The 112,908-nt window shown below is 71.4% G+C and carries 108 protein-coding genes and 3 pseudogenes (2 of these 111 only partly in view); 68 read left to right on the top strand and 43 right to left on the bottom strand.

What is annotated here, in order from left to right:
- Positions 1–1,932, top strand: partial view of a tetratricopeptide repeat protein gene (locus tag AB0J88_RS06240; protein ID WP_364356534.1) — the 3' portion only. 279 nt of this gene lie to the left of the window's left edge; the window shows 1,932 of its 2,211 coding nt (coding positions 280–2,211); its start codon lies off the left edge, out of view; the stop codon is at positions 1,930–1,932.
- A gap of 176 nt (positions 1,933–2,108) precedes the next feature.
- On the opposite strand, the gene AB0J88_RS06245 is transcribed toward AB0J88_RS06240, so the two are convergent.
- From AB0J88_RS06245 to metH, 3 genes are read right to left on the bottom strand one after another with little or no spacing between them, the layout of a single operon-like run.
- Positions 2,109–3,320 (bottom strand): hypothetical protein, encoded by a 1,212-nt coding sequence (locus tag AB0J88_RS06245; RefSeq protein ID WP_364356531.1) that lies wholly within the window; start codon positions 3,318–3,320, stop codon positions 2,109–2,111.
- A 21-nt stretch (positions 3,321–3,341) separates the two neighbouring features.
- Positions 3,342–3,662, bottom strand: coding sequence for a PadR family transcriptional regulator (locus tag AB0J88_RS06250; protein ID WP_364356528.1), 321 nt, complete (start codon positions 3,660–3,662; stop codon positions 3,342–3,344).
- A gap of 41 nt (positions 3,663–3,703) precedes the next feature.
- Positions 3,704–7,288, bottom strand: coding sequence for a methionine synthase (metH, locus tag AB0J88_RS06255; RefSeq protein ID WP_364356526.1), 3,585 nt, complete (start codon positions 7,286–7,288; stop codon positions 3,704–3,706).
- 501 nt (positions 7,289–7,789) lie between these two features.
- Between metH and AB0J88_RS06260 the strand changes: the two genes are divergently transcribed.
- Positions 7,790–8,077, top strand: a complete 288-nt coding sequence (locus tag AB0J88_RS06260) for a hypothetical protein (RefSeq protein WP_364356523.1) — start codon at positions 7,790–7,792, stop codon at positions 8,075–8,077.
- Between the two features lie 48 nt (positions 8,078–8,125).
- Here the strand turns inward: AB0J88_RS06260 and AB0J88_RS06265 are convergent, their stop codons facing one another.
- Entirely contained in the window at positions 8,126–9,052 is a 927-nt protein-coding gene (locus AB0J88_RS06265) for a PD-(D/E)XK nuclease family protein (RefSeq protein ID WP_364356520.1), read from the bottom strand.
- A 115-nt stretch (positions 9,053–9,167) separates the two neighbouring features.
- Here AB0J88_RS06265 and AB0J88_RS06270 point away from each other — a divergent pair, with 115 nt between their 5' ends.
- From AB0J88_RS06270 to AB0J88_RS06280, 3 genes and pseudogenes are all read left to right on the top strand, one after another.
- Positions 9,168–10,274, top strand: coding sequence for a M50 family metallopeptidase (locus AB0J88_RS06270; RefSeq protein ID WP_364356717.1), 1,107 nt, complete (start codon positions 9,168–9,170; stop codon positions 10,272–10,274).
- 80 nt (positions 10,275–10,354) lie between these two features.
- Positions 10,355–11,200, top strand: a pseudogene (locus tag AB0J88_RS06275) (tRNA (adenine-N1)-methyltransferase); the annotation flags it as partial.
- Between the two features lie 203 nt (positions 11,201–11,403).
- Positions 11,404–11,979 carry a hypothetical protein gene (locus tag AB0J88_RS06280; RefSeq protein WP_364356517.1) on the top strand — a complete coding sequence of 192 codons (576 nt, stop codon included), beginning with the start codon at positions 11,404–11,406 and terminating at the stop codon, positions 11,977–11,979.
- Positions 11,980–11,992: 13 nt separating this feature from the next.
- Here AB0J88_RS06280 and AB0J88_RS06285 read toward each other — a convergent pair whose 3' ends face one another.
- On the bottom strand, positions 11,993–12,292 hold the full coding sequence (locus AB0J88_RS06285; protein WP_364356514.1) for a ferredoxin: 300 nt from the start codon (positions 12,290–12,292) through the stop codon (positions 11,993–11,995).
- A 189-nt stretch (positions 12,293–12,481) separates the two neighbouring features.
- Here AB0J88_RS06285 and arc point away from each other — a divergent pair, with 189 nt between their 5' ends.
- From arc to prcA, 7 genes are all read left to right on the top strand, one after another.
- Positions 12,482–14,263 carry a proteasome ATPase gene (arc, locus tag AB0J88_RS06290; RefSeq protein ID WP_364356511.1) on the top strand — a complete coding sequence of 594 codons (1,782 nt, stop codon included), beginning with the start codon at positions 12,482–12,484 and terminating at the stop codon, positions 14,261–14,263.
- A gap of 76 nt (positions 14,264–14,339) precedes the next feature.
- The gene (locus AB0J88_RS06295; RefSeq protein ID WP_364356508.1) at positions 14,340–15,089 is read left to right on the top strand and encodes a hypothetical protein; all 750 of its coding nucleotides are present in this window, start codon (positions 14,340–14,342) and stop codon (positions 15,087–15,089) included.
- Positions 15,090–15,360: 271 nt separating this feature from the next.
- A complete protein-coding gene (locus tag AB0J88_RS06300) occupies positions 15,361–16,140 on the top strand; it encodes a hypothetical protein (RefSeq protein ID WP_364356505.1) in 780 nt (259 codons plus the stop codon).
- 175 nt (positions 16,141–16,315) lie between these two features.
- Complete coding sequence (dop, locus tag AB0J88_RS06305; RefSeq protein ID WP_364356502.1) at positions 16,316–17,833, top strand: depupylase/deamidase Dop; 1,518 nt, start codon at positions 16,316–16,318, stop codon at positions 17,831–17,833.
- Positions 17,834–17,989: 156 nt separating this feature from the next.
- The gene (locus AB0J88_RS06310; protein WP_089252848.1) at positions 17,990–18,205 is read left to right on the top strand and encodes a ubiquitin-like protein Pup; all 216 of its coding nucleotides are present in this window, start codon (positions 17,990–17,992) and stop codon (positions 18,203–18,205) included.
- 160 nt (positions 18,206–18,365) lie between these two features.
- A complete protein-coding gene (gene prcB / locus AB0J88_RS06315; RefSeq protein WP_364356497.1) occupies positions 18,366–19,205 on the top strand; it encodes a proteasome subunit beta in 840 nt (279 codons plus the stop codon).
- Positions 19,206–19,257: 52 nt separating this feature from the next.
- Positions 19,258–20,100 (top strand): proteasome subunit alpha, encoded by an 843-nt coding sequence (prcA, locus tag AB0J88_RS06320; RefSeq protein WP_364356494.1) that lies wholly within the window; start codon positions 19,258–19,260, stop codon positions 20,098–20,100.
- A gap of 198 nt (positions 20,101–20,298) precedes the next feature.
- Here the strand turns inward: prcA and AB0J88_RS06325 are convergent, their stop codons facing one another.
- The gene (locus tag AB0J88_RS06325) at positions 20,299–20,655 is read right to left on the bottom strand and encodes a nuclear transport factor 2 family protein (protein WP_364356491.1); all 357 of its coding nucleotides are present in this window, start codon (positions 20,653–20,655) and stop codon (positions 20,299–20,301) included.
- Between the two features lie 724 nt (positions 20,656–21,379).
- Positions 21,380–21,568, bottom strand: a complete 189-nt coding sequence (locus AB0J88_RS06330) for a bleomycin resistance protein (RefSeq protein ID WP_364356489.1) — start codon at positions 21,566–21,568, stop codon at positions 21,380–21,382.
- A gap of 70 nt (positions 21,569–21,638) precedes the next feature.
- Between AB0J88_RS06330 and AB0J88_RS06335 the strand changes: the two genes are divergently transcribed.
- Entirely contained in the window at positions 21,639–22,214 is a 576-nt protein-coding gene (locus AB0J88_RS06335; protein WP_364356487.1) for a redoxin domain-containing protein, read from the top strand.
- Here the strand turns inward: AB0J88_RS06335 and AB0J88_RS06340 are convergent.
- From AB0J88_RS06340 to rfbB, 3 genes are read right to left on the bottom strand one after another with little or no spacing between them, the layout of a single operon-like run.
- Positions 22,211–22,855, bottom strand: a complete 645-nt coding sequence (locus tag AB0J88_RS06340) for a GNAT family N-acetyltransferase (RefSeq protein WP_364356484.1) — start codon at positions 22,853–22,855, stop codon at positions 22,211–22,213. The two genes, AB0J88_RS06335 and AB0J88_RS06340, sit on opposite strands and share 4 nt — an antisense overlap.
- On the bottom strand, positions 22,845–23,708 hold the full coding sequence (gene rfbD / locus AB0J88_RS06345; RefSeq protein WP_364356714.1) for a dTDP-4-dehydrorhamnose reductase: 864 nt from the start codon (positions 23,706–23,708) through the stop codon (positions 22,845–22,847). Before rfbD ends, AB0J88_RS06340 begins: the two co-directional genes overlap by 11 nt.
- Positions 23,705–24,700, bottom strand: coding sequence for a dTDP-glucose 4,6-dehydratase (gene rfbB, locus AB0J88_RS06350; RefSeq protein WP_364356481.1), 996 nt, complete (start codon positions 24,698–24,700; stop codon positions 23,705–23,707). Before rfbB ends, rfbD begins: the two co-directional genes overlap by 4 nt.
- A gap of 48 nt (positions 24,701–24,748) precedes the next feature.
- On the opposite strand from rfbB, the gene rfbA reads away from it, so the two are divergent.
- The 4 genes from rfbA (at position 24,749) to AB0J88_RS06370 (ending at position 27,989) form a co-directional block, all read left to right on the top strand.
- Positions 24,749–25,630 carry a glucose-1-phosphate thymidylyltransferase RfbA gene (gene rfbA, locus AB0J88_RS06355; RefSeq protein ID WP_364356478.1) on the top strand — a complete coding sequence of 294 codons (882 nt, stop codon included), beginning with the start codon at positions 24,749–24,751 and terminating at the stop codon, positions 25,628–25,630.
- The gene (gene rfbC / locus AB0J88_RS06360) at positions 25,627–26,220 is read left to right on the top strand and encodes a dTDP-4-dehydrorhamnose 3,5-epimerase (RefSeq protein WP_364356475.1); all 594 of its coding nucleotides are present in this window, start codon (positions 25,627–25,629) and stop codon (positions 26,218–26,220) included. Before rfbA ends, rfbC begins: the two co-directional genes overlap by 4 nt.
- Positions 26,221–26,331: 111 nt before the next feature.
- Positions 26,332–27,690: a Pup--protein ligase gene (gene pafA, locus AB0J88_RS06365; RefSeq protein WP_364356472.1), complete on the top strand. Its 1,359-nt coding sequence runs from the start codon at positions 26,332–26,334 to the stop codon at positions 27,688–27,690.
- 119 nt (positions 27,691–27,809) lie between these two features.
- Positions 27,810–27,989, top strand: coding sequence for a hypothetical protein (locus tag AB0J88_RS06370; RefSeq protein ID WP_364356711.1), 180 nt, complete (start codon positions 27,810–27,812; stop codon positions 27,987–27,989).
- A gap of 34 nt (positions 27,990–28,023) precedes the next feature.
- Here AB0J88_RS06370 and AB0J88_RS06375 read toward each other — a convergent pair whose 3' ends face one another.
- Positions 28,024–29,106, bottom strand: coding sequence for a DUF3866 family protein (locus AB0J88_RS06375; RefSeq protein WP_364356469.1), 1,083 nt, complete (start codon positions 29,104–29,106; stop codon positions 28,024–28,026).
- A gap of 11 nt (positions 29,107–29,117) precedes the next feature.
- Positions 29,118–30,071: a cation diffusion facilitator family transporter gene (locus AB0J88_RS06380; protein WP_364356708.1), complete on the bottom strand. Its 954-nt coding sequence runs from the start codon at positions 30,069–30,071 to the stop codon at positions 29,118–29,120.
- 146 nt (positions 30,072–30,217) lie between these two features.
- Between AB0J88_RS06380 and AB0J88_RS06385 the strand changes: the two genes are divergently transcribed.
- The 6 genes from AB0J88_RS06385 to AB0J88_RS06410 all read left to right on the top strand — a co-directional run bounded on the left by AB0J88_RS06385 (position 30,218) and on the right by AB0J88_RS06410 (position 34,856).
- A complete protein-coding gene (locus AB0J88_RS06385; RefSeq protein WP_364356467.1) occupies positions 30,218–31,204 on the top strand; it encodes a WYL domain-containing protein in 987 nt (328 codons plus the stop codon).
- Positions 31,205–31,274: 70 nt separating this feature from the next.
- A complete protein-coding gene (locus tag AB0J88_RS06390) occupies positions 31,275–32,258 on the top strand; it encodes a YafY family protein (protein ID WP_364356464.1) in 984 nt (327 codons plus the stop codon).
- Between the two features lie 10 nt (positions 32,259–32,268).
- Positions 32,269–32,520 carry a hypothetical protein gene (locus AB0J88_RS06395; protein ID WP_364356461.1) on the top strand — a complete coding sequence of 84 codons (252 nt, stop codon included), beginning with the start codon at positions 32,269–32,271 and terminating at the stop codon, positions 32,518–32,520.
- A 153-nt stretch (positions 32,521–32,673) separates the two neighbouring features.
- Positions 32,674–32,952, top strand: coding sequence for a Sec-independent protein translocase subunit TatA (gene tatA, locus AB0J88_RS06400; RefSeq protein ID WP_364356458.1), 279 nt, complete (start codon positions 32,674–32,676; stop codon positions 32,950–32,952).
- A 21-nt stretch (positions 32,953–32,973) separates the two neighbouring features.
- The gene (gene tatC, locus AB0J88_RS06405; RefSeq protein ID WP_364356455.1) at positions 32,974–33,906 is read left to right on the top strand and encodes a twin-arginine translocase subunit TatC; all 933 of its coding nucleotides are present in this window, start codon (positions 32,974–32,976) and stop codon (positions 33,904–33,906) included.
- A 41-nt stretch (positions 33,907–33,947) separates the two neighbouring features.
- Positions 33,948–34,856, top strand: a complete 909-nt coding sequence (locus AB0J88_RS06410; protein WP_364356452.1) for a diacylglycerol kinase — start codon at positions 33,948–33,950, stop codon at positions 34,854–34,856.
- Here the strand turns inward: AB0J88_RS06410 and AB0J88_RS06415 are convergent.
- On the bottom strand, positions 34,843–35,595 hold the full coding sequence (locus AB0J88_RS06415) for an HAD-IA family hydrolase (RefSeq protein WP_364356705.1): 753 nt from the start codon (positions 35,593–35,595) through the stop codon (positions 34,843–34,845). The genes AB0J88_RS06410 and AB0J88_RS06415 overlap by 14 nt on opposite strands.
- A gap of 91 nt (positions 35,596–35,686) precedes the next feature.
- On the opposite strand from AB0J88_RS06415, the gene AB0J88_RS06420 reads away from it, so the two are divergent.
- Positions 35,687–38,449, top strand: coding sequence for a DEAD/DEAH box helicase (locus AB0J88_RS06420; protein ID WP_364356449.1), 2,763 nt, complete (start codon positions 35,687–35,689; stop codon positions 38,447–38,449).
- Between the two features lie 104 nt (positions 38,450–38,553).
- Here AB0J88_RS06420 and AB0J88_RS06425 read toward each other — a convergent pair whose 3' ends face one another.
- From AB0J88_RS06425 to AB0J88_RS06445, 5 genes are read right to left on the bottom strand one after another with little or no spacing between them, the layout of a single operon-like run.
- Positions 38,554–39,480: a 5'-3' exonuclease gene (locus AB0J88_RS06425; RefSeq protein WP_364356446.1), complete on the bottom strand. Its 927-nt coding sequence runs from the start codon at positions 39,478–39,480 to the stop codon at positions 38,554–38,556.
- Positions 39,452–40,684: an MFS transporter gene (locus AB0J88_RS06430; RefSeq protein WP_364356443.1), complete on the bottom strand. Its 1,233-nt coding sequence runs from the start codon at positions 40,682–40,684 to the stop codon at positions 39,452–39,454. The genes AB0J88_RS06425 and AB0J88_RS06430 overlap by 29 nt, the downstream gene beginning before the upstream one ends.
- Positions 40,685–40,696: 12 nt before the next feature.
- Positions 40,697–41,392 carry a phosphatase PAP2 family protein gene (locus AB0J88_RS06435; RefSeq protein ID WP_364356440.1) on the bottom strand — a complete coding sequence of 232 codons (696 nt, stop codon included), beginning with the start codon at positions 41,390–41,392 and terminating at the stop codon, positions 40,697–40,699.
- 11 nt (positions 41,393–41,403) lie between these two features.
- The gene (locus AB0J88_RS06440) at positions 41,404–42,402 is read right to left on the bottom strand and encodes a hypothetical protein (protein ID WP_364356437.1); all 999 of its coding nucleotides are present in this window, start codon (positions 42,400–42,402) and stop codon (positions 41,404–41,406) included.
- A complete protein-coding gene (locus AB0J88_RS06445; protein WP_364356434.1) occupies positions 42,399–43,637 on the bottom strand; it encodes an MFS transporter in 1,239 nt (412 codons plus the stop codon). The genes AB0J88_RS06440 and AB0J88_RS06445 overlap by 4 nt, the downstream gene beginning before the upstream one ends.
- Positions 43,638–43,757: 120 nt before the next feature.
- Between AB0J88_RS06445 and AB0J88_RS06450 the strand changes: the two genes are divergently transcribed.
- Genes AB0J88_RS06450 through AB0J88_RS06470 form a run of 5 tightly spaced genes read left to right on the top strand, consistent with a single transcriptional unit; the run spans position 43,758 to position 50,716 of the window.
- Positions 43,758–45,131, top strand: a complete 1,374-nt coding sequence (locus tag AB0J88_RS06450) for a DNRLRE domain-containing protein (RefSeq protein ID WP_364356431.1) — start codon at positions 43,758–43,760, stop codon at positions 45,129–45,131.
- Between the two features lie 58 nt (positions 45,132–45,189).
- Positions 45,190–45,699: a 2Fe-2S iron-sulfur cluster-binding protein gene (locus tag AB0J88_RS06455; RefSeq protein ID WP_364356428.1), complete on the top strand. Its 510-nt coding sequence runs from the start codon at positions 45,190–45,192 to the stop codon at positions 45,697–45,699.
- A complete protein-coding gene (locus tag AB0J88_RS06460; protein WP_364356426.1) occupies positions 45,692–46,669 on the top strand; it encodes a xanthine dehydrogenase family protein subunit M in 978 nt (325 codons plus the stop codon). The genes AB0J88_RS06455 and AB0J88_RS06460 overlap by 8 nt, the downstream gene beginning before the upstream one ends.
- Positions 46,666–48,768 (top strand): xanthine dehydrogenase family protein molybdopterin-binding subunit, encoded by a 2,103-nt coding sequence (locus AB0J88_RS06465; protein WP_364356424.1) that lies wholly within the window; start codon positions 46,666–46,668, stop codon positions 48,766–48,768. The genes AB0J88_RS06460 and AB0J88_RS06465 overlap by 4 nt, the downstream gene beginning before the upstream one ends.
- Before the next feature lie 58 nt (positions 48,769–48,826).
- Complete coding sequence (locus AB0J88_RS06470; protein WP_364356421.1) at positions 48,827–50,716, top strand: primary-amine oxidase; 1,890 nt, start codon at positions 48,827–48,829, stop codon at positions 50,714–50,716.
- Positions 50,717–50,772: 56 nt separating this feature from the next.
- On the opposite strand, the gene AB0J88_RS06475 is transcribed toward AB0J88_RS06470, so the two are convergent.
- Positions 50,773–51,417, bottom strand: coding sequence for a GPP34 family phosphoprotein (locus tag AB0J88_RS06475; protein ID WP_364356418.1), 645 nt, complete (start codon positions 51,415–51,417; stop codon positions 50,773–50,775).
- A 217-nt stretch (positions 51,418–51,634) separates the two neighbouring features.
- On the opposite strand from AB0J88_RS06475, the gene AB0J88_RS06480 reads away from it, so the two are divergent.
- The gene (locus AB0J88_RS06480) at positions 51,635–53,122 is read left to right on the top strand and encodes an APC family permease (RefSeq protein ID WP_364356415.1); all 1,488 of its coding nucleotides are present in this window, start codon (positions 51,635–51,637) and stop codon (positions 53,120–53,122) included.
- Between the two features lie 61 nt (positions 53,123–53,183).
- The gene (locus AB0J88_RS06485) at positions 53,184–54,161 is read left to right on the top strand and encodes an aldo/keto reductase (protein ID WP_364356412.1); all 978 of its coding nucleotides are present in this window, start codon (positions 53,184–53,186) and stop codon (positions 54,159–54,161) included.
- Positions 54,162–54,199: 38 nt separating this feature from the next.
- Here AB0J88_RS06485 and AB0J88_RS06490 read toward each other — a convergent pair whose 3' ends face one another.
- Entirely contained in the window at positions 54,200–55,402 is a 1,203-nt protein-coding gene (locus tag AB0J88_RS06490; RefSeq protein ID WP_364356409.1) for an MFS transporter, read from the bottom strand.
- A 68-nt stretch (positions 55,403–55,470) separates the two neighbouring features.
- On the opposite strand from AB0J88_RS06490, the gene AB0J88_RS06495 reads away from it, so the two are divergent.
- Positions 55,471–55,977, top strand: a complete 507-nt coding sequence (locus AB0J88_RS06495) for a thioredoxin domain-containing protein (RefSeq protein WP_364356406.1) — start codon at positions 55,471–55,473, stop codon at positions 55,975–55,977.
- Between the two features lie 66 nt (positions 55,978–56,043).
- Positions 56,044–57,369, top strand: a complete 1,326-nt coding sequence (nhaA, locus tag AB0J88_RS06500; RefSeq protein WP_364356403.1) for a Na+/H+ antiporter NhaA — start codon at positions 56,044–56,046, stop codon at positions 57,367–57,369.
- Here the strand turns inward: nhaA and AB0J88_RS06505 are convergent.
- From AB0J88_RS06505 to AB0J88_RS06515, 3 genes are all read right to left on the bottom strand, one after another.
- The gene (locus AB0J88_RS06505; protein ID WP_364356400.1) at positions 57,366–59,447 is read right to left on the bottom strand and encodes a PAS domain-containing protein; all 2,082 of its coding nucleotides are present in this window, start codon (positions 59,445–59,447) and stop codon (positions 57,366–57,368) included. The two genes, nhaA and AB0J88_RS06505, sit on opposite strands and share 4 nt — an antisense overlap.
- A gap of 94 nt (positions 59,448–59,541) precedes the next feature.
- Positions 59,542–60,858 carry a DUF1254 domain-containing protein gene (locus AB0J88_RS06510; RefSeq protein ID WP_364356397.1) on the bottom strand — a complete coding sequence of 439 codons (1,317 nt, stop codon included), beginning with the start codon at positions 60,856–60,858 and terminating at the stop codon, positions 59,542–59,544.
- Positions 60,859–60,898: 40 nt separating this feature from the next.
- Positions 60,899–61,651: a zf-HC2 domain-containing protein gene (locus tag AB0J88_RS06515; protein ID WP_364356395.1), complete on the bottom strand. Its 753-nt coding sequence runs from the start codon at positions 61,649–61,651 to the stop codon at positions 60,899–60,901.
- A 97-nt stretch (positions 61,652–61,748) separates the two neighbouring features.
- Here AB0J88_RS06515 and AB0J88_RS06520 point away from each other — a divergent pair, with 97 nt between their 5' ends.
- Both AB0J88_RS06520 and AB0J88_RS06525 read left to right on the top strand, forming a co-directional pair.
- Positions 61,749–62,366, top strand: a complete 618-nt coding sequence (locus AB0J88_RS06520) for a sigma-70 family RNA polymerase sigma factor (RefSeq protein WP_364356392.1) — start codon at positions 61,749–61,751, stop codon at positions 62,364–62,366.
- A 98-nt stretch (positions 62,367–62,464) separates the two neighbouring features.
- Positions 62,465–63,955 carry an NAD(P)/FAD-dependent oxidoreductase gene (locus AB0J88_RS06525; protein WP_364356389.1) on the top strand — a complete coding sequence of 497 codons (1,491 nt, stop codon included), beginning with the start codon at positions 62,465–62,467 and terminating at the stop codon, positions 63,953–63,955.
- 554 nt (positions 63,956–64,509) lie between these two features.
- On the opposite strand, the pseudogene AB0J88_RS06530 reads toward AB0J88_RS06525, so the two are convergent.
- Positions 64,510–64,910: pseudogene (locus AB0J88_RS06530) on the bottom strand (NUDIX domain-containing protein).
- Positions 64,910–66,082, bottom strand: a complete 1,173-nt coding sequence (locus AB0J88_RS06535) for an acyltransferase (RefSeq protein WP_364356386.1) — start codon at positions 66,080–66,082, stop codon at positions 64,910–64,912. Before AB0J88_RS06535 ends, AB0J88_RS06530 begins: the two are co-directional and overlap by 1 nt.
- A gap of 144 nt (positions 66,083–66,226) precedes the next feature.
- Here AB0J88_RS06535 and AB0J88_RS06540 point away from each other — a divergent pair, with 144 nt between their 5' ends.
- A complete protein-coding gene (locus AB0J88_RS06540; RefSeq protein ID WP_364356383.1) occupies positions 66,227–66,715 on the top strand; it encodes an N-acetyltransferase family protein in 489 nt (162 codons plus the stop codon).
- Here AB0J88_RS06540 and AB0J88_RS06545 read toward each other — a convergent pair.
- Positions 66,712–67,770: a winged helix-turn-helix domain-containing protein gene (locus tag AB0J88_RS06545; protein WP_364356380.1), complete on the bottom strand. Its 1,059-nt coding sequence runs from the start codon at positions 67,768–67,770 to the stop codon at positions 66,712–66,714. The genes AB0J88_RS06540 and AB0J88_RS06545 overlap by 4 nt on opposite strands.
- A gap of 111 nt (positions 67,771–67,881) precedes the next feature.
- Here AB0J88_RS06545 and AB0J88_RS06550 point away from each other — a divergent pair, with 111 nt between their 5' ends.
- The 5 genes from AB0J88_RS06550 (at position 67,882) to msrA (ending at position 70,442) form a co-directional block, all read left to right on the top strand.
- Positions 67,882–68,451 (top strand): dihydrofolate reductase family protein, encoded by a 570-nt coding sequence (locus tag AB0J88_RS06550; RefSeq protein ID WP_364356377.1) that lies wholly within the window; start codon positions 67,882–67,884, stop codon positions 68,449–68,451.
- Positions 68,452–68,472: 21 nt separating this feature from the next.
- Positions 68,473–68,835: a metalloregulator ArsR/SmtB family transcription factor gene (locus AB0J88_RS06555; RefSeq protein ID WP_364356374.1), complete on the top strand. Its 363-nt coding sequence runs from the start codon at positions 68,473–68,475 to the stop codon at positions 68,833–68,835.
- Positions 68,832–69,299 carry an SRPBCC family protein gene (locus AB0J88_RS06560; RefSeq protein WP_364356371.1) on the top strand — a complete coding sequence of 156 codons (468 nt, stop codon included), beginning with the start codon at positions 68,832–68,834 and terminating at the stop codon, positions 69,297–69,299. Before AB0J88_RS06555 ends, AB0J88_RS06560 begins: the two co-directional genes overlap by 4 nt.
- 112 nt (positions 69,300–69,411) lie before the next feature.
- Complete coding sequence (gene msrB / locus AB0J88_RS06565; RefSeq protein WP_364356368.1) at positions 69,412–69,891, top strand: peptide-methionine (R)-S-oxide reductase MsrB; 480 nt, start codon at positions 69,412–69,414, stop codon at positions 69,889–69,891.
- Positions 69,888–70,442: a peptide-methionine (S)-S-oxide reductase MsrA gene (gene msrA / locus AB0J88_RS06570; RefSeq protein WP_364356365.1), complete on the top strand. Its 555-nt coding sequence runs from the start codon at positions 69,888–69,890 to the stop codon at positions 70,440–70,442. The genes msrB and msrA overlap by 4 nt, the downstream gene beginning before the upstream one ends.
- Before the next feature lie 55 nt (positions 70,443–70,497).
- Here msrA and AB0J88_RS06575 read toward each other — a convergent pair whose 3' ends face one another.
- A complete protein-coding gene (locus AB0J88_RS06575) occupies positions 70,498–71,340 on the bottom strand; it encodes a hypothetical protein (protein ID WP_364356362.1) in 843 nt (280 codons plus the stop codon).
- A 236-nt stretch (positions 71,341–71,576) separates the two neighbouring features.
- Here AB0J88_RS06575 and AB0J88_RS06580 point away from each other — a divergent pair, with 236 nt between their 5' ends.
- The 4 genes from AB0J88_RS06580 (at position 71,577) to AB0J88_RS06595 (ending at position 75,277) form a co-directional block, all read left to right on the top strand.
- A complete protein-coding gene (locus tag AB0J88_RS06580; protein ID WP_364356359.1) occupies positions 71,577–73,184 on the top strand; it encodes a ubiquinol-cytochrome c reductase cytochrome b subunit in 1,608 nt (535 codons plus the stop codon).
- A gap of 24 nt (positions 73,185–73,208) precedes the next feature.
- On the top strand, positions 73,209–74,084 hold the full coding sequence (locus tag AB0J88_RS06585) for a GNAT family N-acetyltransferase (protein WP_364356356.1): 876 nt from the start codon (positions 73,209–73,211) through the stop codon (positions 74,082–74,084).
- A 165-nt stretch (positions 74,085–74,249) separates the two neighbouring features.
- Positions 74,250–74,948 carry a hypothetical protein gene (locus AB0J88_RS06590; RefSeq protein ID WP_364356353.1) on the top strand — a complete coding sequence of 233 codons (699 nt, stop codon included), beginning with the start codon at positions 74,250–74,252 and terminating at the stop codon, positions 74,946–74,948.
- Entirely contained in the window at positions 74,945–75,277 is a 333-nt protein-coding gene (locus tag AB0J88_RS06595; RefSeq protein ID WP_364356350.1) for a transcriptional regulator, read from the top strand. Before AB0J88_RS06590 ends, AB0J88_RS06595 begins: the two co-directional genes overlap by 4 nt.
- Positions 75,278–75,318: 41 nt before the next feature.
- Here the strand turns inward: AB0J88_RS06595 and AB0J88_RS06600 are convergent, their stop codons facing one another.
- The 5 genes and pseudogenes from AB0J88_RS06600 to AB0J88_RS06620 form a co-directional block, all read right to left on the bottom strand.
- Positions 75,319–75,774, bottom strand: a complete 456-nt coding sequence (locus AB0J88_RS06600; RefSeq protein ID WP_364356723.1) for a hypothetical protein — start codon at positions 75,772–75,774, stop codon at positions 75,319–75,321.
- Between the two features lie 28 nt (positions 75,775–75,802).
- Positions 75,803–76,177 (bottom strand): annotated as a pseudogene (locus AB0J88_RS06605) (glycerophosphodiester phosphodiesterase family protein); the annotation flags it as partial.
- A 73-nt stretch (positions 76,178–76,250) separates the two neighbouring features.
- On the bottom strand, positions 76,251–77,234 hold the full coding sequence (locus tag AB0J88_RS06610) for a hypothetical protein (protein ID WP_364356347.1): 984 nt from the start codon (positions 77,232–77,234) through the stop codon (positions 76,251–76,253).
- A gap of 58 nt (positions 77,235–77,292) precedes the next feature.
- Positions 77,293–78,168 carry a CARDB domain-containing protein gene (locus AB0J88_RS06615; protein ID WP_364356344.1) on the bottom strand — a complete coding sequence of 292 codons (876 nt, stop codon included), beginning with the start codon at positions 78,166–78,168 and terminating at the stop codon, positions 77,293–77,295.
- 153 nt (positions 78,169–78,321) lie between these two features.
- Entirely contained in the window at positions 78,322–79,290 is a 969-nt protein-coding gene (locus AB0J88_RS06620; RefSeq protein WP_364356341.1) for a winged helix-turn-helix domain-containing protein, read from the bottom strand.
- Positions 79,291–79,349: 59 nt separating this feature from the next.
- Between AB0J88_RS06620 and AB0J88_RS06625 the strand changes: the two genes are divergently transcribed.
- Complete coding sequence (locus AB0J88_RS06625; protein WP_364356338.1) at positions 79,350–80,540, top strand: MFS transporter; 1,191 nt, start codon at positions 79,350–79,352, stop codon at positions 80,538–80,540.
- A gap of 72 nt (positions 80,541–80,612) precedes the next feature.
- On the opposite strand, the gene AB0J88_RS06630 is transcribed toward AB0J88_RS06625, so the two are convergent.
- Together AB0J88_RS06630 and AB0J88_RS06635 are read right to left on the bottom strand one after the other, a co-directional pair.
- Positions 80,613–81,458: a hypothetical protein gene (locus AB0J88_RS06630; protein WP_364356335.1), complete on the bottom strand. Its 846-nt coding sequence runs from the start codon at positions 81,456–81,458 to the stop codon at positions 80,613–80,615.
- A complete protein-coding gene (locus AB0J88_RS06635; RefSeq protein WP_364356332.1) occupies positions 81,451–81,972 on the bottom strand; it encodes a SigE family RNA polymerase sigma factor in 522 nt (173 codons plus the stop codon). Before AB0J88_RS06635 ends, AB0J88_RS06630 begins: the two co-directional genes overlap by 8 nt.
- A 98-nt stretch (positions 81,973–82,070) precedes the next feature.
- Between AB0J88_RS06635 and AB0J88_RS06640 the strand changes: the two genes are divergently transcribed.
- From AB0J88_RS06640 to AB0J88_RS06650, 3 genes are all read left to right on the top strand, one after another.
- A complete protein-coding gene (locus tag AB0J88_RS06640) occupies positions 82,071–82,679 on the top strand; it encodes an HAD family phosphatase (RefSeq protein ID WP_364356329.1) in 609 nt (202 codons plus the stop codon).
- A gap of 79 nt (positions 82,680–82,758) precedes the next feature.
- Complete coding sequence (locus AB0J88_RS06645; RefSeq protein ID WP_364356326.1) at positions 82,759–83,757, top strand: LLM class flavin-dependent oxidoreductase; 999 nt, start codon at positions 82,759–82,761, stop codon at positions 83,755–83,757.
- Positions 83,758–83,818: 61 nt separating this feature from the next.
- Entirely contained in the window at positions 83,819–84,478 is a 660-nt protein-coding gene (locus AB0J88_RS06650; protein WP_364356323.1) for an NAD(P)-binding domain-containing protein, read from the top strand.
- A 1-nt stretch (position 84,479) separates the two neighbouring features.
- On the opposite strand, the gene AB0J88_RS06655 is transcribed toward AB0J88_RS06650, so the two are convergent.
- Entirely contained in the window at positions 84,480–85,493 is a 1,014-nt protein-coding gene (locus AB0J88_RS06655) for an iron-containing redox enzyme family protein (RefSeq protein WP_364356320.1), read from the bottom strand.
- A gap of 71 nt (positions 85,494–85,564) precedes the next feature.
- Between AB0J88_RS06655 and AB0J88_RS06660 the strand changes: the two genes are divergently transcribed.
- Positions 85,565–85,786 carry a CDGSH iron-sulfur domain-containing protein gene (locus AB0J88_RS06660; protein ID WP_364356318.1) on the top strand — a complete coding sequence of 74 codons (222 nt, stop codon included), beginning with the start codon at positions 85,565–85,567 and terminating at the stop codon, positions 85,784–85,786.
- On the opposite strand, the gene AB0J88_RS06665 is transcribed toward AB0J88_RS06660, so the two are convergent.
- Positions 85,787–86,125, bottom strand: coding sequence for a hypothetical protein (locus AB0J88_RS06665; RefSeq protein ID WP_364356315.1), 339 nt, complete (start codon positions 86,123–86,125; stop codon positions 85,787–85,789).
- Between the two features lie 118 nt (positions 86,126–86,243).
- Here AB0J88_RS06665 and AB0J88_RS06670 point away from each other — a divergent pair, with 118 nt between their 5' ends.
- A complete protein-coding gene (locus AB0J88_RS06670) occupies positions 86,244–87,770 on the top strand; it encodes an MFS transporter (protein WP_364356312.1) in 1,527 nt (508 codons plus the stop codon).
- Between the two features lie 148 nt (positions 87,771–87,918).
- A complete protein-coding gene (gene mraY / locus AB0J88_RS06675; RefSeq protein WP_364356309.1) occupies positions 87,919–89,022 on the top strand; it encodes a phospho-N-acetylmuramoyl-pentapeptide-transferase in 1,104 nt (367 codons plus the stop codon).
- A 58-nt stretch (positions 89,023–89,080) separates the two neighbouring features.
- On the opposite strand, the gene AB0J88_RS06680 is transcribed toward mraY, so the two are convergent.
- A complete protein-coding gene (locus tag AB0J88_RS06680) occupies positions 89,081–90,112 on the bottom strand; it encodes a hypothetical protein (RefSeq protein ID WP_364356306.1) in 1,032 nt (343 codons plus the stop codon).
- Positions 90,113–90,209: 97 nt separating this feature from the next.
- On the bottom strand, positions 90,210–91,928 hold the full coding sequence (locus AB0J88_RS06685) for an IlvD/Edd family dehydratase (RefSeq protein ID WP_364356303.1): 1,719 nt from the start codon (positions 91,926–91,928) through the stop codon (positions 90,210–90,212).
- A 46-nt stretch (positions 91,929–91,974) separates the two neighbouring features.
- Here AB0J88_RS06685 and AB0J88_RS06690 point away from each other — a divergent pair, with 46 nt between their 5' ends.
- The 3 genes from AB0J88_RS06690 (at position 91,975) to AB0J88_RS06700 (ending at position 94,459) form a co-directional block, all read left to right on the top strand.
- The gene (locus AB0J88_RS06690) at positions 91,975–92,991 is read left to right on the top strand and encodes an alcohol dehydrogenase catalytic domain-containing protein (protein ID WP_364356300.1); all 1,017 of its coding nucleotides are present in this window, start codon (positions 91,975–91,977) and stop codon (positions 92,989–92,991) included.
- A 213-nt stretch (positions 92,992–93,204) separates the two neighbouring features.
- Positions 93,205–93,933: a DUF899 family protein gene (locus AB0J88_RS06695; RefSeq protein ID WP_364737825.1), complete on the top strand. Its 729-nt coding sequence runs from the start codon at positions 93,205–93,207 to the stop codon at positions 93,931–93,933.
- 46 nt (positions 93,934–93,979) lie between these two features.
- A complete protein-coding gene (locus AB0J88_RS06700; RefSeq protein ID WP_364356294.1) occupies positions 93,980–94,459 on the top strand; it encodes a GtrA family protein in 480 nt (159 codons plus the stop codon).
- Here AB0J88_RS06700 and AB0J88_RS06705 read toward each other — a convergent pair.
- The gene (locus tag AB0J88_RS06705) at positions 94,456–95,145 is read right to left on the bottom strand and encodes a hypothetical protein (protein WP_364356291.1); all 690 of its coding nucleotides are present in this window, start codon (positions 95,143–95,145) and stop codon (positions 94,456–94,458) included. The genes AB0J88_RS06700 and AB0J88_RS06705 overlap by 4 nt on opposite strands.
- A 58-nt stretch (positions 95,146–95,203) precedes the next feature.
- Here AB0J88_RS06705 and AB0J88_RS06710 point away from each other — a divergent pair, with 58 nt between their 5' ends.
- A complete protein-coding gene (locus tag AB0J88_RS06710) occupies positions 95,204–95,785 on the top strand; it encodes a DUF1707 domain-containing protein (protein WP_364356288.1) in 582 nt (193 codons plus the stop codon).
- Positions 95,786–95,812: 27 nt separating this feature from the next.
- Here the strand turns inward: AB0J88_RS06710 and AB0J88_RS06715 are convergent, their stop codons facing one another.
- Positions 95,813–97,927, bottom strand: coding sequence for a glycoside hydrolase family 3 C-terminal domain-containing protein (locus AB0J88_RS06715; protein ID WP_364356285.1), 2,115 nt, complete (start codon positions 97,925–97,927; stop codon positions 95,813–95,815).
- Positions 97,928–97,989: 62 nt separating this feature from the next.
- On the opposite strand from AB0J88_RS06715, the gene AB0J88_RS06720 reads away from it, so the two are divergent.
- On the top strand, positions 97,990–99,258 hold the full coding sequence (locus AB0J88_RS06720; protein ID WP_364356282.1) for a GDSL-type esterase/lipase family protein: 1,269 nt from the start codon (positions 97,990–97,992) through the stop codon (positions 99,256–99,258).
- 16 nt (positions 99,259–99,274) lie between these two features.
- Here the strand turns inward: AB0J88_RS06720 and AB0J88_RS06725 are convergent, their stop codons facing one another.
- The 3 genes from AB0J88_RS06725 to AB0J88_RS06735 all read right to left on the bottom strand — a co-directional run bounded on the left by AB0J88_RS06725 (position 99,275) and on the right by AB0J88_RS06735 (position 101,272).
- On the bottom strand, positions 99,275–100,165 hold the full coding sequence (locus AB0J88_RS06725) for a S41 family peptidase (RefSeq protein WP_364356279.1): 891 nt from the start codon (positions 100,163–100,165) through the stop codon (positions 99,275–99,277).
- 63 nt (positions 100,166–100,228) lie between these two features.
- Positions 100,229–100,843 (bottom strand): hydrogenase nickel incorporation protein HypB, encoded by a 615-nt coding sequence (gene hypB / locus AB0J88_RS06730; protein ID WP_364356276.1) that lies wholly within the window; start codon positions 100,841–100,843, stop codon positions 100,229–100,231.
- 66 nt (positions 100,844–100,909) lie between these two features.
- Entirely contained in the window at positions 100,910–101,272 is a 363-nt protein-coding gene (locus AB0J88_RS06735) for a hydrogenase maturation nickel metallochaperone HypA (RefSeq protein ID WP_364356273.1), read from the bottom strand.
- Between the two features lie 87 nt (positions 101,273–101,359).
- On the opposite strand from AB0J88_RS06735, the gene AB0J88_RS06740 reads away from it, so the two are divergent.
- The 11 genes from AB0J88_RS06740 to hypE all read left to right on the top strand — a co-directional run.
- Positions 101,360–102,415, top strand: a complete 1,056-nt coding sequence (locus tag AB0J88_RS06740; RefSeq protein WP_364356270.1) for a hydrogenase expression protein HypE — start codon at positions 101,360–101,362, stop codon at positions 102,413–102,415.
- 21 nt (positions 102,416–102,436) lie between these two features.
- Positions 102,437–104,227 carry a nickel-dependent hydrogenase large subunit gene (locus AB0J88_RS06745; protein WP_364356267.1) on the top strand — a complete coding sequence of 597 codons (1,791 nt, stop codon included), beginning with the start codon at positions 102,437–102,439 and terminating at the stop codon, positions 104,225–104,227.
- Complete coding sequence (locus AB0J88_RS06750; protein WP_364356264.1) at positions 104,224–104,775, top strand: hypothetical protein; 552 nt, start codon at positions 104,224–104,226, stop codon at positions 104,773–104,775. The genes AB0J88_RS06745 and AB0J88_RS06750 overlap by 4 nt, the downstream gene beginning before the upstream one ends.
- Positions 104,772–105,398: a DUF5947 family protein gene (locus tag AB0J88_RS06755; RefSeq protein ID WP_364356261.1), complete on the top strand. Its 627-nt coding sequence runs from the start codon at positions 104,772–104,774 to the stop codon at positions 105,396–105,398. The genes AB0J88_RS06750 and AB0J88_RS06755 overlap by 4 nt, the downstream gene beginning before the upstream one ends.
- Positions 105,395–106,027 (top strand): DUF6084 family protein, encoded by a 633-nt coding sequence (locus AB0J88_RS06760; RefSeq protein ID WP_364356258.1) that lies wholly within the window; start codon positions 105,395–105,397, stop codon positions 106,025–106,027. Before AB0J88_RS06755 ends, AB0J88_RS06760 begins: the two co-directional genes overlap by 4 nt.
- Entirely contained in the window at positions 106,024–107,388 is a 1,365-nt protein-coding gene (locus AB0J88_RS06765) for a hypothetical protein (protein ID WP_364356255.1), read from the top strand. Before AB0J88_RS06760 ends, AB0J88_RS06765 begins: the two co-directional genes overlap by 4 nt.
- A 112-nt stretch (positions 107,389–107,500) precedes the next feature.
- Entirely contained in the window at positions 107,501–108,070 is a 570-nt protein-coding gene (locus AB0J88_RS06770) for a hydrogenase maturation protease (protein WP_364356252.1), read from the top strand.
- 3 nt (positions 108,071–108,073) lie between these two features.
- Entirely contained in the window at positions 108,074–110,605 is a 2,532-nt protein-coding gene (hypF, locus tag AB0J88_RS06775; RefSeq protein WP_364356249.1) for a carbamoyltransferase HypF, read from the top strand.
- Between the two features lie 16 nt (positions 110,606–110,621).
- Positions 110,622–110,870 (top strand): HypC/HybG/HupF family hydrogenase formation chaperone, encoded by a 249-nt coding sequence (locus tag AB0J88_RS06780; RefSeq protein WP_364356246.1) that lies wholly within the window; start codon positions 110,622–110,624, stop codon positions 110,868–110,870.
- A complete protein-coding gene (gene hypD / locus AB0J88_RS06785) occupies positions 110,867–111,967 on the top strand; it encodes a hydrogenase formation protein HypD (RefSeq protein WP_364356243.1) in 1,101 nt (366 codons plus the stop codon). The genes AB0J88_RS06780 and hypD overlap by 4 nt, the downstream gene beginning before the upstream one ends.
- Positions 111,964–112,908, top strand: partial view of a hydrogenase expression/formation protein HypE gene (hypE, locus tag AB0J88_RS06790; protein ID WP_364356240.1) — the 5' portion only. Its footprint extends 108 nt past the window's final position; only the first 945 of its 1,053 coding nucleotides appear in the window; its start codon is at positions 111,964–111,966; its stop codon lies beyond the right edge, outside the window. Before hypD ends, hypE begins: the two co-directional genes overlap by 4 nt.

Consider the following 112,908-nt stretch of genomic DNA (forward strand, 5'->3'; position numbering starts at 1 on the left):
CGCCGGCCCGCGCCGCGCACGGCCGGGCCGAACCAGCTTCCTGCCGGCACCGGGGAGTTCGCGGGTCGGGTCGACGCCCTCGACGCGCTCGACAGCGCGACAAGCCCGGTCGTCGTCGTGGCGGGGCCACCCGGCGTCGGTAAGACCGCGCTCGCCGTGCACTGGGCTCACCACACCGCCGAGCGCTTCCCGGACGGACAGCTCTATGTGGACCTGCGGGGGTACGACCGTGACGTGGTCGACCCGGCCGACGCGGTGCGGAGCCTGCTCGACGCGCTCGGGGTGGCGCCGCACGAGGTGCCGGTCGACCGGGACGCGCGCTTCGCCCGGTACCGCAGCCTCGCCGCTGGCCGCCGGATGCTCGTCGTCCTCGACAACGCCCGCGACGCCGACCAGGTGCGGCCGCTGCTGGCCGGCAGCCCGCCCGTGCGCACGCTGGTCACCAGCCGCAACCCGCTGACCACCCTCGTCGCCGCGACGGGTGCTGCCCCGGTCGCCCTCGACCTGCCCGACGCGGCCGAGGCCGCGGAGCTGATGCGGGCGCGGCTGGGAGACGGTGACGCCGACGTGGACGACGCGGTGGCCGCGTGCGGGCGGCTTCCGCTCGCGCTCGCCCTGGTCGCCGCGCGCGTCCGGCAGACGGGCTTCCCGCTGGCCGTCGCCGCGGCCGAGCTGCGCCTGTCCGGGTCGGGCGCGTTCGCCGAGCTGCGGGCGGTGTTCGCGTGGTCGCGCGAGGCGCTCAGTCCCGCCGCCGCCCGGCTCTTCCGGCTGCTCGGCCTCACCGCCGGCCCGGACATCGCCGCCGACGCCGTGGCCGCGCTGGCCGGGACGCACGACGCCCGCGCGATCCTGGGCGAGTTGGTCGATGCCGGCCTGCTGGTCGAACACCGGCCGGCCCGCTATCTGATGCACGACCTGCTGCGCGAGCACGCCGGCGAGCTCGCCCGCGAGCAGGACCCGGCCGACGAGCGCCGGGCCGCGCTGACCCGGCTGCTCGACTTCTACACGAGCACCGCCCACGAGGCCGATCGCGTGCTGAACCCGGCCCGCGCGCCGATCCCGCTGCCGGTCGCGACGGGCAACGGCGACGTCCCGTACGAGAAGGCACTGGCCTGGCTCGACGCCGAGCGCTCGGTGCTGCTGTCGGCGCTGCGCCAGGCGCGCGACGACGGGCTCGACCGGCACGCGTGGCAGCTCGGGTGGGCGCTGGACACCTACCTGTTCGAACGGCGCCGGTGGGACGACGAGGGCGCCGCCTGGTTCGTCGCGCTGCGGGCCGCGACCGCGCTGGTCGACCGGGCCGCCGCCGCGCACGCCCACCGCTTCCTCGGCGCCGTCGCCGGCAGGTTGGAGCGCTTCGCCGAGGCGTACGGGCACATGCGCGAGTCGATGGAGCTCTGCCGCGCGGCTGGTGACCGGCCCGGCGAGGCGGAGACCGAATTCGTGCTGTCGTACGTGTGCTGGCTCCAGGCCGACCACGGCCGGGCGCTGGAGCACATCGAGCGGTCGCTGCGGGTGTGGTCGGAGCTGGGCGAGCCGAGCTGGGAGGGCCGGGCTGCCATGGCGGTCGGCTGGTACCACGCGCAGCTCGGCGACCACCAGACCGCGGTGACGTTCTACGAGCGTGCGATCGCCGTGCAGCGGGCGGCCGCCGACCGGGCCAACGAGGGGATAACCCGCCAGGGCCTCGGTCATGCCCACCTCGCGCTCGGCGCGCACGCGGCGGCGGCCGAACAGTTCGAGCTCGGCCGGGCGCTGGCCCGCGAGCTCGGCGACCCGATCCTCGACGCCGCGCACGCCAACCACCTCGGCGACGTGCACCAGGCCCTGGGGGATGCGGTCGCGGCCAGGGAGTGCTGGGAGTTCGCCCACGAGCGGTTCGCCCGCGCCGGCCACCCGCAGGCACCCGACGTCGCCCGCAAGCTGGCCTAGACGACCACGCGCTGGCCTTGGCGGCCTCGCGCTGGCCTTGGCGGCCTCGCGCTGGCCTTGGCGGCCTCGCGCTGGCCTTGGCGGCCTCGCGCTGGCCGTGGCGGCCTCGCGCTGGCCGTGGCGGCCTCGCGCTGGCCGTGGCGGCCTCGCGCTGGCCGTGGCGGCCTCGCGCTGGCCTAGGCGACCACTCGCTGGCGCAGGCGGCCGAGGGCCGCCCCGACCGCCGCGCCGCTGGCGACCGCGGCCGTCCAGGGGACGAGGATGCTGACCAGGAACTCCGGCCGGAGTACGTCACGGACCGCCGACTGCCAGTCGGGTGGCACGGCGTCGCCGGTGGTGAGGTAGCCCGCCCGCTGGTTCGCCCAGACCACCGCCTCGGGGATGCCGACCACGAGCACCGCGACGAGGGCGGCGCAGCCGGCCAGCACCCCGGCGCGCAGGCCGGTGGCGAACGAGCGGGTGCGCCAGGCTGTGGCGAGCGCGACGGCCAGCAGCAGGGCGTTCGGGACCGTCGTCCAGAAAACGAGGACGCCTCCCCGGTCGTGTGCGAGCGACCAGCGCGAGGCCGCCAACGACGCTGCCGCGACGACGAGCAGCACGCCGGCGGCGGCGAGCCAGGCGTGGCGGGATGCTCCCGACCGGATCGCGGCCCACGCTCCGCCGACCGCGAACCAGCGCCGCTCCCGTGGCGGGTCGATGTTCGCCAGCTCGGCACGCAGCGCGGCACCCCAGGCCGAGCGGCTCTCGGGCAGGCCGGAGGTGGCCAGGTCGAGCAGGAGCTGCGAGCCGTCGCGCACCGGGTGCCTGGAGCCGGGAGCGTCACCGAGAGCGGCGCCGATCACCGGCCACGGCGCGGCCCAGACCAGCGCGGCCAGGAAGATCGGGAACGGCGCCAGCAGGTCGCCCTCGCCGAGGTTCGGCACGACCGGGAAGCCGCCCGGGTCGGCCCGATAGCTCGCGAGCAGCGGCAGGTGGGCGGCCGCGCTGCCGGCGGCGACGGCCAGCAGCGCCAGCAGCCCGACCACGGTGCCGGCACCGAACCCGCGCGCCCGGGACACGGCGGCCGCGAGCAGGGCGCTGAGCCCGGCACAGGCGAGCGCGGCGGCCGGGCCGAGCACGACCGCGAGCAGCGCCACGTCGAAGCCCCAGCGTGAGCCGTGGGGGACGGCGGCGAGGTAACCGCGTTCGAGGCCGAAGGTGAGCGCGGCGGCCACGACGGCGAGCGCGACCAAGCCCGGTCGGACGGGCCGCGCGAACCCGGACCGCAGCGCCGCCCGGACGCGGGTGCCGAGCGGGCGCTGGTCCGGCTGCGGGAGTCGGGTCACGAGGAGCACGAGCGCGAGCAGTGGCGCCATACCCAGCACCACGAGGAGAAGCACGGCGAGCATCGGCGTCCTCCGGACGGTGTCTCAGGCGGTCCCGGGCGCGAGCCGGGGTGCGGTTGCGCCGTCCCTGGCCGGCGCGGGCGCGGTGACGGCGCGGGCGAACTCGGCGCCCGCGGTGCTGAGCCGGTAGAGGTGCCGCGCCGGACGCCCGCGGGGCGGGTCGGTCTCCCACGAGGTCTCGACGTGCCCGCGCTCGGTCAGGCGGATGAGGATCGGGTAGACGGTGCCGGCCTTGAGCCCGAGGACGCGGCACAGGTCGTAGCCGTGGCTCCAGCCGTCGCCGGCCTCGCCGAGAGCGGCGAGCACGGCGACGGTCTGGGGCGACGGGCGTCGTACACGTACCATCGCACCAATATCTACCTAGGTAGAGTTAGTGCGCAACCCCCTCAGTAGGCCAGGTTCGGGCGCAGCCAGCGCTCGGCCTCTTCCACCGTCATCCCGCGGCGGGCGGCGTAGTCGATGATCTGGTCCTGGCCCAGGCGGCCGACCGTGAAGTAGCGCGACTCGGGGTGCTGGAAGATCAGGCCGCTGACGGCGGCGGCCGGGGTCATCGCGTACGACTCGGTCAGCCCCACCCCGATCGTGTCGGTGCCGAGCAGCTCGAACAGCTCCTTCTTCTCGCTGTGGTCGGGGCTGGCCGGGTAGCCGAGCGCGGGCCGGATCCCGCGGAACCGCTCCGCGTGCAGGTCCTCCAGCACCGGAGCCGCGTCGGCGGGCTCGAACCACTCGCGGCGGGCCTGGAGGTGCACGTACTCCGCGAACGCCTCGGCCAGCCGGTCGGCCAGCGCTTTGACCATGATCGCCCGGTAGTCGTCGTGCTCGGCCTCGAAGCGCTTCGCCAGCGCCTCGGCGCCGTGGATGGCGACCGCGAAGCCGCCCAGGTGGTCGCCGCTCGGTGCCACGTAGTCGGCCAGGCTGCGGTTGGCCCGCCCGTCCGGCTTCCGGGTCTGCTGGCGCAGCATCGGGAAACGGACCCCGTTGTCGAGCACGATGTCGTCGCCCTCGCTGTGTGCGCCCCAGAAGCCGTACAGGCCGCGCGCCTCGAACGAGCCGTCCGCGATGATCGTGTCGAGCAGCGCGTTGGCGTCATCGAAGAGCTCGCGGGCCACCGGCTGCTCCAGGATGGCCGGGAACTTGCCCTTCAGCTCCCAGGCGAGGAACAGGAACTGCCAGTCGACGTACGCGCGCAGCTCCGCGATGGCGGGCCGTACCTCGCGGACACCGGTGAACTGCGGCACCGGCGGCGCGTCGGTAAAGACCTGCTCGCGGTTGGCGCGCGCGGCTTCGAGGGTCAGCAGCGGCTGGGCGTGCCGGTTGGCGTGCTGCTCGCGCAGCCGCTCCTGCTCGGCGCGGTTCTCCTCGTCGAGCGTGACGGCCCGCTTGGTGTCGAGCAGGTCGGACACCACGCCGACGACCCGGGAGGCGTCGAGGACGTGGACCGTCGATCCCTCGTACGCGGGAGCGATCTTGACCGCGGTGTGTTGCTTGGACGTGGTCGCCCCGCCGATCAGCAGCGGCACCGTGAAGCCGCGGCGCTGCATCTCGGCACCGACCGCGACCATCTCGTCGAGCGACGGGGTGATCAGGCCCGACAGACCGATCACGTCGGCCTTCTCGGCGATCGCGGTCTCGAGGATCGTGGCGGCGGGCACCATCACCCCGAGGTCGACCACCTCGTAGTTGTTGCAGCCGAGGACCACGCCGACGATGTTCTTGCCGATGTCGTGCACGTCGCCCTTGACGGTGGCCAGCACGACCTTGCCCTGGCCGCGCGTCTCCTCGGCATCGCCCGCCAGCCGGGCCGCCTCCATGAACGGCTCGAGGTAGGCCACCGAGCGCTTCATGACCCGGGCGCTCTTGACCACCTGCGGCAGGAACATCCTGCCGGAGCCGAACAGGTCGCCGACGACCTTCATGCCGTCCATCAGCGGACCCTCGATGACGTCGAGCGGCCGGGGCAGGAGTTGCCGGGCCTCCTCGGTGTCGTCCTCGATGAAGTCGACGATGCCGTGCACGAGCGCGTGCGAGAGCCTTTCGGAGACCGGTGCCTCGCGCCAGGAGAGGTCGACCGTGCGCCGCTTGCCCTCGCCCTTGACGGTGGCGGCGAACTCGACGAGGCGGTCGGTCGCGTCCGGTCGCCGGTCGAACAGCACGTCCTCGACGAGCTCGAGCAGGTCGGCCGGGATGTCCTGGTAGACGGCGAGCTGGCCGGCGTTGACGATGCCCATGTCGAGCCCCGCCTTGACGGCGTGGAAGAGGAACGCCGAGTGCATCGCCTCGCGCACCACGTCGTTGCCGCGGAACGAGAAGGACAGGTTCGAGATGCCGCCACTGGTACGCGCGCCCGGGCACCGCTCCTTGATCAGCGGGAGTGCCTCGATGAAGGCCTTCGCGTAGCCGTTGTGCTCGGAGATGCCGGTCGCCACGGCCAGCACGTTCGGGTCGAAGACGATGTCCTCGGGAGCGAAGCCGGCCTTGTCGACCAGCAGGTCGTACGCCCGGCCGCAGATTTCGACCTTGCGGTCGCGGGTGTCGGCCTGACCCTGCTCGTCGAAGGCCATCACGACGACGCCGGCGCCGAAGCCGCGGATGCTGTGCGCCTGCTCGAGGAACGCCTCCTCGCCCTCCTTGAGGCTGATCGAGTTGACCACGCCCTTGCCCTGCACGCACTTGAGGCCGGCCTCGAGCACGCTCCACTTCGAGCTGTCGACCATCACGGGGATGCGGGCGACCTCGGGCTCGGTGGCGATCAGGTTGAGGAACGTGGTCATCGCGCGCTCGCTGTCGAGCAGGTCGGCGTCCATGTTGACGTCGAGCAGGTTGGCGCCGCCGCGCACCTGGTCGAGGGCCACGTCGACGGCGCCCTGGTAGTCGTCGGCCTCGATCAGCCGGCGGAACCGGGCCGAGCCGGTGACGTTGGTGCGCTCGCCGATCATCACGAAGCCGGTGTCGGGGCCGATCGCGAACGGCTCGAGGCCGCTGAAGCGGGTGGTCGCCTTCGGCGGTTCGACGGTGCGCGGCGGGGCGTTTCGCACCGCTTCCGCGATGCGGTTGATGTGCGCCGGGGTCGTGCCGCAGCAGCCGCCGACGATGTTGACCAGCCCGGCGCCGGCGAACTCGCCGATCAGCTCGCCGGTCTCCGCCGGGGTCTGGTCGTAGCCGCCGAACGCGTTGGGCAGGCCCGCGTTGGGGTGGGTGGCGACGAAGGTGTCGGCGATGCGGGCGAGCTCGGCCACGTGGGGCCGGAGCTCCTTGGCGCCGAGCGAGCAGTTGGCGCCGACCACCAGCGGCTTGGCCTGCTCGATCGACCGCCAGAACGCCTCGACGGTCTGCCCGGAGAGCGTGCGCCCCGAGATGTCGACGAACAGCGAGATCCAGAGCGGCAGGTCGGGGGCCACCTCGCGGGCCGCGGCGAGGGCCGCCTTGGCGTTGAGCGTGTCGAAGATCGTCTCGATCAGCAGCAGGTCGACGCCGCCTTCGGCCAGGGCTTCGATCTGCTCCGCGTACGAGGCCTTCACCTGGTCGAAGGTGACCGCGCGGTAAGCCGGGTCGTCGACCTTGGGGGAGAGCGAGAGGGTGACGTTGAGCGGCCCGACGGAGCCGGCGACGAACCGGCCGCCGATCTCGTCGGCCGCCTGCCGGGCCAGCCGGGCACCGGCCAGGTTCATCTCGCGGACGTGGGCCTCCAGGCCGTAGTCGGCCTGGCCGACGCTGGTCGCGGTGAACGTGTTGGTGGTGGTGATGTCGGCGCCGGCGGCGAGGTACTGCCGGTGGATGTCGAGGATCAGGTCGGGCCGGGTCAGGTTGAGCAGATCCGGGTCGCCGGTGACGTCCTGCGGGTGATCGTCCGGCACGAGGCCGCCCGCCCGGTAGTCGGCAGCCGTGAGCTCGGCGGCCTGGATCATCGTGCCCCAGGCGCCGTCCAGCACCAGGACCCGCTCGCCCAGCAGACGGCGCAACTCGGTCTCCACGTGGAACACCTCCGATTCAACGGAGGCGTCCTTGAGCCCTCCTGCCGCTGCGGCGACAAGTGGTCCGGACGAGCGTGGCGGGACTCTCGCCCCGTTGCAGCGCCTCTCGTCTCGGACCGATAACGCTACCCGACTCTCAGCTCGCACCGACCACGAAGCCCAGGCGTCGTCGACCGGGTCCAGGCTCCAGCCGCGCCGCAGCGTGCGGATCGTGGATTCGGACAGGTAGCCGTCTGGGCGGCTGCCCGCGGTCGGTGAACCGGCAGCGAAGCTCGTCGACGTGAGCATTGCCGAGGTCGCTGAGGCGCTGGAAGCGGCGCCGCACGATCAGCTACGGATCAAATGTCGACAAGGACGTGCTCGCCGTTTATTCGGTGACGGTCGAGCATCGGGCTATTGGCGTGCTGCTCTTCCGACACGACGACTCATTCGTGTGGCGGGTGGCTCGAGCAAAGCCCATGAACGGTGCCGAGTTCGAGACCTGGCTCGGGAGGGACAGAGATGAGTGAACGACCGGACTTCACCGCCATGACCAAGGAGGAGATCGGCGACTGGTTTCTGAGCAATGACACCAGCGCGCTGGTGGCCGCTGCCGACCGCGCGGTCGAACCGATGACACAGGTGGACGAGCGAGGTGCGCCCGCGATGCGGCCCGCGACCTTCCGGCTGCCTCCGTCGATCATCGAGTGGCTGGAGCAGGCCGCCGGCCGCGACCGCGAAGGTAAGTCAGGCATTGTCCGGCCAGCCCTGCAGGAGTACCGGGACCGTCATCGCGGAGAAGCCGCCTGACGCCCGGCGGGGATTGCCGCTGCCCGGTGCGCCAATCGGACGCTGCCTCTAGTCGTCGGCTCCCGGGGTCACCACCTCGACCACCTCGCGCTGGCGGGGCGCCGGATATGGCGGCGGCGTCCCGCCGAACGCCGGACACAGCGCCTGGTGTGCGCACCACCCGCATAGTCGGCTCGGTTTCGGTTGGAACTCCTTGGCCTCCTTGGCTCGCTCGATCGCCTGCCACAGCGCCAGCAAGGTGCGTTCGAAGCGGGCCAGTTCGTCGGCGTCGGGTGAGTAGTCGCAGATCTCCTGGTCTTTCAGGTAGAGCAGCCGGAGCACCCGCGGCACCACGCCCCGGGTGCGCCAGAGGACCAGCGCGTAGAACTTGAGCTGGAAGAGCGCTCGCGCTTCGAAAGCCTCGCGGGGCGCGCCGCCCGTCTTGTAGTCGACCACCCGCAGCGCGCCGTCGGGGGCGACGTCGAGCCGGTCGATGTAGCCCCGGATCAGCAGCTGGTCGTCGACCAGGGCGCTGATCAGGGTCTCCCGCTCGGCCGGCTCCAGCCGGCGCGGGTCTTCCACCGTGAAGTAGCCGGCCAGCAGCCCACGGGCCGAGGCCAGGAAGTCGTCGGTCGTCCAGGGCCGGACCACGTCGACGGCGGGATCGTCCAGGGCCACCAGCGCAGGGGGACCGTCTTCGAACAGGTCGGCCAGCTCCGGGACCTCCTCGACCATGCGGGACCACTCGGGCGCCACGAGGTCGGCGGCCGCCTCGGCGGTGCGCTCGGCGGCCGGTAGGTCGAACAGCCTCTCCAGCACCGCGTGCACCAGCGTGCCGCGGGCCTGATCAGGGGTCTGGGTCTCGGGTAGGCGGTCGATCGTGCGGAACCGGAACAGCAACGGGCAGGTCTTGAAGTCGGCCGCACGGGAGGGCGACAGCGTGGGATGAACCGGCGCCTCGTCGTGCGGTTCGAGGGACACAGCCTGCGTTGTCATGCCTCAGACGCTAAACGAGGGGTACGACGAATCCGCGCGGGCGGGTCGTGTCGATAGCATCGATACGATGGCAGACAACGCGAGCGGTGATGATCGCCCTGAGCGGCGACCCGGCATGGTGGTCGGGCGCCTTTGGGGTGTCCCGCTCTACCTCAATCCCTCTGTGCTCCTGCTCGCGGCGCTGATCACGCTGCTCTACGGCAACTTCGTCCGGCAGCAGCTCGACCTGAGCGTCCCCGCCGGCTACCTGGTCGGCTTCGGCTTCGTCGTCTGCCTCCTGCTCTCCGTCCTGCTCCACGAGCTCGGCCACGCGATCACCGCCCGGCGCTTCGGCATCGGGGTGAAGGGGATCACGTTGGAGCTGCTCGGCGGCTACACCGAGATGGACCGCGACGCGCCCAACCCGCGCGTCGACCTGCTCGTCTCCCTGGCGGGGCCGGCCGTGTCGCTGGTGCTCGGCGCCGGCGCGATCGGAGTGACCCTCGCCCTGCCCGACGGCACCCTCTGGAACGAGCTCAGCTTCCAGGTGGCGTTCAGCAACGTCGTGGTCGCGATCTTCAACGTGCTGCCGGGCCTGCCCCTGGACGGCGGCCGTGCCCTGCGCGCCATCGTCTGGTGGGTCTCCAAGGACCGCCACATCGGCACGGAGGTGGCCGGCTGGGTCGGCCGCGGCCTCGCCGTCGCGGTGGCGATCACGGTGGCCGCGCTCGCGTACTTCGACATCCTGTCGCTCTTCGGTCTCGTCTTCATGCTGCTGATCGCGCTGACCCTCTGGCAGGGTGCCGGCCAGAGCATCCGGTTCGCCCGGATCAGCCGGCGGTTCCCGCTCATCGACCTGCGCCGGCTGGCCCGGCCGGTGTTCACGGTGCGCAGCGGCACCCCGCTGGCCGAGGCGCAGCGGCTGGCCCTCGCCGCCGGCAGCCAGGACTACGTGCTGGCCACGGCGGACTCCTCGGGGCGCCTGGTCGGGCTGGTCGAGAAGGCCGCGGTCGAGGCCGTACCCCTCGAGCGCCGTCCCTGGGTCTCCGTCGACACCGTGGCCCGGGGGATCGACGGCGTGCCCACGATCCCGGTCGGCACGAGCGGCGATCAGGTGATCACGACGGTTCAGCGCAACCCGGGCTCGCAGTACCTGGTGACTTCGGGCGAAGATGTGGTCGGTGTGCTGCGCCTGTCTGACCTCGCGCAGCTGCTGGAGCCCAACGGAAAGACGAGGACGTGAACCCGATCACCACCGAGCACACCGACCCGAACGCGACCCCCGAAAAGCGGGGGTCCGAGCCCGACACCACCCCGAGCAACCGGGGGCCGTTCCGGGTCGGCGAAAGGGTCCAGCTCACCGACCCCAAGGGTCGCATGCACACCGTCACCCTCGAGCCCGGCCGCGAGTTCCACACGCACCGCGGCGCGCTCGCCCACGACGCACTCATCGGCCTGCCGGACGGCTCGGTCGTCCGCTCCGCCGGCGGCACAGAGTATTTGGCCCTCAGGCCGCTTTTGTCCGACTACGTGCTGTCCATGCCCCGCGGCGCCCAGGTGATCTACCCGAAGGACGCCGGCCAGATCGTCACGATGGGCGACATCTTCCCGGGCGCGCGCGTGCTGGAGGCCGGTGCCGGCTCCGGCGCCCTGGCCAGCTGGCTGCTGCGCGCGGTCGGCCCGTCGGGTGACCTGATCTCGTACGAGCTTCGCGAGGACTTCGCCGCCATCGCCCGCAAGAACGTCGAGGCCTTCTTCGGCGGCCCGCACCCGGCGTGGACCCTGCGCAACGGCGACGTGCTGACCTGCACCGACACCGGCTTCGACCGGATCATCCTCGACCTGCTCGCCCCCTGGGACGCCGTCGACCTGATCTCCCGCGCGCTGGTGCCGGGCGGCGTCTTCATCGGCTACGTCGCGACCACCACGCAGCTCTCCGACCTGGTCGAGGCGCTGCGCGAGAAGGGCGGCTTCACCGAGCCCCGCGCCTGGGAGTCGCTGGTCCGGGACTGGCACGCCGAGGGCCTGGCCGTCCGCCCCGACCACCGCATGATCGCGCACACGGCCTTCCTGGTCTCGGCGCGCAAGCTCGCCCCGGGCGTCATCGCCCCGCCCCGCCGGCGCAAACCCTCCAAGGGCGCAGAGGCCTACGCGATACGCAAGGCGGCGTCCCGGGCACCGCAGGACCCGCCGGTCGACGGCGCGGGGCCGGAGCCGGACGCCGTTTCGCCGGCCGTGGCCGGCGGTAACCCGACGACGGGGCACGTGGGAGCGATCCCGCCAGCGAACGGCTCCGCCGGCCCAGGCGCCGCCAACGGCCACGACACGCCGGACGGGTCCGCCACGCCGCGGGATCTTCCGGGCGAGCCCAGATGAGCCGGCCCTCGTTCGGCGGCGGCAACGACCTGCCCGCCGTCTTCCCGGACTGGTCGCCGTACCCCGACCTGGACTCCGCCGCCCGGGCCTACCTGCGCGACCCCGACGTCGCGCTGGAGGCCCTGGGCGGCGTCCTCAACGGCGCCACGGTCGTGTGTTTCACCCTCGAGCGCTTCGTCAACGAGGTCAACGGCGTCTGGCAGGAGGTCGTCGTCTGCGACGGCAGCCGCCTGGTGCTCTGGCACGGCGAGGACGTGCCGCCCACCGACGGCCCGGCCGGCTCGATGACCTCGTCGCTGCGGGTCGTGCCGCTCTCGACCGTCACCGAGGTGGGCTGCCGGCGCCGGCTCTCGCGGTCGCCCAGCGGCCAGGCGCGCACCGACTCGATCGACGTCTACCTGCTGCTCAGCTCGATGGACGAGGCCGGAGCGGGTGACGAGGGCGTTCAGACGCCCCGCCACGACGCGCTGCGGTTCGGCAAGACGCTCGACGATGGGGGAGCGGGGCAGATCACCCGCCTGGAGGACTTCGCCCGGCTGGTCGCCTCGTTGGTCGGCCGTCCCACTTTGTGAGACGGCGGAGCCGTTATTCGACGGGGGCGTTCGGGCCGGCGATCTCCTCGTCGGAGTCGCCGCGCATCACGTGGATGCACTCGCCGGGGCAGTCCTTCGCCGAGTCCAGCACGTCCAACCGCAGGTGAGCGGGCACGTCAACCCGGACACCAGGTGACACCTGCAGCTCTCCTGACGCGTCCTTGACGTACGCCAGGCCGTCGATGTCGAACTCGAACACGTCCGGGGCGTACTGCACACAGAGCCCATCGCCCGTGCACAGATCCTGGTCCACCCAGACCCGCAACTGATCAGTCTCGGTCTGAGTCGTCACTTGGCCTCCCGCGAGCTACGTTCGTACGTTCCGACCGTACCCGACGATGGTTTTGGGGCTCCTCCGCAGTGACGAACACCAAATCTTCGAGATCAAGACTCAGTGACGAGGGTGTTGCCTGGGTCTAAATCGTCGTCGGAGCGGTTAGTGTTATGACAGAACGTTTTTAGCCCCCCGGGGAGGTGGGACGTGGCACGCAGCGACGACGCGGATGCGCGCGCCGCACGGTGGGAGAAGGAGACCCACGATCTCTCCACCCAGGTCGCGTTCCTTCAAGAGGAACTCGCTCTGGTGCGGCGCAGGCTCACAGAGAGCCCCCGACACGTCCGTCAGCTCGAGGAGCGGCTCGCGGCAACGCAGGCGCAGCTGGCCCGAGTGTCCGAAAACAACGAGCGGCTCGTCACGACCCTCAAAGAGGCTCGGGCCCAGATCGTCACACTCAAGGAAGAGATCGACCGCCTGGCACAGCCGCCGAGCGGTTACGGCGTCTTCCTGACCCGCCACGACGACGGCACGGTGGATGTCTTCACCGGCGGTCGCAAGCTGCGCGTGGCCGTGTCTCCGTCGATCGAGACGGAAGAGCTCAAGCGCGGCCAGGAGGTCCTGCTCAACGACGCGCTCAACGTGGTCGACGCGTTCGGCTACGAGCGGGTCGGCGAGGTCGTCATGCTGAAGGAGATCCTGGAAAACCCGAGTGGCGGTGCTGGTGACCGCGCTCTGGTGATCTCCCACGCTGACGAGGAGCGGATCGTCCACCTGGCCGAGTCGCTCATCGGCGCCGCACTGCGCAGCGGTGACTCGCTCATGATCGAGCCCCGCTCGGCGTACGCGTACGAGCGGATCCCGAAGAGCGAGGTCGAGGAGCTCGTCCTCGAGGAGGTCCCCGACGTCGGCTACGAGGACATCGGTGGCCTGCACACGCAGATCGAGGCGATCCGCGACGCGGTGGAGCTGCCGTTCCTGCACGCCGACCTGTTCCGCGAGCACCAGCTGCGGCCGCCTAAGGGCATCCTGCTCTACGGACCGCCCGGTTGCGGCAAGACCCTGATCGCCAAGGCGGTCGCCAACTCGTTGGCGAAGAAGATCGCCGAGCGACGTGGCGAGGAGAAGCACACCAGCTACTTCCTCAACATCAAGGGTCCGGAGCTGCTCAACAAATACGTCGGCGAGACCGAGCGGCACATCCGGCTGGTGTTCCAGCGGGCCCGTGAGAAGGCCGGCGAGGGCACCCCGGTGATCGTGTTCTTCGACGAGATGGACTCGGTGTTCCGCACCCGCGGCTCCGGCGTCTCCTCCGACGTGGAGAACACGATCGTCCCGCAGCTGCTGTCGGAGATCGACGGCGTGGAGGGGCTCGAGAACGTCATCGTGATCGGCGCGTCCAACCGCGAAGACATGATCGACCCCGCCATCCTGCGCCCCGGCCGACTCGACGTGAAGATCAAGATCGAGCGTCCGGACGCCGAGGCCGCGAAGGACATCTTCAGCAAGTACATCCTGGCCGGCCTGCCGCTGCACGGCGACGACCTGGCCGAGCACGGCGGCGACACCCAGGCCACGGTCGAAGCGATGATCGAGGCGGTCGTCCTCCGGATGTACTCCGAGTCCGAAGAGAACAGGTTCCTCGAGGTCACCTATGCCAACGGTGACAAGGAGGTCCTCTACTTCAAGGACTTCAACTCGGGCGCGATGATCCAGAACATCGTCGACCGGGGCAAGAAGATGGCCATCAAGGAGTTCCTCGCCTCGGGCCGCAAGGGCATGCGCCTCCAGCACCTGCTGGACGCCTGCGTCGACGAGTTCCGCGAGAACGAGGACCTGCCCAACACCACCAACCCCGACGACTGGGCCCGCATCTCCGGCAAGAAGGGCGAGCGGATCGTCTACATCCGCACGCTCGTCTCCGGCGGCAAGGGCACCGAGGCCGGCCGCTCCATCGAGACGGCCAGCAACACCGGTCAGTACCTGTAACAAGATCTCCACGAAAGGGGCGACGCCTTCGGGCGCCGCCCCTTTCCGCATGCTCGGTTTCTGTATGGTGCCTGGCATGCGTCGTGTCATGATCATTCTGTTCCTGATCGGAGCGTTGTCGCTGGCCGCGTGCGGTGACCTGGCCGAAGGGCCGGGCGAGCCCGCGCCGGTCGTGACCGACACGCTCGACGATCTGGCTGTCGCGCGCGCGGCGTTCGAGCGTGGGTCCGCCGAGAAGACGTACAGCATCTCGATCCAGATCTCGGCCGGCGAGCGCCAGCTCTCGAAGGTCGACATGGCGGTCGACGCCGCGGCCGACGCGGCGACGGTGACCATGGTGGCTGACGAGTACCAGGAGATGGTCTGGCTCGGTGACGAGCTCCTGGTCAAGCAGGACGACGGTACCTTTCTGCGGGTCGAGGTCGGCAAGCTGCGGGCCGATGGCCCGCTGCGTACCTCGCTCGACCTGGCTCGGGCAAGCGTCCTGCCCGGCGTGCTCATCTCGCGCAAGGTCGAGGAGACGGCCGGCACGCGTGTCTACGAGGGCCGCCTCCAACTGCAAATGGCGCTGGACGCCGCGCCGGCCGAGGCCCGGAAGTCGATGGGGGCGACGGTGCTACGCGCCCGCAACGCCCAGGCCGTCCCCTTCCGGCTCGGCGTCGACGCGCAGGGCCGGCTGCTGCGCCTGACCTACGAGATCGAGACCACCGAGGGCCTGGAAACGATCGCGATCCGGATGAGCGGGTACGGCACCGCCGTCACCGTCGTCCGGCCGAAGCCGGAGCAGGTCAAGAACGCTACGTCCGAGCACTACGCGGCGCTGTAGCGGCGAGCAAGATCCTCTATCCTTCGCCGGTGCCCACAACGCCTCGCCTCCTGGCCGCCACCCCACTCGGTGGTGTGCTGCTGGTCGCCGGCTGCACTGGTAGACGCGTCGAGCCGCACCACGCTGCGGCTCACCGAGCATCGTGCTGGGTGCGGCCACCATTGCCGCCGCGCCGCGACATCGAGCCGGCCGGCGAGGTTTTCTACAACCGGTGACGTACGTACCCCGAAATGGGTCGGTGCGCGGTCCTCAAGATCGCTAAAGTGTCCCGGTGTTTCGATCCCTTCCTGTTCTCGCCCTGATCGGCGTCCTGCTCGTCGCCGGCTGTGCCACGCCGGCCGCCGAGTCGGCCGCTCCGTCCACCTCTTCGCCCTCACCCACCGCCGACGCCCGTGACGCCGTGACCGTCGTCAAGGAGTCGTTCCAGCGGAGCTTCGATACGAAGTCGTTCACGATGACCGCGCACATCGCGGTCGGCAAGCAGCAGAGCCTCGACATGACCGCTCGCGTCGACCTCGCCGCCGACGCCATGGTGATCTCGCTGGAGGGGATGCAGACCCCCGTCGAGGTCGTGAAGCTGGGCGACGACCTCTTCATCAAGTCCGGCCAGGCGGGGAAGAAGCCCTACCTGCGGCTCGAGGTCGACAAGCTCAACGCGTCCAGCCCGATGCGCAACTCCCTTGACGTCACGCAGCACTCGGGAATCCTCGGCGGCGTGGTCACGGCGGAGAAGCACGACGGCGCCGACGGCTCGGTGACCTACGAAGGCATCGCGGACATCAAGAAGGCCGTCGAGGCCGCGCCGGAGAAGGCCAAGTCCCAGCTCGAGCCCGTGTCACGCCTGGCGACCAACGGGTCCGCCGTGCCGTACGAGGTCACCGTTGACGCGCAAGGCCGGCTGACCGACCTCTCGTACACCATCGAGACCTCCTCCATGGGCGACATGGTGTCGGAGATCCAGCTGACCGCTCTGGGCGAGCCCACCACCATCGAGCGGCCGGCGGCCACCGACGTGGAGGACGCCACGGAGGAGCAGTACGCGTTCTTCTAGGACCGCGCCGCACGCCCCACGCCCGGCTGCCCGTACACCCGGCGCGTGGGGCCTGAGGGTCTGTCACGGCGATTGTCATGCGCTGATGCCGGAGATTCGCACGCGGCCCGGGGGCGGGCGGGGGTCTGGTCGGACTACGCTTTGACGTCATGGGGCAGCGGAACGAGGTGGCGACGTGACGGTACGGCGAATCATGGGCACCGAAGTCGAATACGGGATCTCGGTGCCGGGCCAGGCCGGAGCCAACCCGATGGTGACGTCGTCGCAGGTCGTCAATGCCTACGGCGCGCGACCTGAGCTGACTCGCGGCGGGCGGGCGCGCTGGGACTACGAGGAGGAGTCGCCGCTGCGGGACGCGCGGGGCTTCACCTACTCCGGCGCCGCCTACGATCCCGCGGAGGCGCTCGCCGACGAAGACCTCGGGCTGGCCAACGTCATTCTGACCAACGGCGCCCGGTTGTACGTCGACCACGCCCACCCCGAATACTCGACGCCCGAGGTGACCAACCCGATGGACCTGGTCCGTTGGGACAAGGCGGGCGAGCGTGTGATGGCCGAGGCGTCGCGGCGGGCCGCGACCATCCCGGGCACGCACCCGATCCACCTCTACAAGCACAACACCGACAACAAGGGTGCGAGCTACGGCGCCCACGAGAACTACCTGATGCGGCGGCAGACCCCGTTCGCCGACATCGTCGCCTATCTGACCCCGTTCTTCGTGACCCGCCAGGTGTTCACCGGCGCCGGTCGTGTCGGCATCGGGCAGGACGGGTCGCAGCCGGGCTACCAGCTCACCCAGCGCGCCGACTTCTTCGAGGTCGAGGTCGGGCTGGAGACCACGCTGAAGCGCCCGATCATCAACACCCGCGACGAGCCGCACTCCGACGCCGACAAGTACCGCCGCCTGCACGTGATCATCGGCGACGCCAACCTGTCGGAGATCTCCACGTTCCTCAAGGTGGGCACCACGTCCCTGGTCCTCACGATGATCGAGGAGAAGGTGCTCACGCCCGACCTCGGCATCGCCGACCCGGTGGCCGAGCTCAAGGCGGTCAGCCACGACACGACGCTGACCCACCGCATGCGGCTGCGCGACGGACGCCGGCTGACCGCGCTCGACCTGCAGTGGGCGTACTTCGAGCGGGCCAAGCAGTTCGTCGACGACCGCTACGGCACCGACGTCGACGCCGACACCGCGCAGGTGCTCGAGCGCTGGGAGGGCATCCTCGACAAGCTCGGCCGCGACCCGATGTCCGCACAGGACGAGCTCGACTGGGTGGCCAAGCTGCGGCTGCTGGAGGGCTACCGCGATCGCGAGAACCTGCAGTGGGCGTCGCCGAAGCTGCAGCTGATCGACCTGCAGTACAGCGACGTGCGGCCGGAGAAGGGCCTCTACCACCGGTTGGTCGCCCGCGGCGCGATGCAGACGCTGCTGACCGACGAGGAGACGCGTACGGCCATGGTGGAGCCGCCCGAGGACACCCGCGCGTACTTCCGCGGCCGGTGCCTCGCGCAGTATCCGTCCGAGGTGGTCGCCGCGTCCTGGGACTCGGTCATCTTCGACGTCGGGCGTGAGTCGCTGGTGCGGGTGCCCATGATGGAGCCCGAGCGCGGCACTCGCAAGCACGTGGGCGCCCTGTTCGACCGCTGCCCGAGCGCCAAGGACCTGCTCGAGGCGATCACCGGCGGGTGATCTATGTGCTTGGGCGCGTCGCCGTGCGTACGCCATCGGAGTCTGGCATTGTCCCTGAACCGTCCGCGAAACATCACGCGCGGCGGGCCAGATTGTCGTACCGGCGAGGTAGGTTTTTCGCAGGGCACAGTTGAGGCCTGTTGAGGGAGGGCACGCATGGCAACTCGGGACAGCGGCGGCCAGTCGCAGTCGGGCAAGGCCCGCCGCGACGAGGAGATCGAGGACGTCACCACCGAGGCCAACCCCGAGGTGGCCGAACGGCAACAGGAGATCACCGAAGACGTCGACGACCTACTTGACGAGATCGACTCGGTTCTCGAAGAGAACGCCGAGGAGTTCGTGAGGGGGTACGTCCAAAAGGGCGGCCAGTAGGCTTTAGTCCGGTTTGGTGCGGCGCGGCGGGTGTGTCCCGCGGCGCCGCAACCATTGCGGTCCGGGGCGTGTGGGCGCGCATCGTCGCGTCTGCGTCGCGCCCAAGATAGTCTGCTCCAGCGCCGCTCGATCGCGGCGCTCTACATCTGAAAGGGACCACGTGGCAGCGGGATTCGATCCTTCCGGGCGCCTACCCGACGTGTTCACCAACGCGGGCACCTCGTCGTTCACGCAGTTCCTGAGCCAGGCGGCGCCCGAGCTGCTGCCCGGCCGCCGTCCGCTTCCCCCGGGCTCCGCGGCCTCGCTCGCTCCGCACGCCACCACGATCGTGGCCATCACGGCCGCCGACGGCGTGATCATGGCCGGCGACCGGCGCGCGACGATGGGCAACATGATCGCCAGCCGCGACATCGAGAAGGTCCACCCGGCTGACGAATACTCGCTGGTGGGCATCGCCGGCACCGCCGGTGTCGGCATCGAGCTGATGCGGCTGTTCCAGGTCGAGCTCGAGCACTACGAGAAGATCGAGGGCGCGATGCTCTCGCTCGACGGCAAGGCCAACCGGCTCGCCGCGATGATCCGGGGCAACCTGGGCGCCGCGATGCAGGGCCTGGCGGTGGTGCCGCTGTTCGCGGGCTACGACCTGTCGGCCAACGACCCGGCCCGCGCCGGCCGCATCTTCAGCTACGACGTGACCGGCGGCCCCTACGAGGAGCGCGGCTACGACGCGATCGGCTCCGGCTCGATCTTCGCCAACGCGGCCCTCAAGAAGCGCTTCCGCGCCGGTCTGTCGATCGAGGAGGCGACCCGGCTCGCGGTCGAGGCCCTCTACGACGCGGCCGACGACGACACCGCCACCGGCGGCCCCGACCTGACCCGCCGCATCTTCCCGGTCGTGATGACCGCGACGGCCGAAGGCACCCACCGGCTGACCGACGAGGAGACCGCGGCCATCGCCAACGCGGTGGTGTCGGCCCGCATGGAGAACCCGGGCGGCTGATCATGCTGGTTGCTTCGTTGTCCGACCTCGACCACCGCTAGGAGCCGCCGCCGTGGCGATGCAGTTCTACACCAACATCGACCAGATCATGCGGGACCGCTCGGAGCTGGCCCGCAAGGGCATCTCCCGCGGCCGCAGCGCGGTGACGCTGACCTACACCGGCGGCGTGCTCTTCGTGGCCGAGAACCTGTCGAGCTCGCTGCACAAGATCAGCGAGATCTACGACCGCATCGGCTTCGCCGCGGTGGGCCGCTACAACGAGTTCGAGAACCTGCGGCGCGCGGGCGTCCGCATGGCGGACCTGAACGGCCTCTCCTACGACCGCCGCGACGTCACCGGCCTGGCGCTGGCCAACGCCTATGCGCAGACCCTGGGAGCGATATTCAGCGACCAGCAGAAGCCGTTCGAGGTCGAGATCTGCGTGGCCGAGGTCGGAGCCACGCCGGCCGACGACCAGATCTACCGCCTGGCCTACGACGGCTCGGTCAACGACGAGCCGGGCTTCATGGCGATGGGCGGCCAGGCCGAGGCGATCGCCAACGTCCTCAAGGGCGCCCACAAGAGCGACATGTCCCTGGCCGACGCGGTCAAGCTGGCGCTCAAGGCCCTGAGCAGCGTCGGAGGCGAAGGCGGCGCCGCCCGCACGATCGCCCCGAACCAACTCGAGGTAGCCATCCTCGACCGCGCCCGCCGCGGCCGCACGTTCCGCCGCCTCACGGGCAAGGTCCTGACCGACCTCCTCAACGGCAACGGTGCCGCCGCCGCCGCGAAGCCGTCGGCCAACGGCGCTGACGCGGCCGAGGACAAGGCCGCGGAGAGCAAGGAAGGCGCCAAGCCGCCGGCGTCCGGCTCCGACAAGCCGACGTCGTCGGCCGGCTCGGCCGACCTGGAGTAACCGGACCGCACTCAGCGCAAGTCAGCCCCGCACCCCTTCGTCAGGGGAGCGGGGCTGACGGCTTCGTGGGGCGGGGTCTTCGGCCGGCTGAGGTCGGCGTCGGCGCAAGCCGACCCACCGCGCAGTCCCGGCGGGACTGAGGGCAACCGCTTCGTCCTAGGACGCCTCACGGGATGTGTGGCCGGCCGTTGCGGGGTGTCAGCCGGCCAGGAGGAGCGTGTAGACGCGGGTGATCAAGCCGTTGTTGACCAAGGCGATGTCGGCCCCGCGCACGACCGGTGGCTTGCCCAGGGGGCCGAAGCTCCACGCCAGGTAGCCCAGGTCGTCGACCACGTGGATGGAGCCCTCAGGGGTGAAGGCGAACTCCGGCGACTCGGCGAGGAGCCGCTCGGCCTTGGCGTCCAGCGCCTCGTGGCCTACGACCGTCTCCTCGGGGTCGGTGAACCGCACGTCCGCGACGTAGGTCCGCGCGATGGCCTCCCGCCGTCGTTCTCCGTCGCGTTCGTTGAAGACCGACAGCAGGTTCGCCTTCATCAGGTCTTCGATCGTCGCCATCAGGTACTCCTTCGACAGGGGCGACCCCCCGGTCGCCCACTAGCCCTGATCCTCGACCGGCCGCCCACCCGCCGTCGGCGGATTCGACGAGAAGAGAACCATCATCCTAGGACGCCCTGGAGGGTGTGACGCCGCAGCCCGGTGCGATTCGGATCAACCCGAGAGCACGGAGCGCCGCGAAGCGCGCGAACGGCCCTCCCAGATCCGCGAACCGCCAAGGCCTGCCAGAGACATTCGTGCGGCGCGGGCGGGGCTTGGCGACCCTGGTCGTGCCACCCACGCTTTGGAGCGCCAGGGCCCGGCCTGGGCTCGGCTTGGTGACCTCAGCGCAGCCGCTCCGGGACGCGCGCACGGCTGTGCCTTGCGGCCGCCGGGGCAAGCCTGCGCTAGCCACCAACGCCTGCTTAGGGGGTGCCAGGCTGGTTCGTCGCTCTATGGCGGTTGGTCGATTCGGAGCGCCGCGAGCACGCCCACGGGCGCGTCTAGGGGTGATCCTGGCGGCGGCTGGCGGTGCCAGCGGATCCACGGCGTGGTGGCCGACGCGAGGCAGCACGCCCATAGGGTGCGCTCTGCCGTGGCGGCGGGCCAGGCTGCGAGGGCGCCAGCCGCCCATGCCTGGCGGATCGCGCCGCGACGGAGGTTTGGCCGGCACACGGGCGCCAACCCGCACGACTACAGCGGCGGCTTCGCCGGCCGAGGCGCCAGCCACCACGCCCGGCGGGAGTCAGCCCAGAACGGCCTCCATGTGTCGGCCCGCCTCAACGACCGCCTGGTCCGGCGTACGGCCGTCCTGGCGGGACGCGATGTATGCCGCGTACCAGTCCGACCAGTGATGCTTCGGCGCGGTGGCCTCGTAGGTCCCGTGGTGTTCCTCGGCCTCGCGCAGCAGACCGGTCAACGTGGTGACATCCATCGCTCCATGGTCCCCTACGCGCGGCTGCGTACCGTGGAAGGACCGCCATCCGTGAAGGGGGTCAACCCGTATGCGCAGCGACATCATCGCCGGCGGCGTGTTTCCGGATTACGCCTTGCCTGATCACACCGGCACGGTGCGTTCGCTCAGCGAGCTTCAGGGCGACGATCCGATGATTCTCACGCTCGCTCGTGGTCACTACTGTCCCAAGGAGCACCAGCAGCATCTCGACCTGGCCGCGTTCCAGTCGAAGGTTGCGGTCGCCTATACGCGGATGGTGACCATCGCTACCGACGACCACCACAGGATTCAGGAGTTTCGGCTGTCGGTGGGAGCGCAGTGGACCTTCCTGTCCGATGTGGACCGGACTGTGCAGCGGGATCTCGACATCAAGGAATACACCGACCCCGAGAACGACCCGATGATTCCGCACACCTTGGTGCTCAAGCCGGGGCTGATCGTCCACAGTGTCTACAACGGCTACTGGTTCTGGGGGCGGCCTTCCACCGACGAGCTGTGGCGCGATCTGCGCGCCGCCTCCGCGGAGGTCCGCCCCGACTGGGACCTCAGCACGCCAGGGTTGCGGGAGGCCTGGGACAAGGGCGACCGGTCGCCCTTCCACGGGTACGACAAGAAGGCGGCCTAAGCGCCGAACAGCTCAAGACACTCCGGCGACAGGCCGGTGACGGTCACCGCGGGCCGGGGAAGCGAAGCCCACCGTTCCCGCGACAACCTCAGCCGCTGCGACACGACCACCTCGCCGTGCAGCAGGTCGCGGGTGATGCCGTCGTCCTCGTAGCCCAGCTTCCGCGACACCCGCAGCGGAGCCGGGTTGTCGACGAACGACGCCGTCGACGCGTAGCGCGCCCCGAGCCCCTCGAAAGCCAGGTGCAGCACCGCCTGCCGCATCGTGGTGCCCAGGCCGGCGCCCTGGTGGGCCAGGCCGAGCCACGACCACGTGCGGACCTCGCGCAGCAGCCCGAACGACGTCCCGCTCAGCCCCTGCATGCCGACCGCGACCCCGTCGACGAACACACCCAGATGCAGCGACCAGTCCGAGGGTGTCCACTCGCCCTGGCCCGACCACACGCTCTGCACCACGTGCCGCGCCCGGTCCGCGGGCGGCAGGTCCGTCCACGGCGTCAGGAACGTACGCGTGCCCGGCTTCTGCATGCCCTCGAAAGCGACAGCCGCCAGCAGGCCCAGGTCGGCCTCCGACGGCGGCCGCAGCTCGACCGAGCCGACCCGCACCCGCAGCCCGGCGGGCGGCCAGTAGTCAGCCAGCACGGACCGCACCGGTCGAGACCGCCTCGGCCAGCGACGTGCGCCAGTCCGCCATCGGCGACAGCCCGGCAGCAGCCCATCGATCATTACCCAGCACGCTGTAGGCGGGCCGCACCGCGGGCCGCACGAACGCCGCCGAGGTGGTAGGCCGCACCCGTGCCGGGTCCAGCCCGCTCAGCGAGAACACCGCCTGGGCGAACCCGTGCCACGTCGTCGCACCGGCGGCCGTGCCGTGGTAGATCCCGGCGGGCGCGGACGGTGTCGAGGCCAGCGCGACCAGCTGGCGGGCCAGCTCCAGCGACCACGTCGGCTGGCCCCACTGGTCGTCGACGACGTCGACCGTGTCCCGCGACGCCGCCAGCCGCAGCATCGTGGCCGCGAAGTTGCGCCCGTGCGCCCCGTAGAGCCACGCCGTGCGCACCACGTAGCCCGACGACGGCAGCAGCGACAGCACCGCCTGCTCGCCGACCAGCTTGCTGCGCCCGTAGGCGTTGACCGGTGCCACCGGAGCCGACTCCGGGTAGGGCGACGTCGCCGTGCCGGACAGCACGTAGTCGGTCGACACCTGGATCAACCGCGCTCCGGAAGACGCGCAGACCGAGGCCAGCGTCGCAACGGCCCCGCCGTTCAGCGCCGTCGCCTCGTCCTCGGCGCTCTCGGCGCCGTCGACGTCGGTCCAGGCCGCCGCGTTGATCACCACGTCGTGCCCCGGCACCGCCGCCGCCACCGAGGAAGGGGAGAGCAGGTCGAGATCCGCCCGCCGCGCGGCTGTCACCGTGAACGAGGGGGAAGCGGCCAGCACCGCCACCAGGTCCGACCCCAGCATTCCGCCGGCGCCGGTCACCAGCACCTTCATCGGGCTGAAGCCGCGGAGGCCGCCTTCAACGGCTCCCACCACGAGCGGTTCTCCTTGTACCAGGCCACGGTCTCCGCGAGCCCACGGTCGAGGTCGACGCTCGGCGCGTACCCGAGCTCGTCCTGGATCTTGGCGATCGACAGCGAGTAGCGCCGGTCGTGCCCCTTGCGGTCCGCCACCGGCACCACCTGGTCCCACGACGCGCCGCACGCGTCGAGCAGCCGCCCGGTCAGCTCCTTGTTGGTGAGCTCCGTGCCGCCGCCGATGTGGTAGACCTCGCCGGCCCGCCCCTTGTCCTGCACGAGCGCGATGCCGACGCAGTGGTCGTGCACGTGCAGCCAGTCGCGGATGTTGCCGCCGTCGCCGTACAAGGGCACCGTGCCGCCGTCGAGCAGGTTGGTCACGAACAGCGGGATGACCTTCTCCGGGAACTGGTAGTGCCCGTAGTTGTTCGAGCAGCGGGTGACCACCACGTCCATGCCGTGGGTGCGGTGGTAGGCCAGCGCGAGCAGATCAGAGCCGGCCTTGGAGGCCGAGTACGGCGAGTTCGGCGCCAGCGGCCAGTCCTCGGTCCACGAGCCCTCGGAGATCGACCCGTACACCTCGTCGGTCGAGACGTGCACGAACCGCCCGGTGCCGTGCCGCAGCGCGGCGTCGAGCAGCGTCTGCGTCCCCAGCACGTTGGTCGTCACGAAGACGCTGGCGCCGGAGATGGAGCGGTCCACGTGCGACTCGGCCGCGAAGTGCACGATCACGTCGTGGTCGGGCACCACCGAGTCGACCAACGTCGCGTCGCAGATGTCGCCTTCGACGAAACGCAGCCGCGGGTCGGAAGCCACCGGCGCGAGATTGGCCCGGTTGCCCGAGTAGGTGAGCTTGTCGAGCACCGTCACCGCGCTGGGGGCCAGGTCCGGCCCCGAGCCCGGGGTCAGCAGCATGCGGACGTACTCCGAACCGATGAACCCGGCTCCGCCGGTCACGAGGATCCTCACGGGTTCCGGAGTCTACGCGACGGGACCCCACCCAGTAGGGTGGCCGCCGTGCGAGGGATTCTTCTGGCGGGCGGCACCGGATCGCGGCTCTGGCCGATCACGATGGCCGTCTCGAAGCAGCTGATGCCGATCTTCGACAAGCCGATGATCTACTACCCGCTGTCCACGCTGGTGATGGCGGGCATCGACGAAATCCTGATCATCACCACGCCGGACGACCAGGCGCAGTTCCGCGGCCTGCTCGGCGACGGCAGCCAGTTCGGTCTCAAGATCGAATATAAGGCGCAGCCGCGGCCGGAGGGCATCGCGCAGGCGTTCCTGCTCGGCGAGGAGTTCATCGGTGACGACTCGGTCGCGCTGATCCTCGGCGACAACATCTTCCACGGCGTCGGCCTGGGTCGGCAGCTCGGCGAGGCCGGTCCGCTGGTCGGCGGCCGGGTCTTCGCCTACCCGGTGGCCAACCCGCGGGAGTACGGCGTGGTCGAGTTCGACGCCGACGGCAAGGTCCTCTCGATCGAGGAGAAGCCCGTCAAGCCCAAGTCGCGGTACGCCGTACCCGGCCTCTACTTCTACGACAACCGGGTCGTGGAGATCGCCAAGGGGCTCAAGCCGAGCGACCGCGGCGAGCTGGAGATCACCGCGGTCAACGAGGCCTACCGCGAGTGGGGCGAGCTGACCGTCACCGTGCTGGACCGGGGCACCGCCTGGCTCGACACCGGCACGTTCACGTCGATGATGCAGGCCGCCGACTACGTACGCGTGATCGAGGAGCGCCAGGGCCTCAAGATCGGCTGTGTCGAGGAGGTGGCCTGGCGCGCCGGGCTGATCGACGACGCCGCGCTGCGCGAGCTGGCCGGCCCGCTGACCAAGAGCGGCTACGGTGACTACCTGTTGGGCCTCCTGGCGGAGAAGGACGAGGTCACCGCATGAAGATCCGTGAGCTGGGCATCGAGGGTGCCTTCGAGGTAACCCCGCAGCAGCACGGCGACCCGCGCGGGCTGTTCCTGGAGTGGTTCAAGGCGGAGACCTTCACGGCCGCCACCGGCCACCCCTTCACCCTCGCCCAGGCCAACATGTCCGTCTCGTCCCGGGGCGTGGTCCGGGGCATCCACTTCGCCGACGTCCCGCCGGGCCAGGCCAAGTGGGTCACCTGCGTACGGGGCGCCGTCGTCGACATGATCGTCGACATCCGGGTCGGCTCGCCGACGTTCGGCCGCTGGGAGGCCGTCCGGCTCGACGACGTCGACCGCCGGGCCGTCTACCTCGCCGAGGGGCTCGGGCACGGCTTCTGCGCCCTGACCGACGACGCGACCCTGACCTACCTCTGCTCGACGGGCTACAACCCGGCGGGGGAGCACACCATCCACCCGCTCGACCCGGACCTGGGCATCGAGTGGCCGAGCGACGCCCCGATCCTGTCGGCCCGCGACGAGGCCGGCCCGTCGTTGGCGGAGGCGAAGGCGTCCGGTCTGCTGCCGGACTACCAGGCCTGCCGGGAGTACGTCCAGAGCCTGCGATAAACCAGACGAACCGGGCGTCGAACGTACCCCGTGAATGTTTTCCGCCATCGAAGCGATGACGGCGCGTCGCGGCACTGACCACCGACGGGATTTCCCGGCTAGTGTCTTGCTATGGAGCGGCGAATCTTCGGGCTCGAAACGGAATACGGCGTCACCTGCACCTACCGCGGCCAGCGTCGGCTGTCGCCGGACGAGGTAGCCCGCTACCTGTTCCGGCGGGTCGTGTCCTGGGGTCGGTCGAGCAACGTCTTCCTTCGCAACGGCGCCCGTCTCTACCTCGACGTCGGATCCCACCCCGAATACGCCACCCCCGAGTGCGACAACGTCGCCGACCTGGTCGCCCACGACCGGGCCGGCGAGCGGATCCTCGAGGGCCTGCTGGTCGACGCCGAGAAGCGCCTGCACGACGAGGGCATCGCGGGCGAGATCTACCTGTTCAAGAACAACACCGACTCGGCCGGCAACTCGTACGGCTGCCACGAGAACTACCTGGTCTCCCGGCACGGCGAGTTCGGCCGCCTGGCCGACGTGCTGATCCCGTTCCTGGTCACGCGGCAGCTCATCTGCGGCGCCGGCAAGGTGCTCCAGACCCCGCGCGGCGCCGTCTACTGCCTGTCGCAGCGCGCCGAGCACATCTGGGAGGGCGTCTCCTCGGCGACCACCCGGTCCCGGCCGATCATCAACACCCGCGACGAGCCGCACGCCGACGCCGAGCGCTACCGCCGCCTCCACGTGATCGTCGGCGACAGCAACATGAACGAGGTCACCACGCTGCTCAAGGTCGGCTCGGCCGACATCGTGCTGCGGATGATCGAGGCCGGCGTGGTCATGCGCGACCTCTCGCTGGAGAACCCGATCCGGGCGATCCGCGAGGTCTCGCACGACGTGACCGGCCGGCGCAAGGTTCGCCTCGCCAACAACAAGGAGATCAGCGGCCTCGAGATCCAGCAGGAATACCTGGCCAAGGCGACCGAGTTCGTCGAGCGCCGGGGCGGCGACCAGACCGCCAAGCGGGTCGTGGAGCTCTGGGGCCGGGTGCTGCGGGCGATCGAGACCAACAACCTGGAGCCGGTGTCCCGCGAGATCGACTGGGTCACCAAGCTCCGGCTGATCGAGCGCTACCAGGACAAGTTCGACCTCCCCCTGTCCCACCCCCGGATCGCCCAGATGGACCTCGCCTACCACGACCTGCGGCGCGGCCGTGGCCTCTACGGGCTCATGGAGAAGCGCGGCCAGGTCGACCGGGTCGCCACCGACCTGGAGATCTTCGAGGCCAAGGAGACCCCGCCGCAGACCACCCGGGCGCGCCTGCGCGGCGAGTTCATCCGGCACGCCCAGGAGAAGCGGCGCGACTTCACCGTCGACTGGGTGCACCTCAAGCTCAACGACCAGGCACAGCGCACGGTCCTGTGCAAGGACCCGTTCCGCGCCTACGACGAGCGGGTGGAACGGCTGATCGCCAGCATGTGACGCATCCGGGTACGCTCTGGGGCACCATGACGCTCCCCGACAGCGCTTCGATGCACCGCGACGAGGGCACCTCGCGGCGCGAGCCCGAGGTCCCCGAGACCGGCACGCCCCGCCTGTCCATGCCCGAGACCCGGCCCGAGGTGATCCGGCAGGGTTGGCTCCAGAAGCGCCAGCAGAAGGTGCGCGACGAGATCGAGCGCAACCGGCGCGGCGACTACAAGGTGCCGACCTGGGTGATGGCGGCGCTGCTGGTCGCGCTGATCACCGGCTGGCTGCTTCTTGTGTTCCTGAACGGCTAGCGCCGTACCTACCGCGGGCCGCGAGGCCGCGGGTTCAGGAAGCCAACGCGGCCGCGTGCCGTCCGGCGGCCGCCGCCGTCAGGAAATAGCCGTAGTCGGCATCCAGGCCGCGACCCATGGTCGACAGCGGCACCGGTGACGCCCGCAGCGCCGCGTCCAGCCCGTCAGTGGGCACCCGGACGATCCGGTGCCGCACGGACAGGTCCGCGATCTGCTTCTCCACCCGGGCGGCCAGCGGCGCGTCGAGGCCGTCCGGCAGTGGCAGGTCGCAGGGCACGAGCGCGACCCGCCCGTACGCGGTCAGGCTGTGGTGCGAGATCCCCTGGTGCCGTTCCCGGGCGTCCGCGTCGGAGATCCGCAGTGCCCCGACCGCCTGCCCGCCGAGCGCGCCTGCGGCGTTGACCGCCTCGCCGACCGCGACACCGGAGAACGCCCAGGGCAGCCCCGCCCCCAGGTTGCCCGGCCCCTGCGCGACCACCGCGACGTCCGCGCCGAGCGCGTAGCGGGCCGCGAGCAGCCCGCTGTGCGTGGTGACCGCCTCAAGATCGCCGCCGAACGCCTGGCCGACGGTGATGGTGCCGACGAGCCGGTCCCGCAGCCCGTCGAGCGTGCGGGAGAACCAGGCCGGCAGCGCACCGCCGTCGGTCATCACGTAGGCGATCCGGGCGTCCGGCCGGTCGGCGTGGATGCCGGCGACGACCGCCGGCAGCGCCGAGTGCAGGTCGGCGGTGACCACGGGCATGCCCGCGAGGGTGTCGGCGGCCGCGATCGCCGCGTGGTGGGGCGACGACGGCTCCTCGACGCCCCGCACGATCGCCTGCAACGGCGTGTAGCGGGCCTTGACCACGTGGCCGCCGTCGCGGTCGGTGCCGGCGCCGGGCGGGTCCGGCGGCAGCCGGTCAGGCAGCGCGACGACCAGCGCGTAGCCGCCGGTGCCTAGGCCCATGAGCTGGGCGTTGACGTTGAGCAGGACCCGGTCGCCGGGCTCCGGCTGGCCGACGAGCTCGGGGTAGGCCAGCGCGCGGGTCGCCACGCCGTCCACCGTCACCGACAGCTCGACAGCGCCCCGCCAGCGGCGCCGTACCTCCGCGACCACACCGGCACGCCATCTGACCATGGCAGGAAAGGTTACCGGTCCGGCTGGTCGCGTCTCACGCGGCCGCGAGTCGGGTCGAGGAACACGTACCGGATCGAGGGGTAGATGCTGATCAGCCGGCGTTCCGCGGCGTCGGCGGCTGCCTCGATGTCGGCGCCCGTCGCGTCGTCCGCGAAGTCGACCTTGGCGGCGACCAGCACGTCGTCGGGGCCGAGCTGCATGGTCAGCAGCTGGTCGACCCGGTCGACGGTCGGCACCTCGGACAGCTCCTGGCGCAGCCGCACGTGCAGCCGGCGCGGCACCGCCCGGCCGACCAGCAGCGAGACGTTGGCCACCGACAGCGTGGCCGCCACGAACAGCAGCAGGATGCCGATGCCGATCGACGCGATGCCGTCCCAGACGGGGTCGCCGGTCGCCTCGGTCAGGCCCAGGCCGGCGGCGGCCAGCGCGAGGCCGACCAGGGCGGCGCTGTCCTCCAGGAAGACCGCCTTGACGGCCGTGTCCGGGGTGGCGCGCAGGAAGCGGAACGGTGAGGTGCGCCAGCGGGTGGCCTCGCCGCGCACCTGGCGCAGCGCCCGGAAGAACGAGATGCCCTCCAGGACCGCGGAGACGGCCAGCACGATGTAGCCGACCGCGAAATCGCTGATGTCCTCGCCGTTGAGAATCGTCTCGATGCCGTGGTAGATCGAGAACCCGGCGCCGGCCACGAAGGTGAACAGCGCGGCGATGAACGCCCAGACGTAGCTCTCCTTGCCGTAGCCGAAGGGGTGCCGGTCGTCGGGGTCCTTGGCGCCGCGCCGCAGGGCGGTGAACAGCAGCGCCTCGGTCGTCGTGTCGGCCAGCGAGTGGGCCGCCTCCGAGAGCAGCGCGGCCGAGCCGGTGAGCAGGCCCGCGACGAACTTGGCCGCGGCGATGGCCAGGTTGGCCAGGCCGGCGATGATCACCGTGAGGACGGACTCGGACGGCTCGTCGTCCTGGTCGGGAATCGCGGCGTGGCGTACCTCGGGCTCCCCGTCCAGCTCCACGTCGTCGAAGTCCGAGGGCCGGTCCGGGTGTTCCGAGGTCACGAACGCAAGGCTATGCCTCGTAAGGGTGTGCGCACACGCGTACCAACACTGCTAGCGTCTTGGGAGTGTCGCGGACCCGCACCGAGCGCCTGGTCAACCTGGTGATCTGCCTGCTCTCGACGCGACGGTTCCTGACCGCCGCGCAGATCGCCGCGACCGTTCCCGGCTACGAGCACGACCCCGAGGACCCCAAGGACCACGAGGCGTTCCAGCGCAAGTTCGAGCGCGACAAGTCCGAGCTGCGTGAGCTGGGCGTTCCGTTGGAGACCGGCGCCGCGAGCGTCTTCGACACCGAGCCCGGCTACCGCATCGCCCGCCGCGACTACGCCCTGCCCGACATCCCGCTCGCGCCCGACGAGGCCGCCGCCGTGGGCATCGCCGGGCGGCTCTGGCAGCACGCCGGCCTGGCCGCGGCCGCGTCCTCGGGCCTGGCCAAGCTGCGCGCCGCCGGCGTCGACGTCGACCCGCAGGCGACCCTGGGCGTCGAGCCGATCGTCCGGGTCGACCCGACGTTCGCGCCGCTGACCGCGGCCGCCCGCGACCGGCGCACCGTGGCCTTCGACTACCGGGTGCCCGAGCAGGACGGCCCGACCAGCCGCCGCCTCCAGCCGTGGGGCGTGGTGTGCTGGCGGGGCCGGTGGTACGTGGTGGGCCACGACCTGGACCGCGACGCGCCCCGCTGCTTCCGGCTCTCCCGGGTGGTCGGCACCGTCCGGCTCACCGGCCGTCCCGGAGCCTACGAGCCGCCGCGTGACCTCGACCTGATCAGCTACGTGGCCCGGTTCAGCGGGCCGATCGAGCGCACCGGCCGCACCACGGTGCTGGTCCGCAAGGGCCGCGCGGCCGGGCTGCGGCGGTGGGCGCAGGAGACGGTGCCGGGGCCGGAGGTCGACCGGGTCGTGCTGCGCTACGCCGACGTCGACTTCATCGCCACGCAGCTCGTCAACTACGGGCCGGACGTGCGGGTCGTCGAGCCGCCGGAGGTACGCGACGCGGTGATCCAGCGCCTCAAGGAGACCGCGGCCCGCCACGAGAGCCCGGTGCTCGCATGAGCGAGCGAAGCCAGCGCAGCCAGCTCAGTGCCGTGGGGTCTTGCCGGGCCGCGCGAAGCGGGGCACGAGCATGACGCCGAGTGCGGTCCGGCCGAGCGCCGATCGGTTGGGGCGGCTCCTCAACCTGGTGCCCTACCTGTTGGCCCGGCCGGGGATCGAGGTGGCCCAGGCAGCCGCCGACCTCGGCGTGACCGAGCGGCAGCTACGCGAGGACCTGGAGCTGCTCTGGGTCTGCGGGCTGCCCGGCTACGGCCCGGGCGACCTGATCGACATGGCCTTCGACGGTGACCGGGTCACCATCACCTACGACGCCGGCATCGACCGGCCGCTGCGGCTGACCCCCGACGAGGCGCTGGCCCTGGTGGTCGCGCTGCGGATGCTGGCCGAGACGCCCGGGATGGCCAACCGCGACGCGATCGAGCGCGCCCTGGCCAAGATCGAGCACGCGGCCGGCGACCTGGCCGACGCGCCCGTCGCGGTCCGCATGCCGGGCAGCGACGACCGGCTGGCCACGCTGCGCGGCGCGGTCGAGCGGGGCCGGGCGCTGCGGATCACCTACTACGCGCAGACCCGCGACCAGACCACCGAGCGCGTGATCGACCCGATCCGGCTGCTGATGGTCGAGGGCCGGGCATATGTGGAGGCATGGTGCCGCCGGGCCGAGGCGGTCCGGCTGTTCCGGGCCGACCGGATCGACGCCCTCGCCGAGCTCGACGAGCCGGCCTCGCCTCCGCCGACCGCCGAGCTGCACGACGTCAGCGACGGCGTCTTCACGCCGGGCGCCGAGCTGCCGCTGATCACCCTCAAGGTGGGCCGGGGTGGCCGCTGGATCACCGAGTACTACCCGTGCGAGGAGGTCCGGCCCGACGCGCACGAGCCCGACGAGTGGATCGTCACGCTGCGGGTCACCGATCTGGCCTGGGCACAGCGGTTCGTGCTCGGTCTCGGCCCCGACGCGACCGCCGTGTCGCCGCCGGAGCTGGTCGAGCGGGTCCGCGACGCGGCCACGGCCGCGCTCGACGCCTACGCGGCGCCGGTGACCGAAACGCTCTAAGCTGTCGCCCGTGGTGCTCTGGATCGTGATCGGCGCGGCGGTGCTCGGCCTGCTCCTGCTGGCCCTGGCCGCCCGGCCCGTGCTGGCCCGGCTGCCCGAGCTGGCCCGCGCGCTGCGCCGCCTCGAAGACCGGCAGGCCCGCGCCGAGCAGCTCGGCGCCAAGCTCGCCGAGCTGCAGGAAGAGGTCGAGGCCGTCCAGCAACGCGCTGTGGTCGCCCAGGAGCGGATCGCAGTCATCAAGGCTGGGCGCGGCAAGGGCTGACGCCCGAATTGTCAAGGTCGGGCGGCCTGTCGACCAGACTTCACCGGCTATTGAGGTCCACCGGCGGGTGGCGTCGTGGGATGTCACCCGTAGGATGGGCTCGTCACCCCGACGCACCACACCGTCTGACATCTGATCGACTTTGGAGTTCCCATGGGCGCCCTCAAGCCGTGGCACATCGCCGTCCTCGTGGTGTTGCTGGTTCTGCTCTTCGGCGCGAAGCGGCTTCCTGACGCGGCCCGCTCGCTCGGCCGTTCGCTGCGCATCATCAAGGCCGAGACCAAGGGCCTGGTCGACGACGGCAAGACGGACGACGACCTCGCCGAGAAGGCCGACGCGCAGTCCGGTCGCCAGCCGCTCCCGCAGCAGCCGGTGCAGGCGACGCCGCCGCCGGTCGTCGACCCGGTGCAGCGCAGCCGCGACGTGATCTGACGACCGGGACGTCATCCGGTCATGGCCATGTCTCTGCGCCGTAAGGGGCCGACCGAGTTCCAGCGGGCCTCCGATGGCTCGATGACGCTGGTCGAGCACATCCGCGAGCTGCGCAACCGGCTGTTCAAGGCGTCGCTGGCGCTGGTCGGCGGGTTCATCGTCGGCTACATCCTGGCGCAGCCCGTCTTCGACCTGCTCAAGCAGCCCTACTGCGCGCAGTTCCCGGGCAAGCCCTGCGTCGACGTCGAGTTCCTCCAGCTCGGCGCGGGCGACGGCTTCCTGCTCAAGCTCAAGCTGGCCCTGTGGGTCGGCCTGATCGTCGCGTCGCCGGTCTGGCTCTACCAGCTCTGGGCGTTCATCGCGCCGGGCCTGCACCGCCACGAGCGCAAATACGCCTACTTCTTCGTCGCCCTGGCGGCGCCGCTGTTCATCGCCGGCGCCGTGCTGGCCTTCTTCGTCGTCTCGAAGGGCCTGCACTTCCTGCTGGAAGCCGGCGTCACCGGCACACAGCAACAACTCGAAGTCACCCGATATATATCGTTCGTCACCAACATGCTGCTCATCTTCGGAGTGGCGTTCGAGTTCCCGTTGATCGTGCTGATGCTCAACTTCGTGGGCCTCGCGAGCGCGAAGCGGCTGCTCGGTTGGTGGCGGGTCGCGGTCTTCGTCTTCTTCCTGTTCTCGGCGGTGGTCACGCCGACGCCCGACCCGTTCGGCATGACCGCGCTCGGCGCCTGCCTGAGCGCGCTCTACTTCGCCGCGGTCGGCGTCGCGTTCCTCAACGACAAACGCCGGGGCCGGGGCCGCGAGCTGTACGCGGACGTCGACGACGACGAGATGTCGGAGCTCGAGGACGACCGCGAGCCGATCCCGGCGGGCGCGCCGATCGAGCAGATCGCACCGGTGGCGGCACCCCGGCCGATCGACCGGCGCTACGACGACGACATCACCTGATCCTCTGTCGCGGCGCCGCACCCCGGATATAGGGTGCCGCGATGAAGATCGACGGGCCGATCGCGGTGCTGGCCAACCCCGGAGCGGGGCGGGGCCGGCACCGCGACGTGCTTCCGGCCGTCCTGGCCCACCTGCGGTCCACCGGACACGCGGTGGAGCCGCTGGAAGCGTCGTCCGCCGCGCAGGCTCTCGTCGCCTGCCACCAGGCCGTCGAAGGCGGCGCCGGTGCCCTGGTCGCCGTCGGCGGCGACGGGACCGTCCACCTGGCTCTGCAGGCGCTCGCCGACACCGGCGTGCCGCTGGGCATCGTCCCGGCCGGCACCGGCAACGACTTCGCGGTCGCCGCCGGCTTCACGGACGACCCGCATCGCGCGCTCGTGACCCTGACGGACGCGCTGACGTCCGGTGGCACCAAAGCCCTCGACCTGGCCCGCCTGACCGCCGGCGACGGCACCACCCGCTGGTTCGGCGGGGTGCTCGCGGCCGGCTTCGACGCGATCGTCAACGAACGCGGCAACCGGATGAGCTGGCCCCGCGGCCCGATCCGGTACGACCTGGCCATCCTCGTCGAGCTCGCCCGGCTGCGCGCCCGCCGCTACCGCATCGTGCTGGACGGCGAGGTCCAGGAGCGCGACGCGGTGCTGGTCGCCGTGGCCAACGCCGGCAGCTACGGCGGAGGCATGCGGATCTGCCCCGACGCCGACCCCACCGACGGCCGGCTCGACCTGACCGTCGTGCGCCCGATCAGCCGCACCACGCTAATGCGGGTCAAGCCACGCATCTACGCGGGTACCCACGTCACGCACCCGGCCGTCGACACCTACCGGGCGACGCGCATCGAGCTCTCCGCCGACGGGATCGTCGGCTACGCCGACGGCGAGCGGGTCGCGCCGCTGCCGGTCACGGTCGAGTGCGTGAAGGGGGCGCTGCGGGTGCTCACCGCCGGGTGAGCGCCACCGCCGCACCCAACCCGTTGACCTTGCCCGGGTCCGCGGCCGGCACCACCAGGGCCGTCAGGCCGGCCCGCACCGCGCCCGCGTCCGCCGGCGTGTCGCCGACCATCAGCGCCCGCTCCGGGTCGACGCCGAGCATGCCGCACGCCCGCAGGAAGATCGCCGGGTCCGGCTTGACCCGGCCGACCTCGTAGGACAGGACGAACGCGTCGACGAGCTCGGCCAGCCCCCACTCCTCGAAGTGCGGCCGGATGTCGAAGCCGATGTTGCTGACCACCGCCACCGGCACACCGGCGGCCCGCAGCGCCTTGAGCGACTCGGCCGTGTCCGCGTACGGCTGCCAGCCCGGCGCGCCCAGCAGCCGCTCGTAGAGGGCGTCGGCGAGGCCCTCGATGTCGGTGTGCACGGTCGCGGCCAGACCCACGTACGCGGCCCGGTGCGCGTGCGGGTAGAGGTCGCGGTCCGCCCACACCTCGGCCAGGTGCACCGGCACCCGGTGGGGGAGCGGCCCGCCCGCCCGGCCGGCGGTGACCAGGCGGTCGGCGAGCACGGTCGCCTTGCCCCGGTCGAGCTCGGCGCCGCAGGCCACGGCGGCGGCGACCACCCAGGCCACCGGGTCCTCCACCTGGGCGAGGGTGCCGTGGAAGTCGAAGAGCACGGCCTCTACGGGGCGTCTGGACAGGTGGTCCGGTGCGTCCGGCACACGTGGGTTGGGCGGCTCCGCACGGTCTGGCAATGGCACGCCGTGGACCTTACCCACGACCTACCGGGCGGGTCCCGCACGGCCTACCGCGTCGGCGCGGCGTGCACGCCGTAATCTTGGATACATGTCGAGCCCCGCCGAGCGCTACGCCGCGGCGCGCCGCCGGGCCGCGAAGGCCAGCGCGTTCCCGGCCCTGGAAGACTTCGCCCTCGGGGTCGGCTTCGACCTCGACGACTTCCAGCGCGAGGCGTGCGAGGCCCTGGAGCGCGGCAGCGGCGTGCTGGTCTGCGCACCCACCGGCGCCGGCAAGACGGTGGTCGGCGAGTTCGCCGTGCACCTGGCGCTGGTCGGGGGAGAACCGGACGCCCCGCCCAAGAAGTGCTTCTACACCACGCCGATCAAGGCCCTGTCGAACCAGAAGTACCACGACCTGGTCGAGCGGCACGGCGCCGCCAACGTCGGCCTGCTGACCGGCGACAACGCGATCAACGGCGACGCGCCCGTGGTGGTCATGACCACCGAGGTGCTGCGCAACATGCTCTACGCCGGCTCGCCGGCGCTCCAGGGCCTGGCGTACGTCGTGATGGACGAGGTCCACTACCTGGCCGACCGGTTCCGCGGCGCGGTCTGGGAAGAAGTGATCATCCACCTGCCGGCGTCAGTGACCTTGGTCTCACTGTCGGCCACGGTCTCCAACGCCGAGGAGTTCGCCGACTGGCTGGTCACCGTCCGCGGCCACACCGACGTGGTGGTCAGCGAGCACCGGCCGGTGCCGCTCTGGCAGCACATGCTCGTCGGCCGCCGGATGTTCGACCTGTTCCACGACGCGGCGGCGGCGCGCAAGCACGACGTGCACCCTGAGCTGCTGCGCTACTCGCGTGAGATGCTGCGCCGCCTCGAGATGGGCCGCGACGGCTGGGCCGGCGGCGGTCGCGGCGGCCGCGGGCCGCGCTGGAAGGGCCCGCTGCGCGCCGAGATCGTCGAGCGCCTCGACCGGGAGAACCTGCTGCCGGCGATCCTGTTCATCTTCAGCCGCGCCGGCTGTGACGCGGCCGTGCAGCAGTGCCTGGCCGCCGGGCTGCGGCTGACCACGCCCGACGAGCGGGCCGAGATCCGCCGCGTCGTCGAGGAGCGGATCACCGCGATCCCCGGCGAGGACCTCTCGGTGCTCGGCTACTGGGAGTGGCTCGACGGCCTCGAGCGCGGCCTGGCCGCACACCACGCCGGCATGCTGCCCGCGTTCAAGGAGGTCGTCGAGGAGCTGTTCGTCCGCGGCCTCGTCAAGGCCGTGTTCGCCACCGAGACGCTGGCGCTGGGCATCAACATGCCGGCCCGCTGCGTGGTGCTGGAGCGGCTCGTCAAGTTCAACGGCGAGGCGCACGTCGACCTGACGCCGGGCGAATACACGCAGCTGACCGGCCGGGCGGGCCGGCGCGGCATCGACGTCGAGGGCCACGCGGTCGTCGTCTGGTCGCCCGAGGTCGACCCGCGGCACGTGGCGGGCCTCGCGTCGACCCGCACGTATCCGCTGCGGTCCAGCTTCCGACCGTCGTACAACATGGCTGTCAACCTGGTCGGGACCGTCGGCGCCGACCGTTCCAGGGCGCTGCTGGAGGCCTCGTTCGCGCAGTTCCAGGCCGACCGGTCGGTGGTCGGGCTGGCCAAGCAGGTGCAGCGCAACGAGGAGACGATCGAGCAGTACACGCAGGAAGTCCAGTGCAGCCACGGCGACTTCGACGAGTACTTCGACCTGCGCATGCAGATCGGTGAGCGGGAGCGGGCGCTGGCGCGGCAGGGCCAGACCCAGCGCCGCGCCCAGGCGGTGTCGTCGCTGGAGCGCCTGCGGGTCGGCGACGTCATCCGGGTGCCGTCGGGCCGCCGCGCCGGCCTCGCCGTGGTCCTGGACCCCGGCGCTGCCGGCTTCGGTGACCCGCGGCCGCTGGTGCTCACCCAGGACCGCTGGGCCGGCCGGATCACCTCCGCCGACTTCACGACGCCGGCCGAGGTGCTGGCGCGGATCCGCGTGCCGAAGCACTTCAACCACCGCAACCCGTCGGCCCGCCGCGACCTGGCCGCCGAGGTCACCGGCACCGGCCTCGACCGGCACAGCCGCCGCGGCCGCCGCGCCCGGGGCACCGGCGAGGACGCGCACCTGGTCGACCTGCGCGACAAGCTCCGCAAGCACCCCTGCCACGCCTGCCCGGACCGCGAGGAGCACGCCCGCTGGGCCGAGCGCCGGCGCCGCCTGTCCCTCGACACCGACGAGCTGCGCAAGCGGGTGTCCAGCCGGACCGGCTCGCTGGCCCGCATCTTCGACCGGGTGTGCGCGCTGCTGACCGCCCGCGGCTACCTGTCGGAGACCGGTGACGTCACCGAGAACGGCCGCATGCTGGCCCGGATCTGGTCCGAGGCCGACCTGCTGGTCGCCGAGTGCCTGCGCCGGGGCGTCTGGGACGCCCTGACCCCGGAGGAGCTCGCCGGCGCCGTCTCGGTGGTCCTCTACGAGGCCCGCCGGGAGAGCGACGAGCGCGCGTCGGTGCCGCGCGGCCCGATCACGGACGCGATCGACGAGACGATGAAGATCTGGGCGGAGCTGGAGGCCGACGAGGCGGCCCGCGGCGTCGAACGCACCCGCGAGCCGGATCTCGGGTTCGTGTGGCCGATCGTCCGCTGGGCGCGCGGGGAGGCGCTGGCCAAGGTCCTGGCCAGCGGCCACAACCTCGACGGCGACATGCCCGCCGGCGACTTCGTCCGCTGGGCGAGACAAGTGGTGGATCTTCTCGGTCAGATCGCTGATGCCGGCGGGGCGTCCAGCACCGTTCGCACCACCGCCCGCCAAGCCATCGGCGCCATCAACCGAGGGGTATTGGCTTACGTCAACAGCTAAGGGCGATGACTCGGGTTCGTCGTGGGCGCGACCGTTGCTCCCGCCAGAGACCGCTCCGCTTCGCTCCGCTGCCACCTTCGCGGTGGGTCGCGCTTACCGCGCTTCTACCCCGCGTGGCTGATCGCGTCGACCAGGCGGCGGCACGGGCCGGCCAGGTTCCACTTCTCGGCTAGGGCCAGCAACGCGTCGCCGTCGGCGGGGGCTGACGGCAGTGTCGCGTCCACATCGGGCAGTGTGACGTCGCGGGCGACCTTGACGACCGTCGGGGCCACCGCGAGGTAGTCGCGGGCCGCGTCCAGTTTGCCGCGTAGGCCCGGGGCGAAGCCGGCCTTCGGGTCGTCGAGGGCCGCCAGCATCGCGTCGATGTCGCCGTAGCGGCTGATCAGGCGGGCCGCGGTCTTGTCGCCGACGCCGGCCACGCCGGGCAGGCCGTCGCTCGGGTCGCCGCGCAGCGCCGCGAAGTCCGCGTAGCCCGACGCCGGGACGCCGTACTTCGTCCGCACCGCCGCGTCGTCGCAGTCCTCGAGCTTGCCGACGCCGCGTCCGCAGTAGAGCAGGCGGACCGGCTTCGCGTCGTCGATGAGCTGGAACAGGTCGCGGTCACCGGAGGCCACCTCGACCGGGCCGGGCTGCGTGCTGGCCAGGGTGCCGATCACGTCGTCGGCCTCGTAGTCGGCCGCGCCGATCGCGGGAATGCCCACCGCGGCCAGCACCTCGAGGATCAGTGGCACCTGGGCCTCGAGGTTGTCCGGCACGATCTCGGTCGACGGCCCGCCGCCGGGGGCCAGCCGGTGCGCCTTGTAGGACGGGATCAGCTTGACCCGCCACGCCGGCCGCCAGTCGTAGTCCAGCGCGCAGATCAGCCGGTCGGGCCGGCGCGTGCGGATGAGCTGGGCGACCATGTCGAGAAAGCCACGCACCGCGTTGACCGGGCTGCCGTCGGGCGCCTGGGCCGCCGACTCCGGAATGCCGAAGTAGGCCCGGAAGTAGAGGCTCGCGGAGTCAACGAGCAGCAGTGGTCGTCTGGTCATCGTCACACTCTGCCACGCGCTGGTTCGGCGCCAGGAGCGGCCCCGGCGCGCGGTGGCGACGCGCGTCGAGCAGCGCCACGGCCAGGGCTGACAGCATCAGCAGTCCACCCACCAGCATGACCGGGCGCGGGCCGGCCGAAGGCAGCAGTGCGCCGCCGACCAGGGCGCCGCTGGCGATGCCGGCGTTGAAGGCCGCGCCGGAGCCGGCCGACGCGACGTCGGTGTTGCCGGGGGCGAGCTGGAGCGTGCGGCCCTGAACGGTGGACGCGAAGGCGCTGAAGGCGAGCCCGGTGAGGCCGAGCAGGACCACCGTCACCGGCTGGACCCGGCCCAGCGCGTACAGCAGCAGCAGGCTGGCGCCGGCCAGCGCGAGCGGCGCGCTCACGGCGACCACGGGCCGGCGGTCGATGAACCGGCCGATGACGATGGTGCCGAGCACGCCGGTCACCCCACCCACGAGCAGCAGCAACGACAGCGAGGCCTCCGGAAAGCCGGCCACGTCGAGCAGGAACGGCGTCACATAGGTCTGCGCGACGAAGTAGCCGGTGACCCCGACGGCGATGACCAGCAGAAGCGTGCGGTAGCGGCGGGCGTCGGGCATGGTGCCCCGCGAGGCGCCGCCGTCGGCCGGCGCGAACGACGGCAGCAGCACGGTGACCACGACCCCGGCTACCAGGCCGAGTCCGGCCAGCACCAGGAAGGCGACCCGCCAGCCGGCCTGCTGGCCGATCCAGGTCGCCAACGGTATGCCCAGCACCGGCGCCAGAGCGGGGCCGATCCCGAAGCGGGAGACGATCCGGCCGCGCACGTTCGCCGGGAACAGCCCGGTCACCGTCGGGCCGACGACCGACCAGAACAGGGCCTGGGTGGCGGCGGTGGCCAGCCGTGCGCCGGCCAGCACCCAGTAGCTGGTGGCCACCGCGGACGCGACCGTGGCCAGCACGAACACCACGAACGTCACCGCGAACAGCCGTCGTCGTGGGATCCGCCTGGTGACGTGGGTGAGCGGCAGGGAGGCCACGACGACGACGAACGCGTAGCCGGTGACCAGCAGGCCGATCTCGGAGCGGGACCGGTCGAGGTCGGCCGCGATCACGGTGAGCAGGCCGATGGGCGCGATCTCGGTGGTCACATAGGCGAACGCGGCCAAGGAGAGGGCGATGAGCGCGGCCGTGGCCCGGGCGGGGGACAGCTGTGGTGCCATCGTTGATGCATATCAGTGCGAGCGCGTCAGCGACACCGGCCGGCGTTCCTCGGTCGGGCGCGGCGGGGGAGCGCCACGCCAGCGCAGGATGCCGTAGTACATGATCGTCAGGCAGGCGCCCGCGTTGACGAACGAGCCGATGACGTCGCTCGGGTGGTGCATGCCGCGGTACAGGCGGGTCAGCGCCACCCCGACCGGGATCAGCACGAACACGGTCCAGACGACCGTCTCCCACCGCCGGCTCGTCGAGCGCAGCGCGAACAGCAGCGCCAGGCCGCAGTAGAGCGCGGTCGCCGCGGACGTGTGCCCCGACGGGAAGCTCGACGTCGGCGGCGAGACGTCCATGTGCTCGACCTCCGGGCGGTGGCGGTCGATCGCCAGCGTGGTGCACAGGAAGATGACGGCCTGGGCCGCGACGGCGCAGGCCAGGAAGAGCGGCTCGCGCCACGGCCGGCGGGTGACCAGCAGGATCACCACCGCGAAGACGCACACCGCGATGACCGACCAGGTGTCGGCGATCGTGCTGAACACCAGGGAGGCCGCGGTCAGCGGGCCCGAGCGGGCCGCCTCCAGCGACTCGTTGGCCCGGTCCTCGACCGTGAACGGCCACCAGCCGTCCGCGACCTTCGTGACGAACAGACCGAGCGCGATCATCAGCCCGTAGAGGGCGACCAACGGCAGCAGCAGCCGGAGCATGACGTGACGCATGGCGGGGGTGTTTACCCGTTCGGTCCGATCGCTATGCCCAGCGCCGCCGGTGACTCCGCGCCCGGCACGAGCAGCCGCGGCGAGCCGGAGCCGTCGGCCGGCACGGAGAACACGTCCGGGCGGCCGTCGCCCTGGCGCACCGTGTAGCCGATGGTCGACCCGTCGAGCCAGGCCGGTTGGTCGTCGACACTGGCCGGCTCGGCCAGCGGGGTGACCGCCAGCGTCGCGAGGTCGAGCACGGACAGTCGCCAGCCCTTCGTCGGGTCCGCGTCGATCGCGTGCTTGAACGCGATGCGCGTGCCGTCCGGTGACAGCGACGGGCACTCGACGTTGTCGGCGACGGTCCGCAGCGTACGCGCGGCGAAGTCGCCCTTCGTCAGATAGCGGTGCCCGCCCGTGGACATCGTCGCGTAGAAGGTGTTGTCGTCCGCGGCGAACGTCACGCCCCAGAAGTTGCGGTCGGCGGACCGCACCTGCTTGCCGTCGTGCGTCGCCGTGAACTCCTCCAGGGTCGGCACCAGGGTGCCGCGCGCGGTGTCGAGGATGCCGGTGCGCGTCGAGAACCCGCCGCTGTTGTAGGAGTCGCCGCCGACGAACGTGGTCCACCCGATCATCCGCCCCGACGCGGAGACCCGTGCCCGGTTGGGCAGCCCGGGGATGTCGACGGACCGCACGGGTGCCAGCCGACGGTCCAGGACCACCATCTTGTACGTCCACGGCGTGGCCGGTTGGAGGCAGACCCCGGTGCCGCCGGCGGCGTACGCGCGGACGCACTCGACCGAGGAGACCGTGCGCGGGCCGCTGGGGTCCATCGTGGACGACACTGCGATGTGCCGGTCGGTGACCGTGAGCAGGACCGGCGCGGCGTTGAGCGTGACCGCCTTGGAGGCGGCCGGCGTCGACGGGGTGGAACGGGCGGCCGCGCCCCGGATGTAGAACACCGCCACCGCCGCCAGCACCAGTGCGACGCCGAGCACCACCAGCAGCCGCGTCCGTACGCTCAAGCTCACGTCAACCGTCCCTTGTGGAAGAGCAGGCCAGCGGTGACTCCGCCGGCGACGACCGCGACCAGGGCTGCCACCAGCACGGCGGCGGTCGGACCCCAGGCGGCCCAGGCGAGCCCGAACAGCACCGAGGAGGCCAGGTAGGCCAGCGCCTGCCCCGTCTGCACCAGCGCCAGCCCGGTGGCTCGCAGGGCGTCGGGCAGCACCGGACCGGCCAGCGCCATCAACACCCCGTCGGTCGCGGCGTAGTAGAGCCCGTACGCGGCCAGCGCCGTGACCAGCAGAGCCCACCCGCCAAGTGGGGCGGCCAGCAGCAGGTAGGTGACGGCCAGGGCGGCATAGCCGGCCAGGAGCACCGGCCGTCGCCCGATGCGGTCGGCCAGCATCCCCAGCGGCGCGGCCAGCAGCAGATAGCCCAGGCTCGTGCCGACCGCCAGCAGCGGGAACCAGAGCAGGCCGATCTCGGTGCGCCGCTGCAACATCAGGTAGACGAAGCCGTCGCCGATCGTCGCGACGCCGAGCAGCGTGGCCGCCAGCAGCAGCCGGCGCAGGTCCGCCGAGCGCAGCAGGGCCACCGCTTCCCGCACGCGGACCGGGGGAGCGGCGGGGGCGGCCGCGAGCGGGTCCCGCTCCCGCACGAACAGCACGAGCACCGCCACGCCGAGTGTCGCGACGAGGAAGCTGGTCACGAACACCGCGTCGTACGACTGCCCGGACCCGGCCAGCACCGCGAGCGCGACCAGCGGCCCGAGGAACGCGCCGACCGCGTCCATCGTGCGGTGCACCCCGAAGGCGCGGCCGAGCGCGTCAGCCTGTGTGGACAAGGTGATGAGCGCGTCCCGGGGCGCGGTGCGCAGGCCCTTGCCCATCCGGTCGACCGCGACCACGAAGCCGATCCCGGCCAGCGAGCGTCCGGCGGCCAGCAGCCCCAGCTTCGCGACCGCGGACAGCGCGTAGCCGAACCCGGCGAGGGCCTTGCGGGCGCGCACCCGGTCGGCGACGTAGCCGCCGACGATCCGCAGCAGGGCGGTGGCTCCGGTGTAGACGCCGTCGACCACCCCGTACGCGACCGGACTGAGGTGCAGTCCCAGCACCAGGTACAGCGGGAGGACGGCGGTGACCATCTCCGCCGAGACGTCGGTTACCAGGCTGACGGTGCCGAGCGCCAGGACGTTGCCGCCGACGAACGCCGCGCCGCGCCCCTTGGCCGCGCCGGGCCGGGTGATCGTCGACAGGTACACGCCGAACACCCTGTATGCCGGCCCGGACCGGAACAACCGCCTTCGGGTGAACAGATCGGACGCCTGTCGTTCACCCGGACGTCCGGATCTTGTTCATCCATTACCGTAGATTCCCGACCCATGCGCATCCGTATCCTGGCCGGCGCCACCACGGCGACCGTCCTGGCCGGCGGCATCATCGCCGCCGTACTCACCTCGACCAGTCCCGCCTCGGCCGCGACCACCACCTTCCGGCCGACCGCCGACACCTACGTGCAGGGCGACACCGCCTCGACCAACTACGGCACGTCGACCCAGATCACGGTCGACAACAGCCCGGTCCGCCGCATGTTCCTGCGCTTCTCGGTGACCGGCGTCAGCGGCACGGTCAGCTCCGCCAAGCTGCGGCTCCGGACGATCTCCGGCAACGACGGCAGCAACAACGGCGGATCGTTCCGGGCCATGTCCAACACCACCTGGTCGGAGACCGGCACGACGTGGAACAACCAGCCGGCGATCGACGGCACGTCCGTCGGGTCGATCGGCAGCGTCACCGCCGACGGGTGGTACGAGGTCGACGTCACCAGCGTCGTGAAGGGCAACGGCACGTTCAGCTTCGGCGCGACGTCCAGCAGCACCGACGGCGCCTACTACGACTCGCGCGAGAGCGGCGCCGACGCACCGCAGCTCGTGCTGACCACCGGCACGACCACCACCCCGCCGCCCAGCGGAGACCCGGTGCTGGTCGGCGCCGGCGACATCGCGACCTCGGGCTCCGGCGACAGCGCGACGGCAGCGCTGATCAACGGAATCTCCGGGACCGTGTTCACGACCGGCGACAACGTCTACAGCAACGGCACGGCCAGCGAGTTCACCAGCTACTACCAGCCGACCTGGGGCGCCTTCAAGTCGCGTACCCGGCCCGCGCCGGGCAACCACGACTACAACACGTCGGGCGCGACCGGCTACTACAACTACTTCGGCTCCCAGGCCGGTCCGTCGGGGCAGGGCTACTACTCCTACAACCTCGGCAACTGGCACATCGTCTCGCTCAACTCCAACATCAGCATGTCGTCGACCTCGGCCCAGGTGACCTGGCTGAAGAACGACCTGGCCGCCAACACCCGGCCGTGCACGCTGGCCTACTGGCACCACCCGCTGTTCACCTCGGGCGCCAACCACGCGCCGTCGACCTCGACCCGCCCGCTCTACCAGGCGCTCTACGACGCCGACGCCGACGTCGTCGTCTGGGGCCACAACCACCAGTACGAGCGGTTCGCGCCGATGAACCCGAGCGGTGGCGCCGACAGCTCCCGCGGCCTGCGGTCGTTCGTGGCCGGCATGGGCGGCGCCGACCACTACGGCTTCGGCACGATCCAGCCCAACAGCCAGGCTCGCAACAGCGACACGTTCGGCGTCCTCAAGTTCACGCTGCACAGCAACTCGTACGACTGGCAGTTCGTCCCGCAGTCGGGCAAGACCTTCAACGACAGCGGGACGGGTTCCTGCCACTGACCACGCGCGCAAGAGTGCCCGCCGCGCAGCCAGCGCGGCGGGTAGGGTCAGAAATGCCATGCCTGGTCCGGAGCTGTCCAGCACCGTGCGCCTCATGCTCAACGGGGCGCCCGTCGAGCTGACGGTCGACAACCGCACCACGCTGCTCGACCTCCTCCGGGACCGGCTCGACCACACGGGCACCAAGAAGGGCTGCGACCACGGCCAGTGCGGCGCCTGCACGGTGCTCGTCGACGGTCGCCGCGCCAACTCCTGCCTGCTGCTCGCGGTCGCCGTCGACGGCCGTGAGGTGACCACCGTCGAGGGCCTCGAGGACGACGAGCCGCACCCGATGCAGGCCGCCTTCCTCGCGCACGACGCGTTCCAGTGCGGCTACTGCACGCCGGGGCAGATCTGCTCGGCGATCGGCATGCTCGACGAGCTCGCCGAGGGCTGGCCCAGCGCCGTCACCACCGGCCCGGTGCAGCTCGACGACGCCGAGATCCGCGAACGGATGTCCGGCAACCTCTGCCGCTGCGCCGCGTACCCGAACATCGTCGCGGCCATCCGCGAGGTGGCCGGTGCGTGAGTTCTCCTACGCCAGGGCCCGCGACGTGGACGCGGCGGTCTCGCTGGTCGCCGACAACCCGGGTGCCCGCTACCTGGGCGGCGGCACCAATCTCGTCGACCTCATGAAGCTCGGCATCGAGCGGCCGGACCTGCTGGTCGACGTGACCGGCCTGCCGTTGGACGACGTCGGCGAGGACGGCGGCCTGCTGCGGATCGGCGCCCTCGTGCGCAACAGCGACCTGGCCGCGCACCCGCTGGTCCGCGAGCGCTATCCCGTGCTCAGCCAGGCTCTGCTCGCCGGCGCCTCGGGCCAGCTCCGCAACGTGGCCACCACCGGCGGCAACCTGGTGCAACGCACCCGCTGCGGCTACTTCACCGACCCGACCAAGCCCTGCAACAAGCGGATGCCCGGCTCCGGCTGCCCCGCGATCGAGGGCGAGCACCACAACCTGGCCATCCTCGGCGCGTCCGACCACTGTGTCGCGACCCACCCGTCGGACCTCGCGGTCGCGCTGGTCGCGCTGGACGCCCGGATCGGCGTGCACGACCTGGCCGGATCGCACGAGATTCTCCTCGAGGACCTCTACCGGCCCGTCGGCGACCGGCCCGACCTCGAGCTGACCACCCGGGACGGCGCGCTCATCACGGGGGTCGCGCTGCCACCGCTGCCGCCCGGCGCGCGGACCCACTACCGGAAGGTCCGGGAGCGGGCGTCGTACGCGTTCGCGATCGGCGCGGTGGCCGCGGTGCTGGTCGTGGCCGACGGCGTGGTCAGCGACGTGCGGATCGCCCTCGGTGCGGTCGCCTCGCACCCGTGGCGCGCCCGGGTCGCGGAACGCGAACTGCGCGGCGGTCCGGCCACGCCGGCGGCGTTCGCGGCCGCCGCGGCCGCCGAGCTCGACGCCGCCCGGCCGCTGCGCGACAACGCGTACAAGGTCCCGCTGGTCCGTGACCTGGTCGTCGCTGTGCTGACGGAGCTCGCCCGATGACCCGCGGCTGGCAGACCGCACCGTCGGTCGGGCACCCGCTGACCCGGGTCGAGGGCCTGGACAAGGTGACCGGGCGGGCTCGCTACTCCGGCGACGTCGCCCTGCCCGGCCTCGTCCACGGCTGGGTCGTGCCGGCGACCATCCCGCGCGGCCGCGTGATCGGCATGGACGTGGCGGCCACGCTGGCCATGCCCGGCGTGCTGGCCGTGCTGCACCAGCACAACGCGCCCCGGCTGACCGGCATCGGCGAGGGCACCCTCGAGCTCTTCCAGAACGACCGGGTGGCGCACCGCGGCGCACCGGTCGCGCTGGTCATCGCCGACACGCCGGAACGCGCCCGGGAGGCGGCGGAGCGCACGGCGGTCGACTATCTCCCGGAGCCGCACGACGCCCGGTTCCGGGCCGACCACCCGCGCCTCTACCAGCCCGAGTACGTCAACCCGCACCACCCGGCGGTGACCGACAAGGGCGACGTCGAGGCCGCGCTGGCCGGAGCCGCGGTGGTGGTGGACCAGGAGTACCGCACGCCGCCGCAGCACAACAACCCGATGGAGCCGCACTCCAGCACGGCGGTCTGGGCCGACGGGCGGCTCACCGTCCACGGCTCCACCCAGCACGCGTACGGGATGGCCCGCACCCTGACCAACCTGTTCGGCTTCGCGCCGGGCACCGTGCGGGTGCTCTGCGAGCACGTCGGCGGTGGCTTCGGCGGCAAGGGCACGCCCCGGCCGGACGCGGTGCTCGCCGTGATGGCCGCGACCCTGGTCGGGCGGCCCGTGCGGGTCACCTTCACCCGGCCGCAGCTGTGGCCGCTGGCCGGCTACCGGACGCCGACGGTGCAGCGGGTGCGGCTCGGCGCCGACGCGGACGGCCGGCTGGTCGCGCTGGAGCACCGCGCCTCGTCGCAGACCTCGCGGCTGCTCGAGTTCACCGAGCAGTCGGCGGTCTACTCCCGGGCGATGTACGCGGCGGACAACCTGCGCACCAGCCACCGGGTGGTGGCCCTGGACATCCCGACGCCGCGCTGGATGCGGGCGCCCGGCGAGGCACCCGGGTCGTTCGGGCTCGAGTCCGCGATGGACGAGCTCGCCGAGGCGTGCGGCGTCGACCCCGTCGAGCTGCGGCTGCGCAACGACGCCACGCACGACCCGGCGGACGGGCGGCCGTTCAGCAGCCGCCGGCTGGCCGAGTGCCTGCGCGAGGGCGCGCGCCGGTTCGGCTGGGCCGGTCGCGACCCCCGGCCGGGGGTGCGCCGCGACGGCCGCTGGCTGCGCGGCACCGGGATGGCCGGCGCGCACTACCCGGCCCGCACCAGGCCCACCGTCGCGCACGCCACCGCCTTGCCCGACGGCCGGTACGTGGTGCGGGTGGGTGCCGCCGACCTCGGCACCGGCGCCCGGACCGTGCTGACCCAGCTCGCCGCCGACGCGCTGGAGGTGCCGGTCGGTGCGGTCCGCGTCGAGATCGGTGACAGCGACTTCGGCCTCGCGATGGTCGCCGGAGGCTCGATGGGCACGGCCTCGTGGAGCTGGCCGGTGGTCACCGCCTGCCGCGACCTAGCCCACCGGCTGGCTTCCGGCGCACCGGTGCCGTCCGACGGGTTGACCAGCACCTTCGACTCCACCGACGCGGTCGGCGCGCTCGGCGACCTCGCCCGCTACGCGTTCGGCGCGCACTTCGCCGAGGTCGCGGTCGACGTGTCCAGCGGCGAGGTGCGGGTGCCCCGGCTGACCGGCGTGTACGCCGTCGGCAAGGTGGTCAACCCGCTCACCGCGCGGTCCCAGCTGATCGGCGGCATGACGATGGGGCTGTCCTGCGCCCTGCTGGAAGAGTCCATCATGGACTCCCGGTTCGGCGACCACGTCAACCACAACCTGGCCGACTACCACGTGGCGACCAACGCCGACGTCGGCGAGCTGGACGTGGCGTTCGTCGACGACCCCGACGACGAGCTCAACCCGTCCGGCGTGAAGGGGCTCGGCGAGATCGGCATCGTGGGGGTGCCGGCGGCCATCGCCAACGCGTTCTGGCACGCGACCGGCGTGCGGCAGCGCGAGCTGCCGATCGGCCCGGCGCGCGCGATCACCAGTGGACAGTGAATCAATCCTCGGATTAGCTTGGCGATCGTCGCAATCCCCCTTTCGACGAGGTGATCCGATGACCGCCGGTCATCCCCTGGAGCGGCTCAGTGCCGCCGAGATCGACGCCGCACGCACGCTCTTCCAGAAGAACGACCTGCTCACCCCCACTACGCGGTTCGCCACCCTGGCTCTGGAGGAGCCGGCCAAGGGCGACGTGCTCGCCTGGCGACCGGGTGACCCCCTCGACCGGCGCGTACGCGCGCTGCTGCTCGACGTGGCGACCGGTGCGGTCCGGTCGGCGGTCGTGTCCGTGACCCGCGACGAGGTCGACGAGGTGGTCGACCTCGACCCGGCCGTCGACGGCCAGCCGCCGATCCTGCTCGACGAGTTCATCTCGGTCGACGAGATCGTCAAGGGTGACCCCGAGTGGCGCGCCGCCATCGAGCGCCGCGGCATCACCGACTTCGACCTGGTCCGGCCGTGTCCGCTGTCGGCCGGAGACTTCGACCTCGAGGGCGAGAGCGGCAAGCGCCTGCTGCGGGTCCTCTCGTTCGTCGCCAACCGGCCCGAGGACCACTGCTGGGCGCACCCGATCGACGGTGTCGTCGCCTACGTCGACCTGATCGAGAAGGAGGTCGTCAAGCTCATCGACCACGCCCTGCTGCCCGTGCCGCAGGAGGAGGGCAACTACGACGACCCGGCGTACACCGGTCCGCCCCGGCAGACCCTGAAGGCGCTCGAGATCACCCAGCCCGACGGCGCCAGCTTCCAGGTCGACGGCGACGAGGTGACCTGGGAGGGCTGGAGGTTCCGGGTCGGCTTCGACCCCCGCGAGGGCCTGGTGCTGCACCAGCTCTCCATCCAGGACCGCCCGCTGATCTACCGCGCCTCGATCGCCGAGATGGTGGTCCCGTACGCCGACCCGAGCCCGGTGCGGTTCTGGCAGAACTACTTCGACGCGGGGGAGTACCTGCTGGGCCAGCAGGCCAACTCGCTCGTGCTCGGCTGCGACTGCCTGGGTGAGATCTACTACTTCGACGCGGTCCTCGCCGACGGCGAGGGCAACCCGCGTGAGATCACCAACGCGATCTGCCTCCACGAGGAGGACTTCGGGGTGCTGTGGAAGCACTCCGACCTGTTCACCGAGGCGGCCGAGACGCGGCGCCAGCGCCGGCTGGTGATCTCGTACTGGGCCACGGTCGGCAACTACGACTACGGCTTCTTCTGGTACCTCTACCTCGACGGCACGATCGAGATGGAGGTCAAGGCGACCGGCGTGGTGTTCACCTCCTCGTACGCCGAGGGTGCCGAGTACGCCACCGAGATCGCGCCGGGGCTCGGCGCGCCCTACCACCAGCACCTGTTCAGTGCGCGGCTGGACATGATGCTCGACGGGGTGGGCAACGCGGTCGACGAGCTCGACGTGCGCCGGGTCCCGGTCGGCGAGGCGAACCCGTACGGCAACGCGTTCACCCGCACGGCGACCCGGCTGACCAGCGAGTCACAGGGTGCGCGCAGCGCCGACAACGGCGTCGGTCGCGTGTGGCGGATCTCCAACCCGGACAAGGCCAACCGCCTCGGTCAGCCGGTGTCCTACGTGCTGCGTCCCGAGGGCCAGCCCGCGTTGCTGGCCGACGAGAGCTCGTCGATCGCCCGCCGCGCGACGTTCGCCACCAAGCACCTGTGGGTCACCCGGTACGACGCCAACGAGCGCTACCCGGCCGGCAACCACGTCAACCAGCACCCCGGTGGCGCGGGGTTGCCGGCGTTCGTCGCCGACGACGAGTCGATCGACGGCGAGGACATCGTGGTGTGGCACACGTTCGGCAGCACGCATTTCCCCCGGGTGGAGGACTGGCCCGTGATGCCGGTCGACCGCTGCGGATTCTCGTTGAAACCGAGCGGATTCTTCGACCGGAACCCCACTCTGGACGTCCCGGCGAGCACGGCTAAACACTGCCATTAACAACATCTCGGGGGTACGTTCGCAGTGCGGACGTACCCCCGAAACAATTTCTTAATTTAACGCCGAGTAATGACCGCCATGGCGGCAACCGCGCCTTCGACCCCTTGGATGGTCTCCCGCAGCGGTGCCGGCAACCGGACGACGATCGCCGTGATGGCGTCGCTGACCTCCTGCCGGGTCCACTCGAGCATGATGCGTTGTTCGAGGCCAGTCGCCTTGACCAGAGCGGCCAGCGTGGCCGTCTGCGCGTCGATCTGGGCCGGTCGCTGCAGGTAGTAGGAAAGTCGCACGAGCGGACGGGTCGCCGTCAGCGCGTTGACCGCAGGGTAACGCACAGTAAGCTTCCTGGACAGCCCAGAACGCTGCTCGTCGCGACGGATCATCCCCGCGGCGACGACGCGCTGTGCGACCACCTCGCCGACGTTGCCGCGCAGGTGCTCGACCCAGGCGCGGGGAACGAACTCGCTCCCTCTGCTGTGGATCTCGCGCAGCACGACATCGGTGACCGGGTCTCCCCACGGACGCGGGTCGTCGACGGCCACCTTGCCGGCGACGACACTCACCCGTCTCTGGAGGATCAATTCCGCGAGAGCGGCACCGGCTAGGCCGGCATCCAACATCTCGTCGTTGATGACCGTCTTGCCGGTGTATTCGTTGTGTCCGACCATGAAAAGTTCGTCGGCAAGCCCTAAGTCGCTCATAACCTCAGGCGGGGTGTCGAAGAGTCGATGGGATCACCGGCAGTCGGAAGCGAGCGCCGATTTTGTGCGGGGCAAACTGTACGCCGATCTTGAACAGCATTCAACTGTTGTGATCCTTCGATAAGCACCCTCCACAGTCTTGAGTGGAAACCGGGGTGGTCGTACGATCGGGCGTCGCGAAACCGATCAAAGACCCTCTGAATCGAGGAACCCCTCCGTGTCCGAACAGCTCGCAGGAACTCTCGCCAGGCGACGCCTCGGCGTAGTACACCTGTTCTTCTTTGTTGTGGCGGCCTCCGCTCCGCTGACCGTGCTCGGCGGCGGCGTCACCACCACGTTCGCCGTCACCGGTTCCAAGGGTGTGCCGCTGTCCTTCCTGGTGCTCGCGGTGATCCTGGGCATCTTCGCCGTGGGCTACGCGGCGATGAGCCGTCACGTCGCCAACGCCGGCGCGTTCTACTCCTACATCGCGCAGGGCATCGGTCGCCCCGCCGGCGTCGGCGGCTCGTTCGTCGCGCTGACCGCGTACAACGCGATCCAGGTCGGCCTCTACGGCCTGTTCGGCTTCATCTTCGCCGACTTCATGACGACGAAGTTCGACGTCACCGCGAAGTGGTGGGTCTGGGCGCTGCTGGCCTGGGTGCTGATCGGCATCCTCGGCATGCTGCGCGTCGACCTCAACGCGACCGTCCTCGCCGTCCTGCTGATCCTCGAGATCATCGCCACCGCGGTCTTCGACATCGTCGGCCTGGGCAACCCGGCCGGTGGCAGCATCTCGATGGCCGGCTGGGACTTCGGCAACCTGTTCGCCGGGGGCGTCGGCGCGGTCTTCGCCCTGGGCATCGCGGCCTTCACCGGCTTCGAGTCCGGCGCCATCTACAGCGAAGAGGTCAAGGACCCGCGCCACACGGTCGCCCGCGCGACCTTCCTCGCGGTGCTCTTCACGGGCCTGTTCTACGCCATCTCGGCGTGGGCCATGACCGTGGCCGTCGGCCCGGACAACGTGCAGCAGGCCGCCACCGAGGCCGGCCCGGGTGTCGTCTTCGGCACGCTGGCCGAGCACACCAACGGCACGATCGCCGACATCGCCGTCGTGCTGTTCTTCACCAGCGTCTTCGCCGCGCTGCTGTCGTTCCACAATGGAGTTGCGCGTTACCTGTTCGCGCTCGGCCGTGAGCGCGTGCTGCCGCAGTTCCTGGGCCGCACCAGCCGCCGGACGATGGCACCCATCGCCGGTTCGCTGACCCAGACCGTCATCGCGATCATCGTGTTGACCGGCTTCATCGCCGCAGGCAAGGACCCGCTGCTCGACCTGTTCACCTGGCTGTCCGGCGTGTCCGCGGTCGGCGTCGTGCTGCTGATGGCCTCCACCTCGGCCGCGGTGGTCGGCTACTTCCGGGTCCGCCGGGGCGACGAGTCGCTGTGGCAGGGCACCGTCGCCCCGATGGCGGCGACGATCCTGCTCAGCGCGCTGCTGATCACCCTGGTGGTCAACTTCAACAGCCTGCTCGCGCCGACCAACCCGTCGTACCTTCGCTGGCTGCTCCCGGGCCTGATCGGCGCGGCGGCGCTGATCGGCATCATCTGGGGCGCGATCCTCAAGTCGTCACGTCCCGACGTCTACGAGGGCATCGGCCGCACGGTCGGCCAGCCGCTGACCGCCGAGGAGTCCGGCTCCGACTCGGATTACGTCCCGGTCCACTAGGCAGTTCGTCGAACGCCCGCGCGGCCGCGCTGCCGCGCGGGCGTTCCACTACCCTCCAGCCATGGAACACACCCGCCTCGGCTCGTCCGGGCTCGTCGTCTCCAAGGTCGTCCTGGGTTGCATGGGCTTCGGCGACCCCGACCGCGGCCACCACACGTGGAGCCTCGGCCCGGGCGAGACGCGGCCGCTGATCCAGCAGGCCCTCGAGGCGGGCATCACGACCTTCGACACCGCCAACGTGTACGCCTTCGGCTCCAGCGAGGAGATCCTGGGCGAGTTGCTGGGTTCGCTGGCCCGCCGCGACCAGGTGGTCATCGCGACCAAGGTGCACGGCCGGATGGGCGACGGCCCGAACGGAAGCGGCCTGTCCCGCGGCGCCATCATGACCCAGGTCGAGGCCAGCCTGCGCCGCCTGCGCACCGACTACATCGACCTCTACCAGATCCACCGCTTCGACCCGCACACCCCGGTCGAGGAGACGATGGAGGCGCTGCACGACCTGGTCCGCGCGGGCAAGGTCCGCTACCTGGGCGCGTCGTCCATGTGGACCTGGCAGTTCGCGTCGATGCAGCACGCCGCGGACCTCGGCGGCTGGACCCGCTTCGTGTCGATGCAGAACCAGTACAACCTGCTGATGCGCGAGGAGGAGCGGGAGATGCTCCCGTACTGCCTCGACTCCGGCGTGGGTGTGATCCCGTGGAGCCCACTGGCCCGTGGCCGCCTGACCCGAGACTGGGCGGCGACGACGGAACGCGGCCGCACGGACCGCTTCGGCTCGACCCTCTACCGCCAGTCGGTCGAGTCAGACCGCGCCATCGTCGAAGCGGTCGCCACCGTAGCCGCGAAACGCGACACCTCCCGAGCAGCGGTGGCGCTGGCGTGGGCGCTGTCGAAGGACGCGATCACGGCCCCGATCGTCGGCGTGACGAAGCCGCACCACCTGACCGACGCGGTGGCGGCCCTGGACCTGAAGCTGACGGACGACGAGATCGCTCTGCTGGAAGAGAACTACGTCCCCCACCTGCCCGAGGGCTTCTAGCCAGCCGGGCTGGCAAGGCGGATCCGCCAACCGCCCGGTCAGGCTGCTCGGGGATCCGGGCGGGAGGCGGACCACCAGGCCGCGGTGGCCACGACGGCCACCGCGGCGCTGAACACGAACGGGGCCTCCCGGCCCAGGACGCCGGCCAGTGCGCCGCCCAGCAGCGCTCCCAGGGCGGCGCAGCCATAGGTCAGCGTGCGTGACGCGGCGACCACCCGGCCCAACAGTTCGGCCGGGACCGACCGCTGGCGGATCGCCAACGCCGTCACGTTGAGCACCGCGAACGACGCGCTCGTCGCCACCACGACCGCCGCCGCGGCCCACCGGTCGGGCGCCACCACCAGCAGGGCCGGCGCACCGGCCGTGACCGCCAGGGACCATGCCAGCACCGCGCGGTGGGCGAAGCGAAGAACCAGCCGGTCCGCCGCGAACGAGCCGAGCAGCCCGCCCGCGGCGCCGGTGGCCAGCAGCAGGCCGAAGCCGAACGCGCCCAGGCCCAGGCTGTCGCGGGCGTAGAGGACGAAGATCGCGAACCACGCGCTGTCCGCCGCACCCACCGCCGCGCTGACCGCGACCAGCGTGCGCATCAGCGGGTTGCGCAGCAGCCAGCGCAGGCCCGCCAGGACGCCTGGGGAGACCGTGCGGTCCCCTGCCGGAGGCACCGCGCGGGCCAGGCTCAGCGGCAGGGACAGCACCAGCATCACGGCCAGCGCGAGTGCCGCGCCGTTGGCCGCGAACGGCAGTGCGGCACCCGCGACGAAGAGCAGGGCGCCGACCGGTGGGCCGACGAACTCGTTGCCGACGATCTCGCCCGCCACCAGCCGGCCGTTGGCCTTCTCGAGTTGGCTGTCGTGGACCAGGCGCGGGATGGCCGTCTGCGCGGCGGTGTCGCGCACCGTCTCGCCCACGCCGAGCAGGAACGCGGCCGCGGCGACCAGCGTGACCGTCGCCCATCCGCCGACCACCGCGACCACGAGGGACGCCAGCACCACGACCCGCGCCACGTCGGCGAGCACGATCAGCGGGCGGGCACCGCGGCGGTCGGCCAGCGCGCCGGCGAGCAGGCCGGTGACCAGCCACGGCAGGACCTGCGCGGTCGCGACGGCGGCCACGCCCAACGGCGAGTCGGTCAGCGTCACGGCCAGCAGCGGGAACGCCGCCACCCGGATGCCGTCGCCGAGGTTGGCCAGGGCGGACGCGCCCCAGAAACGCCAGAACGCTGGACCCAGAGCCGAGACCATCGGGTGACCGTACCCGAGGATTTGCGATCTTCGCACCTGATGCCCCGGTCGATGGCACGATCGAACGGGTGAGTGACGCCATCGACCTGGACCGGCACGTGTACGGCGAGCCCGGCGCGGCGATCACCGTCGTCGAGTACGGCGACTTCGAGTGCCCGTACTGCGGTGCCGCGTTCCCCGTGCTGCGCAAGCTGATCGACGGCTCCGACGGCCGGGTCCGCCTGATCTTCCGCCACTTCCCGGTCTTCACCAAGCATCCCTACGCGCTCACCGCGGCCCTGGCCGCCGAGGCCTCCATGGAGCTCTTCTGGCCCATGCACGACCAGCTCTTCAAGCACCAGGCCCGCCTGACCGATCCGGACCTGGCGGCGTACGCGGCCGAGGTCGGCGTGGCCGACCCCGAGGCGGTCGTCGGCGAGCCGGCGCAGCGGTTCCGGCCGGCGGTGGAGCACGACTACACGACCGGGGTGACCGACGGCGTGCGCGGCACACCCACCCTGTTCGTCGACGGCCGGCTCTACACCGGGCGGGTGGAGCTCAACGCGCTGCGCAGCACGCTCGGGCTCGGCCGATAGGTGGGCACGGCGTCCCTTCCACCGCGGCCGGGGCCACGGACCCGCCTGTCGAGCGCGCTCCCGCTGGTGCCGCAACCGGTCACCCGGTTCCTCGTCACCGAGGCCGGCAGCGGCTTCCTGCTGCTCGCCGCCGCGATCGCGGCGCTGGTCTGGGCCAACGTGCCGGGAGGCACGTACGAGCGGGTCTGGGAGACCACCGCGTCGATCCGGCTCGGCGACTACGGGATCACGTTGGACCTGCAGCACTGGATCAACGACGCCGCCATGGCGATCTTCTTCCTCACCGTCGGCCTGGAGATCAACCGCGAGGTCACCGTCGGCGAGCTGCGCCGCAGGCGGTACGTGCTGGCGCCGATCTTCGGCGCCGCCGGCGGTGTCATCGTGCCGGCGTTGATCTTCTACGGGTTCAACCACGGCACACCGGCCGAGCACGGCTGGGGCATCCCCATCTCCACCGACACCGCGTTCCTGCTCGGCATCCTGGCGTTGTTCGGTCCGCGCTGCCCCGACCAGCTCCGGCTCTTCTTCCTGACCCTGGCGATCGTCGACGACATCGTGGCGATCCTGGTGCTGGCCATCTTCTACACGCCGGACCTGTCGATGGTGCCGCTGATCGTGGCGATCGTGCTGACCGCCGTCCTCTTCGGCCTGCGCTGGGCCGGTGTCTGGCAACTTCGGTGGTACGCGCTGGTCGGCGTCGCCCTCTGGTTCGCCGTCTACGAGTCCGGCCTGCATGGCACTCTGGCCGGCGTGATCCTCGGCCTGATGGTGCCGGCGACGCCGACCGACCCGCGGCTGCTGGAGTTCCTGCGCTTCTACGGCCGCGGCCTGATCGAGCGGGCGGACGCGCAACGGGCGCGGCTCACGGTGCAGGCCGCGCGGGCCACCGTGCCGGCCAACGACCGGATGCAGGACGTGCTGCACCCCTTCAGCGCGTACGTCATCGTGCCCGTCTTCGCCCTGGCCAACGCCGGTGTGGTGCTCAACGCGGAGAGCCTGTCCCGGGCGTTCACCTCGCCGGTCACGATCGGCATCCTGGTCGCGCTGGTGGTCGGCAAGACCGTCGGCATCTCGCTCGGCACGGCGATCGCGCTGTGGACGAAGCTCGGCGAGCTGCCGGGACGGGTCCGCTACGGCCACCTGATCGGCGGCGCGGCCCTGGCCGGGATCGGCTTCACCATCAGCCTGTTCATCGCCGGTCTGGCGTACGAGGACCCGGTGCTGAACGCCGACGCGAAGATCGGCGTGTTGATCGGCTCGGTGGTCGCGGCGGTGATCGGCTCCCTGGCGCTGCGCTATCTGGGCGAGCGCCTGCCGCTGTGCATGGTGGAGGACGACGAGGCCGTCCCGGCCCTGCCCACCGGCCCGTGGACCGACCCGACCCGGCCTTAACCGAAGCGGCGCCAGACGCTGCGGCGGTTGCGGCCCGGTGCGGAGCGGTCCAGCCGGCGCAGCGTCGAGGGTAGGTCGACGCGGCGGTCGGGGGTGACGTCGTGCAGCGTCAGCACCAGGCCCTGGACCGCGGGGTGGTTGCGCAGGTCGCGGCAGTTGACCTCGACCTGGAGCCAGGATCCGTCTGAGCGGCGCAGGGTCCACTCGGTGTTGACGCCGCTGCCGTCCAGGGCGGACCTGGCCCGGTCGAGCGTGTTCTCCACCTGGCCGTGGTCGTCGCGGTGGATGATGTCGCGCCAGGTAGACAGGATCGGCGGCGAGACCTTGAGCATGTCGGCCATGGACGGGCTGGCGTAGCGGATCCACTCGTCGGCGTCGAGCAGGATCACCACGTCGGCGGTGCGCTCGCTGACCGCGCTCAGATAGGCGTCCCGCTCACGCCGGCTGGTCTCCACGGTGTGGCCGACCCGGCGCAACGCCAGGGCCGCCTGGCTCGCGAGCACCTCGAGGGTGTCCTGCAGGCCGGCGAGCACGGCGTGGTCGCCGGCGATCGCGACGGCGCTGATCGGCGACCGGTGCCGGGCGGGCTGCTCGTCGGCCAGGGAGGCGACCAGGGTGGCCGGCAGCCCGGCCAACGGCCCGCGCAGGTCGGGGTGCAGCAGCCGGGTGGCACTCAGCCGGCTGCGCCGGCCGCCGGCTGTCGCCGGTGGCTGGTGGTCGAGCAGCACCAGCGGGCGCCAGGCCATCGCCTCGGCGGCGTCGACCCGGCCGAAGATCGGACCGGGCGGGACGGACGCCTTGCCGGTGGCCCTGGCCCGCCCGGCCGCCAGGCGCCGGTCGATCGCCGGGCGCAGGCCCGCCGTCTCCTCGCTCGCCTTGACCCGGCCTGTCCGGCCGTCGGACGCGTTGACCGCGGGCCACGCGCTCGACAGCCGCGGCGGGCCGGCGGCCACACCCGACAGTGGGAGCGTCTCGCCGTCGTCCACCTCGGTGGGTGCGATCGCGCTGACGAAGATGACCCGGTGCGGATGGCCCCGGGGCAGCAGCCGGTCGATGCCGGCCACCAGCGTCGCGGCGACGGCCTCGGCGTCGGCGGCAGCCACGAGCTCGCCGCAGGCGTGCCGGAGCAGGCGTTCCCGCTCGACCGCGCGGCGCTGGGCGGTGAGCGCGTCGTTGAGCCGGGTCGCCACCAGCACGGTCATCAGCGCCGAGCCGATCGCCACCACCGTGACCACACCGACGTCGTCGCGGACGTCGCCGATCAGCAGCAGGCCCGGGCCGGTAAGGGCGATCAGCAGCACCGGCAGCACGCCGAGCCCGCGCCCGGAGTCGACGCGTGGCTCGACCGGCAGGGTCAGCCGCGCCATCGAAGGCGGCAGCGCCGCGGCACCCCAGGCGGCGTAGCAGACCAGGTAGCCCAGCTCCCAGAGGCGGCCACCGGGCACTGCGGCGCCCACCTCGGTGAGCGCCTCGAGCGCGTCGGCGGCGAGCAGGCCGACCGCGCCGGCGGCCAGCAGCACGGCGGAGACGTTGCGAGCGCGGGTGGCCACCACGAGGGCGCTGGTCGCCACGAGGACCACGATGGAGCCGAGCACGTGCGCCGCGGCCAGCGACCGGTCGTAGACCGGCCAGGACGGTGCGGCGGCCAGCGGGCCGGCGGTGAGCGTCCAGGCGACGAGGCCGGCGGCGATCACCAGGGAGAGCAGGTCGACCGCGGTGGACCGGTCGCGCAGTGCGGCGCTCGTCCGGGTCAGGCCCAGCAGCGCGTACGCCAGCAGCGGGAACAGGGTCAGGTAGCAGATCTCGGCGACGACCAGCCAGGCGCCGCCCTGGTCGGGGCCGCGGCCGCTGAGGTCGTAGGCGACGTCGCCGGCACCGAGGGCGGCCACGGCGGCGGCGAGCAGGACCCACGGAGCGCGCCGGGCGGGCTGGTGGGTCCGGATACCGAACAGGATGCCCGCGGCGGCGATGGCACCCGCGGTGCCCCACAACACCCCCGCGATGCCGGGGAACACGACGATCCCGATGCCGAGGGCGACCGTCACGGCGGCAGCGAGCGCCAGCGCTCGTCTCGCCATGGCGGCTCCGATCCGGGGCGGCGTCGGTGGGGGACACACGGACACACCATCTTCACCTGTGTGTGGGCTGTGGGGAAGGGGGCCACCGCCGGCCCTAGGCGACCCGGACCACCGGCGGCAGCGCGTACGTACCGGCGAGGATCTCGGATCGTGGCTGGTAGAGGCGCATGATCGGCCGGAAGGCGCCGGGCGGGGCCGGCAGCCAGTTGGCCGTTTCGCCATCCTCGGGAGCCGAATGACCCACCCGGAGAGTGAATGATCCGTCGGGTTCGCGACGCAGTCCTGGGGTGCGGTCGCCGATCGAATAGCGGTCGAGCGCGTTCGGGACCAGGTAGTAGTCCGGCATGTCGTACATGGTCAGCGACCAGAACGCGTCCACCGGCGGCGCTGCCGGGAAATGGATCTCGTACGCGTGCGCCCCGGTCAGCGGCGCACCGTCGGAGTCGACGTAGACGGGCGCGTAAACCGCCTCGTAGCCGTGGTTGCCCCAGAGTCCGACCCGGGCCGCCACCGCCCGCGCCAGGTAGCCGCGGATTCGGTCGGTCATCTTCCACTGTGGGGAGTCGATGGTGCCGGGGCCGAGAAAGTCCACGTTGTAGTCGAACGCGTGCGGCGAGAGGTGCCAGCCGTTGACGGTGCTCGCCGTGCGGGACGCCTCCTCGATCCGGGTGCGGCCCTGGGCAGCGCCCTCCGTGAGGGCCTCGGCGAGGTCGGCGGGCGGGTCCGCGTACGGCGGGTCCGGGTCGAGCAGGCCGATCGGCCGGAACCGCTCCTGGTAGGCCCGGTCGGGCACGGCCGGTGGGAAGGCGGCGAGCCAGGCCCGCAGATGCTCGAAGAAGAGCAGGTCCGTGGGTACGCCGGTGGCGGCGACCGCCGGCAGCGGCGCGCGCTCGGACGGGGTGGTGGCGTTGAGCCGGAACCCCTTCTGCAGCCGCTCGACGCGGGGCAGGTCGGCGGGGCCGGCACAGGCCAGCCGCCCGATGACGGAGACCACCGAGGTCGAGGCCGGGATCACCGTGGTGTCGTCGGGCACCTCGCCGGACCAGCCGCGCGGGACGATCAGGTAGCTGCCCGCCCTGGTGCCGGACGCGCGCCGGCCGACGTACGCGATGTTGTTGGTCCAGGCGTCGACCACCTGGAGCACGTAGTAGGCGCCGTCGGTGTCGGGCACGGCCAGCCGGACCGGGCCGCCTCCGACGTCGACCTGCCCGATCGAGTAGACGGTGTCGTTGTTGACGCTGACGAAGGTGTCGTCCGGGCCGGCCAGCCGGTGGGCGTGGCCGAAGGAGTTGAACGGCGTGGCCGGCACCGCGCCGAGGCCGTCGCGGGTGAACCGCATGACCTCGGACAGGCTCGCGACCAGCGGGTACCCGTACACGTAGGCGTCAGCGGCCAGCCCGGCACGGTCCATACCTGCGAGGCTAGTGCGGGCTGGGCCCGGGTTGGTCGGTTTAGGCAGCCTCTGCCCGCTGCTGCGCGGTCACCGGGGAAACCCGACGCTCCACCAGGCGCAGCCGAGGTGGGCCGGCGGTGGCGGGCTCGCTCTCGAACGAGGCGGTCCAGCGCCGGGTGCCGCGGGCCGGCGGCTCCCCGGGGTCGAGGGCCGGGCGCGACAGCGCCAGGGTGATCAGCCAGCCGACGATGAGGAAGCCGTGGCTGGCCAGCCGGCCCGGCTCCACCCGGCCGGCGATGATGTCGTTGGCGGAGAGCAGGGTGAGCACGCCGACGAACGCGGTCAGCGTGGGCAGCATCCCGGTCGCGCGGGTGCGGCGCAGGGCGACGAAGGCGAAGCCGGCGCCGATGGCCAGGTTCCAGGCCGCCGACTCGTGCCAGAGGTGGCCGGAGCCGAGGGCGGCCTCGTGCGCGTGGTCGTCGCGTCCGAGGCCCGCGACCTGGGCGGCGCCCAGCAGGAATTGGACGGCGCCGATGGCGGCGAGGCCGATCCGGAGCCCGATCGCGAGCCGTGGCCGGCGTCGCTTCCGGGTCGGGGCCGCCGGTGCCTCGTCGACCTGGGTCAGATCGATCGGCCTCGCCGGTGGCACGGGTGCCGTGCGCGCCAGGCGCGTCACCACGGCGGCCGCGTCGAGCCAGGCCGCGCAGTGCTGGCAGCCGGCCAGGTGCCGTTCGGTCAGCTCGCGCTCGCCCGGCGCGTCTTCGCCGTCGAGCCGCGCCGACAGCATTTCCCGGATCCGCTCACACTCCACAACTCCATAGTCGCGCGAAAGCGGCGTCCAGTTCCCACCGGATTTGTTGCCGACCGCAGGGTGAGCTGGGCGAACCGGACAAGCTAACCTTGCCGGCATGCGCCTACCCGGACCGCAGCGCAGCCCCCGCGCCGGCGAGCCCGCCACCGACCTCGACGAGGTCACCGGCTGGGCACTGGCGGCGCAGGCGGGCGACCGCGCCGCGGCCCACGCCTTCGTCGAGGCGACCCAGCACCAGCTCCGCCGCTTCGTGTCGCACCTGGTCGGCCCGGGTGAGGCCGACGACCTGACCCAGGAGATCTACCTGCGGGCGATGCGGGCGTTGCCGGCCTTCGACGCGCGGTCCACGGCCCGCACGTGGCTGCTGGCGATCGCCCGCCGGGCCTGCGCGGACCACATCCGCTACGTGTCGCGCCGCCCGCGCCTGGCGGCCCTCGACGACTGGCAGCCGGTCGCGGAGGCCGAGCTGGCCCGGGACCACGGCGGTGCGGGGTTCGAGGCCGGGTTCGCGCTGACCGATCTGATCCACGCGCTGGACCCGGAGCGCCGCGAGGCGTTCGTCGCGACCCAGATCGCGGGCCTCAGCTATGCCGAGGCGGCCGAGGTGTGTGGGTGCCCGGTCGGCACGATCCGCTCGCGGGTGGCCCGGGCACGCGCGGACCTGGTGGCCGCGATGGCGGACCGCGAAGGCCACCGCCTGCGCTCGACCAGCTGACCCCCGCTTTCGTCCCGCCCGCCTGACGCGAAACGCCAACGACCGGAGTGTCGGCTTGGCAGGATGCGAAAGGGACGAAAAGCGGAAAAGGGGCGGCAATGGCTGCGAGCGAGACCCCGGGCAAAGGCCATTGGGACGTCATCGTCGTCGGCGGTGGGCAGGCCGGTGAGACGGCCGCCCAGTACGCCAGCCAGTTCTCGGGTCTTGCGACGGTGCTGGTGGAAGAGGATCTGATCGGCGGCGAGTGCGAGTACTGGGCGTGCCGTCCGAGCAAGGCGCTCCTGCTGCCGGTCGAGGCGCAGAGCCTGGGACGGGACCTTCCCGGCGTACGCGAGATGATCGCCGGCCGGTCCTTGGACGTCGCCGCGGTCCTGGCCCGACGCGACGACATCGCCTTCCACTACGCCGACCCGCAGGAGGTCGAGTTCCTCAAGATCAACAACATCGACTTGGTACGGGGGCGCGGGCGGCTGGCCGGCGAGAAGACCGTCTCGGTGACCGCGAAGGACGGAACCGTCAGGACGATCACCGCCGGCCACGCGGTGGTCCTCGCGACGGGCAGCTCGGCGTTACTACCACCGATCGAGGGTCTGGCCGAAGCGTTCCCGTGGACCTCGCGCGACGTCACCGCGCTGCGTGAGGTGCCGGGCCGGGTGGTGGTCGTCGGCGGCGGCCCGGTCGCCTGCGAGTCGGTCACCTGGTTGCGTGCGCTGGGCGCGGAGGTGACGCTGGTCCACCGTGGGCCGCGACTGCTGACGACGATGGAGCCGTTCGCCGGCGACTTCGCGCTCCGTCATTTCGCCGAGGCGGGGATCACGGTGCGACTCGACACGAACGCCGTGCGGGTCCACCGGCAGCGGGCGCGGGACGCCGGTGTCGGCCACATCCATGGCGGAGCGGTGACCGTCAGCCTCGACGACGGCGACCAGCTCGAGGCGGACGAGCTGGTGGTCGCGGTCGGCCGCCGGGGCGGCACCGACGACATCGGGCTCGATACGGTCGGCGTCGCCGCTCCACACGGCTACGTCGACGTCGACGACCAGTGCAGGGTCGTCGGCACCGACTGGCTCTACGCCACCGGGGACCTGACCGGTCGGGCCCTGCTGACGCACATGGCCAAGTACCAGGCCCGCGTCGCCGGGGACGCGATCACCGCCCGGGCGCTGGGCAGGTCCCTGACCGACCCGCCGTTCGACGGCCTGACCACGGCCGAGTACGAAGCCGTACCCCACGTCGTCTTTCTCGACCCTCCACTGTGCGCGGTGGGCCTGACCGAAGCCGCGGCCCGCGAACGCGGCATCGACGTCGAGACGGCCGAGTACGACATCGCCGGAGTCTCGGGGGCCGCGATCGCCCGGGAGCACTACGACGGGCGCGCGAAGCTGGTCGTCGACCGCTCCACGGACACGCTGATCGGCGCGACCTTCGCGGGCACGGCCACGACCGAGCTCCTGCACTCGGCCACGGTCGCGATCGTCGGCCGCGTCCCGGTCAGCAGGCTCTGGCACGCGGTGGCCAGCTTCCCGACGGTCAGCGAGATCTGGCTGCGCCTCCTGGAAACCCTGCAAAGCCAACGCCGCCGGCCGTAGCCGACCACTATTCACCATCTGGACTCTCGCGTTCGCACACACAGTCATTGTCCGATTACGATCAGTGCATGGGTGCCGTCCGCGGATCGAGGTGTCCGTCTTGGTCTACGTTCCGATATCAAGGCCCGCGCGGGCGAGCTCCTGGCGCTCGACCACCTGTCCGGAAGTGGATGTCTCCCGGGCGGAGGCGATCGGGAGGAAAGCCGTCGCCTGGGCGAGGCGCCAACCGTGGCGGTCCGTCACCGTTGCCGCGGCGGCGATGCCCGACTCGGACGCTGACCGACTTGGACCATGGCACGAAGTCGAGATGGCCCGCGCGGAACTAAGCATGGCCTTGGACCCACCCGCGCCCGTCGAGGCCGCGCTGATCGGCGCTGGACGAACGCCTGGTCGCGCTGTGGGCGCGGCGCGACCTGCGCTGCGGCGCCGGCGCCATCATCGCCACCGGCCCGCTGTGACCTTGCCGTCGCCTGTCGCTGGACCCACGGCGGAGGTCGAGCTCTGGCGGGAGCGACGGTCGTGCCCACGGCGGACCCGAGTCCGCCATCGATCTGTCAGCGCAGTTGACCTGTCGCGTGCAGGTGGTCGAAGACGAGGCGGTCGACGGCCGACACCCGGTCGCGGTCGGCGTAGCCGAGCCACGCCAGCTCCGCGATCTCCGTATCGGGATGTGGCGTGCCGCGATGCTCGGCGGTATAGCAGGTCATCGTGACCCGCGTGCCCGGCGCGTGCCCGTGTGCCTCGTCCTCGAAAACGCCCACCGGCGTCTCGGTGCCCGCGACGATCGTGACCCCGAGCTCTTCGCGGACCTCGCGCACCAGCGTCCGCGGTCGCTCTCACCAGCCTCGCGCCGTCCACCGGGCAGGTAGAACAGCTCCCGCCCGTGGTTGCGTGAGCACAGGATCGTGCCCTCGGACAGCAGGATCCACGCGACCTTGTCGATGGGGTCCGGCATCAGAGGTAGCGGCCCACGGGGGTGCGTTCGATCAGTTTCCAGGCGAGCCAGAAGCAGACCGGGATGCCGATGCCGGCCACCGCGATCGCTTTCGCCTCTGCCGGCAGGTCGAAGGGGCGCAGCATGATCGCTAGGGTGAGCAGGACCGGTGCCTGGAGGACGAAGGCCGCGAACGAGCCCCGGGCGCAGCGCCGCCAGAGTTGGCTGACGCCTTGCAGCCGGTCCTGGGCCAGGCCGAGCACCCAGACCGAGCCGGCGACCACCAGGACCGCCTCGACGGTGGCGAGCAGCAGCGCTTCCCAGTGCCAGCCGCCCTGGTACGGGGCCGCGTCGTCGGCGAGGTCGCCCAGGCCCACCGTCCACGCGTAGACCGGCAGCGCCAGCACCGTGGTGATGACCGCGACGCCGCAACCGCGGCGCAGGCCCTCGGGGACCCGTTTGGCCCAGCCGAACCGGGCCGCCGCCACGCCCAGGCCGAACATGGCCACGCACTGCGGCCACTGCCAGACGTGCAGGTCGAGCACCTGCTTGCTCTGCGCCGGGAACCAGAGCCGCACCATGAAGGACGCCAGCGCCACCATCCCGATCAGCGTCACGAGCTGGCGGCCACCGAGGGTCGTCGGTCCCTCCTCGGTGTCCTCGACGCGGCCGTCTGCGCGGGCGCGGTCCCTCGCCCAGACCAGCGCGGCGTAGGCGAGCGAGACGTAGAGCAGGATCTCGGCGAACCAGAGCGGCCCGGAGTCGAGGAACGGGTGCCGGTGCGTGAACTCCCACCAGAACGAGACCTTGTAGCCGGCCGACAGGTAGGCGAACCACATGAACAACGGCCAGACCAGCAGGGCGAAGAGCAGAAAGGGCACGCCGAGGCGCACCAGCCGCTCGCTGGCGAACTTGCCGGGACCCTTGCGGGCCATCGCCGCCGGCGCGAACAGGCCGGCGATGAAGAAGAAGGTGCCGATCACGAAAAGGGCCGTCGGTCCGACGACGACGGCCATGGCGAGCTCAGATTTTGGATGGAACGTGGTCTCCTGGACTTCGTCGTACGGCCACCCCCCGATGGCCGAATAGCCCAGCAGCGCATGCCCACCGATGATCCACGCGACCATCACGGCGCGCAGGTTGTCTACGTGCGGAAGCCTCTCGACCCGCGTAACCGACCCCATCGTGGCCATCCGGACCCCCTCTCCGAATCCATGGCGCACATTCAAGATTGCCACCGCAAGCCCGTCATCGGGGACAACCGAAGGGTCAGGGTGCGCATCGTCACTCGCCGGCGACAACCAGTCACGCCCTTTGTCCCGATACGCTCGGCCGTCATGGAGGCACAGATCCGACCACTGGTGCCGGCTGACTGGCCCGCTGCCCGGCGGATTTACCAGGCCGGCCTGGATACGGGTGAAGCCAGCTTCGAGACGGTCGCGCCGGATTGGGCGGCCTTTGACGGCTCACGGCGGCCTTCACATAGATTTGTCGCAATGTTCGATGGACGCATGGCGGGGTGGGTCGCGGTCTCCGCGGTCTCGAGCCGTCCCGTGTACGCCGGGGTGGTCGAGCACAGCGTCTACGTCGACCCGGAGGCGCGGGGGAGGGGCGTGGGTGCGGCGCTGCTCGGCGCGCTGATCGCCTCGACGGAGCGGGCGGGCGTCTGGACGATCCAGTCCGGCGTCTTCCCGACCAACGTGGCGAGTCTGCGGCTGCACGCGGCGGCGGGCTTCCGGGTGGTCGGCACCCGCGAACGCCTGGGCCGGCGGGACGGCCGGTGGCGCGACGTGGTTTTGCTCGAACGCCGCAGCCCGGTGGTCTAGCGAGCGTCGGGAAGCTCGCCGGTGAGCAGCGCGTCGCCGAGAGCGGTGCGCCGGTAGAGGACCCCGCGCCCGCTGCGCCGGCTGGTCACGAGGCCGCCGCGGTGCAGGACTCCCAGGTGGTACGAGATCGTCGCGGTCGCGCGCCCGTCGAGCTCGCTGAGCGCCTGGGTGGTGTGGGGCTCGTCCAGCCGGCGCAGGATGCGCAGGCGGGTCGCGCTGATCAGCTCGCCCAGGTGCGTGGCCCGGTCCACGTCTCCGGGGTCGGAGTGCAGTGCCGCGGTGCCCCGCGCCGGATAGGTCAGCTGCGGGGTCCGCGGCCGTTCGGCGGCGAGGACGACCGATCCGGCGAGGGCGGTGCAGGGCGTCAGCAGCACCCCGTCGTCCGCCCAGTCCACCATCACGTCGTACGGGCGACGCAAGGTCAGTTCGTGTCCGTCCCAGTCGAGCTCCGTCCCCAGGGTGCCGATCATCGCGGCGAGCCCGCGCTCGGCCATGACCTCGGACCGGTGGGCGACATCGGCATCGAGGACGGCCGTGACCCGGGGCCAGTCCTCGGCGATCGCGGCGTCGAAGAAGCGGCCGAAGGCGTCGGCGGCCTCCCGGGCCAGCGCGGCCTCGCCGGCTCCGATCAGGTCCGCGAGCACGCCGGGCGCGGGACGGCGCCAGCGTAGGTAGCGCTGCTCGTCGCCGAAGGACTCCGCGAACTCGCGGTGCACGGGCCGGCCGGCGAGGCCGAAGTCCAGTTCGCGTGCCACGTCGTCCGGCGGTGTCGCGGCGATCGCCTCGACCGTCCGGTCGCGCGTCTCTCGCGGCTGCCGCGGGTTGGGGGTGAGGAAGTCGGGCACGTACGGGTGGTCGGCGGGCACCAGGGCGTGCAGCAGGTCGACGGTCCAGGCATCCAGCCGCGCCAGCGCCCGGGAGTGCCAGCGTCGCGCGTGCGTGGGAAGCGTGGCGGACCGCCTGCCGCGCAGCGTCGCCATGACCTCGGACGCGGGAGAGGTCGCGAACCGCGACCGCGCGAGGGTGGCGACGTCGGTGGGTATTCGGATGGCCATCGGGACACTCCCGCTCTCGATTCGAAGAGGATCGAATGTCTGGCATGCAGACCTCGTCGGCGCCGAGACTGAGACCCGTTTGATCCCGTTTATCCACGGAAGGCGATTGCGTTGTCAACGTTGATGGTGGACTACATCATTTCGCTCGACGGCTACGGAGCCGGCGAAGGCTGGCCCGGTTTCTGGGGCATGGAAGGGCCCGAGTACCTCGCCTGGTTGACGGACGACAGTCAGCAGGAGCTCGTCCACCTCATGGGTGCGACCACCTTCACGCTCATGGCCGGGTTCGCCGCCGAGGCCGACGACGCCGGGTCACGGGCGTTGACCGCGGCGCGCAAGGTGGTCTTCTCCTCGACGCTCACCGAGCCGCTGTCGTGGGCCAACTCCGAGCTGGTCCGGGGCGACGCGGTCACGTACGTGCGGGAGCTCAAGGAGCGCGAGTCGCGGCCGCTGCGTACCCTCGGCAGCCTCACGCTGAGCCGGTCGCTCATCGCGGCCGGGCTGGTGGACCGTTTCCGCGTGGTCGTGTTCCCGGTGATCACCGGTGTGACCGGCCGGGAGCGCATCTTCGACGGCTACCCCGACCTGTCTCTCGAGCTCGTCGAGAGCCGCACGTTCGACGGCCGGCTCCAGCTGCTCGAGTACGCACCCACGGTGCTCGACGGTCCTCCTAACGCGTAACCAATGTGTTACGCTTCCTGGGTGGACGAGGTGGCGGGTGCGGTCGCTGACGGCGTGCGGCGGGAGATCCTGCTGATGCTCCGCGACAGCCCGCTGACGGCCGGCCAGATCGCGGACCGGTTCGCGATCAGCCGGCCGGCCGTCAGCCGCCACCTGCGCGTGTTGCGCGAGGCCGGCCTGGTGCGCGACGAGGCGGACGGACGCCATCGGGTCTATGCGCTGGTCACCGCGCCGCTCGACGAGCTGAAGAGCTGGCTGGACGAGCTGACGAGGCCGTCGGCCTGGCAGCGGAGCTTCGACGCGTTGGAGACCGAGGTCTACCGCACCCGGCGCGAGCGGCGCACGGCCGCCCGGCCCGACCGAACCCAGGAGAGGACCGCATGAGCCCGACACCCACGGGACGACTGTTCGGCAACGACCTCGTGCTGACCCGCACGTTCCGCGCACCCGTCTCGGACGTGTGGGCGAGCCTGACCGAACCGGAACGCACGGCGCGCTGGTTCGGACCGTGGAAGGGCGCCGCGGCACCGGGAAGCACGATCGAGGTCCAGCTCGTACAAGAAGAAGGTCAGCCCTGGATGGACTTCACGATCGAGGCGTGCGAGCCGCCGAGCAGGCTGGCCCTGACGGCCGACGACTGGCACCTCGACCTGGTGCTGGCGGAGGACGGCGGCGTGACCGAACTGCGCTTCACCCAGCACCTGACCGACCCGGAGGGCGTCGGCTCGATCGGCCCTGGCTGGGAGTTCTACCTGGACGCGCTGGTGGCCTCGCGCGAGGACCGTCCACTGCCGAGCTTCGACGACTACTACCCGGCGATGAAGGACCACTTCGACGCGCAGCGATAGGCCGCGCGAGACCGCGGTCACAGCGGTTCTCAGGGGTCCAGGGACCAAAACACCGACCCGCGGTGTTGTTGCAGGTGACGCCGCAGCCAGCGGCGGCAGAAGAGGAGAGATCGTGTCACACGACTACAGCAAGACTCCGGACGCCCTCAGCCGTCTCACTGACGACCAGTTCCACGTCACTCAGCAGGACGGCACAGAGCCCGCGTTCCGGAACGAGTACTGGGACAACCACGAGCCCGGGATCTACGTGGACGTGGTCTCCGGCCAGCCGCTGTTCTCGTCGACCGACAAGTACGACAGTGGCACCGGATGGCCCAGCTTCACCAAGCCGATCGAAACCGACGTCGTCCGGACAAAGACCGACAGATCGCTCTGGATGACCCGCACCGAGGTGCGGTCCGCCGGCGCCGACAGCCACCTCGGCCACCTTTTCGACGACGGCCCGGCCGACGCGGGAGGCATGCGGTACTGCATGAACTCGGCCGCGCTGCGCTTCATCCCGGTCTCCGAGCTCGAGGCGCAGGGGTACGGGGAATACCTTTCGCTATTCGAGTCACGCGTCACGAACGGCACGAAGGAGAACGCATCATGACCAGCGGAGTCAACGACACCGGACGAGTCACCCGCGAGCCGGGCACTGAGACGGCCGTGCTGGCCGGCGGGTGCTTCTGGGGCATGGAGGACCTGATTCGCCGGCAGCCGGGGGTGCTGGACACGCGCGTCGGCTACACCGGTGGCGACAACGACCACGCGACGTACCGCAACCACCCCGGCCACGCCGAGGCGGTCGAGATCGTCTTCGATCCGACGCAGACGACGTACCGCGACATCCTGGCGTTCTTCTTCCAGATCCACGACCCGTCGACGTTGAACCGCCAGGGCAACGACCTCGGCACGAGCTACCGCTCGGCGATCTTCCCGCTCACCGAGGAGCAGGAGAGCGTGGCCCGCGACACCATCGCGGATGTCGACGCGTCGGGGTTGTGGCCGGGCAAGGCGGTCACGACGATCGAGCCCGCCGGCCCGTTCTGGGAGGCCGAGCCCGAGCACCAGGACTACCTGATCAACTATCCGAACGGCTACACCTGCCACTTCCCGCGGCCGGACTGGGTGCTGCCCCGGCGCAGCGCGACCTCAGCCTGACGCGAGACCGATCGGGCGCGTCCACCGCCGAGGCGATGGACGCGCCCGTGGTGCGTCAGCGGCCGCGTCGGCCGGTCGGTCCCGCCGCGGGGTTGACCGGCTTGGCCGCCCTGGCCGTGGCCGGGAACTCCGCGATGCCGTACGCGAAGGTGAACGCGACCGCGTCGAGCAGCACGTGCACCGGCCCGCCGGAGTTGTAGACCGAGATGGCGTCGTCGTGCGCCGGATGCCAGCCGTGGCCCACCGTGAACGCGTTGGCCAGCGCGGTGTTGGCCGGATAGTTCAAAGTGGACGTGCCGGGACGCGTCGGCACACCGTACGGGTAGATGGTCAGATGCCCGCCGGTCACCGCGTTGACGGCCGTCACGTTGCCGTGCATGGCGTCGGCGTAGCGCACGAGAGCGCTGGCGACCACGTGCATCGTGGCGCCGCTGCGGAGCCGGCCCTGCCCGTCCAGGGCGTCCTTGTTGATGACCAGCTCCCGGCCGGCCGTGGTGCGGGTGTCGACCAACCGGTCCGGAACGATGGGCACCAGTTGGCTGGTGTTCATCGTCGTGTGCACGACGAAGGTCGAGTCCGGCCGCTGGACGACGTAGATGTTGCCGGTCTGGTCGACACAGATCGAGCCGACCGGGTCGTCGGTCAGAACGGTGTTGCTCGGCACCAGCCGCAGTGCGGGGCCGCCGGCGTTGTCGAGCGCCAGCAGCGCGGCCCCGGCGTTGCCGGTGAGCTGCGTGGGCGTCACGTCGGTGTTGGCACCCTGGACGATGGCGTCGCCCGGGTCGGCCTGTGCCGGCGAGCCCGCCGCCGCACCGACGGCGCTCACGCCCACGACGCCCGCCGCGACCGTGCCGGCACGGCGCAGCAGGCGCCGTCGTGCGATGGTTCCCTCAGACATGCGAATGTCCCCCGTTCGCGAAGTGGATGAGGGCACCAGTGTCTGGGCCAGCGGCCTCTGGGTGGCGTTGAGCATCGGCTATCTGACGGTGTGGAACCTTTTGCCAAGGTCACGCAGCGTCCGCGCGGTGCCCGCGCCGAGTTCGAAATCGGTCCAGTTCGGAAGCTGTATAAACGACAACCTGTAGTAGAGTGAGTCCGCCAACGACAGTGCGTAGTAGACGGAGGCGGTCACTGATGCCGCGTCGGGCGAAGTCGTTAACGTCCCTGCCGGGTCAGGCGGGCCGGGAGGTCGAGGATCGGCTCGGCGTCGCGACCCCGTTGCGCGGGATTCTCAACAAGGTCTTCCCGGACCACTGGTCGTTCCTGCTCGGCGAGATCGCGCTGTTCTCGTTCATCGTCCTGCTGCTGACCGGCACGTTCCTGACGCTGTTCTTCGACCCGTCGATGCGAGAGGTCGTCTACAACGGCAGCTACACGTCCCTGCGCGGCGTGCACATGTCCGCGGCGTACGCCTCGTCGCTCGACCTCTCCTTCGACGTGCGCGGCGGCCTGGTCATGCGGCAGATGCACCATTGGTCGGCGCTGCTGTTCATGGCATCGATCGTCGTGCACATGCTGCGGATCTTCTTCACCGGCGCGTTCCGCAAGCCACGTGAGCTCAACTGGATCATCGGCTCGCTGCTGTTCTGGATCGGTTTCCTCGCGGGCTTCACCGGCTACTCGCTCCCCGACGACGCCCTGTCCGGCACCGGCCTGCGCATCGCCTCGGGCATCCTCCTGTCGATCCCGGTGATCGGCACCTGGGTGACCTCGTCGCTGTTCGGCGGCGAGTTCCCCAGCGACATGATCATCGGCCGGTTCTTCATCCTGCACGTCCTGCTGATCCCCGCCCTGCTGGTGGCGTTGATCGCCGTCCACGTCGGACTGGTCTTCAAGCAGAAGCACACCCAGTGGCCGGGACCGGGACGCACCAACTCCAATGTGGTCGGTGAGCGGATGTTCCCCCGGTACGCGATCAAGCAGGCCGGCTTCTTCCTCGCGGTCGCCGGCGTGATCGCCCTGTTGGCCGGGGTGCTCCAGATCAACCCCATCTGGCTCTTCGGCCCGTACGAGTCGGCGGTGGTCTCGGCGGCCTCGCAGCCGGACTGGTACGTGATGATGCTCGACGGCGCGATCCGCCTCATGCCGGCATGGGAGATCACCCTCCCGGTCGGCGACGGCTACGTCATCCCGCCGATGTTCTGGCCCGCCGTCGCCCTGCCCGGCCTGCTCACCACGTTGCCGATGGCCTATCCGTTCATCGAGGCCCGGCTGCACAAGGACAACCTGCGGCACAACCTGTTGCAGCGCCCGCGTGACGTTCCCGCCCGCACGGCGCTGGGCGTCATGGCCGTGGCCTTCTTCCTGGTCCTGGCCGTCTCGGGCGGCAACGACGTGATCGCCGACAAGTTCCAGGTCAGCCTCAACGCGCTCACCTGGGCCGGCCGGATCGGCCTGTTGATCGCGCCGCCGATCGCCTACTGGACGACCTACCGGATCTGCCTCGGACTGCAGCAGCACGACCGCGAGGTGCTGGCCCACGGCGTCGAGACCGGCATCATCCGGCGCCTGCCGGACGGTCGGTTCGTCGAGGTCCACCAGCCCCTGGCCACAGGGAAGGACGGAATCGCGTACGCCGGCTGGGTCGTACCGAAGAAGATGAACCGGCTCGGCGCTCTGGGGCCGGCCGTCAAGGGCTTCTTCCGGCCACTCGAGCGGCCGGCCGAGGCTCCGGTCTCGCCGGGCCACCCGCCGGTGGAGTCGCTCGAGGAGCGTCAGGAACGTAAATCGATTGCGTCGTGAGCGTGGTGTGGTTGGGTCCGGTGCATGGAGATCACCGTGGCGCGTGCGACTCCGGAACGGCTCGGCGAGATCGTGGAGGTGGTGGCCGGCTGGCAGCACACCGGTGGGCCGGTCCAGCTTCATCCCGGCGACCTCGGCTGGAACTGGAGCCTGGGCGCGGAGGCGTTGGCCCGGGCCGTTCGGGTGTGGAGCCGTGACGGGCAGATCCTGGCCGTCGGCATGGTCGACGACGACGCCCGCCTGATCCGCATGGGCATCGCGCCGAGCGTCGACGACGACGCCGCGTTCGCCGCCCAACTGCTGGCCGACCTGTCGGATCCGGCGCGGGGAGTGCCGCTCGACAGTGTCGAGGCCCGCTCCGGTGCCGCTTTTCGCGAGCTCCTGCAGCGCGACGGTTGGGTGGCCGACGAGCCGTGGACCCCGTTGTCCCGCGACCTGACCGGGCCGGTGGACGACTCGGGGCTGAGGATCGAGGTCATCGGCGCGGACAACGTGGGGGACCGGATCGTCCAGGACCGGGTCACGGTGCAGCGGGCGATGTTCGCCAACTCGACGTTCACCCTGGAGCGCTGGCACGCGATGGCGGCGGCCCCGTCCTACCGTCGGGCCCGATGCCTGGTCGGGTACGACAGTGCGGGCGTGCCGGTCGCCACGGTGACAGTGTGGTCGGCAGGGGAGGGGCGACCGGGTCTGCTCGAGCCTTTGGGCGTCCACCGCGACCACCACGGTCGCGGATACGGCCGCGGCATCACCCTGGCCGCTGCCGCCGCGCTGCGAGAGCTGGGATCCTCGACCGCGACCGTGTGCACCCCGAGCGGCAACACCGGCGGCGTGGCGACGTACGTCTCGGCGGGCTTCCAGAGGCTGGCCGACGTCACGGACTTCCGACGCCCTGCCTAGTGGCGGAAGTCGGAAAACGCGAGGAACAGAGGTCGCGGAGACCCCGCGCCCGTGGGTGAGGTGTGCCTGCGAGCCGTACCAGGCCGGCTGAGACCGATTAGCCGACACGCAAGCGTTACCCATGAGGTACTGGCGCAGATTGGTTTGTAATGGAAACCTATCCGCATGACTACTGACTCGGTGTTCGCCGGGGACGATCCCCGCCGGTTGTTGTCCGACGTGCGCGCTCTCGCTCACCGGGTGCGCCTCGACCAGCGGGTGACGCCGGTCGCCCTGCTGGTGCTCGCCGCGGTGAGCTTGGTGGCGATTCCCGTCGACTGGCTCTTCCTGAACGCCGACTGCGGAAGCGCGGCCATCGAGAGCGGCGCACCCTGCCACGTCCGGGGGCTGACCAGAGGGTTCTACTGGCTGCCCGCGCTGCTGCTGGCCTACTCCGGAATCGCCGTGTACGCCGTGCGGGTCACCCGGGCGCGCGGGCTCGGCGCGCGGGTGCTGCCGTACGTGCTCGTCGGCGTCACGCTGGCCGTCCTGTCGGCCGCCGCCTGGCTGGTGGCGTTCTTCGCCCTCGACCCGGCGCGCGCCGAGCCGTTCCCGGCCTGGGTGATGGTGCTCGACCGGCTGATCGCCCCCGAGGGCACGATCGGGATCGCCCTGCTGGTGCTGGCCTTGCTCGAACGCCACGTCGCGCTGCTGGCGTTCACCCTCGGATATCTGACGCTGATGCTGGTGCCGACCGACCTGTTCAGGATCCCGCCGGCGTTTCTGGGCTTCCACACGTTCTTCCTGTTGCCGCACCTCCTCAGTGGCGTCGCGCTGCTGCTCGGCGGGATCGGCTTCGCGCTGGCCCGTAGGGGGGCCCGGTGACCACCGAGATCGAGGAGCCCGCCCACCCGGTGACCGGCCTCGACGACGTCGTGCACCAACGGGTCCGGCTCGGCATCCTGACCATCGCCCACGAGGCGCGCCGGGTCGAGTTCGGCTATCTGCGCACCCAACTCCAGCTCACGGCCGGCAACCTTTCCCAGCACCTCAGCGTCCTCGAGACGGCGGGCCTGGTCGAGGTCGAGAAAGGGTACGAGGGCAAGCGCGGCCGCACCTGGATCACCCTCACCCCGGCCGGCGACACCGCGCTCGCGGAGGAGATCGGGCGGCTGAAGCAACTCATCGCCCGCGTCGAGACCGCCGACGGCTAGGAGTACGAGGAAGGGGGTGTGCTCGCGCGAGCATCTTTCGCTCAGGTGAGCTTGCCGTTCGCCGCCTTCACCGCGCCGTCGCCGGCGAACGAGACCGACGAGCCGCGCCAGTTGACGCTCGGGGCGGTCGTGCAGCCGCCGTTGGCCGTCACCAGGTCGATCGACTTCTTCCTGCCCTTGCTCAGGTGGACCGTCTTGCCCGGGAAGCCGAGGCCGTTGTCGGCGTTGACGAGGCACACCGTGTCGTGGTCGACGACGAGCTTCGCGCTAACAGCCTCCCCGGCCGCGGCCACGATCGCGGCGGGCTGGTTGGTCTGGACCCCGTCGGCGCCCATCGCACGGGCCAGCAGGAACTGGGCGACCTCCTGGTCGGGACCGGCGTCGTACGCGTGCGGCATGACCAGCGCGCACGCGTCGTGGGCGGCGACGACGGCCTCGGGCGGGTACTCGGCCAACGTCGAGCCGAAGACCTTCGCGACCGACCCGATCTCGTACAACAGGAAGTTCGGCTCCCAGTCGGGTGGTGCCGTCGACGGTCGAGTCGTGCATCGCCACGAACCGCCCGTCGCGGGTCTGCTGCACGTCGACCTCGACCAGGTCGACGCCGTAGGCGAACGCGTACTCGTAGGACTTGCGCGTGTTCTCGGGAGCCAGGTCGTTCGCGCCCCGGTGGGCGGAGATCAGCACGTTGGCGGAGCCCTTGTCCGGGGTGCCGGCGTCGACCCACCGGCCCGGCTCCGGCACCCGGTCGCACTCGGGCTGCCGCACCAACGGCTTCAGCGCGGCGATCAGCTGCCGGTACTGCTCGACCCGAGGGTCCTCGGCCGCGTGCGCGGCGGTGCCTGCCGCGAGCAGGCCGGCCGTGACCACGGTGGCGGCAACCAGCGATCGCATGCCCATGTCAATCCTCTCGACGATCTCGCAACGTCGTCGAGCGTTCGGGGCCAGGGTGAATCCGGGATGTCGGCGAGGCTCACCGACGACGAAGCCTGTCCAACAGCGACCGGCGCCGGGGTGACCTGGTCAACGCACCGCTGCCGTCGCCAGGCCACGCCTGGAACGCGGCGGTCACTTCCCGCGCGCGCTCCAGGGTCTCGCTCGGCATCTCCGGCGTGATGTAGACCAGTTGCGCCACGGAAGCGCCGATGGTGAGCGGCCTGGTCTCCGCCGCCTCGCGCATGGTCAGGAACCTGGTCTCCACCAGCTTCGCGACGTCCGCGCGGCACGCGGGATGAACCCACGCCGCCGCGACCAGGCCGTAGAGCGCGGCCTCGGTGATCCAGTCCTCGACGCCGTACGCGAGGTCGACCAGCAGCTGTCGCCGGGCCGACGTCAGCCACGGCTGCTCCGGTCGATGATGCAACAGACCGAGGCAGCACCAGGCCTGCAGGTAGCGTTCCCAAAGACCGGGCAGGCGGTCCCAACGACCGGCCGGCATCTCGGGCGGATGGACCATGCTGGCCAGCAGGTCTTCGACCGACACCTGCGCGAGGGGAGCGGCCGCGTCGTACATCAGCGGCGGCGGCGCCCACGGCAGGCCGGCGAAGGCGGCCGTGATGGCAGCGGCACCGGCGGTGCTCGGCGGGTCCATCGCCGGCGCTGCTGTGACACCGTCGAAACGCCACTGCACGATGCCGGGCCTCAGCGCCTCGCGCGGATCGGGTCGGCCGGGATCGCCCATGGCGACGACCGCCTTCGGCCACCAGCGGTGGAAGGTGGCCACCGCGCTGGGAACCTCCATCGAGGAGATACCGAGCTCACCGGGTACGGAACGGCTACGCGCGTCGAGTTCGGCGAGGATCTTGATGCACGACTCGGTCGCGGCCGGGACATGGGCGAGCCAGGGGAGCCCGTCGCAGCTGCTGACCAGCGCGAGCGACTCGTGGTGCGGCGCTGACCGCGCGCGCAGCCGGTCACCCAGTGCCACGAGCTCTTCCAGGGTGGTGCTCTCAGACATGTAGCCGTCCCAAGGTGAACGGCGGTGGCCCCCGACGGGGCGGCCACCGCACGACGGTTCAGAGAATGCTGACGCTGGCCAGACCGCTGTTGTCCTGCAGGTTGTCCTCGGGCGAGCTGGTGGTGACAGTCGCCCGCACCGGCACGCTGTCGCCCGGGCTGGCGGCGGGCCTGACGGTCGCCCACAGGTTGAGGGAGTCTCCCCAGCCGTTGACCAACTGGTACCGGGTGCACCGCCACGCCGGGCCGCCGGCGGCCGGGTCGTCGAGGAAGTCGCAGTACCAGCCCTCGCCGAACTCCTCGGACTGCGGCTGCAGACCCGCCGGCACGGGAACCGTGACGTAGACCTCCTCGGCGGTCATGTTGCCGGTGTTGGTCACGTCGACCGTGATGCCGACGGTGTCGCCGATCCGGGCCTGCTCGGTGACGTAGAGGTTGGTGATGGCCAGGTCGGTGACGCCGCGGATGTAGCTGACGGTCGCCTGCCCGGTGTTGTTGGCGGTGGACAGCTCACTGCCGGACGTCGACGCGACCGCGGTGACCGTGGCCGTCTGGCCGACCTGCGCCGCGGGGAACGAGACGAAGAACCGCAGGGTCGCGCTGGCGCCGGCCGCGAACGGCCCGTGCGTACACGACAGGTCTTCGCGGAAGTCGCACTGCCAGCCCTCGGGCACGGAGTTCCCGTCGGTGAAGAACCCGCCGGGCGGCATCGTGTACGAGACGGTGACGTCCTGGGCGGCCTTGGTGCCGGCGTTGCGCACGTCGACCCGCACGGCCGACCCGCCGCCGACATCGACGACGGTGGCGGGATCAGCGCTGGCGCTGACGACCAGGTCGGGCCGGTTGGGAGCGGCGAGGGCAGGGCCGGCGGGCAGTCCGACCAGCACGAGGGTGGTCAGGACGCCGAGGGTCAGGGTTTTGCCGTGGAAGGACATGGGTGCCTTACTGAAGCAGGACTCGACCCAGCAGGGCCGAGGAGAGCGCTGCGACGCTCCTCCTACTCAGCGGCGGCGGCGCGGCATCCGTTTCACCCCTCTCTGGCCAGGCACACCCGAAACCGCCTGGGAAGCGTCGCCGAGGCGGCGTGGTCAGCCGGCCAGGGCATCGCCCAGGGCCGTGCGGCGGTATTGGACCGTTCGGCCGCTGCGGCTGCGGCTGACCAGGCCCGCGTCGCGGAGGACCGAGAGGTGGTCTCCGACGGCGCCCAGGCTCATCCCGAGTTGTGCCACCAGTTGGCTCGTGCTCGCCGGCTCGGCCAGCGCCATCAGCAGCGCGGCCCTCGACCGGCCGATCAGCCGGTCCAGGCGGTGCGGCGACGGGGTTCCGGTGCTCGTCCAGGCCTCGGTGACGCCACCGGCCCGGTAGACCAGCGCGTACGTGTGCGGCGGGTTCAGGCTCAGCCAGCCCCCGCTGGACGCGCTCGGCACGAAGAGCAGGTCCGCGCCGGTCAACCGGTGCGACGGCCCGGGCATCGTGGTCAGGTCGATGCGGCCGTCGGCCCGCCACCGCAGGTCGGAGCGCAGCCCGTCGAGCGCGCGTGCCCAGCCGTAGGTGGCCAGCAAGCCGGACCGCCGGATGATGTCGCGTTCCAGGCCTGCCCGGACCCGGGGCCAGTGGGGAGCGATGACCGTCTCCCAGTACGCCGCGAACGCGTCGGCCAGCCGGTCCGTGACGCCGGGGCGGGTCAGGGTGGCCGGCAGGGACAGCGGCGGCCCACCCCGCTGGGCGGCGGCGCTGGCCCGCAGGTCGCGCACGGCGCGCTCGTGCGGGGTGGCCCGCAGCGCCGCCAGCTCCTCCTCGATGGTGGTGTCCACACCGGACGGTGGCATCGAGATCACGTCCGGGAGCTCCATGGTCTGGTGGATCACCGTGGCCAGCGCGCGCAGGATCGGGTCGGCCGCCGCCAACGCGGACCGGGTCGAGGCCACCCAACCCGGGTCGAGGCCGGGCTCGCGCCAGCCCGCCGCCACCAACAGCGCGCCGGTCAGGTTCGCGATCGGGGACATGGCGAAGCGGGCCTTGGCCAGTTCGTCCGGGCCGACCCACAGCACCGCCATCGTTTCGCCCCCTGACGAAACAATAGACCGCCTCTCCCGGGTGCTGGAGGGTGCGGTCCGTGGTCACCTACCGGGCCGTCTTCGCCCTCCGTGAGTTCCGTGCCCTGTTCGTCTCCGGCGCGATCTCGGTCGCGGCCAAGACGATCGAACTGCTGGCGCTCTCCGCCCTCGTCTTCGTGCACACCGGGTCGCCGCTGCTGGCCGCGGTCGCGTACCTCGGTGGCTTCCTGCCCCAGGCGCTCGGCGCCCTGACCCTCCTTTCGTTGGCCGACCGCCTGCCGGCCCGGGCCGCGCTGGTCTGGTGGCGGCTGGTGCACGCCGGGCTCATCGCCACGTTCGCGACCGGCCTCCTGCCGATCTGGGCCATGCTGGTGCTGATCATGGTGACCGGAGTCGGCGACGCGGTCGTCGGCGCGGTCAACAACGCGGTCGTGGTCGAGGTCCTGCCGGCCGACGCGTACGTCGTGGGCCGGTCCGCGCTCAACGCCTCGACCGGCGCGATGCAGATCGTCGGCTTCGCCCTCGGTGGCACGCTGCTGGCGCTGATCGGGCCGACCGTCGCGTTCTGGGTCGCCGCCGGCCTCGGCGTGCTCGGCGCCGCGATGGTCCAGATCGGACTGCACGAGCGTCCACCCAGGACGGTCGGTCGGGCGTCGGTCGGCACCACCTGGAGCGGCAACCGCCGCCTGTTGGGGGAGCCGCGTCTGCGCAACCTGTTGCTGGCCCAATGGTTGCCGAACGGGCTGATCGTGGGCGCCGAGGCGATGTTCGTGCCGTACGCGGGTAACGCCGCCGGTGTGCTCTTCGTCGGGGCCGCGGCCGGCATGCTGGTCGGTGACGTCGTCATCGGCCGGCTGACGGGTCCAGAGCTGCGGGCCAGGATCGGCTATCCCTTGTACGCCCTGCTGGCGCTGCCCTACCTCGCCTTCGTGCTGCACCCGAACGTGGCCTGGGCGACGGGGCTGGTGACGCTCGCGTCGTTCGGCTACGCGGGCACGCTGGCCATCCAGGAACAGTTCGTGGCCGACGTGCCGGAGGACCTGCTCGGGCAGGGACTAGGGCTGGCCGGCAGCGGCATGCTGACGGTGCAGGCGATCGGCGCGACGACCGTCGGCGCGTTGGCCGAGCTCGTCACGCCGGCCGTGGCGATGACCGTGGCGGCACTCGGCTCCCTGCTCGTGACCGCGACCCTGGCCGGGTCGGCGGCCCGACGTCACGATCGCGGAACGGTGACGGTGGTCAGCCAGTGACGACCGCGGTGTCGGCGTAGAGCTGGACCGTGTTGATGCGGCCGTCCGCGACCCCGAAGAGCCAGAGGTTCGCTATCTGCTTTTGTCGTCGAAATCGGCGGGCGGGGTCACGTCGAACACCGTCAGGTTCTCCTTGGTGCGCTCCAACCAGGTGTACGCGGTGGTCTGTGTGCTCTCACGGTTGTCGTACGTACTGGTGATGATGCTGCGACAGGGGAGGTAGGTGTGCGGGTCGACCCAGATCTCCAACTTCTTGGGTATCGAGCGGACATTCCTACCGCTGCCGTACGTGACCGTTGTCTCCGCGTGCAGCCGCAGCGTGTCGCGACCGTCGACCGTCTCGTTGCCGACGACCTCGAAGGTGCCGTCCGTGATGGCCCTGCTGATGCTTTGCGGCTCCGGGGCGGGAAGGTTCTCGAAGGGATCCGGCGGCGGCATCCGCCCCAGCCAGGGTGTGGCCGTGTATCCCTCCGCCCACCAACGAAGCAGCCATTGCACCTCGAGCCACCGCCGCCCGCCATCCGCGTCGTCTTTGGTGATGGTGGTCCAGGACAACCGCTTCCCGTCATCCGCGTACAGGTCCTCCCGCGAGCGACCGGTCGCGGCATCGGTCCAGACGGCACGGCGACCCGAGCGTTCCAGCAGGAGATAATCCGTGGTCCGGGCGGGTGCCTGGGGACTGACGGCGACCTGATCCGGACCGGGCCCGGTGTGCAGACCGTCCGGGCCGGTGGGGACCAGGAGCCCCACCGCCGCGACCGTGGCGGTCAGGACAGCGGCGCCGGCTCCCACCGCCAGCCGCTTCCGTTTGGCGCGGCCGCGCAGCCGGCGGGCGAGGTCCGGAGCGGGGTGGACATCGGACACCTCGTCGCGCAGCAGGGTGCCCAGTCGCCGGCCGAACTGGTCGTCGTCACTCATGGTGTGCCCTCGCAAGGTTGGTGCTGTCGTTGTCGGCCAGCAGTTCGCGGAGCCGGGCCAGGGCCCGGGAGGTGTAGGACTTGACCGTTCCCGGCGGCATGTCCAGCAGTTCGGAGGTCTGTTCCACGCTGCGGTCCTCGAAGTAGCGCAACACGACGACCTGCCGTTGCCGGACCGGCAACTGCGCCAACGCCTCGAGGACCTGGCGCCGCTCGGTGACCCGGTGGTCATGCGAAGCGATGGCCGCGACGCCGTCGTGCGAGGGCGCCAGCGGTCTCTCCCGGACGCGGCGCATGAGCCACCGCACCCGATCGCGCGAGAGGTTCAACAAGATCTTCCGGACGTAGGCCTCGGGCGAGTCGCGCGCGCTGGCCCACCGCCGCGCGGTCCGCAACAACGCGACCTGAAGCAGATCCTCGGCATGCCCGCGATCGTTGGTGAGCAGATAGGCGATCCGCAGCAGCGCGGTCGACTCGCGCTCGACGAAGGCCTCGAAGGTGGGATCAACCCGCATGCCCCTCAGAACTCCGTCCCGCCCGGATCGGTTGCAGGTACTTCGTAGTAGCACTTACGTATGGAGGCGCACGCGGGCTCGTCCGTACCGTGTCGATCATGACGATTCGAGCCGTGGTTTTCGATATCGGTGGGGTGTTGGAGTTCTGCGGTCCCATGGACTTCGAGAAGGTGTGGGAGCCGAAGCTCGGCCTGGCCGAGGGTTCGATGGACACCGCGATGCAGGACATGTGGGTGGGCGGCGCGATCGGGACCGTGACCGAGGCCGAGGTGCACGCCGCGATGCGCGATCGGCTCGGGATCACCGAGGAGCAGGTCGAGGCGGTCATGGCCGACATGTGGCAGCGCTACCTGGGCAGCCCCAACACCGAGCTCATCGAGTACGCGGGTGCCCTGCGCCGGAGGGTCCGCACCGGGATCCTGAGCAACAGCTTCGTCGGCGCGCGCGAGCGGGAGCAGGCCGCCTACGGGCTGCCGGCGCTCGTCGACGAGTGCCTCTACTCGCACGAGGTCGGCATCGGCAAGCCCGACCCGGAGCTGTGGAAGCTGACCTGCGAGCGGATGGGCGTCGAGCCCGCTGAGCTGCTCTTCGTCGACGACGTGCAGGTCAACATCACCGCCGCCCGGGCGTACGGGATTCGGGCGGTGCTGTTCGAGAACACCGCGCAGGTGATCGCCGAGATCGAAGCAGCGCTGCGGGGGGAATGACCGTGCCCGCCCCCGCGTTACGCTCGACAAGCGGAGGATTAAGTTCCGCTTCTGTGTCGTACGACCTGGGGATTTGATCATGGAACTCGGCATCTACTCGTTCGGCGACAGCGGGACGCACTCCACCCGGCAGCGGCTCGCGGACCTGGTCGCCCAGGCCCGCTACGCCGACGAGGCCGGTCTCGACGTGATCGCCCTCGGTGAGCACCATCGCCCGGACTTCACGCTCTCGGCACCCGAGCTCGTGCTGGCCGCCATCTCCGCGGTGACCGAGCGGATCCGGCTCAGCACCGCTGTGACCGTGCTCTCCACCGCCGACCCGGTGCGGGTCTACCAACAGTTCGCGACCCTCGACCAGCTCTCCGGCGGGCGGGCCGAGATCGTCGCCGGGCGCGGCGCCTTCACCGAGTCGTTCGGTCTGTTCGGTTACGACCTGCGGGAGTACGAGGTCCTGTTCGACGAGAAGCTCCGGCTGCTGCTGACGCTGGCCCGCGAGGAAGGTCCGGTCACCTGGCGGGGTCGCACCCGGGAGCCGCTGGACGACGCGCTGGTCACTCCGCGCGCTCTGCAGCCCGTGCTGCCGGTCTGGGTGGGTGTCGGCGGCACGCCGCAGTCCGCCGTGCGGGCCGGTCGCCTCGGCGCCCCGATGTTCGTGGCGATCTTCACCGACCCGGCGCCGGCGCGTGGGCTGGTCGAGATCTACCACCGGGCGGCGGCCAACGCGGGCCACGACCCGGCCGGCCTGCGGGTGGCCAGCGGCGGCCACATGTACGTGGGTCACACCTCACAGGGCGCGCGTGACGAGTTCTACCCTTACTACGCGGAATACCTCAGCAAGCTTCCGCAGTTTTCCGGTGGTATGCCGCGCGCGGCCTACGACGAGTGGATCCGGGCCGGCCTGCTGGTCGGCAGTCCCCAGGAGGTCATCGACAAGATCATGAATCACCGGGAGCTGCTCGGCATCAGCCGGTACGTCGGCCAGTTCGACGTCGGTGGCATGCCCGCCGGCATGGTCGACAAGAGCCTCGAACTGTTCGCCACCGAGGTGGCGCCGGTCGTCCGCAAGGAGTCGGCGTGAGTGCGCGGGTGGCCGCACTCGGCGCGGGCGCGGTTGGCGCGGTGCTGCGTGAGGAGTCGGCGTGAGTGCGCGGGTGGCCGTTCTCGGCGCCGGCAAGGTCGGCACCGTCCTGGCCCGCCTGAGCGTCGCGGCCGGGCGGCCGACGGCGATCGCCGGCTCCGGGGACCCCGCGGCCCTGGGCCTGATCGTCGACGTCCTGGCGCCGGGCGCGGTCCCGATGACCGGCGCCGACGCCGCCGCCCAGGCCGACATCGTGATCGTCGCGGTGCCACTGGCCCGGCTGGAGACGGTCCCGGCGGCGGCCCTGAAAGGCCGCGTGGTGGTCGACGCGATGAACTACTGGCCCCCGGTCGACGGCGTGCTGCCCGCGTGGGAAGACGCCACCCCGTCCTCGAGCGAGATCGTCCGCGACCTCCTCGGCGTGGACGTGGTGAAGTCGTTCAACCACATGGGCTACCACGAGCTCGACGCCTGGACCCGCCCCGCCGGCGACCTCGACCGTCGTGCGCTCGCGGTGGCCGGCGACGACGGGGCCGCGGTGACGGCGGTGGCCGAGCTGGTCGACGCGATGGGGTTCGACCCGGTGCCGCTGCGTCCGCTGGGCGCGGGGCGGGTGCTGCAACCGGGCTCGTCGGACATCTTCGGTGCCGACCTCACCCGCGCGGAGCTGCTGTCGACACTGGACGCACTCGGCGTGGCTCCGGCCGCCGCCTGTCCCTGAGTCACCGAAGCCGCGGCCGCAGGGAACTGCGGCCCGCCGCCCAGGAGCTGATCAGGTGGTCGGCCGCGAGCGCGCTGACCGCCAGGCCGCAGCGGGCGCCGAACAGCACGTCCCGGGCACCGTCAACGGTGTCGGAGGCGAAGCGCCCCGCGAGGTCGTACGCGGCGATCTGTTCGTGCACCGAGTCCGCTTCCACGTGCTCGTCGAAGAACCGGGCGGTCCGGTCGTCGGCGCCCAGCCGCCGGGCCGCGGCCGCGAGGTGCCGGTTCGGCTCCGACGAGGTCATCTCGAACGCCGCGAGCTGACCGACGAGGGCGCCGCGCCAACGCCGGTGAAGGCCGAACATCGACATCAGGTTGACGCCGGCGAGGGTCACCGCGGGAACCCGGTCGACGTGGGCGCCGTAGGTGCTGTCCACGCCGAAGCCGTCCATGGTGTTCCGGAACAGCTCCGCGTGCATGCGTTCCGGGCGGCCACCGCCGTACTCGTCGATCTGGATCTCCACCAACGCCGCCTTCGCGGCACCGTGCAGGCGGGGGATCGCGAAGGTGTGCGGGTCGGCTTCTTTGAGCTGGTAGACGGAGCGGTGCACCAGCAGCTCGCGGAACTGGTCGAAGGTCGCGTGCTGGCGGACGTGCGCGGCCAGTGACGGCCCGTCGGGCTCGGTGACCAGAGCGAGCAGCGCCGCCGGCACGTCGGTGGGCGGCTCGTGGTCGCCGACGAGCTCGTGCAGGGCGGCGGTGAACGGGCGCTCGGCCGCCGCACGCAGGGCCAGCAGCTCCGGGTGCCACTCCCACTCGGGGTCGACGCCCGCGAACCCCTGGAAGTGCTGCTCGTAGCAGAGGTAGAGGGTGGCCTGGAGATCCTCGTCGTGGAGCGGGTCGGTGCCGGACCAGGTCGGGGCCAGGATCTCTCCCGGCGGGCCGGCCAGGGCCGTCCTCAACGCCGTCGAGACCGGGCCACGGGCCAGCGGCAACGTAGGTCCCGTGAGGCGTGGCGGGGAAACGATGGTCACGGCCGGCGGATGCCCCCGTGGCGGGAGATCAAACCTGGGTTTCGCCGGGTCTGAACGGGGAATCCGACACCATGCGACCAGCACAGGAGGAGCCGGCCGCGACCGTGACGCCGTACCCGGACGGGCCTTTGCTCCTCCGCGGTGACTTCGCGATGGTCACGGTCGACGGCGAGACGATCGAGACCGGGCGTTCGACGGTCGCACTGTGTCGGTGCGGAAAGTCCGGCACCAAGCCCTTCTGCGACGGTACGCATCGCACAACCCGCTTCAAGGCGGGCACAGGCCGCGAGTAGTTACGGCAGTCGGTCGCCGGGAAAGCTGCGCACCGGGTGGGCCGTGAAGGTGAAGATGCCGGCGACGACACCGGGGTCGTCGGCCATCACCGCGACGGTGGCGTCGAGGTCCAGGTCGAAGATGCCGATGCCGCACACGTCGCTGTCGTCGCCCACCGGGCAGACGATGCTGAGCAGTCCGTCGGCCCGGAGCCCGAAGTTGCGGCGGCCGTGCTCCCACACGATCGACTGCGTCTCCGGCGACCCGAAGTGCGGCCCCTCGCGCAGGATGACCGCGGTGTAGGCCTTGGTCGTGGCCATGCCGGCGCGCATCTCGTCGTCGCTGACGTGGGTGGTCATCGTGCCTCCGCGGGCTCGGCTGGCGTCACCGTAGCCCGCGAATCTCGGAACGGCTGTCGAAACGCGGACGAGGTCTCCGACCTCTGGTCGTGAACCAAACACGACCTAAGAGGTACTCATGGATGTGACCGACACGCGGGCAGGGCGCAAGGAGTGGGTGGGGCTGGCGGTGCTGGCCCTGCCTTCCCTGCTCGTCTCGATCGACCTGTTCGTGCTCCTGCTCGCCGTGCCGCAGCTCAGCGGCGACCTGGGCGCGGGCAGCACCGACCAGCTCTGGATCATCGACGTCTACGGCTTCCTCCTGTCCGGCTTCCTGATCACGATGGGCGCGCTCGGCGACCGACTAGGGCGCCGGCGGCTGTTGTTCGGCGGCGCGGCGGTGTTCGGCGTGGCGTCGGTGATGGCCGCCTACGCGGAAAGCCCCGCCATGTTGATCGCGGCCCGCGCGCTGCTCGGCGTCGCCGGCGCGGCCATGGGCCCGACCACGCTCGCCCTGATCACCGGCATGTTCCGCGACCCGAAGCAGCGCGCGACCGCGATCGGGGTCTGGCTGATGTCGCTGATGGGCGGCAGCGCGATCGGCCCGGTCGTCGGCGGCATCCTGCTCGGGCACTTCTGGTGGGGCTCGGTCTTCCTCATCGCCGTGCCCGCGATGCTCCTGCTGCTCGCGCTCGGCCCGGCGCTGCTGCCCAAGGACCAGCCACGACGCGACCCGGCCCCGCTCGACCTGGCCAGCGTGGCGCTCTCGCTCGCCGCGATCCTCCCGGCCGTCTACGGCATCAAGGAGCTGGCCCGGCACGGCCTCGAGACGGTCCCGGCGGCCGCGTTGATCGTCGGGCTGGCGTTCGCGGCAGCCTTCCTGCACCGCCAGCGCACCCTCACCGACCCGCTGGTCGACCTGCGGCTGTTCAAGGAGCGCACGTTCCGCACCGCGCTCGGCGCGATGTTCGTCAACACGATGCTGCCCGGCGCGGTGATGGTGCTGATCACGCAGTTCCTGCAGCTCGTGGCCGGCTACCAGCCACTGCGGGCCGGGCTGGCCCTGCTGCCCGCGGTGGCGGCTGGCATCGTCGCCACCCAGGTCGCGCCGCTGGCCGCCCGGCGGATCAGGCCGGCCCCGCTGATCGCCGGCGGCCTTGTCATCTCGGTCGTCGGTCTGATGCTGCTGACCAGGGCATCCGACGCCGCCGGAGTGATCACCGGGATGGCGCTGTTCAACATCGGCGCCGGGCCGCTGGTCACGCTCGGCACCGGAATCGTCGTCGGCGCGGTCCCGCCGGAGCGGGCCGGCTCGGCCGCCTCCGTGGCGCAGACCGCCAACGAGTTCGGGTTCGCGCTCGGGGTCGCGGTGTTCGGCAGTGTCGCGGCGGCGGTCTACCGGCACGGCGCGCCGGCCGGCGCGGGCGACTCCCTCGCCGTGACCCCGCCGGCGCTGTTGGACCAGGGGCGCACCGCGTTCACCGACGGCCTGCACGTGGTGGCCGCGATCGGCGCGGTCGCGATGGCCGTCGCCGCCCTGCTCTGCCTACGGGCGTTCCGGCACCTGCGGCCGGTAGGCCAGGAGCACCCCGCGAAGGAGGAGGGGGTCTCTTCGAGGAACGGCATCGAAGGCTCGACGTCCCCAGAGCCCACGGTTCGGCGCTGAAGGCCCGGGGGTGCTCGGCTTCATGTCGGATGGCAAGCTCATGTCCCGTGATCGATGATCTTTCGAAGGACTGTCCGCGCGGCCAGCGCAGATCGACCCGTCAGGCGCTGGTTCGGAAGCTCGGTGGCCGCCTCGTGGAGGCTCGCCGGTGAGGGCGGTCATCGTCGCGGCCGCGGTCGCGTTCATCATCTCGCTGGTCGGCACGCCGGTGGCGATTCGCGTCTTCACCGCACTGAAGGCCGGCCAGCCCATCCGATCCATCGGGCTCGCCAGCAACCAGGGCAAGAAGGGCACCCCCACGATGGGCGGCGTCGCGTTCATCGTGGCGACCGTCCTGGCCTACGTCGCCGGGCATATCGCCCTGACCACCCTGCCCGAGCGGCAGATCGCGCAGGAGGGGCCGACCATGACGGCTCTCGTCCTGCTCGGGCTGTTGGTCTTCTGCGGCGTGGTCGGCTTCTTCGACGACTTCCTCAAGGTGCGCAGGCGCAACTCCGACGGGCTGTCCGCCAAAGGCAAGCTGCTCGGCCAGGCTCTCGTCGCCGGCGGGTTCGGCATCGCCGCGCTCTACGTGGCCAGCACCAACGGCCAGACCGTCGCCAGCACGCACATCTCGCTGTTCCGCGACATCAGCTGGCTGGACGTCGGCAAGGTCGGCTCGGTGCTCGTGTTCGTCTTCGTCATCACGGCGATGTCGAACGGGGTGAACCTCACGGACGGCCTCGACGGCCTGGCCACGGGTGCGTCGGTGCTGGTGTTCGGCGCGTACACGCTGATCGGCTTCTGGCAGTACCGGCACTGGTGCGCCGACGACGCGTACGCCCGCGCGAACGACTACTGCTACCAGGTCCGGGATCCCCTGGAGATCGCCCTGATCGCGGCCGCGGCCGCCGGCGCCTGCCTGGGGTTCCTGTGGTTCAACACGTCCCCGGCACGGATCTTCATGGGTGACGTCGGCGCGCTCGGGCTCGGTGGCCTGATCGGCGGGCTCGCCATCGCGACCCGCACCACGCTGCTCTCGATCGTGATCGGCGGGCTCTTCGTCCTCGTCACGACGACCTGGGTGATCCAGATCGTCTCGTTCAAGACCACTGGCCGACGCGTCTTCCGGATGGTGCCGTTGCACCACCACTTCGAGCTCGGCGGCTGGAGCGAGATCAACATCGTGATCCGGTTCTGGATCGTCGCCGGCGTCTGCGTGGCGATCGGCCTCGGCCTGTTCTACTCGGACTACCTGGCCGTCGCCGGATAAAGCAGAGACGCCCGGGTCAGCCGAGTGGGCTGTCCCGGGCGTCTGCCTCGCAACCGCGTCAAAGCATTGACATGTGCACGTGGTCCGTATGGTCGCTCTCGCCGCTGTAGGACTTCCATCCGGTAGCGGGGAACCAGATGCGTTTGTACCAAATGACGTAGAGGATCCCGAGCGCGTCGGCGTTCCTGATCAGGAACGCGGCGAGGTTGTTCCCGTACCTCTCCTGGTCGCTGTTGGCGGCCCGCGCGAATCCGCTCTTGAGCAACGACCAGTCGCAGGCGCGGCCCTTCGGATGCTCGAAGGGCCCGCCGGACCGGTAGCAACCGACGAACCGGTTGAACCCGGCGCGCTTCACCTCTTTGTACGCGTGCAGCGTGCGCGCCGTGACGCAGCCGCTGGTGGTCGGGTCGTCCTGGTTGCACGACTCGTCCGGCCAGCCGCCGTCGGCCGAGCGCGGCGCCGGGCGGGCCTTGGGCGAGGTCGCCGCCACGTTGGTGGGGTCCAACCCGTAATCATCGGCCAAGGCGCCGACCTTGTTGAGCTCACGCTCGGCGGCGCTCTTCTGCTTGGCCATCGAGGCGGCCGCTGCCTTCTGCGAGGCCACTTCGGCGTCGATGGCCGCCTTGGCCGCCGCGACCTCTTCCTCGGCGGCGACGAGGGCGGCGAGCCGGCTCGAGTTGTACTGGTTCAGCCGCTCCAGGACGGTCGCCTTCTCCAGGAAACCGCCGTCGCTCGAGGCGTTGAGCATCGCGACCATCGGAGTGAGGCGACCGGTCCGATAGGTCTCGGTCGCGAACTCGCTGACCTGCGGCTGCAGCTCCTTGATCTTCCGCTCTGCCGCCTGGACCCGCAGGTCGAGCTTGAGCTGCTGCTGTCGGGACTTGTCGAGCACCGCCTTGGCCTTGGCGTATTGCCGGCCGGTCGACTCGAGCAGGTCGCCCAGCAGCGGCACCGCCTTTTCCTTCGGCGCGCCGGGCGTCGGCGTCGGGTTCGGGGCGGCGTAGCCGGCGGTAGGCGGCACCACCGCTACCGCGACCGCGGCGACCAGAGCAAGGACAGTAGCGAGCCAGCGTCGTCGCGCGGCGGTCATTCTTGTCGTTTCCCTCCGTCAAACCGCGCACGAGCATACCCAAGGGAGATCCCGTCGCAACTGGTGCACAAAGCGACAGCCCCGTCGCCGCGTGTCATCAATGCGAGTCACGAGGCACGCGGTCGCCGCTTCCGCCGACGAGAAAGTCCAGATCCGCTCCAGTTTCAGCTCCGCGAACCGTGTCGATGTAGAGCTTCTCCCATCCCCGGGTCGGCCGGGCCAGGGCCGCGACCATCGCGGGGGAGGGCTCGCGGGCCGCGAACTCGGCGGCCGGCACGTCGACGTCGATCCGCCGGGCCTCGACGTCGAGCACGATCGGGTCGCCGTCGCGCACCTTCGCGAGGGGGCCGCCGGCCGCGCCTTCGGGGGCGACGTGCAGCACGACCGTCCCGTACGCGGTGCCGCTCATCCGCCCGTCGCAGACCCGCACCATGTCGCGGACGCCCTGCTGCAGGAGCTTGCGCGGCAGCGGCAGGTTGGCCACCTCGGGCATGCCCGGGTAGCCGCGCGGCCCACAGCCCCGCAGCACCAGCACCGAGTCGGCGTCGACGTCGAGCGCCGGGTCGTCGATCCGGTGGTGCAGGTCCTCGACCGAGTCGAAGACGACGGCCCGGCCCCGGTGCTGCAGCAACGCCGGGGTCGCCGCCGCCGGCTTGATGATCGCGCCCTCCGGTGCCAGGTCGCCGCGGAGCACGGCGATGCCGGCATCGGCCATCATCGGGGCGCTCCGCGGCCGGATCACCTCGGGGTCGTGGATCGTGCCGTCCTCGAGGTACTCGCCGAGCGGCCGGCCGGTGACCGTGAGCGCGTCGAGGTCGAGCAGGTCGGAGATCTCCCGGAGCACGGCGGTCAGGCCACCGGCCCGGTGGAAGTCCTCCATCAGGTGCCGCCCGGCCGGCTGCAGGTCGACCAGCAGGGGGATGCCGTGGCCGGCGCGGTCGATCTCGTCGAGGGTCAGCGGGACACCGAGCCGCCCGGCGATGGCGAGCAGGTGCACGACGGCGTTGGTCGAGCCGCCGAGCGCGCCGAGCGCCACGATCGCGTTGTGGAAGCTCGCCTTCGAGATGATCTGACTCGGTCGGCGGCCCTCGCGGACCATCTCGACCGCGAGCCGGCCGGACTCGTGGGCCTGCGCCTGGAGGCGGCTGTCGGGGGCGGGCAGTCCGGCCGTGCCCGGCAGCGTCGTGCCCAGCACCTCGGCGAGCAGGCCCATCGTCGAGGCCGTACCCATCGTGTTGCAGTGGCCCTTGCTCCGGATCATCGCCGACTGCGACGCCTGGAAGTCACGGTTGGACAGTGTCCCGGCGCGGACCTCCTCGGAGAGCCGCCAGACGTCGGTGCCGCAACCCAGCGGCACGCCGCGGAACGTGCCGGTGAGCATCGGGCCGCCCGGCACCACGAGCGCCGGCAGGTCGACCGAGGCGGCGCCCATCAGCAGCGAGGGGATGGTCTTGTCGCAGCCGCCGAGCAGGACGACGCCGTCGATCGGGTTGGCGCGGATCATCTCCTCGATGGCCATCGCGGCCATGTTGCGCCAGAGCATCGCGGTCGGGCGGACCTGCGTCTCGCCGAGGGAGACGACGGGCAGTTCCAGGGGTACGCCGCCGGCCTCCCAGATGCCGTTGGCGACGCTGCGGGCCACCTCGGTGAGGTGCATGTTGCAGGGCGTCAGGTCAGAGGCGGTGTTGGCGATGGCGATCTGGGGCCGACCGTCGAACGCCGAGTCGGGTGCGCCGCGGCGCATCCAGGCCCGGTGGATGTAGGAGTTCCGGTCCTGGCCGGCATACCACGCGTCGGAGCGGAGAGGGGCAGGCATACTGCCCATTATCAAGATTCGCCTGATCGGGTGGCAGGGGGTGGCGGTGCGCGCGTTCGTCGTCGTCGGGCCGGGCCGGGCGGAGGTGCGGGACGTGGCCCCGCCGGTGCCCCGTCTCGGCGAGGTCATCGTCGATGTGGAACGGGCCGGAGTCTGCGGCACGGACGCCGAGTTCTTCTCGGGCCACATGGCTTATCTCCACAGCGGCGACGCCACCTATCCGATCAGAATCGGTCACGAGTGGTGCGGGGTGGTGTCCGCGGTCGGCGCGGAGGTCGACAGCGCATGGCTGGGCCGGCGCGTCACCGGCGACACGATGCTGGGTTGCGGCAACTGCCTGCGCTGTTTGAGTGGCCGCCAGCACCTGTGCGCGGACCGCTTCGAGATCGGCATCCGGGGCGGTTGGCCCGGGGCGCTGGCCGAGCAGTTGTCGGTGCCGGTGCGCGCGCTGCACCCGCTGCCGGACTCGGTCGACGCGACGCTCGGGGCGCTGGTGGAGCCGGGCGGCAACGCCCTGCGGGTGGTCGAGGCGGCCGCCCTGACCCCGACGAGCCGGTTGCTGGTGCTCGGGCCGGGGACGATCGGGCTCCTGGCCGCCCAGATCGCCGCTGCCCGGGGTGCCGAGGTGCACCTGCTCGGGCGCGACGAGCCGTCCCTGGCCTTCGCGCGGGGGCTGGGCTTCTCCCAGGTGTGGACGCTGCGTGATCTGCCGGACGACCTGGCCTTCGACGCGGTGGTCGACGCGACGAACGCGACCGAGTTGCCGGGTTTCGCGGTGCGGCGGGTCGAGCCCGGGGGCCGGGTCGTCTACATCGGCCTGGCGGAGGAGCCGTCGCTGATCGACTCGCGTGACCTCGTGTTCAAGGACGTGACCGCGGTGGGTGTGTTGAGCGCGTCCGGGGGTCTGTCGGGGACGATCGAGCTCTACGCGACCGGCACGGTCGACCCCCGGCCGCTGGTCGCGGCCACGGTCGGGCTGGCCGAGGCGGCCGACGTGCTCGCGGGCCGCCGCCCGCAGGCGTGGGGCGCCGCCCCGAAGGTTCACGTCGACCCGCGCCGCTGACCGTGTGCCGCGGAGCGGCTCGAACCCTTGGCCGTCGGTCCGCTCGCGCTGTGGGACGCCGCTGCGTTCCTTGACGATGGGTCAGTTGACGCAACCATCCGGTTGCAATATGGTTGAAGCAACCAGATGGTTGCGTTGGGGGCACGATCCCCGGGACAGGGGCCGCAGCTCGCGCGCCAGACCGCACACCGGAGGCGAATCATGAACGACCGGATGCCAAGCCCAACCCTCCCGCCGATCGTGGACCGACAGACGTGGCAGGAGGCGCGCGAAGCCCTGTTCGCGCGGGAGAAGGCGCACACGCGTGAAGGCGACGCGATCGCGGCCGCCCGGCGACGACTGCCGATGGTCGAGGTCGACGCCGGCATCGAGGTCGTCGGTCCGGACGGGCCGGTCACGATCCTCGACGTCTTCGAGGGCCGCAAGCAGCTCATCGCCTACTACCACGCGTGGTGGCCGGGCCGACCCGCCGCCGAACAGTGCGAGGGCTGCACGTTCTTCAACAGCCAGGTCCGCGAGCTGTCCTACATCCATTCCCGCGACGCGACGTACGCTGTGCTCTGCAAAGGTCCGTTCGAGGAGAGCATCCGCTATCGGGACTTCCTCGGCCTGGAGATGCCGTGGTACTCGGCCGCGGAGACGGCCGAGCGACTCCTCGAGGGTCGGGACTGGCAGCGGCACCACCTGGTCTTCTATGTCAGGGACGGCGAGCGGGTGTTCGAGACGTACTACACGGGCGGCCGCGGCGTGGAGATCATGGCGCCGACCCACGGACTCCTGGACATGACCGTGTACGGGCGCCAGGAGACGTGGGAGGACTCGCCCGACGGCTGGCCGCAGCCGTGGGGCGACGCCAGGAATCCCGAGGTCTGGCGCACGAACGGTCGTCCGATCGTCCAATGGTCCCGCATCGAGGCGGGCCGCTCCGACGACCTGACCTGACGACCCCGCACTGACCGGCGCAGCTTTCGGGTCTAGGGTGTGCGGCGTGAGTCGGGCGACGCGGATTGTGCGCCTCGCATACCGCCATTCCGTCACCCGCTTCCTCGCCCTCGCGGGCGTGGGCTTCGCGTTCGACCTGACGTTGCTGGCCGTGCTCGACGCCGTCACTCCCTTGCCGGCGCCGGCGACCGTGAGCATCGCGTTCTGGGTGACGTACGCGCTGAACTTCGCACTCAACCGCACCTTCGCCTTCCACGCCTCGGGGGAGGGGGTCCGCGGCCAACTGGCCCGGTTCGCGCCGCAGGTGCTCGGCGACTACGTGCTCACGGTGGCCGGCGTGACCGCGCTCGGTGCGCTCGGGGTCGGATTGGTCCCGGCCCGGATCATCGCCGCCGGCACCAACCTGGTCTTCAACTACGTGCTCTACCGCTGGTGGACCTTCCGCCGACGCCCGGAGTCGGAGCAGACACCGGCCGCGGAGCGGGAGCTGGCATTGACCGTCGCGCGCACCGATCCGAGCGCCTAGCCCTCACCGCCACGCACAAGCGGGAAGTCGGGCAGCGCGGTCCAGTCGAGGACGGCGCCGAGCTCCGCCGCGACCGCGTCCGCGATCACGCGTGCCCCGTGCAGATGGATCCGCGCGCAGGAGATGGCGCCGATCAAGCCGATCGCGTGCCGGCCGCCGGGTCGGGCGCGCAAGACGCTGCTCGCGGTCGTGGCGCCGCGCAACGGACCCGGCCAGACCTCGCTGCGCCAGCCCGAGACCAGACCGTGGGTCAGGCAGTGCCGCACCTGCATCCACCCGTCACCGCGTCGAACCATCTCGTCCCAGTCGATGGTCTCGGTCGCGGGTCGCCCGTTGACGGCGGGAATGTTCCACACCCGCACAGGCGGAGCACCGGCGACGACGGCCGGGACGGACGAAAACTCCGCTGAACACTTGCGGAGGAAGTCCGCCACGGTCGGGTTGTTCGTCGAGACCCGCTTCGCGATCTGGCCGAGTCCGTAGCCCCGCAGATGGAGGGCGGTGGCGAGGAAGTCCTCGACGAAGCCCTCGAAGGCCGAGATGACGCCGAGCACCACGGCCGGCGGCAGCGCGTTGAAGTTCCCGGCATTGCCCGGCGTACGGGGATGAAGTTGCGTCAGCCGCTGCGGCACCTCGAGCGAACGGGCGAACCGATGGACGCTGTCCTGCGGGGTCACCGGAAGCATCCGTCCATTGTCGGCGGACTACTAGGCGTGTTGTTGCCGGCACCGTAGATTGGTCAGCGTGAGTGCCGACCAGCGCGACATTCGGATGTCCGACGCCGACCGGGAAGGCGTGCTCGCCCGGCTCAACACGGCGGTGTCCGAGGGCCGGCTGACGATGGCCGAGTTCGAGGAGCGGGTCGACGGCGCGCTCAAGGCGCGCACGTACCGTGAGATCGAGCCCTTCGTCGTCGACCTGCCGGGCGGCGCCCCCGTCCCGGCCGTCGCCGGCGCCGAGACGGTCGTCGAGCTGCGCAGCCACGCCGGGCAGATCCGGCGCGTCGGGCGCTGGGCCGTGCCGCGCAAGCTGGTGGTGCGGAGCATGGCCGGCATGGTCAAGCTCGACTTCCGTGAGGCGGTGCTCAGCCAGCGCGTGGTGGAGATCGAGTTGGCCACGCAGGCCGGCAACACGGTCATCGTGCTGCCGCCGGGGGGGACGGCTGACCTCGACCGGCTCACCACGACCGCCGGCACGGTGTTCTGCCGGGTGCCGTCCTTTCCGGAGCCGACGTCGACGGCGCCGCATCTGGTCATCAGCGGCAGTGCCGCCGCGGGTTCGGTCATCGTTCGCCACCCGTTCCGGCTGGGGCGCTGGAGCTGGTGATCTCGCTGCCGCCTGGCAGAGCTGTATTCAACTGCTGGGACTGATCAGGTCCAGCGCACCGTCGAGGCTGTCCGGGTGGTGTGCGGAGGCGACGATCCGCCAGCGGCCCAGGCGTTGCGACCAGGTGCGGGTGGCCGGGTCGCGATGCCGTGTCGGGGTCAGGTCGAGCTCCACGTCCACCTCGGTGGTGGCGCCCGCGTCCAACGACACCCGCTGGAAGCCGACGAGCAAAGGCACCGGTCGGTCGGCGTCGAACGCGTACACCTGCGCGACCGTCGAACCGGCCCGCTCGCCGGTGTTGGTGATCCGCACCCGCCCGTGCCGCCCCACCAACGTCAGCGAGAAACTGGTGTAGCCCAGACCGAATCCGAAGGGGTACGCGGCGCGGTGCCCGTCGCGGTCGAGCTTTCGCTGGCCCCACCATTCGTCGTACCGGATGCTGGTTGCCAAAGCGTCGAAGAAGGGTAGGTGGGCCGCGTCGCGGGGGATGGCGAACGGCAGGCGACCGCCGGGTTCGGCGGCGCCGGTGAGGATGTCGGCGATGGCCCGGCCGCCCTCCATGCCCGGGTACCACGCCAGCAGGATCGCGGCCACCTTCTCCCGCCAGGCCTCCATGATGATCGCGCTGCCGCCGATCACCACCACCACGGTCCGCGGGTTGGCCCCCGCCACCGCGTCGATGAGGTTCTCGTCGTGCGGGTGGAGGGTCAGCCGGGTACGGTCGCCGCCCGGCCCGAACCGCGTCACCCACCGGGCCAGCCACGCGGCCATCCGCTGCACCGGGCGCAGGGTGAACGGGAAGCCGAGGAACGCGAGGCTCGCCGGATCGTCGTTGGTGACGCGTTCGCCTTCGTCGGTCGGACCCATGCCCACGACGACCACAGCGACGTCGGCGTCCCGAGCGACCGACGCGGCGGCGGACACGTCCGTGCCATCCACATAGGACGCGGCGGGAAACACCGCGCGCAGTCCGGCCAGCGGCGACGACGTCGACGGCGGGTCGACCATCGACGACCCGCGGTCTCCGAGATTCGGCTCGACCGCCAGCCGCCCCACCACAGCCACCCGCGACGAAGCCGACAGCGGCAACACAGCGGCGCCGGCCGCAGGCGCGATCGGCACGGGGGCGTTTCGGAGCAGCACGGCTCCGCGTACGGCGACCTCGTAGGCCAACGCGCGGTGGGCCGGTGATGCGACCACGTCCGGCGAAGGCTCGGAGACCGCCCGTCCGGCATAGTGCCGCAGCGTCGTCGCCAGGATCCGGTGGGCCGACCGCACCACCGCCGCTCGCGGCACCACCCCGACGCGCAGTGACCGCGCCCGGTGCATCCGCAGCGGCATCTCGATGTCGAGCCCCGACAGCAGGCTGGCGGCCGCGTCGTGCGTGCCCCACACCCAGTCGCTGGTCACGAACCCGGTGAACCCCCACTCGTCACGCAGGATGTCGGTCAGCAGCACCGCGTTCTGGTCGGCGAAAGCCCCGTTGACCGAGTTGTAGGCGCTCATCACCGACTCGGCGCCGGCATCGATCACCGCCTTGAAGTGCGGCAGATACACCTCGTGCAGAGCGTGCTCGTCGACCGACACGTCGACCACGAAGCGCGCGTTCTCCATCGAGTTCAGGGCGAAGTGCTTCACGCACGCCATCACGTTGTGCCGCAGCCCCCGGGTCAGCGCGGCACCCATCCGCCCGGTCAGCACCGGGTCCTCGCCGTAGCACTCCTGCGCCCGCCCCCACGCCGGATGCCGCAGCAGGTTCACGCAGACGGCACCCGAGTAGTTGGCACCCTGCGCCCGCGCCTCCAACCCCATCGCGAGACCGACCCGCTCCTCCAACGACGGGTCCCAGGTCGCGGCCCGAGCCATGGTGACCGGGAACGCGGTGGACCGGCCCATCACGACCCCGCGCGGCCCGTCGCTGAACCGGACGCCCGGGATGCCGAGCCGGGGGAGCGCCCCGGCGGTGACCGGGCCGGCCTTGATCAGCGCCGGCAGCCGGATCGCGGCGCGCACCGGGAGATCGCCGTCGAGCAGCCAGCACAGTTCCCGATCGCTCATCCGGGCGAGGATCTGGTCCGCGGCCGCGGCGGCCGTCACCGAGCCGGTGCGGACCAGCCCCACGGCCTCCTCGAACGTCGTCACCACGTCATGATCCCCCACCCCACAATTTGACAGTTGTCACTGTCTGCGTTGAGGTGGGACACATGCGACGGTTCCTGACGCTGCTCACCGCGGCGGTCCTGACGACGGCAAGCCTGACCGGTTCCGCGGCAGCGAACGCCCCCGGGCAGTCGTGGGTCGCCACCTGGGGCACGGCGGTGACCGCCGCGGCAACCCCACCACAGCCCGCGACCGTGTTCGAGAACCAGACCCTGCGGCAGGTCGTGCACGTGAGCACCGGCGGCACCGCGCTGCGGGTCAGGCTGTCCAACGAGTACGGCGAACGCCCGCTCGCCATCGGTGCGGCGCGGGTCGCCCGGCACCGGGCCGGCTCCGAGATCGTCCCGGGCACCGATCGTCCGCTCACCTTCGGTGGCCGCGCCTCCTTCTCGATCCCCGCCGGAGCGCCGGCGCTGAGCGATCCCGTGCGACTGCCGGTCGGCGCCGGGTCCGACCTCGTGATCAGCATCTTCCTCCCTCGGTCGACACCCGCGGACACGCACCACAGCTCGGCCTTCCAGCACACGTACGTCGCCGCGGGCGACGTCACCCGGGCGGCCAGCCTGCCGGGAGCGCAGGAGACCACGTCGTGGTACTTCCTGTCCGGCGTCAGCGTCACCGGTGCGCCACGAGCGGGCTCCGTCGTCGCCTTCGGTGACTCGATCACCGACGGCGCCGTCACCACCGTCGATGCCAACCACCGCTGGCCCGATCTCCTGGCCGAGCGCCTGCGCGCCGACCGTGAGCTGCGCCGGCTCGGCGTGGTCAACGCGGGCATCGGCGGCAACCGCCTGCTCTACGCCGGCAACACCCTGCCGGACCCGATCTTCGGCGGCCTCGGCCCGCTCTTCGGCGACAGCGCACTGTCCCGCTTCGACCGCGACGTGGTCGCGCGGGCCGGGGCAGAGCACGTCATCGTGCTGCTGGGCATCAACGACATCGGCCAGCCCGGCTCGATCTCACCGACCGACGAGACGGTCACCGCCGAGGACCTGATCTTCGGACACCGCGAGCTCATCGCCCGGGCGAGGGAGGCGGGCCTTCGCGTGTACGGCGCCACGCTGACGCCGTTCCAGGGCACGACGATCCCCGGCTACTACTCCGAGGCCAACGAGGCCAAGCGGCAGGCCCTCAACACCTGGATCCGCACGAGCGGCGAATGGGACGGCGTGATCGACTTCGACCGGGCCGTACGCGACCCGGCCCAGCCACTGCGCATGCTCCCGGCATACGACAGCGGCGACCACCTCCACCCCAACGACGCCGGCATGCGCGCGATGGCCGACGCGATCCCGCTGCGCCTGTTCCGCTAGGGCCACCGGGACGCCGTCACGCCCTCCCCAGCACGGTGTCGAGCGCCTCGTCGGCCGCACACGGCACGTCCGGCACCACCCCGCGGCCTTCCCAGTTGGTGCCGCTCACCGAGTCGACCACGTACGCCCGCGGCACGTGGGCCAACACCGTCGGCGCGAGCCGGATCGGCAGCACGTGGTCGGCGGCACCCGGAGTGGCCGACCCCACGACGGTGACCCGGTCGCGAGCGCGCAGGTGATAGGCGAGCGCCTCACCCGACGAGAACGTCCCGGGGCCGACCAGCACGAACGCGTCCTGCCGGAGGGCGGTCCCCGGCGGCCGCGTGGGCGTCCACCACTGACGGCTCCGGTCGCGGTCGACCACGTCGGAGAGCTTGACGGGCCGGTCGCCCAGCAGCCAGCCGGCGATCCAGGCCACCGTCGCGGGATCGCCGCCGCCGTTGCCGCGCAGGTCGAGCACGATCCGCCGGCAGCCGCGGAGCAGACCGAAGGCCGCGTCGACGTACGGCTGCGCGAGCCCGACCGGATCGAGCCCGTCGACCCGGACGACGCCCGTCCCGTCCTCGAGCCGGCCCACCTGGGACACCGCCGCCGCCCGCGCCCGCACCAGGTCCGGATCCGCGGGCGGCCACTCGCCTGCCTCGGTGTCGGCCGGGACGGTCCCGTCGGCGTCCCAGATCAGCGCGACGTGCCGCGAGGTCGGCCAAGCGGCCTGCTCGATCGCGGCGCAGTGTGCCGCCGTCACCCGCGAGGTGACCTGGCCGAACCGCGCCGACAACTCCGCCATCAGCCCGTCGCGCCGGGACCCGGCCGGCATCAGCCGCTCCAGCCAGTCGACCAGCCGGCCGACGACAACGCGAACGCTGGGCGCCCGATCACGAACAGGGCGGGACTCGACGACGGCCACGAGCCGACGGTAGGCGAACCGGACCCCAACAGGTCTACGCCGACGGCGAACAGCGCGCCCGGGTCACTGTGCCGCGACCCAGTCGAGCCAGGCGGGCAGGCCTTCGCCGGTGGTCGCCGAGACGGTCAGCAACGCCAGGTCCGGGTTGACCGAGCGGGCGTTCTTCGCGCACAGGTCCACGTCGAAGTCCACGTACGGCAGCAGGTCGATCTTGTTGACGACCACCAGGTCGGCCGCCGCGAACATGTAGGGATACTTCAGCGGCTTGTCCGTGCCCTCCGTCACCGAGATGACGACCACCTTGCGCTGTTCGCCCAGGTCGAACATGGCCGGGCAGACCAGGTTGCCGACGTTCTCCACGAAGACCACCGCGCCGGTCGGTGGGTCCAGTCTGGACAGTGCCGACCGCACCAGGGCCGCGTCGAGGTGACAGCCCGCTCCCGTGTTGACCTGGACCGCCGGCGCGCCGGTGCGGCGCAGGCGCTCCGCGTCCAGCGAGGTGGCCTGGTCGCCCTCGATCACCGCGGCCGGCCGTACCCGGGCCAGGGCCGTCAGGGTCCGCTCCAGCAGCGTGGTCTTGCCCGCGCCGGGGGAGCTCATCAGGTTGAGCGCGATCGCGTTCCGCTTGCGCAGCCACGCCCGGTTGTCGCGGGCGATCGCGTCGTTCTTGGCCAGCACGTTCTGTTCGAGAGAAACGTGCGAGTGCGAGTCAGAGTCAGCACAGCCGCAGGTGCCACACACCGGTCAGCCCACCTCCATCGAGACGATCTTCAACTCGCGGCCGGTCAGCACCGAGACTTCGGCGCTGCCGCACGCGCACAGCAACACGGGGTCGGGCAGGTCGAACGACACGCCGCACGAGCGACACGCCGCGCGGCCGGGCACCAGGTCGATGTCGAGGCGGGCGCCCTCGGCGACCGTGCCGGCGGTGACCAGGTCGAAGCAGAAGTGCATGGCATCGGGTACGACGGCCGTCAACGCCCCGACCTGGAGGCGGATGGCGTGCACCCGACGCCGGCCGGCGCGCGAACTGACCTCGTCCACGACGCTCTGCGTGATCGACAGCTCGTGCACGGCACCCCCAACGGAGATTTGTCTGCGTTGCACCCACTTGCAGACTAGGTCCGATATTACGCTGAGCACCGAGCTACGCACGTTCAGCGACGCCGGACGCGCAGGGGGAAGGCGGACACCATGCCCACAGCGGAAGCGATCAAGGCCGAGGACACGCTGATCCACGTTCTCTGGATCAACGCGGGACTCAGCTGCGACGGCGACTCGGTATCGCTGACCGCCGCGACCCAGCCGAGCATCGAGGAGATCGCGCTCGGGGCGCTCCCCGGTCTGCCCAAGGTGGCCGTCCACTGGCCACTGATCGACTTCGAGTGCGGCCCCAACGGCGGGCAGGACGACTTCCTCGAGTGGTTCTTCAAGGCCGACCGCGGCGAGCTCGACCCCTTCGTACTCGTGGTCGAGGGCTCGATCGCCAACGAGGAGCTGCACAGCGAGGGCTACTGGACCGGGTTCGGCAACAACCCCGCGACCGATCAGCCCATCACGATGAGCGGCTGGCTCGATCGGCTCGCGCCCAAGGCGACCGCGATCGTGGCGACCGGCACCTGCGCGACGTACGGCGGCATCCACGCGATGGCCGGCAACCCGACCGGGGCGATGGGCGTGGCCGACTACCTCGGCTGGGACTGGAAGTCCAAGGCCGGGATCCCGATCGTCAACGTGCCCGGCTGCCCGATCCAGCCCGACAACATGTCGGAGACGCTGACCTACCTTCTGTACATGGCCACCGGCCAGGCGCCGATGATCCCCCTCGACGACGCGCTGCGGCCGACCTGGCTGTTCGGCGCGACCGTGCACGAGGGCTGTGACCGCGCCGGCTACTACGAGCAGGCCGACTTCGCCACCGAGTACGGGTCGCCCAAGTGCATCGTCAAGCTCGGCTGCTGGGGTCCGGCCGTCAAGTGCAACGTGCCGAAGCGCGGCTGGATGAACGGCCTCGGCGGTTGCCCCAACGTCGGCGGCATCTGCATCGGCTGCACGATGCCCGGCTTTCCGGACAAGTTCATGCCGTTCATGGACGAGCCGCCCGGCGGGAAGCTCTCCTCGACCACGATCGCCGCGTACGGCACCACAATGCGCCGCCTGCGCGGCATCACGACCCACACGCTCGACCGCGAGCCCAAGTGGCGCAAGCGCGGCCGCGAACTGACCACCGGCGCGAAGCGCACCTGGTAACCGAGAGAGGCCGAGAACACGATGACGGTCACGCAACCGCAGCGCGCGCCGGGAACCGGCACCGAGTCCCTGGTGGACATGGCGTGGGACCCGATCACCCGCATCGTCGGGAGCCTGGGCATCTACACGAAGATCGACTTCAACCAGCGGGTCGTCGCCGAGTGCCACAGCACCAGCTCGATCTTCCGCGGGTACTCCATCTTCATGAAGGGCAAGGACCCGCGCGACGCCCACTTCATCACCAGCCGGATCTGCGGCATCTGCGGCGACAACCACGCGACCTGTTCGTGCTACACGCAGAACATGGCGTACGGCGTGAAGCCCCCGGCCATCGCCGAGTGGATCGTCAACCTCGGCGAAGCGGCCGAGTACATGTTCGACCACAACATCTTCCAGGAGAACCTGGTCGGGGTCGACTACTGCGAGAAGATGGTCGCCGAGACCAACCCCGGCGTGCTGGAGATGGCCAACCGCACCGAGGCACCCAACGCCGGCGCGCACGGCTACCGCACGATCGGCGACATCATGCGGGCGCTCAACCCGTTCACCGGCGAGCACTACCGCGAGGCGCTCCAGGTCAGCCGGATGACCCGCGAGATGTTCTGCCTGATGGAGGGGCGCCACGTGCACCCCTCGACGCTCTACCCGGGCGGCGTCGGCACGGTCGCGACCATCCAGCTCATGACCGACTACCTGAGCCGGCTGATGCGCTACGTGGAGTTCATGAAGAAGGTCGTGCCGATGCACGACGACCTCTTCGACTTCTTCTACCAGGCGCTGCCCGGCTACGAGATGGTCGGCAACCGGCGGATCCTGCTCGGCTGCTGGGGCTCGTTCCAGGACCCCGAGCACTGCAACTTCGAGTATAAGGACATGACGGACTGGGGTCGCAAGATGTACGTGACCCCGGGTGTCATCGTCGACGGCAAGCTGGTCACCACGGACCTGGTCCGCATCAACCTCGGCATCCGCATCCTGCTCGGCTCGTCCTACTACCAGGACTGGGAAGGCCAGGAGATGTTCGTGACCGAGGACCCGCTGGGGAACCCGGTCGACCGCCGCCACCCGTGGAACCAACACACCAACCCGCAGCCGCAGAAGCGCGACCTGGACAGCAACTACAGCTGGGTGATGTCGCCGCGCTGGTTCGACGGCAAGGACTACCTGGCCCTGGACACCGGGGGCGGACCGCTCGCCCGGCTCTGGTCCACCGCGCTGGCCGGTCTCGTGGACATCGGCTACGTGCAGTCGACCGGCCGCAGCGTGAAGATCAACCTCCCGAAGACCGCGCTCAAGGGCCCGGTCGAGCTGGAGTGGCGCATTCCCCAGTGGAGCAACACCCTCGAACGGAACCGGGCCAGGACCTACTTCCAGGCGTACGCGGCCGCCTGCGCGCTGCACTTCGCCGAGCAGGCCCTGGTCGAGATCCGCGCCGGGCGCACCAAGACCTGGGAGAAGTTCGACGTGCCCAAGGACGGCGTCGGCTGTGGCTTCACCGAGGCGGTGCGCGGCGTGCTGTCCCACCACATGGTGATCCGGGACGGGAAGATCGCCAACTACCACCCGTACCCGCCGACCCCGTGGAACGCCAGCCCGCGCGACAGCTTCGGCACTCCCGGCCCGTACGAGGACGCGGTGCAGGGTCAGCCGATCTTCGAGGAGAACGACCGGGAGCACTTCAAGGGCATCGACATCATGCGCACGGTCCGCAGCTTCGACCCCTGCCTGCCCTGCGGCGTGCACATGTACCTCGGCAACGGCAAGAAGCTGGAAATGCTGCACTCGCCCACGCAGTCGGCGGGCGCCGAGTGACCACTGTGGAACAGGCGGCTCCGGTCGACTGGCGTGGGGCCGGCGACCGGATCGAGGCCCTGATCACGGCCAGTGCGGCCGGCGGAGCGGTGGCCCGGCAGCGGGCCGAGGAACTGGTCCGGCTCGTCGTCGACCTCTACGGCGCGGGCCTGGAACGGCTCCTCGACCTGCTGCACGAGCGCGGCGCGCTGACCGACGACGTGCTCGACGCGCTCGCCGCCGACGACCTGGTCGCCAGCCTGCTGCTCGTGCACGGCCTGCACCCGGAGAGCGCGTCGACCCGGGTGACGAAGGCCCTCGCGGCGGTCGCCCCGGGAGGCGAGGCCACGCTGATCGACATCACGGACGAGGGGATCGCCCGCGTACGCCTGACCGCCAGTGGCTGCTCCTCCGCGCCGCTGAAGACGGCCGTGGAGTCGGCGATCGCGGACGCGGCACCCGAGGTGGTGACCATCGAGGTGGTCGAGCCGGACCGCGCGGCGGGCGCCGTCATCCCGATCGGGTCGCTGTTCAGCCGGGTCGGGCCGGCGCCCGCGGAGGCGCCGTGACACCGGCCCTCGGCGCGCTGCGCCGGATCAGCCGGGACCGGCCGGCAGCGCGGGTCCCGGGGGAGCACTGCGACCTGTGCGCCCAGCCGGTGCGGGAGGAGCACGGCCACGTCGTGCACCTGGAGGGCCGCGCGCTGATGTGCGCCTGCCGCCCTTGCTACCTGCTCTTCGCCGGCGACGCCGACCAGCGCTACCGCGCCGTGCCGGACCGCTACCTGCGCTTCCCGGACGTGTCCGCCGACGGCCCGGCGTTCGACGCGCTGGACATCCCGGTCGGGCTGGCGTTCCTGTTCCAGAACTCGGTGCAGGGGCGCCTCGTCGCGTTCTACCCGAGCCCGGCCGGCGCCACCGAGTCGGAACTGCCGCTGGAGGCATGGGACGGCGTGCTCGCCGCCCACCCGGAGCTCGCCACGCTGCGCCCCGACGTCGAGGCGCTGCTGGTCCGCCGCGCCGCGCCCGGCGCCGCGCACGAAGGTTCGTGCCACCTGGTGCCCATCGACGTCTGCTACGAGCTCGTCGGCACGCTCCGCCGGGGTTGGCGCGGCTTCGACGGCGGGTCCGAGGCGCGGGCCGCGATCGCCGAGTTCTTCGCCACGGTCGAGCAGCGGAGCGTCGACGGATGACCCTGGGCTTCACCGTCCGCGACGTCGTCGCCGAGCCGCACGCCGTGACCCCGCAGCTGACGGCCAAGCTGCGCATCGAGGACGACGCCGACCGCCGGGTGCACGCGATGACGCTGCGCTGCCAGGTGCGGGTCGACCCGGCGCGGCGCGGCTACGACACGGACGAGGGCGAGGCGCTGCGCGGGCTGTTCGGCGGCCGGGAGCGTTGGGCCGACACCGTGCGCTCGTTCCCGTGGCTGCGCTGCGACACCACCGTGCCCGGCTTCGCCGGCGGCACCGACGTCGACCTGGCGCTGCCCTGCACGTACGACCTGGACGTGGTCGGCACCAGCTACCTGCACGCGCTGCACGCCGGCACGGTCCCGCTGACCTTCCTGTTCTCCGGCACCGTGTTCGTGCCCGGCGCCACCGGCTTCTCGGTCGAGCCCGTGCCCTGGGACCGGTCGGCGTCGTACGACCTCCCGGTAGCCGTCTGGCGTGACCTCATCGAGCGGTACTTCCCGGGCACCGGCTGGATCCGCCTGGACCGTGAGGTGCTCGACGCCCTGGCCGCGGTCCGTGCCCGGCACGGGCACATCAGCTGGGACGAGACGATCCGGTCGCTGTTGCCCGCAGAGGTGCTGACATGAGCCTGGATGCCGTCCGCGCCGTCGCCGACGCCGTGCTCTACGAGGGCTACCTGCTCTACCCCTACCGGGCCAGCGCGCAGAAGAACCGCACCCGGTGGCAGTTCGGGGTGCTCGGCCCGCCCGGTGCGGCCGAGCGCGGGCTGGGCGAGGAGTCCGGCATGGCGGTGCAGTGCCTGCTCGACGGCCCCGAGCCCATGGTGGACGTGCACCTGCGCTTCCTCCAGCTTCAGTCCCGACAGGTCCGGCGCTTGGACGCCGACGGCGGCTACACCGACGTCGAGGCGCTCGACGTCGCCGGCCGCACGGTGCTCACCTGGGACGAGGCGGTCGAGCGCGAGGCGGTGTTCACGGGGCAGCCGGTCGGACCCGACGGCGAGCTGCGGGTCGAGCTCTCCGGCGGGGAGGACGTCGAGCCGCTGCACGGCGGGACCGGCGCGGTCGTCGGGCAGGTCGTCCGGCGGCGCTGGCCCGTGCGCGCGCACCTGCGGCTGGCCGCGGAGCGCGACGGCGCACACACCCGACTCACGGTCGCGGTGGAGAACGCGTACGACGGAGCCCTGTCCACGAAGGACGACGCGACGCGCAGGTCGCTGCTCGGCGCGCACCTGGTGCTGCGGGCCGCGGGTGCCGGATTCGTCTCGGTGATCGACCCGCCCGCCGACGCCGCGGCGGCCGCCGCCCGCTGTGTCCAGCACCGCTGCTGGCCCGTGCTCGCCGGTCCGCCCGGTGCCACCGATCTGGTGCTCGGCTCGCCGATCATCCTCTACGACCACCCCGAGGTGGCCGAGCAGAGCCCCGGCGCCCTGTTCGACGCGACCGAGATCGACGAGATCCTCGTGCTGCGCATCATGACGATGACCGAGGCGGAGAAGGCCGAGGCGCGGGCCACCGACCCGCAGGTCGCCGCCATCATCGACCGCTGCGACGGACTCACGCCCGAGGAGCTCCAGGCGCTGCACGGGATTCTCCGCGACCCCCTGGCGGACCTGCGCGACGTCGAGCCCCCGTCGTTCGACACCGGGGGAGCGCCGTGGTGGGACCCGGCCGCCGACGCCGCCGTCTCGCCCGACACCGACGTCGTTGTCATCAACGGTGTGCCGGTCGGCAAGGGCAGCCTGGTCCGGGTGCACCCGAGCCGCCGCGCGGACGCCCAGGACCTGTTCTTCGCCGACCAGGTGGCCCGCGTGACCGCCGTGCTGTCCGACGTGGACGGTGGCGTACACGTCGCCCTGGTCCTCGTCGACGACCCCGCGGCAGACCTGCACGACTGGTACGGCCGCTACTTCTACTTCGCGCCGGACGAGCTCGAACCGCTCACCGGCGACGCGAAGCCGATAGAGAGAGAGGAGAGCCGATCATGAGAAGACTCGGCATGGTGACCGCGGGGCTCGGGGCCGGCCTGGCCCTGGTGGCGCTGGTGGTGACGGTCCGGTCGATCCCGGACATCCGGCGCTACCTGAAGATCCGCTCGATGTGAGCTCGGTCCTGATAGCCGGCATCGGCAACGTCTTCCTGGGCGACGACGGCTTCGGGCCGGCCGTCGCCCGCCACCTGGTCGAGCGGGGAAACCTGCCCGACCAGGTACGCGTCGTGGACTACGGCATCCGCGGCCTGCACCTGGCCTACGACTTGCTCGCCCCCGCTTCAGAAAGCGAGCGTTCGTTCAGTTTGGCAGGCGGCGCGGTCGATTCTTCCAAAAACGAACGTTCGTTCAGTTTCAAAGGCGACGGCGTCGCGGCCCTGATCCTGATCGACGCCCTACCCGGCGACGACGAGCCGGGCACGGTCACTGTGTTGACCGTCGGCTCAGCCAACGACGTCCCGGTCTCCGCTGGCGTGGACGCCCACGCGATGGATCCCGCGACGGTCCTCGCCACCGTCCGTCGCCTGGGTGGCACCCTGCCGCCCACCTACGTGGTCGGCTGCCGGCCGGCCAACCTCGACGAAGGCATCGGCCTCAGCCCCGCCGTCGCCGCCGCGGTCCCTGAAGCGGCCGCCGCGGTCGACGTCCTGCTCGGCAAGCTCACCACCGAAGGGACCTGACACATGTGCCTGGGCATCCCGGGACAGGTCGTCGAACTCGTTCCCGGGTACGAGGGCCAGCTCGCGCTCGTCGACGTCGAAGGCGCCGCCCGCCGGGTCAACGTCGGCATGCTCGACGAGCCGCCGGAGCCGGGCGCCTGGGTGCTCATCCACATGGGCTTCGCGGTCGAGCTCATCGACCGCGTCCGCGCCCGCACCGCCCTCGACGGGCTGGAGCTCATCGGCCGCGGTCGTGCGGCCGACCGCCGAGAACGCCGCCGCTACGAGGTGACCGGCGTCGTGCAGGGCGTCGGCTTCCGCCCGTTCGTCTACGCCACCGCGACCGACCTCGCGCTCAGCGGCCGGGTGGCCAACACCGCGACCGGCGTCACCGTCGAGGTCGAGGGCCTGCCGGACGCCCTCGACACGTTCGGCCGCCGCCTGCGCACCGAACCGCCGCCGCTGGCCGTCGTCGAGACCGTCACGGAGTCCACGATGGACGTCGAGGGTGGCACCGGCTTCACCATCGAGGACTCCGGGCCGACCGGCCGGTCCCGGACCCTCGCCTCGCCCGACGTCGCCACGTGCGCGGACTGCCGCGCCGAGCTGCGTGACCCGGCCGACCGCCGTTACCGGCACCCGTTCATCACCTGCGTCAACTGCGGCCCGCGGCTGACCATCATCACCGCCCTGCCGTACGACCGGGACACCACCACGATGGCCGGCTTCCCGATGTGCGAGGCCTGCCGCGGGGAGTACGAGGACCCCGCCGACCGCCGCTTCCACGCCCAGCCGATCGCCTGCCCCGACTGCGGCCCGCGCCTGGAGCTGGTCACCGGCGGCCCCGGCCGGCACAGCTGGCCGCCGGTGCACGGCGAGACCGCGCTGCGCACCGCCCGCGAGCTGCTGGCCCAGGGCCGGATCGTCGCGGTCAAGGGGCTGGGCGGCTACCACCTGGCCTGCGACGCCCGCGACGAGCGTGCGGTCGCCGAGTTGCGCCGCCGCAAGCGGCGCGGTGGCAAGCCGTTCGCGGTGATGGTCGCCGACCTCGCCACCGCCCGCCGGGTCGCGGTGCTGACCGACGACGAGGAGCGGTTGCTCGCCGGCGCCCAACGGCCGATCGTGCTGGCGCCCAAGCGCGAGCCCCTGGCGGACGGGGTCGCGCCCGGCAACCCGGATCTCGGCGTCCTGCTGCCCTACACGCCGCTGCACGAGCTGTTGTTCGGCCTCGACGGCGACCCGCCGATCACCGACGCGCTCGTGCTCACCTCCGGCAACGTCTCCGGCGAGCCGATCGCCACCGACGACCCGGACGCGCTGGAGCGCCTCGCCGGCATCGCGGACGCCTGGCTGCGCCACGACCGGCCGATTCACGTGCCGTGCGACGACTCGGTCACCCGCACCGTCGGCGGTGCGCCGCTTCCGGTCCGGCGGTCACGGGGGTACGCGCCGCTGCCGGTCGCGCTGCCCGTCGAGGTGCCGCCGACGTTGGCCGCCGGCGGCGACCTGAAGAACACCTGCGCGGTGGCCGAGGGCCGCTACGCCTGGCTCAGCCCGCACGTCGGCGACATGGACGACCTGCGCACCGTCGACGCCCTGACCGCGGTCGCCGCCCAACTCCAGGAGCTCACGGGCGTGCGGCCCGAGCGGCTCGTCGCCGACGCGCACCCCGGCTATCGCAGCACCCGATGGGCGCTCGACCATGCCGACGGGCGGCCGGTGCACCGCGCGCAACACCACCACGCCCACATCGCCTCCGTGATGGGCGAACACGGCGTCGGCGCGGGGGAGCAGGTTATCGGGATCGCCTTCGACGGCACCGGCTACGGCACGGACGGCGCGGTCTGGGGCGGCGAGGTACTGCTGTGCGACTACAAGTCCGCGGAGCGCTTCGCCCACCTGGGTTACGTGCCGTTGGCCGGCGGCGACGCGAGTGTGTTGCGGCCCTACCGGATGGCTCTCGCCCACCTGCGCAACGCGGGCATCGAGTGGACCAACGACATCCCGGCGGTGGCGGCATGCCCGCAGGCCGAGCGGGACGTGCTCGCACACCAGCTCGACACCGCGTTCGGCAGCGTGCCGACGTCCAGCATGGGCCGCCTGTTCGACGCCGTGGCCTCCCTGGTCGGTGCCAAGCATGTCGTCGACTACGAGGCCGAGGCCGCCATCGTGCTGGAGGGCCTTGCCCGCGACCGCTCGCCCCGTCGCGCGTATCCCATGGTGATCCTCGATCGTGGTCCGTTGGTGGCTGAGCCTGCGGAGCTGATCCGGGCGGTCGTGGCCGATCTGCGTGCCGGAGTGCCAATCGCGGAGATCGCGGCCGTCTTCCACGTCACCGTCGCCGCGCTCATCGCCGATCTCGCCGACCGCGCCCGCGACCGCACCGGCCTTAACACCGTTGCGCTAGGTGGTGGGGTCTTCCAGAACGCTGTCCTGCTCGACGGGGCCGAACGGCTGCTCGCCGACCGGGGCTTCACCGTGCTGCGCCCGCGTCTGCTGCCGCCCAACGACGGCGGCATCGCGCTCGGGCAGTTGTTGATCTCCGCCGCATCGTAGAGGGGGAACCACCACCGTGTGCCTGGCAGTACCCGGACAGGTCATGAGCATCGTCGAACGCGACGGGACGTTGATGGCCGACGTCGACTTCGGCGGTGTGCGCAAGGACGTCTGCCTGCAGTACGTGCCCGACGCGACCGTCGGCGAGTACGTCGTCGTGCACGTCGGGTTCGCGATCCAGCGGCTCGACGAGCAAGCGGCATTGCAAACACTTGCAAACTTCGAACGGCTGGGCATTCTCGAGGAGGAGTTCGGGGCGAAATGAAGTATCTCGACGAGTTCAGTGACCCGGTGCTCGCGCGCCGGCTGCTCGAAGCGATCCACGCGGTCACCACGAAGCCCTGGGCGATGATGGAGGTCTGCGGCGGGCAGACCCACTCGATCATCCGGCACGGCATCGACCAGCTCCTGCCCGACGGCATCGAGCTCATCCACGGGCCGGGCTGCCCGGTCTGTGTGACCCCGCTGGAGATGATCGACCGGGCGCTGGCCATCGCGTCGCGGCCCGGGGTCATCTTCTGCTCGTTCGGCGACATGCTGCGGGTCCCGGGCAGCGGGCGCGACCTGTTCACCGTCAAGAGTCAGGGCGCCGACGTACGGGTGGTCTACTCGCCGCTGGACGCGCTGGAGATCGCCAAGGCCCACCCCGACCGCGAGGTGGTGTTCTTCGGGATCGGCTTCGAGACCACGGCGCCGGCCAACGCGATGACCGTGCACCAGGCCCGGCGACTCGGCATCCGCAACTTCTCGCTGCTGGTCTCGCACGTGCTGGTGCCGCCGGCGATCGCGGCCATCATGGAGTCGCCGTCCTGCCGCGTGCAGGCGTTCCTCGCCGCCGGCCACGTGTGCAGCGTGATGGGCACCGACCAGTACCCGGCGTTGGCCGCGAAGTACGGGGTGCCGATCGTGGTGACCGGCTTCGAGCCGCTGGACATCCTCGAGGGCATCCGCCAGACGGTCGTGCTGCTGGAGGCGGGGCGGGCCGAGGTGGGCAACGCCTACCCGCGCGTGGTTCCGTCCGCGGGGAACCTGCCCGCGCGCGCGATGCTGGAGGACGTCTTCGAAGTGGCCGACCGCACCTGGCGGGGCATCGGGACGATCCCGGGCAGCGGGTGGCGGCTCTCGGAGCGCTACCGCGAGTTCGATGCCGAGGAGCGGTTCGCGGTCGGCGAGATCCGCACCGACGAGTCACCGCTGTGCCGGGCCGGCGAGGTGCTCCAGGGGCACATCAAGCCCCACGAGTGCGCGGCGTTCGGCAAGCAGTGCACGCCGCGCAACCCGCTCGGCGCGACGATGGTGTCGTCCGAGGGCGCGTGTGCGGCCTACTACGCGTACCGCCGGCTGGAGCTGGTGGGCTCGTGACCACTGTGGACTTCTCGGCGTGGTCGTGCCCGGTGCCGCTGCGCGACACCCCGGCGGTGGTGATGGCGCACGGCGGCGGCGGTGCGATGTCGGCCGAACTGGTCGAGCAGCTCTTCCTGCCGGCGTTCGGCGCCTCGCCCGACGACCTCGGCGACTCGGCCGTGGTCACCGCGGGCGGTGCGCGGCTGGCGTTCTCCACCGACTCGTACGTGGTCAAGCCGATGTTCTTCCCCGGTGGGTCGATCGGTGACCTGGCCGTCAACGGCACCGTCAACGACCTGGCCATGTCGGGCGCGACGCCGCTGTTCCTGTCGACGGCGTTCATCCTGCAGGAGGGCACCGACCTCGCGGTCGTGGGCCGGATCGCGCAGGCGATGGGCCTGGCCGCCGCGGCCGCCGGGGTGCGGCTGGTCACCGGCGACACCAAGGTGGTCGACAGCGCCAGCGGCGACGGGGTGTTCGTCACCACGGCGGGCATCGGTCTGGTCCCGTCCGGCGTGGAGATCGGCCCGCGCCGCGCCCGCCCGGGCGACGTGGTGCTGGTCAGCGGCGACATCGGCGTGCACGGCATCGCGGTCATGAGCTGCCGCGACGGCCTGTCGTTCGGCACCTCGGTGCTCAGCGACACCGCGCCGCTGGCCGGGCTGGTCGCCGCGATGCTGGGCAGCGGCGGCGACGTGCGGGCGCTGCGGGACCCGACCCGGGGCGGGGTGGCCGCGTCGCTCAACGAGATCGCGCGGGCGTCGGGGGTCGGTGTCTCGCTGGCCGAGAGGGACCTGCCGGTGCCGGCCGCCGTGCGGGACGCGTGCAGCCTGCTCGGGCTCGACCCGTTGCAGGTCGCCAACGAGGGCAAGCTGATCGCGATCGTGGCACCGGGCGCGGCCGAGCAGGTGCTGGCGGCGATGCGCGCGCACCCGCTCGGCGCCGGCGCGCGGGCCATC

Source organism: Asanoa sp. NPDC049475 (genome assembly GCF_040676915.1).
GTDB lineage: Bacteria > Actinomycetota > Actinomycetes > Mycobacteriales > Micromonosporaceae > Asanoa.

What these genes read in the sequence shown, in the direction of transcription:
- AB0J88_RS06390 (WP_364356464.1), top strand. Translation starts at nt 31,275, where the DNA reads ATGACGCCGAGTGCGGTCCGGCCGAGCGCCGATCGGTTGGGGCGGCTC.
- AB0J88_RS06545 (WP_364356380.1), bottom strand. Translation starts at nt 67,770, where the DNA reads ATGGCCATCCGAATACCCACCGACGTCGCCACCCTCGCGCGGTCGCGG.
- AB0J88_RS06740 (WP_364356270.1), top strand. Translation starts at nt 101,360, where the DNA reads ATGCCCACAGCGGAAGCGATCAAGGCCGAGGACACGCTGATCCACGTT.
- AB0J88_RS06295 (WP_364356508.1), top strand. Translation starts at nt 14,340, where the DNA reads ATGCGTCGTGTCATGATCATTCTGTTCCTGATCGGAGCGTTGTCGCTG.
- AB0J88_RS06335 (WP_364356487.1), top strand. Translation starts at nt 21,639, where the DNA reads ATGCGCAGCGACATCATCGCCGGCGGCGTGTTTCCGGATTACGCCTTG.
- AB0J88_RS06410 (WP_364356452.1), top strand. Translation starts at nt 33,948, where the DNA reads ATGAAGATCGACGGGCCGATCGCGGTGCTGGCCAACCCCGGAGCGGGG.
- AB0J88_RS06280 (WP_364356517.1), top strand. Translation starts at nt 11,404, where the DNA reads ATGAGCCGGCCCTCGTTCGGCGGCGGCAACGACCTGCCCGCCGTCTTC.
- AB0J88_RS06430 (WP_364356443.1), bottom strand. Translation starts at nt 40,684, where the DNA reads ATGGCACCACAGCTGTCCCCCGCCCGGGCCACGGCCGCGCTCATCGCC.
- AB0J88_RS06645 (WP_364356326.1), top strand. Translation starts at nt 82,759, where the DNA reads ATGGAACTCGGCATCTACTCGTTCGGCGACAGCGGGACGCACTCCACC.
- pafA (WP_364356472.1), top strand. Translation starts at nt 26,332, where the DNA reads ATGGAGCGGCGAATCTTCGGGCTCGAAACGGAATACGGCGTCACCTGC.
- AB0J88_RS06370 (WP_364356711.1), top strand. Translation starts at nt 27,810, where the DNA reads ATGCCCGAGACCCGGCCCGAGGTGATCCGGCAGGGTTGGCTCCAGAAG.
- AB0J88_RS06670 (WP_364356312.1), top strand. Translation starts at nt 86,244, where the DNA reads ATGGATGTGACCGACACGCGGGCAGGGCGCAAGGAGTGGGTGGGGCTG.
- AB0J88_RS06465 (WP_364356424.1), top strand. Translation starts at nt 46,666, where the DNA reads ATGACCCGCGGCTGGCAGACCGCACCGTCGGTCGGGCACCCGCTGACC.
- tatC (WP_364356455.1), top strand. Translation starts at nt 32,974, where the DNA reads ATGGCCATGTCTCTGCGCCGTAAGGGGCCGACCGAGTTCCAGCGGGCC.
- AB0J88_RS06485 (WP_364356412.1), top strand. Translation starts at nt 53,184, where the DNA reads ATGGAACACACCCGCCTCGGCTCGTCCGGGCTCGTCGTCTCCAAGGTC.
- AB0J88_RS06705 (WP_364356291.1), bottom strand. Translation starts at nt 95,145, where the DNA reads ATGCTTCCGGTGACCCCGCAGGACAGCGTCCATCGGTTCGCCCGTTCG.
- AB0J88_RS06610 (WP_364356347.1), bottom strand. Translation starts at nt 77,234, where the DNA reads ATGTCTGAGAGCACCACCCTGGAAGAGCTCGTGGCACTGGGTGACCGG.
- AB0J88_RS06640 (WP_364356329.1), top strand. Translation starts at nt 82,071, where the DNA reads ATGACGATTCGAGCCGTGGTTTTCGATATCGGTGGGGTGTTGGAGTTC.
- AB0J88_RS06450 (WP_364356431.1), top strand. Translation starts at nt 43,758, where the DNA reads ATGCGCATCCGTATCCTGGCCGGCGCCACCACGGCGACCGTCCTGGCC.
- AB0J88_RS06720 (WP_364356282.1), top strand. Translation starts at nt 97,990, where the DNA reads ATGCGACGGTTCCTGACGCTGCTCACCGCGGCGGTCCTGACGACGGCA.
- AB0J88_RS06660 (WP_364356318.1), top strand. Translation starts at nt 85,565, where the DNA reads ATGCGACCAGCACAGGAGGAGCCGGCCGCGACCGTGACGCCGTACCCG.
- AB0J88_RS06435 (WP_364356440.1), bottom strand. Translation starts at nt 41,392, where the DNA reads ATGCGTCACGTCATGCTCCGGCTGCTGCTGCCGTTGGTCGCCCTCTAC.
- AB0J88_RS06540 (WP_364356383.1), top strand. Translation starts at nt 66,227, where the DNA reads ATGGAGGCACAGATCCGACCACTGGTGCCGGCTGACTGGCCCGCTGCC.
- AB0J88_RS06420 (WP_364356449.1), top strand. Translation starts at nt 35,687, where the DNA reads ATGTCGAGCCCCGCCGAGCGCTACGCCGCGGCGCGCCGCCGGGCCGCG.
- AB0J88_RS06260 (WP_364356523.1), top strand. Translation starts at nt 7,790, where the DNA reads ATGAGTGAACGACCGGACTTCACCGCCATGACCAAGGAGGAGATCGGC.
- AB0J88_RS06375 (WP_364356469.1), bottom strand. Translation starts at nt 29,106, where the DNA reads ATGGTCAGATGGCGTGCCGGTGTGGTCGCGGAGGTACGGCGCCGCTGG.
- AB0J88_RS06685 (WP_364356303.1), bottom strand. Translation starts at nt 91,928, where the DNA reads ATGCCTGCCCCTCTCCGCTCCGACGCGTGGTATGCCGGCCAGGACCGG.
- rfbD (WP_364356714.1), bottom strand. Translation starts at nt 23,708, where the DNA reads ATGAAGGTGCTGGTGACCGGCGCCGGCGGAATGCTGGGGTCGGACCTG.
- AB0J88_RS06635 (WP_364356332.1), bottom strand. Translation starts at nt 81,972, where the DNA reads ATGCGGGTTGATCCCACCTTCGAGGCCTTCGTCGAGCGCGAGTCGACC.
- AB0J88_RS06310 (WP_089252848.1), top strand. Translation starts at nt 17,990, where the DNA reads ATGGCAACTCGGGACAGCGGCGGCCAGTCGCAGTCGGGCAAGGCCCGC.
- AB0J88_RS06695 (WP_364737825.1), top strand. Translation starts at nt 93,205, where the DNA reads ATGCCAAGCCCAACCCTCCCGCCGATCGTGGACCGACAGACGTGGCAG.
- AB0J88_RS06325 (WP_364356491.1), bottom strand. Translation starts at nt 20,655, where the DNA reads ATGGCGACGATCGAAGACCTGATGAAGGCGAACCTGCTGTCGGTCTTC.
- hypF (WP_364356249.1), top strand. Translation starts at nt 108,074, where the DNA reads ATGTGCCTGGGCATCCCGGGACAGGTCGTCGAACTCGTTCCCGGGTAC.
- AB0J88_RS06585 (WP_364356356.1), top strand. Translation starts at nt 73,209, where the DNA reads ATGGAGATCACCGTGGCGCGTGCGACTCCGGAACGGCTCGGCGAGATC.
- AB0J88_RS06520 (WP_364356392.1), top strand. Translation starts at nt 61,749, where the DNA reads ATGCGCCTACCCGGACCGCAGCGCAGCCCCCGCGCCGGCGAGCCCGCC.
- AB0J88_RS06575 (WP_364356362.1), bottom strand. Translation starts at nt 71,340, where the DNA reads ATGTCTGAGGGAACCATCGCACGACGGCGCCTGCTGCGCCGTGCCGGC.
- AB0J88_RS06505 (WP_364356400.1), bottom strand. Translation starts at nt 59,447, where the DNA reads ATGGCGAGACGAGCGCTGGCGCTCGCTGCCGCCGTGACGGTCGCCCTC.
- AB0J88_RS06475 (WP_364356418.1), bottom strand. Translation starts at nt 51,417, where the DNA reads ATGAGCGACTTAGGGCTTGCCGACGAACTTTTCATGGTCGGACACAAC.
- AB0J88_RS06680 (WP_364356306.1), bottom strand. Translation starts at nt 90,112, where the DNA reads ATGACCGCCGCGCGACGACGCTGGCTCGCTACTGTCCTTGCTCTGGTC.
- AB0J88_RS06245 (WP_364356531.1), bottom strand. Translation starts at nt 3,320, where the DNA reads ATGCTCGCCGTGCTTCTCCTCGTGGTGCTGGGTATGGCGCCACTGCTC.
- rfbC (WP_364356475.1), top strand. Translation starts at nt 25,627, where the DNA reads ATGAAGATCCGTGAGCTGGGCATCGAGGGTGCCTTCGAGGTAACCCCG.
- AB0J88_RS06525 (WP_364356389.1), top strand. Translation starts at nt 62,465, where the DNA reads ATGGCTGCGAGCGAGACCCCGGGCAAAGGCCATTGGGACGTCATCGTC.
- AB0J88_RS06760 (WP_364356258.1), top strand. Translation starts at nt 105,395, where the DNA reads ATGACCCTGGGCTTCACCGTCCGCGACGTCGTCGCCGAGCCGCACGCC.
- AB0J88_RS06665 (WP_364356315.1), bottom strand. Translation starts at nt 86,125, where the DNA reads ATGACCACCCACGTCAGCGACGACGAGATGCGCGCCGGCATGGCCACG.
- AB0J88_RS06745 (WP_364356267.1), top strand. Translation starts at nt 102,437, where the DNA reads ATGACGGTCACGCAACCGCAGCGCGCGCCGGGAACCGGCACCGAGTCC.
- msrA (WP_364356365.1), top strand. Translation starts at nt 69,888, where the DNA reads ATGACCAGCGGAGTCAACGACACCGGACGAGTCACCCGCGAGCCGGGC.
- hypD (WP_364356243.1), top strand. Translation starts at nt 110,867, where the DNA reads ATGAAGTATCTCGACGAGTTCAGTGACCCGGTGCTCGCGCGCCGGCTG.
- AB0J88_RS06590 (WP_364356353.1), top strand. Translation starts at nt 74,250, where the DNA reads ATGACTACTGACTCGGTGTTCGCCGGGGACGATCCCCGCCGGTTGTTG.
- AB0J88_RS06270 (WP_364356717.1), top strand. Translation starts at nt 9,168, where the DNA reads ATGGTGGTCGGGCGCCTTTGGGGTGTCCCGCTCTACCTCAATCCCTCT.
- AB0J88_RS06425 (WP_364356446.1), bottom strand. Translation starts at nt 39,480, where the DNA reads ATGACCAGACGACCACTGCTGCTCGTTGACTCCGCGAGCCTCTACTTC.
- AB0J88_RS06490 (WP_364356409.1), bottom strand. Translation starts at nt 55,402, where the DNA reads ATGGTCTCGGCTCTGGGTCCAGCGTTCTGGCGTTTCTGGGGCGCGTCC.
- AB0J88_RS06615 (WP_364356344.1), bottom strand. Translation starts at nt 78,168, where the DNA reads ATGTCCTTCCACGGCAAAACCCTGACCCTCGGCGTCCTGACCACCCTC.
- AB0J88_RS06580 (WP_364356359.1), top strand. Translation starts at nt 71,577, where the DNA reads ATGCCGCGTCGGGCGAAGTCGTTAACGTCCCTGCCGGGTCAGGCGGGC.
- AB0J88_RS06535 (WP_364356386.1), bottom strand. Translation starts at nt 66,082, where the DNA reads ATGGCCACGATGGGGTCGGTTACGCGGGTCGAGAGGCTTCCGCACGTA.
- AB0J88_RS06250 (WP_364356528.1), bottom strand. Translation starts at nt 3,662, where the DNA reads ATGGTACGTGTACGACGCCCGTCGCCCCAGACCGTCGCCGTGCTCGCC.
- AB0J88_RS06560 (WP_364356371.1), top strand. Translation starts at nt 68,832, where the DNA reads ATGAGCCCGACACCCACGGGACGACTGTTCGGCAACGACCTCGTGCTG.
- tatA (WP_364356458.1), top strand. Translation starts at nt 32,674, where the DNA reads ATGGGCGCCCTCAAGCCGTGGCACATCGCCGTCCTCGTGGTGTTGCTG.
- AB0J88_RS06620 (WP_364356341.1), bottom strand. Translation starts at nt 79,290, where the DNA reads ATGGCGGTGCTGTGGGTCGGCCCGGACGAACTGGCCAAGGCCCGCTTC.
- AB0J88_RS06265 (WP_364356520.1), bottom strand. Translation starts at nt 9,052, where the DNA reads ATGACAACGCAGGCTGTGTCCCTCGAACCGCACGACGAGGCGCCGGTT.
- AB0J88_RS06470 (WP_364356421.1), top strand. Translation starts at nt 48,827, where the DNA reads ATGACCGCCGGTCATCCCCTGGAGCGGCTCAGTGCCGCCGAGATCGAC.
- AB0J88_RS06630 (WP_364356335.1), bottom strand. Translation starts at nt 81,458, where the DNA reads ATGAGTGACGACGACCAGTTCGGCCGGCGACTGGGCACCCTGCTGCGC.
- AB0J88_RS06765 (WP_364356255.1), top strand. Translation starts at nt 106,024, where the DNA reads ATGAGCCTGGATGCCGTCCGCGCCGTCGCCGACGCCGTGCTCTACGAG.
- AB0J88_RS06510 (WP_364356397.1), bottom strand. Translation starts at nt 60,858, where the DNA reads ATGGACCGTGCCGGGCTGGCCGCTGACGCCTACGTGTACGGGTACCCG.
- AB0J88_RS06330 (WP_364356489.1), bottom strand. Translation starts at nt 21,568, where the DNA reads ATGGATGTCACCACGTTGACCGGTCTGCTGCGCGAGGCCGAGGAACAC.
- AB0J88_RS06455 (WP_364356428.1), top strand. Translation starts at nt 45,190, where the DNA reads ATGCCTGGTCCGGAGCTGTCCAGCACCGTGCGCCTCATGCTCAACGGG.